General features: G+C 42.0%; 130 protein-coding genes and 1 riboswitch (1 of these 131 only partly in view). Of the genes, 112 read left to right on the forward strand and 18 right to left on the reverse strand.

All coding sequences use genetic code 11. The features are described 5' to 3' along the window. Positions 1–337, reverse strand: partial view of a DmpA family aminopeptidase gene (locus tag H0266_RS02395; RefSeq protein WP_181470781.1) — the 5' portion only. Its footprint begins 725 nt before the window's first position; only the first 337 of its 1,062 coding nucleotides appear in the window; its start codon is at positions 335–337; its stop codon lies beyond the left edge, outside the window. Positions 338–603: 266 nt separating this feature from the next. On the opposite strand from H0266_RS02395, the gene H0266_RS02400 reads away from it, so the two are divergent. From H0266_RS02400 to murJ, 5 genes are all read left to right on the forward strand, one after another. Next, complete coding sequence (locus tag H0266_RS02400) at positions 604–768, forward strand: aspartyl-phosphate phosphatase Spo0E family protein (protein ID WP_181470782.1); 165 nt, start codon at positions 604–606, stop codon at positions 766–768. Positions 769–807: 39 nt separating this feature from the next. Beyond that, positions 808–1,032, forward strand: coding sequence for a hypothetical protein (locus H0266_RS02405; protein ID WP_181470783.1), 225 nt, complete (start codon positions 808–810; stop codon positions 1,030–1,032). A 130-nt stretch (positions 1,033–1,162) separates the two neighbouring features. After that, entirely contained in the window at positions 1,163–1,345 is a 183-nt protein-coding gene (locus tag H0266_RS02410) for a hypothetical protein (protein ID WP_181470784.1), read from the forward strand. Positions 1,346–1,487: 142 nt separating this feature from the next. After that, complete coding sequence (locus H0266_RS02415; RefSeq protein ID WP_181470785.1) at positions 1,488–2,285, forward strand: MBL fold metallo-hydrolase; 798 nt, start codon at positions 1,488–1,490, stop codon at positions 2,283–2,285. Positions 2,286–2,353: 68 nt separating this feature from the next. Beyond that, a complete protein-coding gene (gene murJ, locus H0266_RS02420) occupies positions 2,354–3,874 on the forward strand; it encodes a murein biosynthesis integral membrane protein MurJ (RefSeq protein ID WP_246363597.1) in 1,521 nt (506 codons plus the stop codon). Between the two features lie 62 nt (positions 3,875–3,936). Here the strand turns inward: murJ and H0266_RS02425 are convergent, their stop codons facing one another. Then, a complete protein-coding gene (locus H0266_RS02425) occupies positions 3,937–4,458 on the reverse strand; it encodes a DUF4269 domain-containing protein (RefSeq protein ID WP_246363599.1) in 522 nt (173 codons plus the stop codon). Positions 4,459–4,640: 182 nt separating this feature from the next. Here H0266_RS02425 and H0266_RS02430 point away from each other — a divergent pair, with 182 nt between their 5' ends. From H0266_RS02430 to H0266_RS02445, 4 genes are all read left to right on the forward strand, one after another. After that, positions 4,641–4,943 (forward strand): hypothetical protein, encoded by a 303-nt coding sequence (locus H0266_RS02430; RefSeq protein WP_181470786.1) that lies wholly within the window; start codon positions 4,641–4,643, stop codon positions 4,941–4,943. Positions 4,944–5,364: 421 nt separating this feature from the next. Next, positions 5,365–5,775 carry an RDD family protein gene (locus H0266_RS02435; protein WP_181470787.1) on the forward strand — a complete coding sequence of 137 codons (411 nt, stop codon included), beginning with the start codon at positions 5,365–5,367 and terminating at the stop codon, positions 5,773–5,775. Between the two features lie 119 nt (positions 5,776–5,894). Beyond that, the gene (locus H0266_RS02440; protein ID WP_181470788.1) at positions 5,895–6,122 is read left to right on the forward strand and encodes a hypothetical protein; all 228 of its coding nucleotides are present in this window, start codon (positions 5,895–5,897) and stop codon (positions 6,120–6,122) included. 75 nt (positions 6,123–6,197) lie between these two features. Continuing rightward, on the forward strand, positions 6,198–6,557 hold the full coding sequence (locus tag H0266_RS02445; RefSeq protein ID WP_181470789.1) for a DUF4181 domain-containing protein: 360 nt from the start codon (positions 6,198–6,200) through the stop codon (positions 6,555–6,557). A gap of 262 nt (positions 6,558–6,819) precedes the next feature. Here H0266_RS02445 and H0266_RS02450 read toward each other — a convergent pair whose 3' ends face one another. Next, positions 6,820–7,803, reverse strand: coding sequence for a hypothetical protein (locus tag H0266_RS02450; protein ID WP_181470790.1), 984 nt, complete (start codon positions 7,801–7,803; stop codon positions 6,820–6,822). A gap of 227 nt (positions 7,804–8,030) precedes the next feature. Here H0266_RS02450 and H0266_RS02455 point away from each other — a divergent pair, with 227 nt between their 5' ends. The 9 genes from H0266_RS02455 (at position 8,031) to H0266_RS02495 (ending at position 14,367) form a co-directional block, all read left to right on the forward strand. Next, positions 8,031–8,486, forward strand: a complete 456-nt coding sequence (locus H0266_RS02455; protein WP_181470791.1) for a hypothetical protein — start codon at positions 8,031–8,033, stop codon at positions 8,484–8,486. Positions 8,487–8,716: 230 nt separating this feature from the next. Beyond that, positions 8,717–9,610, forward strand: a complete 894-nt coding sequence (locus tag H0266_RS02460; protein ID WP_181470792.1) for a hypothetical protein — start codon at positions 8,717–8,719, stop codon at positions 9,608–9,610. Between the two features lie 14 nt (positions 9,611–9,624). Next, a complete protein-coding gene (locus tag H0266_RS02465) occupies positions 9,625–10,095 on the forward strand; it encodes a GNAT family N-acetyltransferase (protein ID WP_246363601.1) in 471 nt (156 codons plus the stop codon). A 237-nt stretch (positions 10,096–10,332) separates the two neighbouring features. After that, positions 10,333–10,530, forward strand: coding sequence for a cold-shock protein (locus H0266_RS02470; protein WP_181470793.1), 198 nt, complete (start codon positions 10,333–10,335; stop codon positions 10,528–10,530). A 163-nt stretch (positions 10,531–10,693) separates the two neighbouring features. Further along, positions 10,694–11,473: an SDR family oxidoreductase gene (locus H0266_RS02475; RefSeq protein WP_181470794.1), complete on the forward strand. Its 780-nt coding sequence runs from the start codon at positions 10,694–10,696 to the stop codon at positions 11,471–11,473. Positions 11,474–12,245: 772 nt separating this feature from the next. Then, positions 12,246–12,722, forward strand: a complete 477-nt coding sequence (locus H0266_RS02480; protein WP_181470795.1) for a hypothetical protein — start codon at positions 12,246–12,248, stop codon at positions 12,720–12,722. A 50-nt stretch (positions 12,723–12,772) separates the two neighbouring features. After that, the gene (locus H0266_RS02485) at positions 12,773–13,105 is read left to right on the forward strand and encodes a hypothetical protein (protein ID WP_181470796.1); all 333 of its coding nucleotides are present in this window, start codon (positions 12,773–12,775) and stop codon (positions 13,103–13,105) included. A gap of 56 nt (positions 13,106–13,161) precedes the next feature. After that, positions 13,162–13,401 (forward strand): NUDIX hydrolase, encoded by a 240-nt coding sequence (locus H0266_RS19405; protein ID WP_246363603.1) that lies wholly within the window; start codon positions 13,162–13,164, stop codon positions 13,399–13,401. 444 nt (positions 13,402–13,845) lie between these two features. Then, positions 13,846–14,367 (forward strand): GNAT family N-acetyltransferase, encoded by a 522-nt coding sequence (locus tag H0266_RS02495; protein WP_181470797.1) that lies wholly within the window; start codon positions 13,846–13,848, stop codon positions 14,365–14,367. An 82-nt stretch (positions 14,368–14,449) separates the two neighbouring features. On the opposite strand, the gene rlmN is transcribed toward H0266_RS02495, so the two are convergent. Then, positions 14,450–15,535, reverse strand: a complete 1,086-nt coding sequence (gene rlmN, locus H0266_RS02500) for a dual-specificity RNA methyltransferase RlmN (RefSeq protein WP_181470798.1) — start codon at positions 15,533–15,535, stop codon at positions 14,450–14,452. Positions 15,536–15,950: 415 nt separating this feature from the next. On the opposite strand from rlmN, the gene H0266_RS02505 reads away from it, so the two are divergent. Beyond that, on the forward strand, positions 15,951–16,967 hold the full coding sequence (locus tag H0266_RS02505) for a serine hydrolase domain-containing protein (protein ID WP_246363605.1): 1,017 nt from the start codon (positions 15,951–15,953) through the stop codon (positions 16,965–16,967). Positions 16,968–17,079: 112 nt separating this feature from the next. Next, positions 17,080–17,469, forward strand: coding sequence for an HIT family protein (locus tag H0266_RS02510; protein WP_181470800.1), 390 nt, complete (start codon positions 17,080–17,082; stop codon positions 17,467–17,469). Positions 17,470–17,555: 86 nt separating this feature from the next. Here the strand turns inward: H0266_RS02510 and H0266_RS02515 are convergent, their stop codons facing one another. Beyond that, positions 17,556–18,656, reverse strand: a complete 1,101-nt coding sequence (locus tag H0266_RS02515) for an oxidoreductase (RefSeq protein WP_181470801.1) — start codon at positions 18,654–18,656, stop codon at positions 17,556–17,558. Between the two features lie 395 nt (positions 18,657–19,051). On the opposite strand from H0266_RS02515, the gene H0266_RS02520 reads away from it, so the two are divergent. The 7 genes from H0266_RS02520 to H0266_RS02550 all read left to right on the forward strand — a co-directional run bounded on the left by H0266_RS02520 (position 19,052) and on the right by H0266_RS02550 (position 23,801). Next, on the forward strand, positions 19,052–19,819 hold the full coding sequence (locus tag H0266_RS02520) for a hypothetical protein (RefSeq protein ID WP_246363607.1): 768 nt from the start codon (positions 19,052–19,054) through the stop codon (positions 19,817–19,819). Between the two features lie 89 nt (positions 19,820–19,908). Beyond that, positions 19,909–21,123, forward strand: a complete 1,215-nt coding sequence (locus tag H0266_RS02525) for an EAL domain-containing protein (protein ID WP_181470802.1) — start codon at positions 19,909–19,911, stop codon at positions 21,121–21,123. Between the two features lie 91 nt (positions 21,124–21,214). Then, a complete protein-coding gene (locus H0266_RS02530; RefSeq protein WP_181470803.1) occupies positions 21,215–21,751 on the forward strand; it encodes an AAA family ATPase in 537 nt (178 codons plus the stop codon). Positions 21,752–21,930: 179 nt separating this feature from the next. Next, positions 21,931–22,908 (forward strand): DUF3221 domain-containing protein, encoded by a 978-nt coding sequence (locus H0266_RS02535; RefSeq protein WP_181470804.1) that lies wholly within the window; start codon positions 21,931–21,933, stop codon positions 22,906–22,908. 28 nt (positions 22,909–22,936) lie between these two features. Further along, entirely contained in the window at positions 22,937–23,314 is a 378-nt protein-coding gene (locus H0266_RS02540) for a hypothetical protein (protein WP_181470805.1), read from the forward strand. Further along, the gene (locus H0266_RS02545) at positions 23,307–23,555 is read left to right on the forward strand and encodes a hypothetical protein (protein ID WP_181470806.1); all 249 of its coding nucleotides are present in this window, start codon (positions 23,307–23,309) and stop codon (positions 23,553–23,555) included. The genes H0266_RS02540 and H0266_RS02545 overlap by 8 nt, the downstream gene beginning before the upstream one ends. 12 nt (positions 23,556–23,567) lie before the next feature. Next, positions 23,568–23,801, forward strand: a complete 234-nt coding sequence (locus H0266_RS02550; RefSeq protein ID WP_181470807.1) for a hypothetical protein — start codon at positions 23,568–23,570, stop codon at positions 23,799–23,801. Positions 23,802–23,907: 106 nt separating this feature from the next. Here the strand turns inward: H0266_RS02550 and H0266_RS02555 are convergent, their stop codons facing one another. After that, positions 23,908–24,378 carry a DUF6944 family repetitive protein gene (locus H0266_RS02555; protein WP_181470808.1) on the reverse strand — a complete coding sequence of 157 codons (471 nt, stop codon included), beginning with the start codon at positions 24,376–24,378 and terminating at the stop codon, positions 23,908–23,910. Between the two features lie 93 nt (positions 24,379–24,471). Here H0266_RS02555 and H0266_RS02560 point away from each other — a divergent pair, with 93 nt between their 5' ends. From H0266_RS02560 to H0266_RS02585, 6 genes are all read left to right on the forward strand, one after another. After that, positions 24,472–26,085: a glycoside hydrolase family 13 protein gene (locus H0266_RS02560; RefSeq protein WP_181470809.1), complete on the forward strand. Its 1,614-nt coding sequence runs from the start codon at positions 24,472–24,474 to the stop codon at positions 26,083–26,085. Positions 26,086–26,143: 58 nt separating this feature from the next. Next, positions 26,144–27,487, forward strand: coding sequence for a hypothetical protein (locus tag H0266_RS02565; protein WP_181470810.1), 1,344 nt, complete (start codon positions 26,144–26,146; stop codon positions 27,485–27,487). Between the two features lie 14 nt (positions 27,488–27,501). Continuing rightward, positions 27,502–28,821: a hypothetical protein gene (locus H0266_RS02570; RefSeq protein ID WP_181470811.1), complete on the forward strand. Its 1,320-nt coding sequence runs from the start codon at positions 27,502–27,504 to the stop codon at positions 28,819–28,821. A gap of 187 nt (positions 28,822–29,008) precedes the next feature. After that, the gene (locus tag H0266_RS02575; RefSeq protein ID WP_181470812.1) at positions 29,009–29,209 is read left to right on the forward strand and encodes a helix-turn-helix transcriptional regulator; all 201 of its coding nucleotides are present in this window, start codon (positions 29,009–29,011) and stop codon (positions 29,207–29,209) included. Next, on the forward strand, positions 29,209–29,592 hold the full coding sequence (locus tag H0266_RS02580; RefSeq protein WP_343063194.1) for a permease: 384 nt from the start codon (positions 29,209–29,211) through the stop codon (positions 29,590–29,592). The genes H0266_RS02575 and H0266_RS02580 overlap by 1 nt, the downstream gene beginning before the upstream one ends. Positions 29,593–29,710: 118 nt before the next feature. After that, positions 29,711–30,412 carry a hypothetical protein gene (locus tag H0266_RS02585; RefSeq protein WP_181470813.1) on the forward strand — a complete coding sequence of 234 codons (702 nt, stop codon included), beginning with the start codon at positions 29,711–29,713 and terminating at the stop codon, positions 30,410–30,412. A gap of 73 nt (positions 30,413–30,485) precedes the next feature. Here H0266_RS02585 and H0266_RS02590 read toward each other — a convergent pair whose 3' ends face one another. After that, positions 30,486–31,358, reverse strand: coding sequence for a GGDEF domain-containing protein (locus H0266_RS02590; protein ID WP_181470814.1), 873 nt, complete (start codon positions 31,356–31,358; stop codon positions 30,486–30,488). A gap of 364 nt (positions 31,359–31,722) precedes the next feature. On the opposite strand from H0266_RS02590, the gene H0266_RS02595 reads away from it, so the two are divergent. From H0266_RS02595 to H0266_RS02615, 5 genes are all read left to right on the forward strand, one after another. Next, entirely contained in the window at positions 31,723–32,745 is a 1,023-nt protein-coding gene (locus H0266_RS02595) for a MerR family transcriptional regulator (protein ID WP_181470815.1), read from the forward strand. 58 nt (positions 32,746–32,803) lie between these two features. Continuing rightward, on the forward strand, positions 32,804–33,046 hold the full coding sequence (locus tag H0266_RS02600) for a hypothetical protein (protein WP_181470816.1): 243 nt from the start codon (positions 32,804–32,806) through the stop codon (positions 33,044–33,046). Positions 33,047–33,239: 193 nt separating this feature from the next. Beyond that, complete coding sequence (locus H0266_RS02605; RefSeq protein WP_181470817.1) at positions 33,240–33,812, forward strand: GNAT family N-acetyltransferase; 573 nt, start codon at positions 33,240–33,242, stop codon at positions 33,810–33,812. Between the two features lie 129 nt (positions 33,813–33,941). Then, positions 33,942–34,520, forward strand: a complete 579-nt coding sequence (locus H0266_RS02610; RefSeq protein WP_181470818.1) for a histidine phosphatase family protein — start codon at positions 33,942–33,944, stop codon at positions 34,518–34,520. A 203-nt stretch (positions 34,521–34,723) separates the two neighbouring features. Continuing rightward, positions 34,724–36,655, forward strand: a complete 1,932-nt coding sequence (locus H0266_RS02615) for a fructose-bisphosphatase class III (RefSeq protein WP_181470819.1) — start codon at positions 34,724–34,726, stop codon at positions 36,653–36,655. Between the two features lie 65 nt (positions 36,656–36,720). Here H0266_RS02615 and H0266_RS02620 read toward each other — a convergent pair whose 3' ends face one another. Continuing rightward, positions 36,721–37,260, reverse strand: coding sequence for an RDD family protein (locus H0266_RS02620; protein ID WP_220127088.1), 540 nt, complete (start codon positions 37,258–37,260; stop codon positions 36,721–36,723). Between the two features lie 13 nt (positions 37,261–37,273). Next, a complete protein-coding gene (gene sppA / locus H0266_RS02625) occupies positions 37,274–38,269 on the reverse strand; it encodes a signal peptide peptidase SppA (protein ID WP_181470821.1) in 996 nt (331 codons plus the stop codon). A gap of 219 nt (positions 38,270–38,488) precedes the next feature. Between sppA and H0266_RS02630 the strand changes: the two genes are divergently transcribed. From H0266_RS02630 to H0266_RS02655, 6 genes are all read left to right on the forward strand, one after another. Beyond that, positions 38,489–39,145: an HAD family hydrolase gene (locus H0266_RS02630; protein ID WP_181470822.1), complete on the forward strand. Its 657-nt coding sequence runs from the start codon at positions 38,489–38,491 to the stop codon at positions 39,143–39,145. Next, complete coding sequence (locus tag H0266_RS02635; protein WP_181470823.1) at positions 39,142–39,381, forward strand: hypothetical protein; 240 nt, start codon at positions 39,142–39,144, stop codon at positions 39,379–39,381. The genes H0266_RS02630 and H0266_RS02635 overlap by 4 nt, the downstream gene beginning before the upstream one ends. A 352-nt stretch (positions 39,382–39,733) precedes the next feature. Continuing rightward, positions 39,734–41,350: a peptide ABC transporter substrate-binding protein gene (locus tag H0266_RS02640; RefSeq protein ID WP_425484289.1), complete on the forward strand. Its 1,617-nt coding sequence runs from the start codon at positions 39,734–39,736 to the stop codon at positions 41,348–41,350. Between the two features lie 130 nt (positions 41,351–41,480). Then, positions 41,481–43,220: a M3 family metallopeptidase gene (locus H0266_RS02645; RefSeq protein ID WP_181470825.1), complete on the forward strand. Its 1,740-nt coding sequence runs from the start codon at positions 41,481–41,483 to the stop codon at positions 43,218–43,220. After that, a complete protein-coding gene (locus tag H0266_RS02650) occupies positions 43,217–43,687 on the forward strand; it encodes a tetratricopeptide repeat protein (protein WP_181470826.1) in 471 nt (156 codons plus the stop codon). The genes H0266_RS02645 and H0266_RS02650 overlap by 4 nt, the downstream gene beginning before the upstream one ends. 65 nt (positions 43,688–43,752) lie before the next feature. Continuing rightward, a complete protein-coding gene (locus H0266_RS02655; RefSeq protein ID WP_181470827.1) occupies positions 43,753–44,868 on the forward strand; it encodes an NAD(P)/FAD-dependent oxidoreductase in 1,116 nt (371 codons plus the stop codon). 40 nt (positions 44,869–44,908) lie between these two features. On the opposite strand, the gene H0266_RS02660 is transcribed toward H0266_RS02655, so the two are convergent. Both H0266_RS02660 and H0266_RS02665 read right to left on the reverse strand, forming a co-directional pair. Next, the gene (locus H0266_RS02660; protein ID WP_181470828.1) at positions 44,909–45,208 is read right to left on the reverse strand and encodes a TIGR04104 family putative zinc finger protein; all 300 of its coding nucleotides are present in this window, start codon (positions 45,206–45,208) and stop codon (positions 44,909–44,911) included. A 110-nt stretch (positions 45,209–45,318) separates the two neighbouring features. Next, a complete protein-coding gene (locus H0266_RS02665) occupies positions 45,319–46,761 on the reverse strand; it encodes a DHA2 family efflux MFS transporter permease subunit (RefSeq protein ID WP_181470829.1) in 1,443 nt (480 codons plus the stop codon). Positions 46,762–47,513: 752 nt separating this feature from the next. Here H0266_RS02665 and H0266_RS02670 point away from each other — a divergent pair. Then, positions 47,514–48,551, forward strand: a complete 1,038-nt coding sequence (locus H0266_RS02670) for a dipeptidase (RefSeq protein ID WP_181470830.1) — start codon at positions 47,514–47,516, stop codon at positions 48,549–48,551. Between the two features lie 53 nt (positions 48,552–48,604). On the opposite strand, the gene H0266_RS02675 is transcribed toward H0266_RS02670, so the two are convergent. After that, on the reverse strand, positions 48,605–49,525 hold the full coding sequence (locus tag H0266_RS02675) for an aldo/keto reductase (RefSeq protein WP_181470831.1): 921 nt from the start codon (positions 49,523–49,525) through the stop codon (positions 48,605–48,607). Positions 49,526–49,626: 101 nt separating this feature from the next. Between H0266_RS02675 and H0266_RS02680 the strand changes: the two genes are divergently transcribed. From H0266_RS02680 to H0266_RS02790, 23 genes are all read left to right on the forward strand, one after another. After that, positions 49,627–50,172, forward strand: a complete 546-nt coding sequence (locus H0266_RS02680) for an NUDIX hydrolase (protein WP_181470832.1) — start codon at positions 49,627–49,629, stop codon at positions 50,170–50,172. Next, a complete protein-coding gene (locus H0266_RS02685; protein WP_181470833.1) occupies positions 50,169–51,332 on the forward strand; it encodes an endonuclease Q family protein in 1,164 nt (387 codons plus the stop codon). Before H0266_RS02680 ends, H0266_RS02685 begins: the two co-directional genes overlap by 4 nt. A gap of 249 nt (positions 51,333–51,581) precedes the next feature. Beyond that, positions 51,582–52,220, forward strand: a complete 639-nt coding sequence (spoIIM, locus tag H0266_RS02690; RefSeq protein ID WP_181470834.1) for a stage II sporulation protein M — start codon at positions 51,582–51,584, stop codon at positions 52,218–52,220. A gap of 126 nt (positions 52,221–52,346) precedes the next feature. Continuing rightward, entirely contained in the window at positions 52,347–52,820 is a 474-nt protein-coding gene (gene fur / locus H0266_RS02695; RefSeq protein WP_181470835.1) for a ferric iron uptake transcriptional regulator, read from the forward strand. A 194-nt stretch (positions 52,821–53,014) separates the two neighbouring features. Then, complete coding sequence (locus tag H0266_RS02700; protein ID WP_181470836.1) at positions 53,015–53,233, forward strand: DUF4227 family protein; 219 nt, start codon at positions 53,015–53,017, stop codon at positions 53,231–53,233. Between the two features lie 7 nt (positions 53,234–53,240). Further along, complete coding sequence (gene xerD / locus H0266_RS02705) at positions 53,241–54,128, forward strand: site-specific tyrosine recombinase XerD (RefSeq protein ID WP_181470837.1); 888 nt, start codon at positions 53,241–53,243, stop codon at positions 54,126–54,128. A gap of 98 nt (positions 54,129–54,226) precedes the next feature. After that, positions 54,227–55,405, forward strand: coding sequence for a phosphopentomutase (gene deoB / locus H0266_RS02710; protein ID WP_181470838.1), 1,179 nt, complete (start codon positions 54,227–54,229; stop codon positions 55,403–55,405). Between the two features lie 11 nt (positions 55,406–55,416). Further along, positions 55,417–56,238, forward strand: a complete 822-nt coding sequence (locus H0266_RS02715) for a purine-nucleoside phosphorylase (protein ID WP_181470839.1) — start codon at positions 55,417–55,419, stop codon at positions 56,236–56,238. Between the two features lie 119 nt (positions 56,239–56,357). Continuing rightward, the gene (locus tag H0266_RS02720; protein WP_181470840.1) at positions 56,358–57,659 is read left to right on the forward strand and encodes a pyrimidine-nucleoside phosphorylase; all 1,302 of its coding nucleotides are present in this window, start codon (positions 56,358–56,360) and stop codon (positions 57,657–57,659) included. Positions 57,660–58,006: 347 nt separating this feature from the next. Beyond that, positions 58,007–59,176 (forward strand): D-alanyl-D-alanine carboxypeptidase family protein, encoded by a 1,170-nt coding sequence (locus tag H0266_RS02725; protein ID WP_181470841.1) that lies wholly within the window; start codon positions 58,007–58,009, stop codon positions 59,174–59,176. Between the two features lie 93 nt (positions 59,177–59,269). After that, the gene (gene spoIIAA / locus H0266_RS02730; RefSeq protein WP_181470842.1) at positions 59,270–59,623 is read left to right on the forward strand and encodes an anti-sigma F factor antagonist; all 354 of its coding nucleotides are present in this window, start codon (positions 59,270–59,272) and stop codon (positions 59,621–59,623) included. Next, on the forward strand, positions 59,620–60,060 hold the full coding sequence (gene spoIIAB / locus H0266_RS02735; RefSeq protein ID WP_181470843.1) for an anti-sigma F factor: 441 nt from the start codon (positions 59,620–59,622) through the stop codon (positions 60,058–60,060). The genes spoIIAA and spoIIAB overlap by 4 nt, the downstream gene beginning before the upstream one ends. 9 nt (positions 60,061–60,069) lie before the next feature. Next, entirely contained in the window at positions 60,070–60,816 is a 747-nt protein-coding gene (gene sigF / locus H0266_RS02740) for an RNA polymerase sporulation sigma factor SigF (protein WP_181470844.1), read from the forward strand. Positions 60,817–60,919: 103 nt separating this feature from the next. Continuing rightward, positions 60,920–61,537 (forward strand): stage V sporulation protein AA, encoded by a 618-nt coding sequence (locus H0266_RS02745; RefSeq protein ID WP_181470845.1) that lies wholly within the window; start codon positions 60,920–60,922, stop codon positions 61,535–61,537. Next, positions 61,524–61,934, forward strand: a complete 411-nt coding sequence (locus H0266_RS02750; RefSeq protein ID WP_281374204.1) for a stage V sporulation protein AB — start codon at positions 61,524–61,526, stop codon at positions 61,932–61,934. The genes H0266_RS02745 and H0266_RS02750 overlap by 14 nt, the downstream gene beginning before the upstream one ends. Before the next feature lie 43 nt (positions 61,935–61,977). Beyond that, positions 61,978–62,433 carry a stage V sporulation protein AC gene (gene spoVAC, locus H0266_RS02755; protein ID WP_181470847.1) on the forward strand — a complete coding sequence of 152 codons (456 nt, stop codon included), beginning with the start codon at positions 61,978–61,980 and terminating at the stop codon, positions 62,431–62,433. 11 nt (positions 62,434–62,444) lie between these two features. Further along, the gene (spoVAD, locus tag H0266_RS02760; RefSeq protein ID WP_181470848.1) at positions 62,445–63,458 is read left to right on the forward strand and encodes a stage V sporulation protein AD; all 1,014 of its coding nucleotides are present in this window, start codon (positions 62,445–62,447) and stop codon (positions 63,456–63,458) included. Next, entirely contained in the window at positions 63,455–63,805 is a 351-nt protein-coding gene (gene spoVAE / locus H0266_RS02765; protein ID WP_181470849.1) for a stage V sporulation protein AE, read from the forward strand. The genes spoVAD and spoVAE overlap by 4 nt, the downstream gene beginning before the upstream one ends. A gap of 23 nt (positions 63,806–63,828) precedes the next feature. Next, a complete protein-coding gene (locus H0266_RS02770) occupies positions 63,829–65,295 on the forward strand; it encodes a spore germination protein (RefSeq protein ID WP_181470850.1) in 1,467 nt (488 codons plus the stop codon). A gap of 185 nt (positions 65,296–65,480) precedes the next feature. Next, positions 65,481–66,788 carry a diaminopimelate decarboxylase gene (lysA, locus tag H0266_RS02775; protein WP_181470851.1) on the forward strand — a complete coding sequence of 436 codons (1,308 nt, stop codon included), beginning with the start codon at positions 65,481–65,483 and terminating at the stop codon, positions 66,786–66,788. Between the two features lie 5 nt (positions 66,789–66,793). Further along, entirely contained in the window at positions 66,794–67,231 is a 438-nt protein-coding gene (locus H0266_RS02780; RefSeq protein ID WP_181470852.1) for a peptidylprolyl isomerase, read from the forward strand. Positions 67,232–67,240: 9 nt separating this feature from the next. Next, entirely contained in the window at positions 67,241–67,684 is a 444-nt protein-coding gene (locus tag H0266_RS02785; protein ID WP_181470853.1) for a site-2 protease family protein, read from the forward strand. A 247-nt stretch (positions 67,685–67,931) separates the two neighbouring features. Then, on the forward strand, positions 67,932–68,294 hold the full coding sequence (locus H0266_RS02790) for a GNAT family N-acetyltransferase (RefSeq protein WP_181470854.1): 363 nt from the start codon (positions 67,932–67,934) through the stop codon (positions 68,292–68,294). A gap of 114 nt (positions 68,295–68,408) precedes the next feature. Here the strand turns inward: H0266_RS02790 and H0266_RS02795 are convergent, their stop codons facing one another. Then, positions 68,409–68,873: a DUF309 domain-containing protein gene (locus H0266_RS02795; protein ID WP_181470855.1), complete on the reverse strand. Its 465-nt coding sequence runs from the start codon at positions 68,871–68,873 to the stop codon at positions 68,409–68,411. 133 nt (positions 68,874–69,006) lie between these two features. Between H0266_RS02795 and H0266_RS02800 the strand changes: the two genes are divergently transcribed. The 16 genes from H0266_RS02800 to H0266_RS02875 all read left to right on the forward strand — a co-directional run bounded on the left by H0266_RS02800 (position 69,007) and on the right by H0266_RS02875 (position 83,807). After that, positions 69,007–69,741 carry a segregation/condensation protein A gene (locus tag H0266_RS02800; protein WP_181470856.1) on the forward strand — a complete coding sequence of 245 codons (735 nt, stop codon included), beginning with the start codon at positions 69,007–69,009 and terminating at the stop codon, positions 69,739–69,741. Positions 69,742–69,758: 17 nt separating this feature from the next. After that, entirely contained in the window at positions 69,759–70,343 is a 585-nt protein-coding gene (gene scpB / locus H0266_RS02805) for an SMC-Scp complex subunit ScpB (RefSeq protein WP_181470857.1), read from the forward strand. Positions 70,344–70,646: 303 nt separating this feature from the next. Continuing rightward, positions 70,647–71,720, forward strand: coding sequence for a D-alanyl-D-alanine carboxypeptidase family protein (locus tag H0266_RS02810; protein WP_181471708.1), 1,074 nt, complete (start codon positions 70,647–70,649; stop codon positions 71,718–71,720). Then, entirely contained in the window at positions 71,714–72,307 is a 594-nt protein-coding gene (locus tag H0266_RS02815; protein WP_181470858.1) for a nucleoside recognition domain-containing protein, read from the forward strand. Before H0266_RS02810 ends, H0266_RS02815 begins: the two co-directional genes overlap by 7 nt. Further along, positions 72,300–72,815 carry a spore maturation protein gene (locus H0266_RS02820; RefSeq protein ID WP_181470859.1) on the forward strand — a complete coding sequence of 172 codons (516 nt, stop codon included), beginning with the start codon at positions 72,300–72,302 and terminating at the stop codon, positions 72,813–72,815. Before H0266_RS02815 ends, H0266_RS02820 begins: the two co-directional genes overlap by 8 nt. A 200-nt stretch (positions 72,816–73,015) precedes the next feature. Next, a complete protein-coding gene (locus H0266_RS02825; RefSeq protein ID WP_181471709.1) occupies positions 73,016–73,744 on the forward strand; it encodes a pseudouridine synthase in 729 nt (242 codons plus the stop codon). A gap of 53 nt (positions 73,745–73,797) precedes the next feature. Continuing rightward, positions 73,798–74,346: a thiol-disulfide oxidoreductase ResA gene (gene resA / locus H0266_RS02830; protein WP_181470860.1), complete on the forward strand. Its 549-nt coding sequence runs from the start codon at positions 73,798–73,800 to the stop codon at positions 74,344–74,346. Positions 74,347–74,373: 27 nt separating this feature from the next. After that, complete coding sequence (gene resB / locus H0266_RS02835) at positions 74,374–75,999, forward strand: cytochrome c biogenesis protein ResB (RefSeq protein WP_181470861.1); 1,626 nt, start codon at positions 74,374–74,376, stop codon at positions 75,997–75,999. A 28-nt stretch (positions 76,000–76,027) separates the two neighbouring features. Further along, positions 76,028–77,215: a c-type cytochrome biogenesis protein CcsB gene (gene ccsB / locus H0266_RS02840; RefSeq protein WP_281374205.1), complete on the forward strand. Its 1,188-nt coding sequence runs from the start codon at positions 76,028–76,030 to the stop codon at positions 77,213–77,215. 89 nt (positions 77,216–77,304) lie between these two features. After that, positions 77,305–78,021, forward strand: a complete 717-nt coding sequence (locus H0266_RS02845; protein ID WP_181470862.1) for a response regulator transcription factor — start codon at positions 77,305–77,307, stop codon at positions 78,019–78,021. Continuing rightward, positions 78,021–79,808 carry an ATP-binding protein gene (locus H0266_RS02850; RefSeq protein WP_181470863.1) on the forward strand — a complete coding sequence of 596 codons (1,788 nt, stop codon included), beginning with the start codon at positions 78,021–78,023 and terminating at the stop codon, positions 79,806–79,808. The genes H0266_RS02845 and H0266_RS02850 overlap by 1 nt, the downstream gene beginning before the upstream one ends. Before the next feature lie 43 nt (positions 79,809–79,851). After that, positions 79,852–80,031: riboswitch (cobalamin riboswitch) on the forward strand. A gap of 206 nt (positions 80,032–80,237) precedes the next feature. Next, positions 80,238–80,642: a DUF4430 domain-containing protein gene (locus H0266_RS02855; RefSeq protein ID WP_181470864.1), complete on the forward strand. Its 405-nt coding sequence runs from the start codon at positions 80,238–80,240 to the stop codon at positions 80,640–80,642. Positions 80,643–80,649: 7 nt separating this feature from the next. Then, positions 80,650–81,162 (forward strand): ECF transporter S component, encoded by a 513-nt coding sequence (locus tag H0266_RS02860; protein ID WP_181470865.1) that lies wholly within the window; start codon positions 80,650–80,652, stop codon positions 81,160–81,162. 379 nt (positions 81,163–81,541) lie between these two features. Beyond that, positions 81,542–82,081, forward strand: a complete 540-nt coding sequence (gene sigX, locus H0266_RS02865) for an RNA polymerase sigma factor SigX (protein ID WP_181470866.1) — start codon at positions 81,542–81,544, stop codon at positions 82,079–82,081. Continuing rightward, a complete protein-coding gene (locus tag H0266_RS02870; protein ID WP_181470867.1) occupies positions 82,071–83,246 on the forward strand; it encodes a hypothetical protein in 1,176 nt (391 codons plus the stop codon). The genes sigX and H0266_RS02870 overlap by 11 nt, the downstream gene beginning before the upstream one ends. 108 nt (positions 83,247–83,354) lie before the next feature. After that, on the forward strand, positions 83,355–83,807 hold the full coding sequence (locus H0266_RS02875) for a helix-turn-helix transcriptional regulator (protein ID WP_181470868.1): 453 nt from the start codon (positions 83,355–83,357) through the stop codon (positions 83,805–83,807). Between the two features lie 29 nt (positions 83,808–83,836). On the opposite strand, the gene H0266_RS02880 is transcribed toward H0266_RS02875, so the two are convergent. Then, complete coding sequence (locus H0266_RS02880; RefSeq protein ID WP_181470869.1) at positions 83,837–84,085, reverse strand: ferredoxin; 249 nt, start codon at positions 84,083–84,085, stop codon at positions 83,837–83,839. A 71-nt stretch (positions 84,086–84,156) separates the two neighbouring features. On the opposite strand from H0266_RS02880, the gene H0266_RS02885 reads away from it, so the two are divergent. The 4 genes from H0266_RS02885 to H0266_RS02900 are packed head-to-tail and all read left to right on the forward strand — an operon-like array spanning position 84,157 to position 87,639. Then, complete coding sequence (locus H0266_RS02885; protein ID WP_181470870.1) at positions 84,157–85,242, forward strand: YpbB family protein; 1,086 nt, start codon at positions 84,157–84,159, stop codon at positions 85,240–85,242. Further along, positions 85,235–86,791, forward strand: coding sequence for a RecQ family ATP-dependent DNA helicase (locus H0266_RS02890; RefSeq protein WP_181470871.1), 1,557 nt, complete (start codon positions 85,235–85,237; stop codon positions 86,789–86,791). Before H0266_RS02885 ends, H0266_RS02890 begins: the two co-directional genes overlap by 8 nt. Further along, positions 86,751–87,368: a CPBP family intramembrane glutamic endopeptidase gene (locus H0266_RS02895; protein ID WP_181470872.1), complete on the forward strand. Its 618-nt coding sequence runs from the start codon at positions 86,751–86,753 to the stop codon at positions 87,366–87,368. The genes H0266_RS02890 and H0266_RS02895 overlap by 41 nt, the downstream gene beginning before the upstream one ends. Then, positions 87,334–87,639, forward strand: a complete 306-nt coding sequence (locus tag H0266_RS02900; RefSeq protein WP_181470873.1) for a hypothetical protein — start codon at positions 87,334–87,336, stop codon at positions 87,637–87,639. Before H0266_RS02895 ends, H0266_RS02900 begins: the two co-directional genes overlap by 35 nt. Positions 87,640–87,676: 37 nt before the next feature. On the opposite strand, the gene H0266_RS02905 is transcribed toward H0266_RS02900, so the two are convergent. From H0266_RS02905 to H0266_RS02915, 3 genes are read right to left on the reverse strand one after another with little or no spacing between them, the layout of a single operon-like run. Then, positions 87,677–88,246 carry a manganese catalase family protein gene (locus H0266_RS02905; protein WP_181470874.1) on the reverse strand — a complete coding sequence of 190 codons (570 nt, stop codon included), beginning with the start codon at positions 88,244–88,246 and terminating at the stop codon, positions 87,677–87,679. 16 nt (positions 88,247–88,262) lie between these two features. Further along, a complete protein-coding gene (locus H0266_RS02910; protein ID WP_181470875.1) occupies positions 88,263–88,526 on the reverse strand; it encodes a spore coat protein CotJB in 264 nt (87 codons plus the stop codon). After that, entirely contained in the window at positions 88,504–88,743 is a 240-nt protein-coding gene (locus H0266_RS02915) for a spore coat associated protein CotJA (protein WP_181471711.1), read from the reverse strand. Before H0266_RS02915 ends, H0266_RS02910 begins: the two co-directional genes overlap by 23 nt. Positions 88,744–88,897: 154 nt before the next feature. Between H0266_RS02915 and H0266_RS02920 the strand changes: the two genes are divergently transcribed. The 7 genes from H0266_RS02920 to H0266_RS02950 all read left to right on the forward strand — a co-directional run bounded on the left by H0266_RS02920 (position 88,898) and on the right by H0266_RS02950 (position 95,720). Beyond that, complete coding sequence (locus H0266_RS02920; RefSeq protein ID WP_246363609.1) at positions 88,898–89,512, forward strand: CBS domain-containing protein; 615 nt, start codon at positions 88,898–88,900, stop codon at positions 89,510–89,512. A 156-nt stretch (positions 89,513–89,668) separates the two neighbouring features. Then, positions 89,669–90,388, forward strand: coding sequence for a metallophosphoesterase (locus H0266_RS02925; RefSeq protein ID WP_246363715.1), 720 nt, complete (start codon positions 89,669–89,671; stop codon positions 90,386–90,388). A 74-nt stretch (positions 90,389–90,462) separates the two neighbouring features. Then, the gene (locus tag H0266_RS02930; RefSeq protein WP_181470878.1) at positions 90,463–91,365 is read left to right on the forward strand and encodes a MerR family transcriptional regulator; all 903 of its coding nucleotides are present in this window, start codon (positions 90,463–90,465) and stop codon (positions 91,363–91,365) included. 122 nt (positions 91,366–91,487) lie between these two features. Beyond that, positions 91,488–92,069 carry a genetic competence negative regulator gene (locus H0266_RS02935; RefSeq protein ID WP_181470879.1) on the forward strand — a complete coding sequence of 194 codons (582 nt, stop codon included), beginning with the start codon at positions 91,488–91,490 and terminating at the stop codon, positions 92,067–92,069. A gap of 155 nt (positions 92,070–92,224) precedes the next feature. Continuing rightward, positions 92,225–93,157, forward strand: coding sequence for a D-alanine--D-alanine ligase family protein (locus H0266_RS02940; RefSeq protein WP_181470880.1), 933 nt, complete (start codon positions 92,225–92,227; stop codon positions 93,155–93,157). Positions 93,158–93,298: 141 nt separating this feature from the next. After that, on the forward strand, positions 93,299–94,579 hold the full coding sequence (locus H0266_RS02945) for a Glu/Leu/Phe/Val family dehydrogenase (RefSeq protein ID WP_181470881.1): 1,281 nt from the start codon (positions 93,299–93,301) through the stop codon (positions 94,577–94,579). 163 nt (positions 94,580–94,742) lie between these two features. Then, positions 94,743–95,720 (forward strand): YpdA family putative bacillithiol disulfide reductase, encoded by a 978-nt coding sequence (locus tag H0266_RS02950; RefSeq protein ID WP_181470882.1) that lies wholly within the window; start codon positions 94,743–94,745, stop codon positions 95,718–95,720. Between the two features lie 36 nt (positions 95,721–95,756). Here the strand turns inward: H0266_RS02950 and H0266_RS02955 are convergent, their stop codons facing one another. Then, a complete protein-coding gene (locus H0266_RS02955; RefSeq protein WP_181470883.1) occupies positions 95,757–96,725 on the reverse strand; it encodes an asparaginase in 969 nt (322 codons plus the stop codon). 93 nt (positions 96,726–96,818) lie between these two features. Here H0266_RS02955 and prsW point away from each other — a divergent pair, with 93 nt between their 5' ends. The 17 genes from prsW to spoIVA all read left to right on the forward strand — a co-directional run bounded on the left by prsW (position 96,819) and on the right by spoIVA (position 112,948). After that, entirely contained in the window at positions 96,819–97,478 is a 660-nt protein-coding gene (gene prsW / locus H0266_RS02960; protein ID WP_181470884.1) for a glutamic-type intramembrane protease PrsW, read from the forward strand. Between the two features lie 305 nt (positions 97,479–97,783). Next, complete coding sequence (gene sleB, locus H0266_RS02965; RefSeq protein ID WP_425484290.1) at positions 97,784–98,587, forward strand: spore cortex-lytic enzyme; 804 nt, start codon at positions 97,784–97,786, stop codon at positions 98,585–98,587. Between the two features lie 14 nt (positions 98,588–98,601). Beyond that, positions 98,602–99,942, forward strand: coding sequence for a germination protein YpeB (gene ypeB / locus H0266_RS02970; protein WP_181470886.1), 1,341 nt, complete (start codon positions 98,602–98,604; stop codon positions 99,940–99,942). Positions 99,943–100,228: 286 nt separating this feature from the next. After that, positions 100,229–100,891: a flagellar brake protein gene (locus tag H0266_RS02975; RefSeq protein WP_181470887.1), complete on the forward strand. Its 663-nt coding sequence runs from the start codon at positions 100,229–100,231 to the stop codon at positions 100,889–100,891. Positions 100,892–101,043: 152 nt separating this feature from the next. Beyond that, positions 101,044–101,724, forward strand: a complete 681-nt coding sequence (cmk, locus tag H0266_RS02980) for a (d)CMP kinase (protein WP_181470888.1) — start codon at positions 101,044–101,046, stop codon at positions 101,722–101,724. A 3-nt stretch (positions 101,725–101,727) separates the two neighbouring features. After that, positions 101,728–102,309, forward strand: coding sequence for a lysophospholipid acyltransferase family protein (locus H0266_RS02985; RefSeq protein WP_181470889.1), 582 nt, complete (start codon positions 101,728–101,730; stop codon positions 102,307–102,309). A gap of 101 nt (positions 102,310–102,410) precedes the next feature. Beyond that, on the forward strand, positions 102,411–103,553 hold the full coding sequence (gene rpsA, locus H0266_RS02990; RefSeq protein ID WP_181470890.1) for a 30S ribosomal protein S1: 1,143 nt from the start codon (positions 102,411–102,413) through the stop codon (positions 103,551–103,553). A 10-nt stretch (positions 103,554–103,563) separates the two neighbouring features. Next, positions 103,564–104,592, forward strand: coding sequence for a type 2 isopentenyl-diphosphate Delta-isomerase (fni, locus tag H0266_RS02995; RefSeq protein WP_343063198.1), 1,029 nt, complete (start codon positions 103,564–103,566; stop codon positions 104,590–104,592). Positions 104,593–104,693: 101 nt separating this feature from the next. After that, entirely contained in the window at positions 104,694–105,281 is a 588-nt protein-coding gene (locus tag H0266_RS03000; protein ID WP_181470892.1) for a YphA family membrane protein, read from the forward strand. Further along, the gene (locus H0266_RS03005; protein WP_181470893.1) at positions 105,278–106,150 is read left to right on the forward strand and encodes a YIEGIA domain-containing protein; all 873 of its coding nucleotides are present in this window, start codon (positions 105,278–105,280) and stop codon (positions 106,148–106,150) included. Before H0266_RS03000 ends, H0266_RS03005 begins: the two co-directional genes overlap by 4 nt. A gap of 12 nt (positions 106,151–106,162) precedes the next feature. Beyond that, positions 106,163–106,348: a capping complex subunit for YIEGIA gene (locus tag H0266_RS03010; protein WP_181470894.1), complete on the forward strand. Its 186-nt coding sequence runs from the start codon at positions 106,163–106,165 to the stop codon at positions 106,346–106,348. A gap of 241 nt (positions 106,349–106,589) precedes the next feature. Continuing rightward, the gene (der, locus tag H0266_RS03015; protein ID WP_181470895.1) at positions 106,590–107,900 is read left to right on the forward strand and encodes a ribosome biogenesis GTPase Der; all 1,311 of its coding nucleotides are present in this window, start codon (positions 106,590–106,592) and stop codon (positions 107,898–107,900) included. A 24-nt stretch (positions 107,901–107,924) separates the two neighbouring features. Further along, complete coding sequence (locus H0266_RS03020; RefSeq protein WP_181470896.1) at positions 107,925–108,965, forward strand: NAD(P)H-dependent glycerol-3-phosphate dehydrogenase; 1,041 nt, start codon at positions 107,925–107,927, stop codon at positions 108,963–108,965. Between the two features lie 65 nt (positions 108,966–109,030). Continuing rightward, positions 109,031–109,288, forward strand: coding sequence for a stage VI sporulation protein F (locus tag H0266_RS03025; protein ID WP_181470897.1), 258 nt, complete (start codon positions 109,031–109,033; stop codon positions 109,286–109,288). Between the two features lie 301 nt (positions 109,289–109,589). Then, positions 109,590–109,787, forward strand: a complete 198-nt coding sequence (locus tag H0266_RS03030) for a DUF2768 domain-containing protein (protein ID WP_181470898.1) — start codon at positions 109,590–109,592, stop codon at positions 109,785–109,787. Between the two features lie 16 nt (positions 109,788–109,803). Further along, positions 109,804–110,532: a hypothetical protein gene (locus tag H0266_RS03035; RefSeq protein ID WP_181470899.1), complete on the forward strand. Its 729-nt coding sequence runs from the start codon at positions 109,804–109,806 to the stop codon at positions 110,530–110,532. Positions 110,533–111,469: 937 nt separating this feature from the next. Beyond that, a complete protein-coding gene (gene spoIVA, locus H0266_RS03040; RefSeq protein WP_181470900.1) occupies positions 111,470–112,948 on the forward strand; it encodes a stage IV sporulation protein A in 1,479 nt (492 codons plus the stop codon). Positions 112,949–113,148 lie beyond the last annotated feature (200 nt).

Genomic DNA, 113,148 nt, shown 5'->3' on the forward strand with positions numbered 1-113,148 from the left:
GCTCCAGCATATATTCAACGCAAGCCTCAGTTGCAGTCCCGACATTCAACGTGTTTGTAAGCACGATCGGGGTTTCCAATAAACCAAGTTCCTTCAATTGAACAGTCCCAACGGTTTTGCCGAAGCCGTTTATAACATGGCTGGATGCAATTAATTTTTCTTGAAAAGTATCCCCTTGATGAGGGTGGATCGCCGTGACCCCGGTCTGTATGTCGCCATCACTTAAAGTTACATGACCGACTGTGACCCCATCTACATCCGTAATTGAATTTCTGGTACCCGGTTCAAGTTCGCCTATTGAAATGTCAAAATCTCTCAATCGTTTCTGGTTATTCATATATTTCCGTCCTTTCACGAAGCTGTTTGGTTTTAATAGTATCATGAAATAACGTAATATGGCGGATATGGTTGGTATGTGAATATATAGAAGTCTACAGAGAAAAGCTGATTCAATATAATGGATTTCTCATTCATTTAACACAGTAAACCAAAAATATGCAGGGCTCATGATTTTTTTGGATCAAGGAGTCAAAATTTTAGTCACTCAGTTGTTTTGCTAGTATAATAAAAGGGAATGGGTCATGGTGTAAGGGGGAAACAATAATGAAGGTCGACGAAAAATTAGAAAAGCAAATCGAGGATCTAAGAACTGAAATGTACGAAGCACAAGAGAAGTTCACCCACTACGAGGAAGTCGTAAAGATATCTCAGAAACTGGATGTAGTCCTAAATAAATTAGATGGTATTGATAAAAAAATGGATTCCTAAGGAACGTGGAATGGAACTTTATAAAAGGAGTTTTTACATTTGAATTTAGTCACTCTGTTGAGAGATGAAGGATTTTCAAGAATCTCTTACTTATCGGAAGGGAAAAAACACCATTTGGTTCTCGATAAGGAAGAGGATACGAATTTCTTGTTAGAATGGTTGGATAAAACTCCCTATGCAATCGAATATTTTCCTTACGAAGTAAAGCCCTATGTAATGTGTCTTAAAGAAGAACAAAGCCTGAAGATGTTTCTATATAAATAACGTGAAGCAGGCCGTTAGTCTCGGTCTGCTTTTTTAAGGACATTCTTGTGTACAAGGTGAAGTTCTGAAATAATAGGAGAGGATTGTTTTTCTCTCCAAGAACGATTGTACACAAAAGGAGAATCAAGGGATGAATTTGATTATTATACCACTTACGCTATTAATCATCTCCATTGGAGCTTTCTTTCTCATCAAAGGGTATTGGGGGAGAAAAGTGGAAAAGGAGAACAAGAGACATCACGTGAATATGCTCTCTGGCGGATCTCTATTAGTCATGGTCGCAGTACTACATATATTCAATCAAGTTTCTTAACGAATAGACAGGTCCACTTGCTTTTATGGCGGTGAATCTGTCTTTTTTAGATTAGTGACCAGATTTGCTGGACTGTTTTTTTGTGTGAAATGGATTATCGTACATATAGAAAATACAAAAAGTAACCAAAAGGAGAAGCGTGATGATTCAATACAGAACTGAACAACTGACCGTGTTTCAAAGTCTCTTATATCAAACCACATCAGCCGTTCTAAAAACGGACGGAGCGATCGTAATCGTCGATCCAAATTGGCTTCCAAATGAAGTGTTACAAATAAAAGAACATGTTCAACTAGTTCGAACAAACGAACCATTATATGTGATTTACACCCATAGTGACTTCGATCACGTCATCGGGAGTGGAGTTTTCCCCGATGCGACAGTTATCGCAACAGAGGATCTGGCAAATCACCCAGATAAAGAAGGTATAGAAAGGGAAGTCGCTGAATTCGATCAAGGCTATTATCTAGATCGTTCCTACACACCTGTATTTCCAGAAGTGGATATTAAAATCGATGCAGACGGTCAAATATTGGAACTGGGTGGATTGACGTTGTATTTCTATAAAGCGCCAGGTCATACCAAAGATAGTCTTTTCACTATTGTTCAGCCGCTTGGCTTGTTCTTATCGGGTGATTACCTTTCGGACGTAGAGTTTCCGTTTATTTCGAGTAGTTATCAGGATTACGTGGCAACCATCTCAAAAGCAGAAAAGATCTTTCAGCAACATTCAATCAAGATGCATGTTCCTGGACATGGCTCTATGACGAAAGATGTAGTGGAAATGCTAGAACGGCTATCCTTTTCAAAGTACTACCTAGAGGAATTAGCGACTAATCCTGAATCGCTTAGAAAGGTGTGTCAGGCTAAGTACCGTTTCTATAATGGTATAAAAGAAATGCACGAAGAGAATATCAGGAAAGCTTCTGATGAGCAGTGAAGCAATGTATTTTTTTATACGGGAAGAACAATTCTGTTTTTAGTTCTTTGTAAAAGGGTGAAGAGGGAATGATGAAAAAAGCAGTTGTAACGTTGATGGTATTGACGATCCTATCTAAAGTATTCGGTTTCTTGAGAGATGTCACGCTTTCTTATTTCTATGGTGCAAGTGGTGTCAGTGATGCTTATATCATTGCCATTACGATTCCGACGGTCATCTTCGGTCTGATCGCAGCCGGGATATCGACCGGTTATATTCCCATGTATAGTCGAATTGAAGAGGAAGAAGGGGATCTGCGGGCAAAGCAGTTTACGAACCAATTAATCAGCGTGCTTATCCTCGCTTCCACCTTTGTGCTTGTTCTAGGTTGGGTATTCACAGAACCTCTTGTCCGTGTTTTTGCCAAAGGTTTTGAAGGAGATATTTTACAACTTGCCATCACGTTTACAAGATGGAGTTTATTCGGGATCTACTTCACGATATTGATTCGCATACTCAGTGCCTATTTAAACTATCATAAACAATTCGCCGTTCCGAATCTGATCGGAATTCCGATGAGTTTGGTCGTCATCTTATCGATCTACATAAGCTTTGTGTTCGATTTTGCCGTCTTACTTGCCGCTGGCTATGTTGTCGGTTTGGCTGTACAGTTAGTTATGTTAACGCTTTATGCCTACAAACACCACTTCAGGTATAGATGGCAGTTAGACTTTAGAAACCAATATATGAAACAAATGCTGATCATCGCTATTCCTGTCATCATCGGAACAGCCGCAACGCAATTGAATAGATTGGTAGACCGCACGCTTGCCTCTGATGTAACGGTAGGGGGAGTGTCGGCCATGAATTATGCTCAGTCATTGAATGGCATCATTCATGGTGTATTCGTCGTTTCGATTACAACCGTTATGTATCCTATGATTACCAAAATGGCTACAAAACAAGATATGAATGGCATGAAAAAGGCCTTGAATCAGTCAATGGTATCTGTAATCATGCTGGTCGTACCAGCAACGATCGGGGCTATGATTTTTGCAAAGCCGATTGTGGAGTTGTTATTTAACCGGGGAGCTTTCGGGGAAGATGCGGTCAACCTGACTACATCGGCGTACTTCTATTATTCACTTGGAATGGTCGCTATTGGACTTCGTGTCGTCCTCTCGCAAGCCTTTTACGCACAACAAGATACAAAGACACCGATGATCAATACAGCTATTGCTATGGTCGTGAATATTCTATTAAGCTTTATTCTTGTCCGATCATTGGGTATTGGCGGGATTGCACTTGCTACAACAATAGCTGCCTTCTTCACCACGTTTCTGTTGCTGATTCGTTTAAGACAGAAGGTGGGAAAACTGCGTCTAAGAGGCGTCATGAAGTCGACAATCAAAATCGTCATAGCATCCTCGATCATGGGTGTTGTATCATTTTTGTTTTATAGCCGTATCACGTCGGTTTTAGGTCTTAATTTAGCCCTTATCGTGACCGTGTTATTGGCAGCATTGCTTTACGCTTTCTTACTGATCGTGTTTAAAGTCGAGGAAGTCAAGGCGTTAACTGATAAGTTAGGTACTTTAAGAATTAGATAAAAGTGAAAAGTTCAATAGAAATCTACCATAATCTCTAGAATGGATGATGGCAATTTCGAATTTTAAAATAGGAGACCAGCCTGACGACCATAGTCGATCAACTGTTGGTAAGGATCGCCGTCGATTCTTAAGAGTTTGCAGAAAGCTGCCTCTGTGGACCATCCTTGTTCTTTGAGTGTGATGACTTCTGCCTTCCATTCAGGCTTTCTTTGCAATAGTCGGTATTCAATGATCATGTGCAAGTAAGCGTTCTGTTCTAGGGTTGGTTGGGGCTGACCGTATATTTCAAACGCAAACCCGTGGAAAATGAAGTTGCCTTTCACGATGTTTTCTTTGCGTTTAGGTCTGAAGTCTCTTTTGTCCTCATATAAGTGATGAATCTTCTGTTCGAAGAAGTGAAGGTCTTGGACGTTTGCGATGATATCAATATCGGATTTGTAGGTATCGATGCCGAGTGGGATCGTTCCACAAACGGTTGGCTCATATCCCTTCAAGTCTTCTAGTATATGTAACTCATGAATAGCATGGTAGGCTGCCTGTTGTTTCGCGTTTCCTGTTTTCATTTCTACAAGCAAATCAATCAATGCTAGCACCTCCTACGGATAGGGTACCACATGACATAGAGGATGAACCTTGAAATGAAAGGGTTTTCGTGAGAATTTATACAAAAATTCACGTGTAATCTTAATAATCATTGGGTAAGATGTATATAATCTAGACAATACGCCCAGCTACGAGTGAAGAGAAAAGAAGGGATGACAAATTCATGTTATTGAGAGATTTAGAGAATTTGAAACTGTTCAGTCAGCTATCCTTAAAGCAAGTAGAAGATCGTTTACTGATTACGGCAGATTTTCCAAAAGATTTCTTGATGGAAAATAAAATGAGAGACCCTTTTTTATATGTCATCTTATATACTCGTGGTGGTGAAAGAATTAAAATCATTGATGAGTACAGTGCTAAGATCTACCATCCAACCAAACAGGAAATAGACCCAGAAACACGCAAAAAAATTGTTCTCTTCGCCAGGTCACAAGCGAAACAATTTCGTGAACTCACCAAAGAATAATAAGGAGATATTACAATAGACTATGATGATACGTAATCAGACTAGATCGCAGTTTATTGAGGTATGTCGTCTCTATAATAATAGAGGCGGCTTTTTTTAATAAAGTTTGTTCAAATCGAGGCGGAGGTAGGAAAAAGGTTGAGAATAATGGCGTATTTTGTAATAATTGTATGAGTTCTAGAGTTAGTATAGCTGTTAAAATTACAAGAACAACCAGTCGAACAGGGAAGATGTACTGTTCCAGCTGGAGAAAGTCGCCTTTTTTGCACAATTACATAGAAAAACAACGGATTGATTAACTTTCAGAAACATTATCTGAATGAAGAGCTTATGAGCGTGCTTGCCGACGTTAGGTCTACTTTGATACTCAAATCAATAAGTACATTTATTACGAGTGCATGTTAAGAAAGGAAGAGGGAAAATGGATGAGCGGGCAGGTTTTTGGGATCGTCTGGGAGCATCACTTCTTGACGGTGTGATTGTTGGAATACTGTTTTCCATTATTGGTTATGTGGTTCACGGTGAAATCAATAATGAAGAGTACAATATTACAGATTTATTGAATTTGTTATATTTGGTCTTAATTCCGGTCATTTGGAAAGGATACACGATTGGGAAGAGAATATTAAAGATAAGGATTGTCCGTAAATCTGGTCAAAACGTCGGCTTATGGACGATGGTGCTGAGAGCGGTAGTTGGTGGACTTGTCTATGCATTCACTTTTGGTATCGGACTGATCGTCAGTGCTTTTATGGTAGGATTACGAGAGGATAAACGAGCCATCCACGATTTCATAGCGGGTACATATGTGAAGAAAGAGCGCAGGATATGACTTAAACCAATAGTTCTCTTTACTTTTATTCTTTCAAAGAGTCATACTGAGGATCAACAAGTCTGTCATGTTAACTAATATTTGGTAGATACTAATTTAGCTGCGTTAGGAGAGTTATGTTGGAAGAACAAAAGAACGGTCTAAATATTCTACAGAATCTTGGCTGGATATCGGTCCTACTGGCAATCGGGGTCTACCCACCAATACTTATGGCAAATGCCATAAGTATTGGTGTTGTGCTACGTAGGGATTACCAGGAGAAGAGGCAAGGGAAATATATGATTTTTTCTGGAGTCACCACAGGAACGATAGGACTAATAATGGGTGTTTATTTTAATCTTAATTGAATAATACACCTTTAATTTATTCATTTTTCACGTATCAAAACAGGTAATGGATTAACAATTAAAGGAGCAGACAGCATGGATTCTATCATTGTCATTACGGCCGTATTAATGGTCCTTACTTTTCTAATCAGCGAACTATATATCAAACGTAAATTAGGTATTAAGCCAAAACGTGTGAGTGAAGACCGCAAACAATTCTTTCGTGTCATCGATAGTACATTGACGGTACTCGCTTTTGGAGCTATTCTGCTCGGGTACTTATGGTTTGAAACAAAAACGATGAGAATTGTACCCGTCGCTTTTATTCTGATGGCCAAAACGTTGCTACGTGGATTTGAAGAATGGAAAATCGATCCCTCATCAAAAGCATACTATCATCATTTTTTGTGGGCGGGATTCACGTTCATTCTGATCGCCTTACTGCTGCTTTATTAAAGAAAAAAACTCGCCTGAGTAATGTCAGCCGAGTAGTGTTAATTTGTGAATAGTTTTTTCATCTTTTTCCATAAGCTTTTCGAATCGGTCTCTTCGGGTTGAGAGAAAGATTTTATTTGTGGTGAAGATTTCATTGTTCCAGGGCCTTTATTACAGCAAGATCCCCTTCTGGTTGAAGGCATTTTTTTAGCCTTTTGTCTTTTCATTTTGTCTCACTCCTTTAATGAAGGTAGACCACCGCGTGAAGCGGCGGTCCAGTTTGTTACAACTCCGTTGAGCATGGAGGGAGGGTGACAGTGAAGAAGATGGTCAGTGTCGGATTACCTTCTTCATCGGTACTTACGTCTGTGTCGGTAGGAGTGATCACTACATTCTCACATCTAGGATTTACACAAGGAGAACTCATATCATCCGGACAGCTGAAACACTGTTTCGTAAACGTATCATCAACTAGACATGAAACAATTGGAGGTCCTCCACAAGCTGTTGTTCCATCAACAGGAGAAAGAGGTGCATTAAATACGATTTCTAAATTAACGCTTTGGCGCCAACGGTTCACAGGTACACAACATTGGATCTGCTGACCGCATACATTAATGGTTGTAAATGTTTCGCACTCGCCGTCCATTTCGCAGGTAGAATCACCAATACAAAAACTTGTGGACACATCTTCGAAAGTACCATCGAAGGTGAAGCAACTAGGTAAGTCGATTTCACATGAAAAAACTTCTGGAGCGTCACATTCACAAGGGTTATCGCACTGATCAACATTCACGCAAACTGGCGCACAAATTTGTCCGCACTCACCATTTTGACCAAATTTCAGTTGAAAACATGCAGGATGTAATTCAAACTCTGAGTCAATGACAATCTGGAACTGTTGACCGAATCCTGCTTTTAATTCACCAAAATCATCCAGTTCATCAAACTTTAAACCTGTAATAACTCCGTCACAAGGAGCTTGATCAGTGCAGGCAAACCTCTCGTTGTTTTGGGAGGGGTAACGACAAACTCCTTGTTGATTTGGTGCTACCGGATCATCATTTAAGTCAAAAACTTCACCTACAAGGCAATTCTCAAATGGACATAAGTCCAATTCGATGATCCAGTTACTCAAGGCGTTAGATGCTTCTATATTGCGTATTTCATAAATGAGGTTGTCAGGATCGATTAATTCAACTTCGTAACCAGCGACACATGCTATTAGAGGGCACTCAATCTGTTGTTGAATTCTAAAATTATTCATATTATCTTCCTTTCAAATTGTAATCTTAATAGATTATGTAGAAGTGTGGAGTTAGTATAGTTCAGATGTCTATACGAGGCCAAAAATGTACGCTTGTCTATAGAGTTTGCAGGTTTACGAAAAATTTGTTTTACACCTATAAGGTTCATAGACTTTGCGTTTTATAGTTTTTTCACATTTGTGCTTCGCAATTTGCATTCGAAATATTACTATAGAGGAGGTCGGCAATGGAAGAGGATGAGCGCTCCAGTATAGAGAAAGTACGAGGGGTTCTAGTTCGTATTTTGTTCGTCATCTTAAGTGTAGGTATGGGGTATTTGTTTGCCTACCAATGGGGTTTTTTACCGAATGGCTATGAATGGATCGGTGAACAGTCATCAACCATCACCATTCAGAAGAATGACTTATACGGTCTCAAAGATAAAGAACTTGATATAAGTTTTGAAGAAGACGAAAGCTTTAAAATGTCTCGATTGAGAGATCAAGTCGAGGGTCAGTTCCTCCACTACTTCTTCTTTTTCAGTACGGCATTTGTCATGATTTTCTCATTTTTACAAGATCGGTTTATTGATGAGCCTTTAAAGAAGGGGCAGTTATTCGGTGCTTTGTTCACGCTATTCATGGCATGGGTCAATGTTGCGATGCAGCTTAGCCAAATTAGTGAAATGGTATCAGGAGGATGATGGTGGACCATCAGCAACTCTTTTGTGAATCTACCTTGACTGCATGTCCACTAGACCCTATAAAAGCGGACCATTGAGGTTTGAGTACACATACTTATACATATACTTGATCGTCGATGGGGGATTGTAGAAAAGCTGAAGGGGAGCGTCATGAACACGTACTCTGATCAACCGCATGAATTATCTGTTTACTTGAGGACATGCAAGTAAGTGATGTGGGGAGGAAGGAAATGAAGCCGGAATTATTGGTTAAACTATTCGTTACAGCCTTACTATTACTAACAGTAGGGTGCCAACAAGATAAAGAAGACACCAAAACAAAAACGATAGAAGACTTCCTCGCATCTAAGGCTGATGTAACAGAAGTGGAGATGCACGTGAATGATTATGAATTCGCTGCTTCAGAGCGGGCGGTTTTAAAGACTGAACAACGGTTAGGCGAATTTCTCAGTATGGTGAATGGATTGGAAATTGTTGAAGTCGATCAAGAGGAAGACTCTGAGTTGATTGAAGAAATGGAGTCCTACCGAAATGATAAGCAATCACTTATCGCATATCTTGAACACAAGGAAAGTAAGCATGTATCGACCATTGAACTATCGAAGAGCGGGTTAGGTTTATTTGTTGTATTTGAGGAGAATGGACAAGGTAAACCGTATCACATCGTAAATAGCAAGGGAGATAGGTACGAGGAGATGTTGAGTTTCTTTGATTCAGTTCTTGAAGACGTGCCCGTTATTACAAAACCAGTAGACTCTGTCACCATTCTCAAACGTCAAGAAAATGAAGGACGTATCCAGTCTGTAGTAAACGTAACGAGAGACAATGTACCGATTATTATCGATGATCGCAAGGTAGAGGCAACATTTGGTGTATCTGCAACATTTCTTGTTTTAGAGAACGAAGAAGGTACCATTGTGACTGAGCCTCAGGAGTTTACTATTCAGCCTGATGGTGACCAGCTAATATGGAAACAGAGTGGTTGGAGAAACATAGAAAGTGAAAGGAATACTTACTTACAGATTGTGACGCTTGAAAATTCATTCGTTCCTTATTCGACTGAAGTGATAATTACCATAACAGTAAAGAGTGAGGACAGCATTGAATTAGACGTCATCTATTAAGGAGGGTAAGTTATATGCAACTCACCAGCAGGCCAATGGGCATGAATGAAGCTAGAGAAATAGTGCAGTGGCGCTATGAACCTCCTTATGATCTTTATAATAATGACGACAAAGAAGAGACCATTTACGAATTCACAAATGGCTCTTATGTTGCGCTTTACAATGAACAAGAACACCTCTTTGGATTTTATTGTACCGGTGCTTCAGCACAAGTTCCAGCTGGACATAAGCAAGGTGTTTATAAAGAAGCTTTGTTAGATATCGGGCTTGGGATGAACCCGGATGATGTAGGTTGCGGAAATGGACGCGACTTTTGTGAGGTTGTTCTTTCAATAATCATACATACACATGGCAAAACACCTATCCGGTTATCTGTCGCGACATTCAATGCTCGTGCGATTCGAGTGTATGAAAAGCTTGGCTTTGTAAGATTAGACTATTTCCATACCGATGTGACAGAATTCATTACGATGGTGAAACGTTAATGCATTTGCTATAGAGAGACTTGTTAAACGAGCCGATCAAATGCAGCCCTTCATGGAAATGGAAAATGTCTGAGAAGCTTGACGAAACCTGAGATCACTGATAGAGTAATGATTAATTATTCTTGTTCGGTTATGAATGAAAGAAAAGGTAACTGAAACGTTATTCTCGTCTGAAATGAATACGCAGGGCAATAATAGTAATACAATGTGGAGAATATCCACGCAGGAGGTAACACTATGTTACAAGGTACAGTTAAATGGTTTAACGCTGAAAAAGGATTCGGATTTATCGAAGTAGAAGGTCAAGACGACGTATTCGTACACTTCTCTGCTATTGAAGGCGAAGGTTTCAAAACTCTAGAAGAAAACGAAACAGTTTCTTTCGAAATCGTTGAAGGCAACCGTGGCCCGCAAGCTGCTAACGTTCAAAGATAATTTCTTTTTCCTCCAAAAAAGGCTTCCTCATGCAGGAAGCCTTTTTTGTTGCCGTTATTATGAAAGGATTTAGTATAATGAAAAAGTAGAAATGCATATATCGGGCTCTGGAATATTCGATTGTGAAATGCTTTCTTGTATTGAAGAATAGGAGGGTGATGAAGTGCAAACATTGAAAGGACGAGTGGCTATTGTAACGGGAGCGAGCCGTTCTAAAGGTATCGGTACAGCGATCTGTCATGAATTGGCTGAGGCAGGGGCTGACATCTTTTTTACTCATTTCAGTCCCTATGACGAATCTTCTGGTAACGGATGTGAAGGGGATTGGCCGAATCAGCTATCGAAAGAATTACAAGCAAAAGGTGTGCGTGCTGAGCATATGCACTTGGATCTCGGAGAGGAAGATACTCCAACCCGTCTGCTTCAAGAGGTTGAAAATCGTTTGGGCGTCGCTTCGGTCCTCGTTCATAATGCGACATACCAGACGAATACAAATTTCCGTACGCTGGACGTTGAAACACTTGATACATATTATAGAATCAATAATCGTGGACCGATATTGCTAAGCACAGCTTTCGCGAAGAGGTTTGAACAAACGTTCTCGAAAGAGCATGGTGGACGGATCATCCATCTCGTATCCGGAGGTCCTGATCCGGACAACTTAGCCTATATTGCTACCAAAGGTACGATTAGAGCCTTGACGTATCCTTTGGCAGTGGGGCTTGCTCCCCTCGGAATCACAGTCAATTCAGTTGATCCAGGTCCGACGGATTCAGGGTGGATCGACGAAGAATTGAAGCAACAGTTCTTGCCTCTTTTTCCAAAAGGGAGGGTTGGAGTTCCGCAAGACGCAGCTAAATTGATTCGCTTCCTCGCTAGTGCTGATGCCGACTGGATAACAGGCCAAACAATCGAATCGAATGGCGGTTTTCTTGGTAAATAATCTACAAATGCTGGGTTGAAAGTGGGCTGAGATCGTGTTGATTTGCCTAAAAAAAGCACCTTCCATTTTTAAGAAGGTGCTTTTTAATGTAGGTTGTTTTCTGAGGATTATTCTATAAGTGACAACGGATAAATAGTTTATGTTTAACTAAACATTCCACCAAAACTTGAACCAAACCTGACTGCTAGAAATATACGAGCACGACCATAACGTTAAACCACGATATTCTCTAAGCTTTGTTGGAACGAGAGAATTGAACGAAATAAAAAATCCCCCGCATGACAGATGAAAGTGTTATTGGCACCCAAACTGAAAATCCAATGCTACTCTTCTCCATACCAAAGGCGAATAAGACTAAAAGGTTAAAAGCTAACAATAAATGCAAAGCTATAGTGTTGTAAATGTGAAACGCTTTATTGCTCATCTTATTTCTCGCACCTTTCTAATGTTAATTTTTAACTCCTATTCTATAAGACCACCATTTAATTAAAAAAATTGTAAAATGATATTTCTTAGTGAATTACACTGCCCTCCTGCGTATCAGTAAGAAGATAGTAATGGAGTTGGAAAAAATGAGAAACAGAACATTCATACTGTAAAAATATTGGAAGTTTTGGCTAATACATGTAGAATAGAGAGGGAAGAGAAATGTGGGAACTCGTATTGATGAGAAATTCTATCCGAAGTTCTATATGTTTTTATTGATTTCACTGGTTGTATGTAATACACCGTTGCTGTATTAAGTTTGATTTAAGAGTGGGAGGAAACTGCAATGAGAGTCAAGCACATCGTCGTATTGTCCGCTCTGTTTTTGTTGATTTGTACAGGATGCACGAACCAGATTGATGCGGAATCAACGTTTGATCACGAAGAAGTGGCTGAAGATATGAAGCAGTTAACCATCCATGTCGAACTGCCAACCTCAATTCCGTTCGAGCCTTATGACGTTCGAAGCAGTGCCTATCCTAACGGCGATGCCGAATCCTATTCATTAAGTTTATACGCGGCACCTGAAGCGAAAGAAGGGATTGCCATTACGGCAGTTGAAGGAAATTTAAGTCCGCCAAAACAAACAGAGAAAGTAGAGCTTGCTAATGGTCGTGTAGGATATTTCGTTGAGCAAGGGGATGTTGCATCGATGTTTTGGGAGAAGGATAATGTCAGTTACCATGCTCAGCACGTATGTGAGGATAACCGTAAATTGTTCTCTAAGGAAGGGTTTATTGGTTTTGTCAATCAGTTTCATTGATGAACGATTCCTTCGTTCTTTAAAATAATTTGTCCTATGAGGTGATCGTTATGGAATTATTGATCATTGTGTTAGTGGCTAAATTATGTGGTGCTTTAATAGCCTTTAACTACTATAGGGCATTGAGTAGTGAGGATAAGAGTCAAGTACTTAAAGCATTTCGGGCTCCTTTGATTATCATTCCGATAGTCGGTGTTTATGGAGGAATGTTGATGATGATAGCGGCTGAGTCAAGTCGGATGCCGATATTATCCTTTATTGGTGCTGCAATCATGCTAGCGGCTGGAGTTGTTATTTCCGTTGCTATTTGGAGATCGAATAAGTGGGTGAGTATGGGAGTTCCGATGGGCATGACTATTGGTAGAGCCTTATTTATGATGTGATCGCTGTTGAAAAGTGATGTACATGATTGGGGAAATATGTCATATGGAGGTTGCGGATGAATAAATGGAAGACACGCCATGTAGAGGATGTCATTGAAACGCCTTTTGTACATATTCAGAAAGAAATAGTGGAGTTGCCTGGTGGACAAATTATCGATGACTATCTTGTTCATGAGTACCCCGACTGGGTAAATGCAGTTGTTCTGACTAAACAACGAAACGTCGTACTTGTCAACCAGTATCGCCATGCAGGGAAGGATTCCTTTCTTGAGATCCCAGCAGGTAAAAGGGACTGAGGTGAATCTGATAGTTAGGGCATGGCTAGAGAAATAAGAGAAGAGACGGGATTTTCAAGTGCTCTCCCTCTTATTGAATTAGGTAATGTAATGGTCAACCCGGCTTTACAAACAAATAAAGTGAAGACATTTTAAATACTCGGTGCAGAACAAAAACATAATCAAGATTTAGACGAGACAGAAGAAATACATATTTAATTGATCGGTTTTGACGAGTTTTGTGACATGATTCAACGCCAGTTGGTGCAGACGCAATTGTTCACAGTACATGGTTATTATTTGGCAAAGGCTTATCTATCAGGTAATTGATAACAAGCTGATTAATGGTCCGGGGGACTATGTATTTAAAGAAACGGTTATACATACATCGACTTACAAACTTTTGAAAATAAACACCTAGTATTAACTTTTTAAAAACTAGTATTAAGGTAGGTGATGGAGCTTATGGAAACAGGAGTGGTTCGTATCCAGCCGTATTCAGGTCGTTATCTGAATCAAATCGTTGATTTAATTCTCTCCATCCAACAGGAAGAGTTCGGGGTAAAAATTTCACAATCAGATCAGCCTGATTTGCTTGAGATTGAAGAAGTCTATCAAAGGGCAAAAGGGAACTTCTGGTTTGCCATTTATGGTGAAGAGGTCATAGGCACCATCGGTTTATTCGATTTAGGAGAAGGTCAATTTGCATTGAAAAAAAAGTTCGTAAAGAAAACGTATCGAGGCCATAGCTACTCTGTTGGACATAATCTATTGCAAACGGCCACTCAGTGGGCATCAGAACACAAGGCAAGCGAGATATACTTGGGTACTACACCACAATTCAAAGCAGCGCATCGTTTTTATGAAAAGAGTGGATTTGAAGCCATTTCTCGAGAACAACTTCCCGAAGGCTTTCCGTTAGTTGATGTAGATCGACTCTTTTATCGAAAAGGTATAGAAAAGGGTTTAAAGCGTGAAGGGGTGTAGTTCTTCCTTGCAAAAAAATAGATATTATTGGGGATGGAGTACAAAAATGCTCAGCGGAAATTTCCGCTGAGCATTTTTGGATTTAACTTGTTTGCATTTTTCTCTTCTTACGTGCTTTTTCCTTCTCAATCTGCTTACTGCGAAGTTGACCACACGCCGCATCAATATCCGTTCCGTGCTCTGTACGAACTCCGCACTTTATTCCGCGATCCATTAATGTCTGATAGAACGTTAGGATAGCTTCTTTTTCACTTCGTTCGTAGGGGTGGTCGGCTACTGGATTATACGGGATCAAGTTGACGTATGAAAGATGTTTCTTATCCATTAATAGGTTTGCTAGTTCATGAGCTTCCTTCTCGTGGTCGTTGACATCTCTCAATAGAATATATTCAAACGTAATTCGACGATTTGTCTTTTCTAAATAATAGTCAATTGCAGGCATAAGTTTTTCAAGTGGATAGGCTTTGTTAATTTTCATAATCCTTGAACGTAGCTCGTTGTTTGGTGCGTGTATAGAAAGAGCTAAGTTGATTTGAATACCTTCATCGGCAAATTCATACATTTTCGGTGCGATTCCACTTGTCGAAACTGTAATATGACGCGCGCCAATCGAAAGACCTTTTTGATCGTTGACGACGTTCAAGAAGTCGATCAAGTTGTCGTAGTTATCAAATGGCTCTCCGATTCCCATGACAACGATGTGGCTCACTCGTTCGTCCTTATTTTGTTTGTCTAGGTGGTGCTGCACTTGCATGATTTGTTCAACGATTTCTCCGCTGGTTAAGTCGCGGCTTTTACGCAAGATACCACTAGCGCAGAACGAGCAGCCAATGTTACAGCCGACCTGTGTGGTTACGCACACAGATAATCCGTAGTTGAAACGCATTAATACTGTCTCAATGACATTTCCGTCATCAAGCTTAAATAGAAACTTAATCGTACCGTCCTTAGACTCCTGCTTAATTTCTTCTGTTAACGTCTCAATTGTGAAGTGTTCATCTAATTTATCAATACATGATTGGTTAACATTCTTCATATCAGAAAATTGAGTGACACGTTTTTGGTAAATCCAGTCCCAAACTTGCTTGGATCGGAATTTTTTCTCTCCGTGCTCTATCAACCAATCCGTCAGCTGATCAAACGTCAATCCGTAAATGGATGGTTTCATATATACGCTCCTCTTGTAAAAAAAATCACTATTTCTATCATACTTCATATGTGGGGCTGATACAAGTCTTAATCATGATGAGGATAGGTTAAACGTTGCATCCATCATTGATCAAGCAGACCTTGAAAGAGTGTGGACCTATCAAAGTTTTTCGGAGTGATGGTGACATAATATTTACCAAAGCGCTCCTTGTATAAGCGTATTGAAAGCTTCATCACAAAAAGTAGCTTTGCGAATAAGACAATGTCCCACTACGATAGATTTAACGAATGTTGTACAGAACTTATAAGTCTTCTAACATTCTTATATTGAAATATTATCTCTGAAAAGAAGTGGAGACAAATAGTGCATCTAAAATAATGGAGGGATTTGGTGGGGCATGTCGAATTGTAATAGACTAGTGGGAGGGATTCAATTGCTTATAAAAAAGAGTGATTCTAGGCTAGGTTCAGTTCATGAACATGTTTTACATACGTTTCAGCGCGTACTGGGGACAGGTGCGGCGACGCTTGTGATGCAAGAGGGAAAGGTCGTATTCGAAGAATATGTAGGAAGGCACTCTAGTCATTCAAATGCGCGATCCATTCAGGCGGATTCACAATTTTACGTAGCCTCTGTCAGAAAAAGTTATATCGGTTTCGCTATCGCTTATGCTGTGTATCATGGATTTATAGAAAACATCGACATACCTGTTATTAAAGTACTGAAGAACGTTGATCAAACCATTTGGAAAGGGACCACCATTCGCCATCTACTGACGCATACCCACGGTTTGGAGAAGCGAAAAGGAGAAGTAAGTCGCATTCACCCACCAAGAACAGAGTGGACATATGAGGGGGTTGGCATTGAGGCGCTGACTGAAATTCTTGAGGTTACGACGGGAAGAACCGTTTCTCACATCTTACATAAAGAGGTATTTCAACCGCTCCAAATGACGCAATCTGATTGGTATGCAGAAACTGGTGAAAAACATGTAGATGTTATATTGAAAACGGAAGAAGATTCAGAATGGCAGCTAAGTCAAAGTCTAAAGGGTGATGACAAGAATATGTACGTGTCTGCTCGGGAGCTTGCTATGTGGGGAAACCTTCATTTATATGAGGGGAAGCTCAACGGTATTCAAGTCGTGCCTAAGGAACTGATCCGGCTTGCTACCACTCTTCAATCACCTGATGGCATTCAATCAGATGCGCCTCAGAACGGCTATTTATGGTTTGTGAAAAATCGTGAGTCGACAAAAACAGAAATAGGTGGGGCTGTGCCTAGGGGGTCGTTTCAGATCCTGGGATATACGGGTGTCACGCTTTTGGTCATTCCTGAAAAGAAGGTGGTTGCTGTCCGAATGTTCAATAGCTTCGGCTCGCCGGAAGGCTACGACTATTTAGAAGATGTTCGATCTTTTGGTGATAAGGTAGTTGAATCTATTAGGTAACGTGAGTAGCCGCTAAAATAGTAGAAGAGTATTTATAGTACATTAATGACCAAAACAATAGGAGTTTCCTATCGATGAATAGGGTTTGATTTCGTAATAAAGGAGAATAATCATGACAGTATGTCCGTTTTGCCATCCTGACCAAGATGTCGATCAAAATATTATATTTGAGAATGATACCTGTTATTTTCTTCAGCATAATCAACATCAAGACGTGCTTGAAGGCTCAGGGGTCATTGTACCTAAAGCACACCATGAAGATGCGTTTTCTCTTACGAAAAAAAAGTGGAAAGATACATATAACTTATTACAAAAAGCGAAAAGTTACATTGATGAGACCTTTAAACCTGATGGATACACCCTAGGGTGGAACGTCGGGGACGTGTCGAATCAATTCATCCTACATAGTCATTTTCATGTGATCCCTAGATACCATGATGAACCTCATGCTGGTAAAGGTCTTAGGTATTGGCTAAAACAACCGGAAAATAAGAGAATTTAAAAAGAGGGAATTCATTGAGTTACCCTGTACCAATAGTCGAGTGATCAAAGGAATCCCCCAAGCGAAAGTCGCTTGGGGGGAAGGAATCATGATTCATAGATTTTCGCTTGGAGTTCATGGTCCTTAATTGTTCCAAGTGGCAATAGAATCTTTTGAAAATCAAATTCATTCAGCTCTTTATCGTCTTTGACCTTGTTTGGAAGGTCCGGGTTGGCCAAGGCTCCAGTGCCGATAGAAACAAGGTCTGCCTGTTCATCTTCAATGAGTTGCAGAGCTTTGTCCTTGTCATGTAATTGGCCGTTCGCAATAACAGGCAATTGACTGTAAGCTTTCGCTGCATGAGCGAGTGTTTTTGTTCCGTCACCGAATGAAGGAGCGGTACCCAGACCATCCGTGACATGGATGTAGTCAAGAGAAGTATGACCGAGAGTGGAAAAGATCGTTTCTGCTTCTTCTTCTCCTCCGGCCCATTTATGCTCACCGTCTGCTACTTTTGCTTGAGAGATACGAATTCCTACAGTGAAGTCCTGACCTACTGCCTCTCTTACAGCATCAATGACTTCCACTAAATAACGAACACGATTTTCCGGAGATCCGCCATACTGATCATCTCTTTTGTTCAAGTAATCCGTTAAAAATTGATCCAGCAAGTATCCGTTCGCTCCGTGCAATTCTACGCCATCAAATCCGGCTTGCTGAGCGAACAAAGCACTTTGAACGAAGGATTGTTTGGCCTCTTCTAGGTCTTGTTTGTTCATGGCTCTAGGTGTTTGAAAAGGACCAGAACCGCCATAAAACTCCAGTTGATTCCCTTTCGGTGCGATCGCGGATGGAGCAATCGTTTCGTCCGTATATCTATTGCCCTGACTTTGACTTCCTGCATGCATCAACTGAGCAATGATAATAGACCCATGATTATGAACGGTCTCGACAATGGGTTGCCATGCTTTCATCTGAGACTCAGTCGCAAGACCGGGTTGGTTTTTGTAGCCTTGACTAAAGGTTTGGTCAGGGTAAATGCCTTCTGTGATGATGGTGCTGAATCCACCTTTGGCATAACGTTCATAATAATTCTTCATCGTCTCGTTTGCGTGACCATCGTCTTCAGCGCTTATTCGTGTCATAGGTGCAACGACGTATCGATTGTCTAATTTGTGTTGGTCTAGTAAGAAGTCTTGAAATAACATGTAGGACATCCTTTCTATAATAGTTAGAACAACAGCTATAATATTTGATTAAAGTCTTTGTATCAAGATATTTGATTTCACTGTTCCTCTCACCTTACCTACATTACCCGCTTAATGATAAAATTAACCGCTCGAATTCTAGACGAGTGTCTTTTGGAATACATGAAGTCCAGGGTATATAATAAAAGATTGTAAAATGATGTAGGTTCCTGAACAATGTACAAAGGAAATTAATGGAGAATTTTAATACAACCAACAAATCAATAAGTATGAAAACCCTAGGACTTTGTTATGGAATACCAAATAAAGTTACATTCTTTCAGAAATTGATTGAAAAGTTAGTGACAGCTTAAAATTTACACAAGACATAAATGAATTAGAGAGGATTTTACATTATGAAGTATGCTGTTTCTGTTACAGATACAAGGCAAATGGAATTAATTGAGGCGGCAGGGCAATCTCTGCTCGAACATTTGAATGACTATGCCGAAGCTTTAGCGAAAATTACAACCTTTGACTATCCGAGGGGTGTGGTGTTTCATGATCTTCAATCTGCTACAGAGCTGTATTCAACGATTCCCATTCCTGCCTATACTTCAAGAGATTTGATACACATCGAGCCGAGAGTAGAAACGTGGAAGGAGATTTTTTTAACGTCAGCGACCGATTCAGTAGCCATTGATTATTATAACAACATGGATACAAAGGATGTCGCCGCCATTATCGCCCATGAGCTTACTCATCATGCCGATTTTTTCCATGATGATTTTGAAGGGGATGAGGAAAATATGTGGTTTGAAGAAGGGATGTGTGAGTATCTGTCGAAGAAGCTCCTATTATCTGAGACGAAATTTCAAGCCATCCAGAACGTTGAAGACAAGCTAATTAAGAATTATAAAGAAATATACGGGGAATACACGCTCGATCGGTTTGGTGAAAGTGGGTATCGTAGTGGTAAAAGCGAAACCTTTAGTGCAGCTTTTTACGATTACTGGCGCAGTTCGAAGACCGTAACACGTCTTGTACATGAACATTTTGATGGAGACATTCAAGCGCTGATTGCCTGCTATGTTCAATGGGAACAGAACGAGCCGGTACATAAGTACTTCATTCGTGCACTTTCTTTGACAGATGATGAGGCAAGAGAAATGTGGTTGGCTTAAAGGCTGAATATTCAGAAATCAGTCGTAATCTCCGTTCATTCTAGCAATTCTCATGGTATAATAGAAGAGGAATTGAAGGAGTGAGTCGTATGGATCCATTAGATGTAATCGGAAACCTACATAATGTGCAACCAGTTTATCAACCAATCATCAGCGCCATTCGTCATGATGTCAAAGGCTACGAAGTCCTAGGACGTTATTATGACGGTGATAAGTGGCGAAGCCTTAGTTCATTCTTCCACCATCCGGATGTTCCGGAAGAATTCAAAGTGGATGTGGATCAACATTTACTGAATATCGCACTTCAAGCCATGTTGGATGAAGACGCAAAAGGTCTCGTATTCATAAACCGGAGTGCTAAACAATTGATGGTGAATGATGGAGATGAGCTCCTAGAAACCTTACTTGATTTCAGGGAAAAAGGATTTGCCATGAACAGAATTGTCATTGAAGTAAGAGAGCATGACTTTGATGAGGATTTCGAAGCACTCAATCATTTATTACTTTACTACAAAACGTATGGTGTGCAAATCGCGGTCGATCACGTCGGAGCAAAAAGTTCAAATATTGATCGTATCCGTCAGCTAGAGCCGAATCTCTTGAAAGTGGACACGATGAACATCCGAAACCACAATGCACAAGGGTTCCAAGATATCATGTATTCCCTTGCGATGCTCGCGAACCGTATAGGCGCTGCCATGCTGTTTGAGACCATTGAAGATGATCATCAGCTCTACTTCGCATGGAAACATGGAGGTCGTTATTATCAAGGGTATTATTTAGCCGAACCCCGATTCAATCTATCTTCGAAGGATTCATTACGAATCAATGTGGAAGAGAAAGTAGATCATTACATTCAAAGGGAGAAGGCTTTAGTTGAAAGGCGACTGAATTTGATTCTTTCCTGGGAGCAGAAGTTAAAAGAATTGGTTTCCAGATGGGATGGTCCCAAAAAAGTCGATCCATTTATTGATATGGTGACAAGCCAATTTGATGAAGAAAGCTTTAGGATGTTCATCTGTAATGGGGATGGATTGCAAATATCCGCCAACTTCCGCAAACGGGATGATAATTGGGAATTAGAGCCGAGCAAGAAGGGCTCCAACTGGGCATTCCGTCCATATTTTTTAGAAAACGTTATGCAAATGAAAACGTGGAAGAAAGGTACGCTGTCAGAAATCTATTCAGATATTGAAACGAAAGAGTTGATTCGTACATTCAGCTTTCCACTGACAGATCAATACTTCTTGTTCATTGATATCAATTATTCCTACATTTACGAGCACGACTATTTGTTAATATAAATCTCGAACCTGCCTTTTTGCTGAAAAGGCAGGTTTTTTTACGATTTTTGAAGAAAAAGTAAAGGTTGGATATTTAAAGGAGGTAACAGAGATGATTATCATGATTAATGGAGCATTTGGGGTAGGCAAAACGACGGTTTCAGAAGAATTATCTAAAAAAATACCGAATAGTTTTATTTTCGATCCTGAGATGGTCGGTTTTATGTTGAACCATATGCTACCGAGTGAATTAAAGAAGAGAGAATCGCCATCTGGAGATTTTCAAGATTTTTTGCTATGGAAAAATCTCGTTGTAAAAACGGCTGAAGGATTAGTCGAAACGTATGGCTATCATTTGATTGTTCCGATGACAATTCGAAAACCGGATTACTTCGAGTACATTAGATCAGGTTTTCAGAAAGTATCTGAAACCCATCATTATTGCTTAACTGCAACGAAAGAAACTATATTCAACCGGTTACGTGAGCGTGGAGAAGATAAAGGGAATTGGTGCTTTAAGCAAACTCAAAGATGTTTAGACGCCTATGAAACTTATGATTTTTCAACTTACATAGATACAAATGGTAGTCAAGTTGAACAAGTAGTTGAACAGATCTTGCAACAAATCCATTTCACAACTGAAGTCTAATGTAACTTTTTCCATTTGCAACCGACAAATAAATAATAAGGAGGGGAATCAATGAAAAAAATAGTAACGATAATATTGTTTTCAATGTTTATGTTGGGTGCATGTGGTGAATCTGAGCCGGTTGAGGAACCAGATCAACAGATCAACTAGAAGAAACAGATGAAGAAGAACAAGCTGCAATGGAACTGGATTCCTATAACATGCTCATAGATTCTTGTCCCGAAGTCCCAGTTGAAGGCATAACGCGGACTGACTTAACGGAAGAGGAACTGAAGAAGTACCCTACAGAAGTACCGGATATAATAAAGGATTACTCTACCGAAGAAGAAATTGAGAAGTATAAAAATGTGCAAGTCTTAATACGAACACATCGGGAGTTTCTAATGAGTGAATTGGAAAGTAGAGGCTACTCCTTTGAAGATCTACAATCAGTTGGTGAGTACAGTGTTGTTCAAGGAACCACAGTCATTGGGTTGAAACAAGGGTTGAGTTCAGAGCAAGAAAAGATCAAAACAGCTATTCTTGAATCTATTGAAGTAGGGAGAGAACATTTTTCACCTGGTGCCTACGCAACGACCTCTCTTACGTATTCAAGGGACGAGTTGGATACGAAACAATTCAAGTTGGCATCTGAACTTTCAAATGAGATAAGCAAAATTTCTGGAGTAGGCAGCTGTAATCTTGCTGATGCTTTTGAACTAAGGGTGTGGAAGACTTTAACGGAAGATGAGCTAGAGTGGGTGAATAATCAAACAGAAATGAAACTGGCGATCACCCTATCTGAGCCAAGTGAACTAACGGGTTATGTAACCGATCTAAAAGAAGATGATAAGATGCTCGTGGATCACACATGGTTCAGTAATCGACCTGAGAGCGTTGAAGTTGGGGATCGTGTTCACCTTCTTTACACTTCTGTCGCAGAGTCCTTTCCTGCTCAGTCACACGCCAAAGAACCTGAGATTCTAAAGGACGTCAAGCCTGATGGGGCTGAGTTGCATGCGTCGGAGGCGATAAAGCAATCCTTATCAACAGTGGACTCCTCTGAGCCTTTGAATGTATTACATGCAGATTATGACCAAGAATCAGATGAATGGACCATTGAACTGGAAATAGGGATGGAGACGACCGAAGAGGTTGAAGTGACGGATGCGAAGTAGGCTGAACAGTTTTTTCTTAATTCTGATGATGTTATGGATCACTGTGACCGTTTCTGGGTGTGGGGAGAAGAAGCCCTTCGACATCGAACTTCCGCCTTCTCAGGTGAATATTTACAAATGGGAATCGGAAGAACATATTGGAACGATAAGTGACCAAGGGAAAATCGATACCTTAGTGAATGACTTGCACAAGTCAAGGAGTTCATCGACGGCAAACATGGATTTTGCTTTACCTGACTATTTACTCGTCTTTTTACATGGTGAGCGAACCGTTCTACAGGTAGGCTATTATACAGAAATTCAAGACCTTGGTGTCGAGGGACGATACTGGTGGAAGGATCGAATGTATAACCTTAAGACGGAATTGTCATCGATTACGAAGTTGGAGGAGATGTCGAATGAATAAACGGGGTGTCATCTCATTAGTAATAGCCGGAATGAATCTGTTGTTGTTTCTCATCGTAAGAGGACCGAATATAAATCTCGGACTCTATACGGGGATGCTTTTGGTTTTATCCTCGCTAGGCATTGCGTTTGCCGTTTTCTCCAAGAGGTGGATTTCCCTGTTAGTGGGCACAGTGCTGAATGCTGCCGGTCTTGTAATTGCTGTTTCTTTGCTAATACTTATTGGAATTACTGAACGTTAGGAGAGGAAGTAAATGGAGAAAAAGAGAAAAATGTGGTTCGGCATTGGTTGTGTACTGTTTTTGGTTTCACTTCCATTTGTAGCTGACCCAATATTAACGATGATTTCAAATCAAAGCGAAAGCTTCATTATATTGTTTCCAATCGGCTATCCGATGCTGACTTTCATATTAGGGTTCGGATTTATGATTATGTTTTCACCTTTGAAACAAAAGAAAGCGGATGGCCAAGGGAATGTACATAGGTAGAAATGTTGAAAGGCATGTCTACACATTATTGTCGGATGTAACATGTCTAGCAACAGTGCGGGATTTTGGGCTGATAGAGTCTGTCTGGAAACCTGGATTATAAAGCTTATTCGTACGCCTCAACAGCAATCAACGTAGCTCCCGCTGCCTGTATCCAGCTCCCCAGAAGAGTCCAGTCGTCCTTTGAAAGTCTTGCCCCCTCAGCTTGCAAGGCATTTCCAATAGCTTGTAGTCCGTTCCCTATGATTAAAGTAAGCTCATTTTTTTCCACACCTTCACTTAAAGCAATCGAAGCACCTAAAGCTTGAAGCTGATTCCCTTGTATGGTTCTGATTTTCCTATTATTTTCATTAAAAATACCAGCAATCACGGTGATGTTTCCGCTTGATGATAGTACACTTGCTACTTGACCTATGCTTGAGGTATCTATGTCATCAGCGGTCAGTCCGTTCCCTGTAGCTTGAAGTGTGTTTCCCCATAACTTAAGGGACTTTTCCTGCTCCGTCGTCCAAGCGAATAGAGGGGTAGCACTTATCGCAGCAATGACTGTTCCTATAGCAATCAATTCTTCGTCCATCTAAACCGCCTCCTTCTTTATTGTAAGCCGTTACAGATCGTTACGTTCTTGCTATAATAGAAGTTATCAAACTATTCAGAGAGGGACGATGCTATGAAGCGAACGTGGTGGAAAGAGTCAGTTGTGTATCAAGTCTACTGGAGAAGTTTCAATGATACAGATGGTGATGGATATGGTGACTTACAAGGCGTGATAGATAAGCTTGATTATTTACATAAGCTTGGGGTTGACGTAATCTGGCTCAACCCATGCTATGAGTCACCTGATTTCGACAATGGTTATGACATATCGGACTATTATAAAATCATGAAAAAGGCTGGGGATATGGAAACGTGGGAACGGCTCTTAAATGAGGTTCATAAGCGTGGCATGCGTTTGATCATGGATTTGGTACTCAATCATACGTCACATCAGCATCCATGGTTCAAGGAATCTGCTTCATCAAAGATGAACCCGAAACGGGATTATTACATATGGAAAGATCCAAAAGATGGGGGACCACCGAACAACTGGCGTTCCTATTTTGAACCGTCTGCATGGACATTCGACGAAACGACAGGACAATATTATATGCACTCATTCGCTGTTGAACAACCAGACTTGAATTGGGAGAACGAAGACATGCGTGAAGAGATATATGAGATGATGCGATACTGGTTAGACAAAGGCATCGATGGTTTCCGGCTTGATGTCATCAATTTACTAGCAAAGCAAGACGGGCTTCCGGATGCTGAACATCCTGAAGGGTTAAGTTATCTTGGAAATAACCCTGGCATACATGAATACTTACAAGAAATGAACGATAAGGTATTGCGTCACTACGATATTTTGACTGTAGGTGAAATTCCTTTTGTCACGCCGGAAGATGGGCTTTTGTATGTTGGGGAGGATCGTAACGAACTGCATACATTGTTTCACTTTGAAGTGGCCGATGATATGCCATCCTGGGATATGAAACGATATAAACAAATTCAAAATCGATGGTACGAAGGATTGAAGGGGAAAGGAACGAACTCGCAGTTTTTAAATAACCATGACCACACCCGGCAAGTGACCCGATTTGGTAATGACAATGAATATAGAAAAGAATCAGCGAAACTTCTCGCTACTATGATGCATACGCTTCCTGGGATTCCGTATATTTATCAAGGTGAAGAAATCGGGATGACAGGCGTTCGCTTTGATTCCATTGAAGACTATCAAGATATAGCCATGAAAAATAAGTATGAGGAAGAAGTGGAAAAAGGACGCGACCCGTCTGTCGTATTTGAGGAATTGCTGCCATTGAGTAGAGATAACTCACGTACTCCGATGCAGTGGTCGGATGAGGATAACGCAGGGTTTACGACAGGGACGCCTTGGATTAAAATCAATCCAAACTATACGGACATTAACGTGGAAGAAGCATTGGCTGATCCACACTCTGTGTTCTACTACTATCAGCAGTTGATTGAACTAAGGAAGAAGCACCCTGTGATGGTGTATGGTGATTATGAGGATCTATCTGGGGGCGACGAACACGTGTATGCGTACACACGTAGCTTGGACGGAGAAACTTGGCTCGTTTTACTGAACCATGCAGATGAAGAAAATACGGTCGATCTAAACTCGATCACATTACCACCTACTGAACCGCTTCTATCTAATTACTCGGAAGCTGATGAAACACTTTTGCGTCCACATGAAGCAAGAATATATCAATTATGATTAAACATAGGCTCTTCTCAAGTTTAGGCAAATGTCCTAGAATGAGGAGAGCTATTTTATGAAGAAAGGAAATTTGATGAAACAGCATAAATGGAAATACATAAGCTATGTTCTGGCATTAGTGCTTGCAGTTGGAAGTGTGTGGGTGTATCAGGATATACAAAAGCAGAAGAACCAAAGCAAAGACTTATTCGCAAAATGGATCACGAAAGAGCACATCGAATATGAACGAATGGCACGTCATATAGAGGAGATGCTTGTTGCAGGCTCCCCTGCAGATATGAAGCAAGCGCTGGAATCGATTGAGTACAACGCAGGAAACCGCTACATATCACGTAATATTCTAAGAGTGACGTTAGATTCAAATGTAGGAAACTTCTACAGTAGCCCTTTTGAGGAAATATATTGGTACTTTGATTATTTGCGAGATACGTCTGATGATACAGGATTATCAGAAGAAGAGTGGCAGACAGTAGAAGTGATTCATGAACGCACACTTGTGGTAATCGATATCTTTGAGGATATGGAACCTTATGTCTTTGATGACGGGGAACACATGAATAAAGGGGAAGTCATTGAATTGTTTGAAGAGCTATCTTATCGCTGGCAGGAGCTATCTATGCCGAGGGAGCTCGATCAAACTTATGCGAATTATAGCTCTTCTAATACGAACCCACCACCAGCGCGAAAAAATGAAGAGAAGTCTGTACTATCTGATTCGGAATTATTCGAGCTATCTGAAGAATGGATGAGACCTGTTTGGGGAGGTAATCCGAACGTACAGCAAATAGGCAGTGGGAACTTTTTCTCAGCTACCTATGGAAAATACTTAGAGTTAAAAGCTGATGGATCACCTTACGCTTTAACGATAGCTAAAAAAGGTGGGCTACCTTTACGCTTTGAAGCGCACTATACGAACCCGCTGCAAGATTTGAATCTCACGAAACGAGAGGTCAAAGGAAATGCCGTCGATCAAGTTGGTAAGTTCATTTCTGATACTTCATTCATACCTGAAATGTATATCGATGAAAATTTCAAACAAAATCCTCAAGAGCAGGTGGTTCGTGTTTACGAGAAACTGGGCGGTTTGAAAGTTCCTTATAATTATATCGAAGTCACCTATCAACAAACATCTTCGAAGACTGTGCTGAGAGAGATGGATTTATCTGAGTGGTATTCAGATCATCAAATTCCTGATCCAATCCCTTCTGTGACAAAACGAGAAGCTACAGAAAAAGTACCCGAACAACTAACATTGAATGGCGAGCCTACTCTCGAACTTGGAGTGAGACAAGGAGAAAGGATTTTATTTTATCGTATACCAGTTAAAGGTGTTCAACGAGTAGATGATGTGTTCGTTCATGCACAGACAGGTAAATACTTCACAGATCAGCTTAGATAGAAGGAGTTAAGGAAATGAGGCAACACGTATGGAAAGTTGTGGCCGCCGTTTTGTTTATGATAGCGGCTGGTTCTTATTTGTTTATGACGCAAGCCATTGAGAATCATCGTGAAAAAGTAGATTTATACCGTGATTGGGCGAAAAGTGAACGATGGGAATATCAAGGGGTGACAGAGCACATAAGTAGAGCACTTGCCTCGAGCTCACCAGACGTTACATTGGATCAATTGTATAAAGCGGTTGCATCACGTGGCAATCGTATTCTTGATCGTTCGGTTCCAGATATGATGGGGATTCCACGGGAATTAGACGGGACGCTTGACTACCCTTTTAATTTCAGAAGCACATATGGATATATCAATTATCTCATTGAAACATGGGACGACGAAGGGTTATCACAAACGGAGTGGAACTATTTGAATACGACGATCCTTGAGCGTTTTCAAGCGGGTGAAGAGGCTTTTGAAGATATTGAGTCTATTTTGTTTGAGAATAGATACCAATTGAAAACACACAAGATTGAACAACGCTTGAGAGAATTCAAAACGATTTGGGACTCATACCGTTCTCCCAATCGCAGTGATCCTGAGTTTGATCAATATCTAGTTGACCAACATCAATCAGGAATAATTTTTGAGGATGAACCCGAAATGTCGTTGAAAAACATAAATGAATCGGTCGCCGAGGAGATGTCTGCCTTGTTCGCTCAACCCATCACACTCCAATTATCAAGTGGTGGGAACGGAGGTCTGCATCCTCAATTTGGTGAGCGGATCGACTTCGAAACGGAAAAGGGGGACTACGAGGTAACGGCAACCGTACGCGGTGGTCATATGATAGGGTTTCAAGTACATCAATTGGGTCGAACTGAGTCTTTGAATCTAACGGTAGAAGACATGAAAGAAGATGCCCTTAGACGGACGAATCGTTGGAGGGAAAGATCTTGGAAGCCTGAACTCACAAAGCAGGAGAAAGATACAGTCGAAGTTTCCATCTATCGTGTCACAAATAACGTTGTAAATAAACTTGAGAAAGTCACCGTTACTTATCATCACACGGCATCGAAGACGGCTCTTATAGGCATGGATTTCTCAGATGTCTACAAACAAAATGCATTGAATGAACACATCGAGAGAGAGCCTGTACTTTCAGAAGGAAAAGCGCGCTCCTCGGTCAACCTAAATCTAAAGGTCAGGGCAGAAGGGGTACTGGAATTAGTAGAAGAGCGTGATGGTTCTCCGGTGCTTACTTACCGATACGCGGTTGAGGGTGTTGAAGGTGTCAATAACGTTTGGATCGGAGCTCACACTGGGGAATTCATTCGCTCTGAGTGATTTCTGATGATTCACTTCCATTAGGTGAAAAAAGAACTCTTCGTTTTTGTAGCTCTAAAATTATAAGAATTAAAAATTGAATAGTTTATTGAAAGGATCTGCTGCAGCAGGTCCTTTTGTTATGTAAAGTTTCCTTGACGTAAAGGGGTATTTACCATAAACTGTATTTGAAGGAGGGGATATCCATTTGAAAAACAAAATTGCTCAATATAGAAAAGAGAAATCCTTATCCCAAGAGCGACTGGCTCATATGCTAAAAGTCTCAAGACAAACGGTCATATCTATCGAAAAAGACCGTTACTCACCATCATTACCGCTAGCGTTCCAATTGGCGAAGATTTTCGAAGTTTCGATTGAAGAACTATTTATATACGAGGAGGAAGAGTAGTGACTAAAGATTATTATCCTACGATGTTTAAGGTTATGGGCGCTATATTATCGATTCAATTTTTATTTGTTTTGATCGTCAGTTTACTTGCGGGAGATAGAATATCCTTTTTTTCTTTACCTCTTCTTTCAACGGCGGTCATAGCGTTTAGTATGAGCTATTTACACCCACAATTCAGACAGAAAGATGAACGAATGCGATTGATTCGGTACAAAGGGTTGTTTTTTTCTTTCTTTGCGATCTTAGGTTACATGTTCATTATGATGACGCTTCTACAATTTAATATGATTGACATTAATGCGATTGAAGTTCTTCAAATACTCAGTGCATTATTTATTTCAACTGTTTTCTTATCGTGGGTGTTCGTTGCAAAGAGAAATTAGAATGGATGATATAAACGCCATTTTATAAAGTTATTTCTCACAGGGTTCGGAAAGATATCCTTTGTTTACGGAGATACATACTTTCTAAGGGTCATAATTCGATAAATAGGGGGATAGGATGAAATATATAAACCTTAAGGGCCGATTTAGTAATAATAGATGGCTGGTTTTCGGTTTACTAATCGTGTTTGTTGTTTTGCTTTTTCCATTTGTAAAGGAAAGATTAGAGGAACGACCTCGGAAATTGGAACTCGAACATTCTAATTTTTACACCGATGGATTTAGTCCACTCTATCAATCGATACAGAAAGAATTCGATATTGATGGGGCCACGATGATTAGTGATTTCCGCATTGTGGTCGATCATAAGGGAGAATTTCAATATATCAACCTTGTACTAACAACTCAAGGAGCACCAGATACAATCATGTACGCGGTAGAATATGATCAGGGGAACGACCATTTGCTTGTGAGAAGAGAGTTATTAGAAAATCATCGGTGGTTCGCTCGAGAATTCGATGTGCCTCCCAAATATTTCTTTCAATTAATTGACGATATCCCTTCCTCTGAATGGGGAAGTGAGTTGGACTATTATCGAATCACTTCTAGTGCAGAGAGGCGTGGTTTTGATATAGAAGAACGAGCTACCTATAAGGTATCCGGAGAAGGAAAAGTGAAAGTTTCATACAGTCAGCTTCCTGTACAGGGAATCTGGCTCAGGGTATGCGGGACGAATCAACAAACCATGGAATCAGGTATGTTCCATGGATGTGATCTTAAAGAACACTGGATTATGGATTCATCGAGCGATAGACGTTAAAAGACAGCTCATCACAACAACAATGAGCTGTCTTGCCTGTAGAGCAGAGTAGGTGAATAAAGTAAGAAGAGTATCATGATGAGGAGCTGAGGTGTTTGATTGTACTAGATTCACCTTGAAAGACAACATATTTTTTATGGTTGTTTGTTTTCGCTTCATACATAGCCTGGTCGGCTTTATCCATTATGGTTTCTAAATCTTCATGACCATATTTAAAATGATAAACACCGATGCTGAGGTTGATATTCAAAGGTATATCTTCTATCGTAATCGATTTGTTGAAGGGCTCCGTGATTTTTTGACACATCATACGAATATCATCGTCTAGATAGGTAGACGTTTGGTGGAGAATGACAAACTCATCCCCGCTAAGTCTGTATAGGTGATTCTCCTTACCGATGGCTTTCCTAATTGAATCAGCTACATGGCGCAAAACATTATCTCCCATTAGATGACCATATGTATCATTGATTGATTTAAAGTCGTTCATATCCAGGAAGTAAAAAGCGTATGACGTCCCGATGATTCTTTCTCGATTATGAAAGAATTGTTGAAGGGAAAGTCTATTTGGTAGTTTCGTCAATTCATCTCGCTGCATGGTTTGCTGTGTTTTCTCCAGATCTTCGAGGGTCATGTTCACACTCTGCTTCAACTCAGCCAGTACACCGGAACTTTTCAGTCTGGATCTCGCGCTCAAATCCCCGTTTCGGACAGATCTCAGCACGCACTGGAAGTGTTTGATGAACCTTTTTACAAACATGGAAAATATGAGATAATTACCAAGACCCAACACAATACCAGCTAATACGAAGCCGAAGGAAAACCAAGGCATCGCCTGTTCAGGTACTGTAATCCAAAGAGGGAGAACGAGAGAGAATAACATGCCGATAATAATGCCAAGTCCAATATAAAAAGCCATCATAACGAATAGATAATTCAGTTTCATAGGGCACGACCTTTCAAATAGCATCGAACAATTCTTCAGTGATCTATATGTCCCCTTATTTTATAGTGATAAAACTTTTCTTCTACAATTATCTTGACCCACACAGACCTCCACAAAACTTCTCATAAGTGGAGGTCCGTTGAATGTTATAGAAGGACTGAGGCATGATTGTTCACGTATTCCAGAATAATAAAAAACGTCAAAGGAGGAGCCGATTTTGATGAACCTGTTGTTAGGAGTGGGAGTGGTTTTCTTTGTTATTTTTCTCATTGCAGTAGGGAGTGCTATAAAAAAATAAAAAAGTACTTTACTTTAACGCTGCGTCAACCTTTATTCTTTATACATAGAGGAGGAATGACAGTTGATGCAAATGAAAGAAATTGCCAGTCTAGTACATACGACACCGAGGACCATTCGTTTTTATGAAGAAAAAGGATTAATTTCCCCTTACAAATCCGCCAATCATTATCGACAGTTTGATGAAGGTCATGTTGAAAAGTTACGCGTTATCTTAGCGCTTCGAGAAGTAGGGATGTCTACATCCCAGATCAGAGAAACCTTAGAAGATCAGCATGCAATCGATCACCACTTGAATCGTCAGCGTTCAGTTTTGTACAGTGAGTGGTTGGAAATGAAAGATATGATTACGACTATTGACGAAATGGTGAAGAGTTGTGACAAAGCAAGTCATTCACTTTATGAAAAAGCAAGTATTTTGAAGGACCTGAAGAAGAAGAGGAAGCGGTGGCACGACCGTTGGAATTTTGATAGCCAGGCTGATTCATATGATCGCGATTTAAAAACAGAGGGATATGGTTTCAATATCCATGCTCATTACGAAGAAGTACTGGCGGAAGCGGTTCGATTGATCGATGCGGGAATGGGAGAAGTAGGGGCTGATATAGGGATTGGTACAGGAAATTTAGGCTCACAGTTTTTGTCTAAAGGAGTATCGGTGATTGGTGTCGATCAATCCAACGAGATGTTGCAAAAGTGTTCAGAGAAATTCCCTTCTATTGATGTGAGGAACGGACATTTCCTCGCGCTCCCCTTAATGGATCAATCAGTGGATTTTATTACAACAAGTTACGCCCTTCACCATGTTGAGGAGGAAGAGAAACAACTTGCTGTTGAAGAAATGGATCGTGTGTTAGCTCACAGAGGACGCATCGTGATTGCGGACTTGATGTTTGAGAATGAAGCGGATCGAAAGCGTGTGTTGGAAAAGCTTGCTTCTGAGGGGAATTTGGAAGCCGTAAGGGCAATTGAAGATGAGTGGTACGCCAATCGCTCCCAACTTATTCATGCTTTAGAGCAACTTGGCTACATAGTAAGCGTCCATCAATACAGTGATATTCTACATCTTGTCTACGCTGAGAAAGAGTGATAATTCCGATTAGATTAGCATAAAATAAACTATCTTTGCTAACGAGGAGAAGGCGCGTATGATCCATAAGCCATTTCGGAATTTGTTTGGCAACAAAAGCTGGGAACTTGTATTCTCAACCCATGATTTGATCCATTACTATAAAAGGGTTGGGGCTTTGAAAAATGAAGGCATAGAAATCAAAACCAAGACGCTCAGTTGTGTCGGTGGAAAAGAAGGAGCTACTGGACTCGCCTGCATTTATCAAGTGTACGTTAGAAGACCAGTCATTCATCAAGCGTATGAAACACTGGAATTATAATTTTTAAGACAGCTCTCAAACAGAGGGCTGTTTTTTTGATCACATTCGTAAATTTTTTGCTATCAATGATGCTTCTTTTACGAATTCTAATGAAAAATGAGCTGGAGAATTCTGAATTTTATATTGAAATCATATGCAAATTGGTGTTTGATTATAATTGTGACATGATTTTACATAAAAGGGATGGTTATGAATGAATCCAATCACTAAAAACATACGCACATCGCTTGAAACAGAACGCTGCTTGTTGCGTGCGCCCCAGTCGGGGGACGGGGAACAAATCAACAAGGCTATTAAACGATCCCTAGCTGAATTAAGTCCTTGGCTTGCTTTTGCTCGTCAGCATCCCTCAGTAGAAGATACAGAAACGAATACGCGTCAGGCTGCTTCTAAGTTTATTACACGAGAAAATCTCCGGTATTTGATTTTTTCAAAAGAGACAGGCGCTTTTATTGGGTCCACAGGATTTCATGAAATCGACTGGTCCGTACCGAAGCTGGAAATTGGGTACTGGATTGACACGAAGCACAGTGGGAATGGATATATGCTCGAGGCGGTAGAAGCGCTGACTACTTTTGCCTTTGAAGAATTGGACATGGTAAGAATCGAAATTCAATGTGAATCAGAGAATGTTCGAAGTCGGGCGATACCAGAGAAACTAGGTTTTCAAATGGAGGGAATCATGCGAAACGATGACCGTTCCGTGGATGGTAAGCGTTTGACGGATACGTGCATTTATTCAAAGGTGAAAGTAGACAAGTTCTAGTACATGATTCTTTCGAGTTCAGCTTAATATATCTATGGAAAGAGTGTGGCTATGTTGCAAAAAAATCATATAGCCAAATCGCTATAGATTCTCTATCGTACTGAATCGATTTTAAAGGAGATTATATCAATGAACACTATCATATATTTCGTACGCCATGCTCACTCTACCTACACAGAAAAAGAGCGTAGTCGACCACTATCTGAACACGGGAAAAGAGACGCTGAGAAAGTAAAAGACTTGTTAGCCAACAAGAACATCCATCATGTTCTTTCAAGTCCTTATCTCCGCTCCATACAAACCGTTGAGCCTCTAGCCAATGAGATCGGTAAAGAAGTGCATGTAATAGAAGACTTCAAAGAAAGGAAGCTGATCGAAGGGAGTGCAAAGAATTTCTCAGAAGCGATAGAACGCGTTTGGAGCGATGAAGCGTTCTCTTGGCCGGGAGGAGAGTCCAATCAAGTGGCTCGCCAAAGAGGTGCAAACGCTTTGAATGACGTTTTGAAAAAGCATGAAGGGGAGCGTGTCGTGATAGGAACTCATGGAAATATCATGACCTTAACGATGGGCGCGCTGGACTCCAGGTTTGATTACGAATTCTGGAAACAGCTACGGATGCCAGAGGTGATCGCCTTAACGTTCGACCAGTCTACCTTGTTGACGGTGGATCGTATCGTCGATGAGGAAGCCCAGAGCACCTTCACCTAATGCGAAGGAGAAATGGTAGAGTTTCGGATACGGTCCGGAACTCTTATTTAATGCAGGTGTTTGGAATTAGGGCTTGTCGATTGTGGGGGTTCGTCATAGAATTGAGATAGTCAGAGGATTTCACTCGATCCACTGTACGTCAGAAATCTTTCTCTATTAATCGGCTGTCTATTGCACTCCAAAATGAAAGGGGTTACATAACTGTGAATACGAAATACTTAGACTTACTTGCACAGAAGTATAATAGTGAAGAAAAAGTGGTCACGGAAATCATCAATCTGAAAGCTATACTTAACCTTCCAAAGGGAACGGAACATTTCGTCAGTGATCTGCACGGTGAATACAGAGCTTTTCAGCATGTCCTGAGAAATGGATCAGGCAAAGTGAAAGAAAAAATCACTGACTTGTTTCAGGATGAGTTGAGTGAGCAGGAAATCAACGAGTTTGCAACACTTGTCTACTATCCAGAAGAGAAAATAAAATTAATAAAAAATGCTTTTGACAATGAAACCCAATTAGAACATTGGTATATCCAGATGATTGAGCGGATGTTGAAGCTCATTTCCTACGCATCCTCTAAATATACGCGTTCAAAATTACGAAAGGCGTTACCTTCTCAGTTTGTATATGTAATTGAAGAACTATTGTACAAAACGGCCGATCCCGCCAACAAGGAGTCCTACTATTCGAAGATTGTCCAACAGATTATCTCCCTCGGTCAGGCGGACAAGCTCATGATCGGCCTTTCTTACACGACTCAAAAGTTAGTTGTTGATCACCTTCATGTCGTTGGCGATATTTACGATCGTGGTCCTGAACCTGATCGAATTATGGAAACTCTCATCAACTATCATTCTGTAGATATTCAGTGGGGGAATCATGATGTTTTATGGATTGGTGCTTATGCCGGATCGAAGGTTTGTCTGGCGAACATCATTCGTATTTGTGCGAGGTATGCGAATTTGGAGATCATCGAGGATGTTTACGGAATCAACCTTAGGCCGTTACTCAACCTTGCCGAGAAGTACTATGAGGACAATCCATCTTTTCGACCAAAGGTGCAGGCGGATGAGCGGCCTTCTAAGCATGAAGAACTTCAAATAACGAAAATCCATCAAGCGATTGCTATGATTCAGTTCAAACTTGAAAGTCCAATCATTAAGCGGCGTCCGTACTTCAATATGTCCGAGCGTTTACTACTTGAAAATATTGATTACGATCGAGAAGAAATTACGATCAACGGGGAAACCTATCCTTTGGACAACCCTTGCTTTGCAACGATTAACCCTGACCAACCCGATCAATTGCTGGAAGAAGAACAGCAGGTAATAGATAAGTTGCTATTTTCTGTTCAACATTCGGAAAAGCTATCAAGACATATGAATTTTCTTATGAAAAAGGGAAGTCTTTATTTGAAATACAATGGCAATCTACTGATTCACGGTTGTATTCCGCTGGATGAAGAGGGCCATATGGAAAAGATGACGATCGAGAACAAAACATATGGCGGTCGCGATTTACTTGATATCTTTGAGTATTATTTACGTGATGCGTTTGCCAACCCAGACAAGACAGATGACCTTGCGATGGATATGGCCTGGTATCTTTGGACAGGAGAATATTCATCCCTCTTTGGAAAGAGAAAGATGACGACGTTTGAAAGGTATTTCATCAAAGACAAGAATACACACAAAGAGAAGAAGAATCCTTATTACTTCTTACGTGAGAACGAAGAGACTTGTCGTGAAATCCTTAAAGAATTCGACCTTCTTCCTGATCAAGGCCATATCATTAATGGTCATACACCCGTAAAAGAGATAGAAGGGGAAAATCCAATTAAAGCGAGTGGGAAAATGATCGTCATTGATGGCGGGTTCTCGAAAGCTTATCAGTCCACGACGGGAATTGCGGGATATACCTTGTTATTTAATTCTTATGGGATGCAGCTCGTTGCTCATAAGCAATTCCATTCTAAAGAGGACGTTCTGGCTAATGGAACCGATGTTTTATCAGTGAAGAGACTGGTAGATAAGGAACTGGAACGAAAGAAAGTGCTCGAGACGAATATCGGAGAAGAGCTTCTGCAGGAAATTTACATCCTCAATCAATTGATGGAGTACCGCTATATGAAATGAGAATATGTTTGCAATAAAAAAGACCAGAGCGTGCATCGCTCTGGTCTTTTTAGTTCTCTACATCGTTACGACTCAACTAATGTTTCAGAGGTATGTTTATTGTGATCAAGGGTTAGATTCACTTCTTTGAATTTATTCTTAATCACAGACGTATCGGCAAAATAGTCGTGAATTCCTTGATGCCGCTTCGTAAAAGCGACGACAATGTAAGGTAGTCCCCCAATCGCCATGCTGATATAACGTCCGATGCATTCACGAAAAATGATTTGACTAGTGGACATCGAGTTTCCTTCCAATGATTGGACAGATAGACCGAGAATCATTTTTCCAAGAGTGGCTTGAAAGTACTTCGTCATTAAAATGAAGTAAAGGAAAAAGATGAGCAGCGTAAGCAAGTTCGATACACTGAAGAAATCAATCCAAAGTTTGGCATCCTGTAAACCAGCTAGTCTGATCAGTGGCCTTGTGACAATCGAATTGATTCCCCATACGACGATCAAATCAATTAAATAGGCAAAAAAACGGATCCAAAAGCCTGCATATAGCAATCGTTGGAGGTCATCTTTTTGTTTTTTCGTCAAAGTTTGTGGCTCTGTGATTTGCAATCGATTCTCCTCCTTATTCACTATACATATACATCAAGGTCGGTCCTTGACGTTGACTAATTAATTCTTCTATGAAACGGATGTCGCTGTTCGGTAGAAAACTTTTGGCGAATGGAAGGTTGGCAAATAGATCACCGACACTGTTTCTGTATTCGAATACTTCAGGATTTCCACCGACTTCTTCTTTCAATGCCATCAGCGCGTCATCCTTAAATCCAATTTCATCAATCAGTCCATTCTCTAATGCTTGGCTTCCGGAGTAAATACGCCCGTCAGCAAGTTCGCGCACACGACTTTCACTCATGTCTCGACCTTCTGCAATAACATCGACAAATTGCTGATAAGACTCATCCACTAACTCCTGAACAATGTCACGTTCTGCATCAGACATTGGTTTTGTAGGACTCAGGATGTCTTTGAATTCGCCACTTGTGAATGTATTCCATTTCACGCCATATTCGTTTGCTAATTCCTGATAGTTCATACTTTGGATGATCACACCCAACGAACCTGTGAACGTTTCTTTAGAAGCGAATATGCGATCAGCAGGTGCGGAAACGTAGTAGCCTCCTGATGCCGCAGTCCCTCCCATTGAAACGTAGATTGTTTTACCAGCTTCTTTAATTTCTTTCAGCTGATCGTGTATTTGGGCACTCTCATAGACTCCACCACCAGGAGAGTTTACATAAAGAAGGACGGCCTTTACAGAATTGTCTTCTTTAATCGCTTCTAATTTCTTAATCATTTGCTCATGTTGATATCCTCCACTATTGAAGGGGTTTGACCCTGAGTTAGGAGAACTCATAATGGCTCCTTCAATATTGATTCGTGCAATTCGGTTCGTGTTTGAACCGTTTTCCATAATTCGTTCATCTGGGTTATCATTGGCCGTCATCATTTGTGTAGAGTTGTTCATTTGATCACCGATGAAAGACCCGACAAAGTTGAATACGATGCCCAAGACAAGTACGGCAATCGCGATCAAACTTGCGACAATTCGTTTAGTCATGTTCTTACCCCTTTCCAAATAAGCCTCTTGTATTTGTATGTAGGCTATTCTTTTTATACGTGTAGCTTCTGTAAAAGGTTTCGAATTCAATCATAATTTTTCCCCTCTTCAAGAGAAATGACATGATAAAAGAGGTTTTTTATTTTTTGAATATTTAAATAAAACACTTCCCTCTTAGGGTTATTTCCATTACAATGACAGAATATGGAGGTGGCATTAATGAAGGCTGTTCTATTTGACTTAGACGGAACCCTGTTAGACAGGGACCGGACACTGTTATATTTTCTCGAAAATCAGTACAATCGATTCTTTCAGAACGGACAAGAAAAGCGAAGGTTTATGAAGCGATTTATAGAATTGGATCGTGGAGGGTACACTCCGAAATCAGAAGTTTACCCTCTATTAGCGGAAGAGTTCAATTTCTATAACCAAGAGGATCTATTAGAGGACTATAATGAAAACCTTCAAGAGTATTGTCAGCCTTTCACAGGTCTACTTCCTATGCTTGAGAAACTAAAAAGTCATTACAAGCTCGGGATTATTACAAATGGTCGTGAAACGATGCAGGCTTCCATGATTCATAAATTAGGGATCAGCCGTTATTTTGATAGCATTGTCATATCGGAAACGGAAGGGATAAAAAAACCGGATCCTGCTTTATTTCACTTAGCCTGTGAGCGTCTACAAGTCGCCCCGCATGAAGCGGTGTTCGTAGGGGACCATCCTGAGAATGATATAGCTGCTGCTCAATTTGTCGGGATGAGGGGATTTTGGATCATGAATGAGCGATACGATTGTGCTCATGCAGATGAATACATAACAGACCTGGATCACTTGCCTTTTGCCATCCACGCAGAAGGGAGAGTCACTCAATGAATCAACTTTTGGATAAGGTAGCTCAAGGGTTGTTGTTGACAGCATTTCTTTTTGGAATATTGATGATTTTCACAAGTTGGGATGTGTACGCTTTTCTTTTTGTGTTTTTGTCATTATACATGATTGTACAGGGCGCCCTGCAGTACAATGAGAACCCTCGTTCCATTTGGAATTATGTGTTTCTAGGTGGAGGTGGTCTGATGCTTGGCCTTGGTTTGAGCAGCATACTTGTTTAGAGTCTAACTACCATTTCGGTTAGGCTTTTTCTTTGTCCATTATACGCAATAACTTGAAGGGGCTTTCAGAACTGGTTCAAAATACATAATAAATTGGATTTAAATTCAAATAAAAACAGTCTATTAAATTTATACAATTTATACTGTATAAATCGATGTGAAAAAACACCTAAAAATCTCTTTAGAATCATGAATAAAGACCTAAATAATTTCTCAAATCAGACAAGGCAGACTTTTGTTGAAATATGTAGGACTATGTATAATCGATTTTGTGCTTGTCACGAAAACATCAGACGAAATTACTTAGGAGGTCATTTTTTTGAGACACACGAAAACGATTCTACTTAGCCTTATGCTCCTTATGAGCACGTTACTTGTTGCTTGTGGAGGCGCGAGTGAAGAGACAGACGCCGCTGAGGGTTCTACATCAACAGCGAAGAAACAAGAAATCAACTTAGTTGAGACAGCGGAGATTCCTTCTATGGATTCTTCTATGACAATAGATGCGATTGCTTCACAGTGGTTAGGTTCTACGAAAGACGGTCTTTATCGTCTTGGGAACGATGGACAACCTGAACCAGGTATGGCGAGAAGTCATGAAGTAAGTGAAGATGGACTTACATACACATTCGACCTGCGCGAAGGGGCGAAATGGTCAAATGGTGATGAGGTAACAGCCAAGGACTTTGTTTTTGCATGGAGACGTGCTGTAAACCCTGCAACAGGGTCAGAATACGGTCCCTATATGATGAACGGAGTCATCAAAAACGCAGAAGCTGTTTCGAAAGGCGAGATGGAGCTAGATCAACTCGGTGTAGTGGCAGTTGATGACTATACACTAGAAGTGACGTTAGAAAAACCGACACCTTACTTCAAATCAATGACAGCATTCGGAACCTTCTTACCACAAAATCAATCGTTCGTTGAAGAACAAGGAGATAAGTATGCGCTGGACGCCGAAACCCTTCTTTCAAACGGACCATTCATTATGACAGAATGGAACCACGGTGCAGGATGGACTGTGGAGAAGAATGAAGACTACTGGGATGCAGACAATGTAAAGCTTGAAAAAATCAACGTAAAAGTCGTCAAAGATGTAGCAGCAGGGGTCAACCTTTATCAGACGGATGCGGTCGATCGCGTGAACCTTTCTTCTGAATTCGTTGATGAATACCGTTCTTCTGAAGATTTCCATGTCGCAAAAGCACCAACGACATTCTTCATTAAAATGAACCAAGAAAACGAGATCCTTTCAAATGCGAAAGCACGTAAAGCGATTCAACATGTCATCGACCGTCAAAGTATGGTCAATGTCATTTTAAACAATGGTTCTGTCGTTGCTGACGGAATGATGCCTAGTGATTTTGTTAAACATCCAGAAACAGGAGAAGATTTCACGGAACTGAATGACGATTTAGTTGAACAGAATGTAGAAGAAGCTCAAAAGCTTTGGAGTGAAGCAAAACAAGAATTGGGCATTGAGACAGCGGAACTACGTTTCCTTGGTGGAGATACAGAAGTTTCGAAGAACCTGGATGCCTATTTGAAAGCGCAACTGGAGCAGTTGGAGGGACTGACGATCCAACTTGAAAGTGTACCTTTCAAAGTTCGTCTAGAGCGGGATAAGAACATGGATTATGACTTAGAGAATTATGGGTGGGGACCAGACTATCTTGATCCGAACACATTCTTGAACCTTTGGGTAACAGATGGTGGAAGTAATAAGACGGGTTACTCTAGTGAAGAGTACGATAGTCTGATCAGCCAAGCAGGTGATGAACTGGCTCAGCAACCAGTGAAACGTTTTGAAGCCTTCTTAGAGGCTGAGCGTTTATTGATTGAAGAAGACGCTGTGCTTGCTCCTCTTTACCAGCGAGCTCATGCTCAGCTATGGGATCCTTCCGTCAAAAATGTAACACCGAACGCGATGGGGCCTGATTATACGTACAAATATGCTTATGTTGAATAATGAAGTCTTCACGCTTGGGCCTAAAAGGGGCTCAAGCGTTTTTTTGTACGTGTACGCAGATGTTATAAATCTTGTCAGGAGGAAGGAGAAAACAAAAGAGCTGTCGAAAGACGCGTAGAGGAGTGAAAATATGAGAAACCGACAAGACTCTATTTTTATGGATAGTGATAGATTTACATACGAATCTGTTGCGATACAAAGGGAAATGGATCAATTGATTGTAGAAATAAATAAACATTCCCTATCACCTGTGAAGATGACAGATTGGCTGAATCAATCTTCAGAATTGAGGAAGCGCGTATCACAATTAACATCCTTGATTGCTGTTCTCAGATCTACCAACGACAGTCAATCTTATGAGATCTACGGGTCAGCTTGCAAGCAATCGTTCAATCATTTGTTATATCTACTTCAAACGAAAGTGGCAGCAGCTGAGGAATCGACCTTTAGAGACTTACTTAAACACGAAGGGACTCGTCACTATGCTTATATCCTGCAAAGATGGCACGATCAGCGGGTACTCCATCAAAGAGAGCAGGAGTTGATCAAGGATTTATCGAGTGATGGTCTTGATGCTTGGGGGAACTTTTACCAAAAAGTTGTCGCTCGTATGAAGTTTTGTGTAAACGATCAAGAATTTTCTTATGCACAAGCCCTCAGTTTCCGCTCAAGTTCAGACGCTCATTTAAGGAAACGTTCTTTCTATGCGTTAGAAGAGGGATGGAGGGAACAAGAGGATATTATAGCGCAGATATACAACCGTATTACCGGTTATTCGATTAAAAAGAACAACCAAACGGGCTATTCTACTCGCTTAGAAGAATCCTTAGATCAAAACCGCATCAAACGGGAAACGATAGAGGCAATGTGGCAAGCCGTAGATTCGTACATACCCCTGTTCCGAGACTATTTAAATGAAAAAGCTGATCTATTAGGTAAGGAGCGACTGCCTTACTATGATTTCTGGGCTCCTTTGAGTACAAGTAAAAGGAATTATACGTATTCAGAAGGTGTATCTTTCGTCCTTCGCCACTTTGGAAGGGCCAATTCATCCTTGAAAACATTTGCGGAGCTCGCAGTGAAAGAAAGCTGGATTGATGAGCAAGACCGCGAAGAAAAGAGGTCATATGCTTTTTGTGCTGGCTTTCCCATGACGAATGAATCCCGAATCAGTATGACATATAAGGGCACTATGTCAGATGTTCTAGTGTTAGCCCATGAACTTGGCCACGCCTTTCATAATCATCAGTTAAGCGGCGTTGAGGGGTTAAACCAAATGTATCCGCTGACACTAGCAGAGACTAGTTCGACCTTCGCTGAATTGTCGGTCCTAGAAGGTGCCATGGACGAGGCGCATAGTGAAGAAGAACAATTGTATTTGTTAGATGAGAAGTTGAAAAGAAGTGTGATGAACTTTATGAATATACGGTCCCGTTTTCTATTTGAACACTCATTCGAAAAAGAAAGAAGGGCGGGAGTTGTGTCGGTGGAGCGTACGAATGTGTTAATGAAAGAAGCGTGGGAACGGTCATATCAAGGATCGGTAGTAGATCCACCAGCACAGTTTTGGACAGGAATTCCACATTTCTACCTGCCCCATGCCCCTTATTATAATTATCCTTATACATTCGGTTATCTTTTCGCACTATCCTTAATGGCGAAACGCAGAGAAAAGGGAGAGTCGTTTGAGGATGACTATGAATTACTCCTAAGGAACTCCGGTTGTATGTCCGTAGAAGACATCGCGCATACCTATTTACATGAAGACATTACAGAGCCGGGATTCTGGATTAAGGGGTTAGAGCTATGTGCATCTGACGTAAGAAAATTCATAGCATTATCTACAACACAGAAGGAGGTTTACAAATGAATGAACTAGATAAGGCACTACACATAAAGAAGATGGGACAAGTAGAAGAAGCGCTGCCTTTATTCAAGAGTTTGATTGATTCTGACGCTACAAACGCAGAGCTGCATCATCACTGTGGACAATGTCACGATGCCCTTGGATTAGAACAGGAAGCGGTCGCCTATTATGAAAATGCCATTAGCCTAGACGTACGTGAAGATTTGCTTCCTGATACGTATGTATGTTTGGCTAGTTCGTTTAATGTATTGAATCGCCATGACCGAGCACTTGAGACTATCGAAGAGGGCGTGCGTCAATTTCCCGACTATGCACCACTCAAGGTGTTTCATTCACTCATCTTGTTTTCAGCCGATCAACAAGCGGATGCGCTGAGAACTTCATTATTGACCTTGCTCCATACAACACACGATGCAAACATCAAGAAATATGAACGCGCGATCAACCATTATGCGGAACACCTGCAATAAGGATTTGTTGATTCGTTTCACTACCTGTACAATCAACAGTATCATGTTAGGAAATAGGTGTTGTTATGAAGGAAGCAATCATTATTGGAGCCGGGATCTTAGGTGCATCGACAGCTTATCATTTGTCAAAAAAAGGCGTGAAGGTCAAGATTGTTGACAGGCAGGATGCTGGCCAGGCAACGAAAGCTGGGGCAGGTATTGTCTGTCCATGGTTAACCAACCGTTCGAATCGTTCATGGTATGACCTCGTGCTGAAAGGGGCGAAGTTCTACCCTGAATTGATTCGTGATCTAAAGGAAGAAGGCGAGACAGAAACAGGATACCGTCAAGTCGGGGCAATTAACATTTTTGACACAGAAGAGAAGCTGGATAAGAAAATGGAACTTGCACGTAAGAGAAAAGAAGAGGCGCCGGAAATGGGTACACTGAGCAAACTATCACCTAAGGAGACGAAAGAGCAGTTTCCGGTGTTAGACGAAACCTACCGGGCTTTATACATTAGTGGTGGCGCGAGAGTGAATGGAGAGGCGATCAATCAAGCATTACTCAGGGCAGCTATGAGATATGGAGCATGCTTTGTGAAAGGGGAGGCTTTGGCTCATACGAATGAAGGCCGCGTCGTCGGGGTGACCATCAGAGGTGAGATTCACTACGCTGAGCAAATCGTCGTAACAAACGGAGCCTGGTCGAATGAATTATTCAAGACACTAGGGTTGAGATCTAATGTAACGTTTGAAAAGGCGCAAATTGTTCACCTTAAGCTTTCTGATGCGAATACAAATGACTGGCCGGTGTTGCTCCCACCGTTTGGTCACTATCAATTAGGATTTCCGGATGGTCGGGTCGTGATTGGGGCAACAAAGGAAAAAGGAACAGAATTCGATACCAGAGTGACGATGTCGGCCGTTCATGAACTGCTCGAAAAGGCTTTGACCGTTTCTCCGGGCTTATCACGAGCATCATATGTTGGAACACGAGTGGGTTTTCGTCCATTCACAAAAGGTTCACTACCTGCCATAGGCCAGGTGCCCGGTCATGATAACGTATGGCTTGCCAATGGGCTAGGGGCCTCTGGACTGACAAGCGGTCCTTTTGTGGGAGCTGAACTTGCCAAGGCGATCCTGAAAGAGCGCACTCAAATACAATTAGAAAAATACTCGTTAGATCGAGTGTTTCATTAAGGCGGAAAGGTAATCTAGACCATCGCCCCACAAGTAACCATTACCATAGTGGTTCTTCTTCATTTGAGAGGGATAGGGTCATAGGACTGATCCCTATTGCTGAGAAAAATAATACAAGCGCTAATAGAGCAGCATAAATGAGAGGAATATTAAATAAGACTGTAATCGGGATGATGAGCACGGGAATCATCGTAATCAACGAGGTTCTTCGCATGGATGAAGTGGATTGATACTGTTTTTTACGGCAGTTCGGACACTGCATCGCCCTTGTGAGGCGTATAGACTTCTTCACACAGGTCCACCAGCTCCATTCAAAACCGCAGTTTTCACATTTTGTCATAAGAAACCCTCCTACACTTCTTTTACGTATGCAACTTTCCAAAAGTTTCAAAATATTTATATACGATCATACAAAAAGCCAGAAGAGCACTCTTCTGGCTTTAAAATATATTACGCTTCTTGTGCATGTCGTTCTGTTTCTACGTTCTCCACTGGTGCATCTTCTTCAGGTGGCTTCGTTTTTTTCACAAAACCAGCTAAAATCAGACCCACGAGCGAAAGACCAGAAACGACCATGAAGGCGATATTTACCCCGTGAATCCCTGGGTATTCAATGGTAGGCGTATTGATCGCATTCTTTTCCGTCGTCGTCATGACCGTGACTAAAATGGCAGTACCTACAGAAGCGGCAACCATGCGCATCGTGTTGCTCATGGCAGCACCGTGAGGGATAAGCTTCTTCGGTAATTGGTTGAGTCCAGCGGTCGTTACAGGCATCATTACCATAGATAAACCGAACATCCGGACAGCATAAAGAATGGTAATCGTCCAGAACGTTGTTTCGATACTTAAGAAAGAAAACGCTACGGATGCCCCAGTGATGATGGTGAGTCCAATAGTCGAAAGCAAACGAGCGCCGATCTTATCGAAAATCCGTCCTGTAATCGGAGACATAAAAGCAACGATGACTGCACCAGGTAGTAAGGCGAGACCTGATTCATAAGCCGAAAACCCGCGCATGTTTTGCATATATAAAGGGATGAGTGTTTCCGCTCCAATTAAACCGAGGAAGGCAATCATCGCAATAACGGTCGAAATAGCGAAAATTGGATATTTGAAAACGCGAAACTCTAACATCGGGTGCTCCATCCTCAATTGGCGTAAAATGAAGACGAAGAGGGTAATCGCACCGAGAGCCAAGACTGAAATGGTCACAGGACTGCTCCATCCGGAATTACCCGCAACGGTGAATCCATAAAGAAGACTACCAAACCCGATTGAAGATAAGACAATGGATAGAGGATCTACTTTTGGATTAGACAGCTCTGTTACGTTTTTTAATACGAAATAGGCAAGTGCGATAATCATAAGCGCTAGTGGGAACACAATCCAAAACAGCAAGCGCCATGAGTAATTCGCCGTCACCCAACCAGATAAGGCAGGACCAATCGCAGGAGCGAAGGAAATGACGAGGCCGATATATCCCATAGCAGCCCCACGTTTGTTAACTGGAAAAATCATGAGAAAAACAGTCTGCATAAGTGGGAGCATAACACCAGCACCTGCTGATTGAACGACTCGTCCTAATAGAAGAATATTGAAATTCGACGCTAATCCACCAATAACAGTCCCTACAGTGAAAATACTCATAGCAGCTATAAATAATTGCCTTGTTGTAAATCTCTCTATTAAAAACGCACTTACGGGTATCATAACACCGTTTACGAGCATGAATACCGTCGTAAGCCACTGGGCTGTATTCGCAGAAATACTCATTTCCTCCATGATAGGTGGAATGGCCGTAATCATGAGTGTTTGGTTAAGGATCGTTATAAAAGAACCTGCAAGCAAAAGGGCAGCCATCAGAATTTTATTATAGCCGTTTGAAGCCATCAAAAAGCCTCCTACTATGATTCAAGAGTATAATAATCAATTAGACTATTATACTCTTGAATCATAGTAGGAGGCAATAGTTATTTCGATACACGAAAAACAAGGAGACTATATAATTATTATGTAAACTAAAGTTGAGAGACGACAAATAAACCTACTGTAGTGTAGTAGGTTTATTCCTAGGAGAACAAGTCGACATTTCAGTAGACTAATCCAGAAGTTATAAGTAGGTGAGAGGTGAAAAATGGTCGCGTAACGTCATGACCGTTTTATGCACTCTTATGGACAACAGATTTCTGACTGATCCCTTTTAACAATATCATTTTATCCTGAACTGTCAGTTTGCACCAAATACCTGCTTGAATTTTCATTCTTTTCTCCTCCTAAGAATGGTTTGATGTACAGGCCATGACGAACGGACGAAGTATTTCTGTTCTTACATAGCATATACCGTCTTTTCTTGAAAGGTAAACATGAATTCATCAACAGGATTCGCCTTCATATGCATAACACGTGATCTTTGAGTCTTACTTTGTCGAATAGAATAGAATAACTCTAAATTAGAAGGGGGAATACCTAAGTAATTGTCCTCTTTTGTCGAAAAAATTTTAACGTTCATTCTACATTTTTTTGAGATTATGGTTTATTCATTCATTTTTGAATTTTATATAACTAAGAACTTTCCGATGATACACTTAATAAATGATAAGATGAATATAGTGTGTAAAAGAAACCGAAAGGGGAGTCATTCGATGAGTTATTCATTCATAGATGGTCATAACGACACGATTTTGCGTGTAGAGGATACAACAGAGTTATTAAAAGGAAATGAACACACACACATCGATCTTCCGAGAGCCAAAAAGTCGATGATGAAGGCTGGATTTTTTGCCATGTTCAGCCCGAGCCCTGAAGGCATGCCGCCTTTTGAAGAGTGTAAAACGGATAATGGCTATGAATTCCCACTACCAGATCCGCTCCCGATCGAAAGCAGTCAGCCAACGACTCACCGCTTATTCTCACGGCTAATAAAGGCAGAGCGAGAATCGGATGGCGGTGTGAAGCTCATTCGATCGGTTGAAGACCTAGAAGATTGCTTGCATACCGATCAATTCGGTGCCATTGCACATATAGAAGGGGCAGAGTCCATTGATGCTGAACTCAATGCGCTGGACGTCTATTATGAAGCAGGCCTCCGTTCACTGGGAATAGTATGGAGCAGACAGAATCTATTCGGTACAGGAGTTCCTTATCACTTCCCTTCTTCCCCTGATATTGGGGAAGGACTCACAGACCTTGGTAAAGCTCTCGTAAAGAAATGCAATGAGTTAGGAATCATGTTAGATTTGTCTCATTTGAATGAAAAAGGGTTTTGGGATGTGGCCAAATACTCGAGCGCTCCGCTCGTAGCGACCCATTCAAACGTCCATTCGCTATGTCCGATCTCTCGTAATCTGACGGACCAACAAATCGATGCAATCGGAAATTCAAACGGTGTGGTAGGCATTACGTATGTCGTCAATATGCTAAGGGAAGATGGGGGAATTGATGCCGATATACCACTCACATCGATCACTAAGCACATCCATTACGTCATTGACCGGATTGGAATTGACCATGTGGTATTAGGTTCTGATTTTGATGGCGCAACGATTCCTGAAGCGATGAAGGATATCACGGGGGTTCCGCTGCTACTCGAGCAATTACGTCAAGAAGGACTATCAGAAGAGGATATAAGTAAAATTACATACCGCAACTGGATTCGTGTATTACAGTCTACTTGGAAGTAAATACAAACGCCTCCTCATTTAATGAGGAGGCGTTTTGCATCATAATCATAAGGTTAACGGTGTTTATCGTAGGTAACAGCTCTAGTCAGCGACTGAATGCGATTGTAAGTTTGTTCTGTTAATTCAGTGGAGTTCAGAAATGTCAAGTTGTCCTCTATTTGTTCAAGAGAACTTGCACCAAATACGGCAGATGCAACAGCAGGGTGATGAAGTACATATTGTAGGGCTAATGCTGTAGGTGTTCGTTCTTCGCTGCTGAACTCCTGCCATTTCTTAGTCAAATCAAGCATTTCTTCATGACTGTAAGAAAGGAAACCGTTGTCTGCTTTTTGTCTGGCTACACCACTTCCTTTAGAAGAAAGCATGCCCTTCGCAAGCGGCCCACGGGCAAGTAGGCTGATATTGTGGTCATGTAAAAGGTCGAGCACTTCTTCTTCTGGCCTACGATCCAGCGCATTGTACTGGCTCATGACACTGACGATGTTCGAGCGGTCTACGTATTCGCGAATGACATTTGGTCGAATCGACGATATGCCGTATTCTCGAATGTAGCCTTCTGATTTTAATTCTTCGAAAGCTTCGATCGATTTATCGATAGGGTCCTCTATGGTACCGCCATGCAATTGATATAAGTCGATGTAATCCGTACCTAACCGGTGAAGGCTGTCTTTGACACCGCTTTTGATATGTTCTTTTGATGGGTCCCACGTCCAACTTTCCTCACCAGGCGTGAAGTTATTGCCGACCTTAGTCCCAATCACCAAATCTTCCCTCCGCCCTTGGATCGCTTCTCCTACAATTTGTTCATTCTTACCAAAGTCATAGAGGTCCGCCGTGTCTAAGTAATTGATGCCGGCATCCAGTGCACGGTCTATCATCGATTTTGCATCCTCTTTATCTGTTCCTAGTGACATGCATCCTAAGCTGATTTCTGATACGTATAAATCTGAATTTCCTAGTTGTCGCTTCTTCATATGATCACCCTTTCTTCTTGATAAGCATACCGAATCATTCCTGTATTCATCCACTCCTATGGTAAAATAGCGTTACATAAATAAAGGAAGGATGCGAATAAATGAAAAAATTTGAAGAGAAAACCTACCATACTGAAACCATCTATACAGGTAAAATTGTTCAGCTTGATATCGATAGTGTTACTTTACCCGACGGGAATACATCTAAACGAGAGTTAATCAAGCATCCAGGGGCAGTGGCTGTCATTGCACTGACAGATGAAGGTAAACTTGTGTTAGTAGAACAATATCGAAAACCTATGGAAAAAAGCATGGTCGAGATTCCAGCAGGTAAACTAGAACCAAATGAATCTCCTGAATCCTGTGCACTGCGAGAACTAGAAGAGGAGACGGGATATACGTCAGATCATCTCGAAAAAGTAACATCGTTCTACACATCTCCGGGCTTTGCTGATGAGATCGTACACCTATACTTCACGGATCAATTGAAGAAGTTAGAAGAGGGACCGGCTGGTGATGAGGATGAGTTTGTAGAATTGTTGGAACTTACATTAGAAGAAGCTGAACAGATGGAGAAGGACGAAAGGATTCATGATGCGAAAACAGCATATGCACTCCTCTATTGGAAACTACGAGGTGCGAAGTGAAGTCCCTTTTCGCAGATTTACATATTCATGTAGGTCGTGACTGGAATGATCGCCCCGTCAAAATTACGGGGGCCAGATCATTGACCGTTACAAATATCGTGAAGGAAGCAAGTCGCAGAAAAGGGTTGGGGATGGTAGGGGTAGTCGATGCCCAAGCCCCTTCCGTTCAAGATGAAATAGCATCATTGATTGAAGAGGGTAAAGCGAAGGAGCTTGAAGGTGGTGGCATTCAATTTGAGCACACCGTCCTGATACTAGGGTCAGAAATCGAAATTTATGACGCCAGTTGCAGCGGTCCCCTTCATGTTCTATGTTATTTTCCATACTTAGATGATATGAGAGCATTCAGCACTTGGTTGTCTAGGAAAATGAAAAATATCAACCTCAGCACTCAGCGTTTTTACGGAACTGGAAGAGAGCTTCAGCAATACGTAAGGGAGCATGGAGGCTTGTTTATCCCCGCTCACATGTTCACCCCGTTTAAAAGTTTGTATGGCAAAGGTGTACAACACTCATTGAAAGAAGTGCTCGATCCTGATCAAATTGATGCTGTGGAACTAGGATTGAGCGCCGATACCATGATGGCGGATCAACTACTTGAACTGCAGCCTTTCACTTATGTAACGAACTCAGATGCCCATTCTCTTGGAAATCTTGCTCGTGAGTACCAGCAACTTAAGTTGGAAAGAGCCAGTTTCGAAGAATTGCGTTTAGCTCTTCAAGAAGATAAAGGAAGAAAGCTGATCAAAAATTATGGTCTAGACCCTCGAATGGGAAAGTATCACAAGACGGTTTGTGCCAAATGTCTTCATGAAGCTGTGACGACGAAAGAACCATGCTCATTCTGTGGATCCAAAAAGATCATCAACGGCGTATTTGATCGTATTCGTGAATTACATGAAGGGTCAACGCAAAATCGTTTGCGTCCACCCTACGTTCATCAAGTGCTCTTATCAGCTATTCCGGGGATTGGACATCGAACGTATGAACGACTATTGGAGACATTCGAGTCAGAGATGATGGTCATTCATGAAGTTCCGGAGTGTGATTTACGGAAGGTCTTGCCCGAAAAAACGCTTATGTTCCTCCTCCAAATGCGAAGAGGGGAATTATCAGTCGAAGCAGGTGGGGGTGGGAAATACGGGAAAATAAAAGCGTAGATATAGGATAGGACCCTTCCCGGTTCAAATGAAGATGATTCCGATTTCTTTTCTAGTAAACGATTCGAGATGCTAGAACCATCATGGATGATAGTACACTCAGCCTGGCAGGGAAATGTCAGGCTTTTTGTATGTTTCCTTATAGATGACCATGAAGAATAAACAGAAGTAGATTTCGATTATTGGGTCTACTTTTGGTGTTTGCTTCATAGATTGATGGTAGACGTTTAAGAGAAAGGGTGGACTTCGATGCAGCAAGGCGTAAGAATTGCAAAACGGGATATCCAGAGCCACATGAACATCTTTGTGTTCATTTTCGTTCTTTTTATTATGGGAATGGTCTTCGGGGCAGTGATCGTGAACAGTATGAATTTTGTACAAAAACAGGATTTGTTCTTTTACTTAAAACAGTTCTTTGAACAATCCATCAATACGGGTGGAGTGGGGAAGGCCACGCTTTTTAAAGATAGCGTACTTTATCATATGAAATACATGCTTCTCTTGTTTTTATTGGGTATTTCAGTGATCGGGATGCCGATCATAACCGTATTGCTTTTCATAAAGGGGCTTGTTGTCGGATTTTCGGTCGGGTTTCTCGTCAACCAAATGGGGTGGTACGGGCTACTGATTTCATCGGCTTCCATCGCGCCTCAAAACATCATCATTATTCCCGTCTATTTGATTGCAGGGTCTCTCGCCCTTATTTTTTCGTTGACGCTGTGCAAACAATTGTTCATCAAGCGTGTCCACCAACCTATTTTGCAGGGACTGGTTCGATATAGCATCCTGTTTGGTCTTCTTCTTTTGATTTTAACAGTATCATCAGCCGTAGAAGTATTTTTCTCTAATACGATTTTAGAATATGTGTTAAGATGGATATATGAATAGCAAATTGATGATAATCATTTTCAGATAATAATCATTTTTAGATGATAGATTATAATGATTATAATTTGACACTCGTTTTGTCTCTGCTTATAATGTAAGTGGAATTGCGAGGGAGGGGACGAACCGATGGAACATCGTATTGATCGAATTAAGAAACAACTCCATTCTCAGAGTTATAAGTTAACACCACAACGAGAAGCCACTGTACGTGTGCTCTTAGAAAATGAAACGGATCATTTGAGCGCTGAAGATGTGTACCTCCTCGTAAAAGAGAAAGCGCCTGAAATAGGATTAGCTACTGTTTACCGTACATTAGAATTACTATCTGAACTAAAAGTTGTAGACAAGATAAACTTCGGGGATGGTGTTTCCCGCTATGACCTTCGCAAAGAAGGCGCAGAACACTTCCACCACCATCTGGTCTGCATCGAGTGTGGATCAGTAGAAGAAATCGAAGAAGATTTGCTGGGTGATGTCGAAAAAATTGTGGAAGGCCAGTGGGGATTTCAAGTAAAAGACCATCGTTTAACCTTCCATGGAGTATGCCGTGTCTGCCAGACCCAAGCTGTAGCGGCTTCTGCGAATGAATCCAACTCATAGGAATGAACAGCTGCTATGTACACCATAGTGGCTTTTATTTTTCGTCTACATAGAGCGCTTGCAAAAAATGATGAAAATGATTTACAAACCAAAAAAAATCGTGTAGGTTAAACGTAGACAACAGGTTTTATGTATAGTTAGACCTGTTTTGGGCATATCCTTTTACAAAAGCATGGTAAAAGGGGAGGCTACAAGTGAGTAATCTTCGTGCTCATCTACAAGACTTAACAAAAGTAATCATTGTATTTACAATTTGTACGTGTGTATTCTACTTTGCTTTGCGCATGGTACATGAAGAGTATGAGAGGCAGCATCGATACGACCCACCCAGAGGGACGGCAATTAAGGTCTACCAGCCGGTTGAACTCGATTGGATGGATCGTTTATCGGTATTTTTCCGATTAGGAGAGTAGATCGACGATGAAAGATGCACTAGAAGATTTTTTCCATTACCTCACAGTCGAACGGGGACTATCTCCGAATACCATTCAATCGTACAAGCGTGATTTGACGCAGTATCAGACATTTATGCAAAAAGAATCCGATATACAAACATGGGATGAGGTTACGCGTACGCATATCATGCAATTCATGTATGCATTGAATGACCGGGGACGCTCAACGGCTACAATCGCCAGACTCCTTTCGTCTATCCGTCTCTATCATCAGTTTCTCGTCCGAGAGAAAGTAGCGAACCAAGACCCAAGTCTTCATATTGAAACGCCGAAGAAGGAACGGAAACTACCGAAGGTTCTTTCTTCAGAGGATGTAGACAAGCTGCTCAGCATATCTGCGAATGATCCTTTATCAGCGCGCAATAAAGCAATGCTAGAGATGCTTTACGCCACGGGATTACGTGTAAGTGAGCTGGTGTCGCTCAAAGTCAGTGACCTGCACTTGACGATGGGATTCGTTCGATGTCTTGGGAAGGGATCGAAAGAACGGATCATTCCATTAGGGGATATGGCTAAAGAAGCAGTTGAAGTCTATTTGAATCATGGTCGTTCAGCTTTAGTCAAACATAAATCGACGGACGAATTGTTTGTGAATCATCATGGCAACAAGCTGTCACGGCAAGGATTTTGGAAGATTCTGAAAGCGGTTGCTCGAGAAGTCAGGATTTCAAAAGAGTTGACACCGCATACGCTCCGTCATTCCTTTGCTACCCATCTATTAGAGAATGGAGCGGATTTAAGAGCCGTTCAAGAAATGTTGGGTCATGCGGATATATCCACGACTCAAATATATACACACGTCAGCAAAACGCGATTAAAAGATGTTTATCGCTCGTATCATCCCCGAGCGTAAGCACTTTTTTGTCTTTTGAGTTGTCTGACATCCTACAACTAAGGCCTAAGCGTAAAATTTGCGGAATATGGGAAGTTAACATATAGGAGGGATCGTTAATGAAATCATTTAACCGAGTATTTTTAATAGTTATGGACTCTGTAGGGATCGGTGAAGCTCCCGATGCTGAACAGTTCGGTGATAAAGGAGCGGATACACTAGGACACATCGCGGACCATATGGGTGGTCTGAACATGCCGCATATGGGATCGTTAGGATTAAGTAATATCCGTTCGATTAAAGGAATCGAAGCACCATCAGCACCGAAAGCACATTATACGACAATGAAAGAAGCCTCAAACGGAAAAGACACCATGACAGGTCATTGGGAAATCATGGGTCTGTATATCGACCAGCCATTCCGAACTTTCCCTGATGGATTTCCTGATGAACTATTGAATCAAATCAAAGAGAAGACCGGCCGCAACATCGTAGGGAATAAACCTGCATCCGGAACTGAAATTATAAAAGAACTTGGTGAGCATCATATGGAAACCGGAGATCTAATCATTTATACATCTGCCGATTCTGTTATGCAAATCGCTGCACATGAAGAAGTGATTCCACCAGAAGAACTTTTTGAAATCTGTGAATTTTGCCGTGAAATCACTCGTGATGAAAAGTACATGGTCGGTCGTGTAATCGCTCGTCCATTCATTGGTGAGCCTGGTGAGTTCGAACGTACGTCTAATCGTCATGACTATGCATTGAAGCCGTTTGGCCGAACAGTCATGAATGAGATGGCCGATCAAGACCTTGATGTCATCGCATTAGGGAAAATCTCTGATATCTATGATGGAGAAGGGGTTACCGAGGCGATTCGAACAAATGACAACATGGATGGTATGGATAAATTGGTTGAATCAATGGATCAAGATTTCAAAGGCTTGAACTTCTTGAACCTTGTCGACTTCGATGCGAAGTACGGTCATCGTCGTGACCCACAAGGCTATGGAGAAGCGCTTGAGGCTTATGATAAGCGCCTTCCTGAAGTGTTGGACAAGCTTAAAGATGACGACTTACTGATTATCACAGCAGACCATGGTAATGACCCTGTTCACCACGGTACAGATCATACACGTGAATTAGTACCGCTTGTGGTTTACTACAATGGTATTGAGAAAGGGACAGAATTGGAACAGCGTCAAACATTTGCGGATATCGGTGCAACAATTGCTGAGAACTTTTCGATTAAAATGCCTGAACACGGACAAAGCTTTCTAAAAGACATTCAATAGGGGTGGAGAACATGTATCAATTACACGTAAAAGAAGCAGCTGATCATATTCAAAATCAACTTCAGGTTGAGCCGACTGTTGGCTTAATCCTCGGATCGGGTCTTGGAGTACTAGCAGAAGAGATCGAAAATCCGATGACGATCGCTTACGGTGACATTCCTCACTTTCCGGAATCTACTGTATCCGGTCATAAAGGTCAATTAGTAATTGGAGAATTAGAAGGACGTCAAGTTATCGCCATGCAAGGCCGCTTCCATTATTATGAAGGGTATGACATGCAACAGGTTACATTTCCTGTCCTTGTCATGAAAGAGCTTGGTGTTGAGACCCTATTTGTAACGAACGCAGCTGGTGGAGTGAACGAAAGCTTCGAACCAGGAAACTTGATGATCATTACAGATCACATTAACAATATGGGGGACAGTCCATTGATCGGGCCGAACGATGATAAGCTAGGTGCCCGTTTCCCTGACATGTCTGAGGCATATGACCGTGACTTGATCACGCACGCCAAAAACAGTGCGGAGCGTTTGAACCTGAAAGTACAACAGGGAGTCTATGTTGGAAATACAGGTCCAGCCTATGAAACAGGAGCCGAAGTACGCATGATCCGTACACTTGGTGGAGACGCCGTTGGAATGTCCACCGTTCCTGAGGTTATGGTAGCGAATCATGCAGGAATGAGAGTGCTTGGGATTTCTTGTATCTCAAACATGGCTGCGGGAATCCTTGACCAGCCTCTGACACATGATGAGGTCATCGAAACAACGACACAAGTTCGTGAAGATTTCTTAGGGTTTGTTAAAGAGTTGCTAAAAACTTTGCCAGCATAAAACATAGGAATGGTTATTTGATTCAATTATCGGATATGAATGCTTGCCCACCATTTACACGTCAACGTTATGAGGGTGCTGCGCGTTAAATCCGGATTAAAAAGTAAAGGGTGATAGATATGAGAATGTACGACATCATCGTCAAAAAGAGAGACGGCGGGCAGTTAACGAAACAAGAGATAGAATTTTTTGTAGAAGGTTATACCAAAGGAGAAATTCCTGACTACCAAGCATCTGCGTTAACGATGGCGATTTATTTCCAGGGTATGACGCCTGAGGAAACAGCCACACTGACTCAAGCTATGGTTGATTCGGGAGAAACCATTGACCTTTCAGGTATCAATGGTCACAAAGTGGATAAGCACTCGACTGGTGGTGTGGGTGACAAAGTCACGTTCATCGTAGGACCACTTGTGGCATCCGTTGGTGTTCCTGTTGCTAAAATGTCAGGACGTGGCCTTGGTCACACTGGTGGTACACTCGATAAGCTAGAGTCTGTAAAAGGCTTGGAAATTGAAATGACAAAAGAGAAGTTCATCGAGAACGTAAACACTCATAAGCTTGCCGTTGCAGGACAAACCGGCAATTTGGCCCCAGCAGACAAGAAGCTCTACGCGCTGCGTGATGTTACAGGAACGGTTGACTCTCTTCCTTTGATTGCAGGCTCGATTATGAGTAAGAAATTGGCTTCTGGTGCAGATAGTATCGTGCTTGATGTCAAAACAGGATCCGGTGCTTTCATGAAGACTTTAGAGGATTCTGAGAACTTGGCAAGAGAAATGGTCAATATCGGAAATAACTTGGGGCGAAACACGGTTGCTGTCATCAGCGACATGAACCAACCTCTTGGTTATGAAGTTGGAAACGCCAACGAAATTCGAGAAGCGGCTGAGATCCTTCAAGGTAGTAATGTTGAAGACTTGCGTACATTGTCGCTCGAGATCGCTTCTCACATGACAGTTCTTGCAGAAGTGTTTGAGTCTTACGATGAGGCCTACAAAGCGCTGGAGGCAAACATCGAAAATGGTAAAGCGTTCAACTCTCTGCGTACATTGATTGAAGCGCAAGGTGGGGACGTTTCTATGATTGATGATTTAGATAAATTGCCTAAAGCGAAGCACGATATCGAAGTGACAGCTGACAAGGGTGGTTTCGTATCAGCTATTGATGCTGAATCAATTGGAATTGCTGCGATGTACCTGGGTGCCGGTCGTGCAACCAAAGACGACGAAATCAACCACGGTGTCGGGATTACACTGAAGAAGAAAATCGGTGACCCTGTTGAAGCAGGAGAAGCACTTGTTGTCCTTCATAGTGATGACGAAAACCCGACAGCGTCTGTTGATAAGGTGAAAGAAGCGTATTCTATTTCTGACAACCAAGTTGAAAAACCGACGTTAATTCACAATATTATCAAGTAATGCTGTAACCCCGAAGCGCCTCGCTTCGGGGTTTTTTTGTTGCGTACAGAATTTGATCATAATTCGGAAATTTCCCGAAGCGAATCGTACATCTGATCAACAATATCAGACTTTCATATGCTCAATTCGGACAAGCGATCTTCTAAATCAGACATTCCCCTCTAATTCGGACATGAGATGTATTTTATTGGACATTTACTCTGTCTATTCAATCAGCCACCACCCCCTTCCTATTACTAATAGTAGTTGGAACAAAGACTGCTTTTACGATTGATGGCTCATTTTTGCATAGAAGACTTTCCTTTGGGAAAAATAGGGACACTTACAGCAAAATGGAGGTCTTACCTATGCGAAATTTCATCAGCACGATTGTAATAGCTAGTTTGCTTCTGACTCTCTTCCCCGTAACCACTGTCTTCGGTGAAGAGAAAGACGAACTCATTGACTCATCAAAGTCGGCCATCTTATTAGAGAAAAATAGCGGAATGACATTGTATGAAAAAGACGCCGATCAAAAACTTCCTCCAGCCAGTATGACTAAAATCATGACCCTGCTATTAATCATGGAGGCGCTTGAAAAAGAAACGATTACGTTGGATGAGAAGGTGCGTATAAGTGAACATGCTGCATCAATGGGCGGTTCACAAATCTTCCTCGAGGCAGGAGAGGAAATGAAGGTAGAGGACTTATTGAAAGGGATCGCGGTTGCATCTGGAAATGATGCAAGTGTCGCCATGGCAGAACGGATTGAAGGCACAGAGAAGGCTTTTGTGAAAGCCATGAACAAAAAAGCGAAGGACTTGGGTTTAACTGATACACATTTTGAAAACCCGACTGGCTTACCGGCTGAAAATCACTACAGCACAGCGCATGATATGGCTGTGATGGCTAGGGAGCTATTGCTACATGATGAAGTGACCAAGTACACGAAGATATACGATGATTATTTACGGAAAGGCGAGAAGAATGAGTTCTGGCTGGTCAATACGAATAAATTGATTAAATCATATCCTGGAATGGATGGCCTGAAAACAGGCTTTACTCAAGAAGCGAAGTATTGTTTGACCGCTTCTGCAAAACGTGATGACTTGCATATGATCGCCGTTGTTATGGGAGCCAAGACACCAAAGGAACGGAATGCGGATGTCACAAGCCTGCTTGACTATGGGTTTGGACAGTATGAGGGTGTGAAACTGCATGACAAGGATGATTCGTTAGAAACGCTTAACATTACGCGTGGTGAACCGAGAGAGGTTGAACTTTCTCCAGAAAAAGATGTCGTCATTCTTAAGAAAAAGAACGAGAAAAAAGGTCAATATGAGACAAGTATTGAAGTGACAAAATCCTCTGATTTACCAATCGAACAAGGTGCTCATATGGGATGGGTGAAAGTGACACATAACGGAGAAGAAATAGCCAAAGTTCGTTTAGAATCCAAGGAAACAGTGGATCGTGCTCATTTCGGTACCCTGTGGCAACGCGCGTGGAGAAATTTGACGAGCTTTCAAAGGTTTTAGCATATAACCACTAGTATTGTTTTCGAGCAGGAAAAGGCAGGATAAAATACGAAAGACTTTAGTGACTCTTATTTAGATCGAGGAGGGAAACTAATGAGTCTTCATGTAGATTTTATTGTTAAAGAAAATGTTCTGCTTGTTCGATTAGAAGGCGAACTAGACCATCATGAGGCGAGCCGACTTCGAGAAGCGTGGCAGCAAGAGCTTGCGAACAACGATGTCGGACATGTAATCGTTAATTTAGAAAAACTCACCTTTATGGATAGTTCAGGCCTTGGAGTAATGCTAGGTCGATATAAAGAAGTGCAGGCTTCTGGAAGTGAAATGGTCATTTGCTCGATTTCCCCAGAGGTCCGGAGATTATTCGATTTATCAGGGATGTTCAAAATCGTCAAGCTCGTTGATAATGAAACCTTTGCTTTGGAAATGTTGGGGGTGGCTTCATGAGAAACGAGATGACGATTGAGTTCTTGAGTATCAGTCAGAACGAGTCTCTTGCTCGCGTAGCTGTTGCGTCTTTCATCAGTCAAGTCAATCCGACAATGGAGGAGTTGACTGATATTAAGACGGTTGTATCAGAAGCTGTGACGAATGCGATCATCCATGGGTACGAAGAGAAAGCAGATCAAAAAGTACGCTTGTCATGCTCTATTGATGGTGAATCCATTGAAATCACGATTCAGGATGAAGGCAACGGGATTGAAAATGTAGATATGGCTCGTGAACCTTTGTACACTTCGAAACCGGAATGGGAACGCTCTGGCATGGGATTCACCATCATGGAGAATTTCATGGACCATGTCGAGATTACGTCAGAGCCTGGTGAAGGGACAACTGTTCATATGAAAAAGCAGTTGACCTCCACCAAGGCTCTGTGTAATTGAGGTCCATCTATGGGAGATACAACAAAAGAACGGCTCAGTGACCGTGATGTGAAAGCCCTTATCAAAAAAAGTCAAGACGGTGATCAAGGTGCGAGGGATTTCTTAGTGGAAAACAATACCCGACTCGTCTGGTCTGTCGTTCAGCGGTATTTAAGACGCGGGTATGATCAAGATGATTTATATCAAATTGGGTGCATTGGGTTGTTGAAGTCCATCGACAAATTCGACCTCAGCTACGATGTGCGTTTTTCCACCTATGCTGTGCCGATGATTATTGGGGAGATTCAACGATTCATACGCGATGATGGCAGTGTGAAGGTGAGCCGGAGCTTGAAAGAATTGAATCATAAAATTCGTGGGAAGAAAGAAGAGTTACTGAAGGAATATGGCCGTTCCCCAACGGTGAATGAGTTGGCGGATGCACTCGACTTAACTCCTGAAGAGGTCGTCCAGGCGGAGGAAGTTGGACGACCCCCTCAATCGATTCATGAGACCGTATACGAGAATGAAGGCGATCCTATTACACTCGGTGATCAAATTGCAGAGAAAGATGATGGGTGGTTTGATCATCTTACATTACGAGATGTTATGGAGAAATTGGACAAAAGAGAACGTCTAATCATTTATCTTCGTTATTACAAAGACCAAACACAAACGGAAGTGGCGGAACGGTTAGGCATTTCACAAGTCCAGGTATCTCGACTTGAGAAGAAGATTTTAGCGGATATGAAAGAAACGATGAATGATACAAGTTGAAGCTGAGCTCTTAGGAGCTCAGCTTTTTTTATGTGATTTCGCATGAATTTTACTTGCTCACACATAATAAGTGCATGAAAAACTTGCAGGGGAGGGCAACGTGATGGCAACTCCTGTGTATATCAGAATGAAGCAATCGTTTTATGTTCCGCCTCTTTCGACTGTACGTCTTGGACAAATCGCTAAAATAACAGGTCCGAGAAGGTATATGCCAAACCTAAACTCACTTATTTTGCATCAAGTATGTCCAGAGGATCGGAATATCGTCATCATCGATGGTGTCTCTGTCATCCATGAGGTTATACAGAAGTACCCACATTTAGATGTTGAGCTGATTGGACCGAATCAATGCGTCTTGCATGTGGAAAAACAGAGAAAAAAACCGTCGCTTCTCATCATTTCTGCGATTTGGTTATTGTTGTTTATCGGCGCTGCGATGGCGATCATGAACTTCCACTTTGATGTGAGCATGCTAGAAGTGCAGCAGAAACTGCACTACATGTTGACCGGTGAGGAGTCAGAGCACCCTCTCTGGATACAGGTCCCGTATTCGATTGGTCTTGGCGTTGGAATGATTCTGTTTTTCAATCATTGGTTTCAAAAGCGATTTAATGAAGAGCCTAGCCCTATGGAAGTGGAGATATTCAAATATCAAGAAGATTTGGATCACTATGTCGCTATAAATGAAAACAAGGCGGAAAACAAGCATGTGGATGATTGAAATATTAATTGGTCTAGCATCCGGATTGGCTGTAGGGACTGGTTTCGTAGCATTTTTGACCGTATTAGGTATCGTCCCTCGCCTTATGCAGCTGAGCCGCACCGAATCGAAGTTAAGGGTTTATGAATCAGCGATTATACTGGGCGTCTTCTGTGGAATTTATTTATCCTTTGGAGATACCAGTATCGAAATAACAATTGTCGGGTTAGTTGTATGGGGCCTACTTCACGGTATTTTTATAGGTATGCTTGCGGCCGCTTTGACAGAAGTACTGAATGTGTTTCCTCTATTGTTCAAGCGCGTAGGGATTGATGGCTTTTTAATTCCGTTAGTCATGGCGCTGGTCTTAGGCAAGATTGCAGGATCGCTCTTTCAATGGGTGCTCTTCTGGCGGTGATTGAACAACGGGGTAACACAACAATCAACAGGAGGAAAAGGCTATGGATGAAAAAATGAACGAAAAAAACTTTGAACAGACGAGCAAGAAGTATCAACCCAAACCTCCTTATGTAATGAACTGTGTAAAAGCATTTATTATCGGGGGGCTGATCTGCGTATTCGGTGAACTTCTAACAGAGATGTATATCCACTGGTTCGATTTTAGTGAAGAAGAAGCCGGAAATCCGACGGTTGCCACTTTGATCTTACTAGCTGCACTTGCGACAGGATTTGGGTTCTATGACAAACTCGGCCAATTTGCTGGCGCCGGGTCTGCGGTTCCCGTTACAGGTTTCGCCAATTCTGTCACTTCTGCTGCTCTTGAATATAAAAGCGAAGGGTATGTGCTGGGTGTAGCATCGAACCTGTTTAAGCTAGCCGGATCGGTGATTGTTTTCGGCGTTGTATCCGCGTACGTATTAGGGATTATACGCTATGTTTGGCAGCTTATTTTCTAGGAGGAATCATCATGACAAAGACTGGAAAGCAAACGTGGTCATTTGAAAATCCTGTCTACATTCAGGCCTCTGCGACTTCGGTTGGCCCTTTAGAAGGAAAAGGACCGTTAAAAGATCATTTTGATCGTATTTTCGATGAACTTCATTGTGGAGAGGACAACTGGGAATTGGCTGAACGAGCGCTTATGATGGAATCTGTTCATGCTTGTCTCCAAAAAGCGGGGGTTGACGAGTCCGCGATCGACCTGTTTCTAGCTGGTGATTTATTAAATCAAAACGTGACAGGAAACTACGTGGCGCGTCAATTAGGCATCCCGATGCTTGGGATGTTCGGGGCTTGTTCAACAAGTATGGAAACACTAGCAACAGGGGCAGCACTTGTATCAGGAGGTTTTGTCAAACAGGCGATGGTAGCCGTCAGTTCTCATAACGCAACAGCGGAAAGACAGTTTCGTTATCCGACGGAGTACGGGGGACAGAAGCCGAAAACAGCCACTTATACGGTAACGGGAAGCGGTTCGGCTTTATTGTCGTCCACCCCTTCAGCTGTAAAAGTAGAAGCGGCGACAATCGGGAAAGTCATGGATTACAAACTGAAGGACCCTTTTGACCTGGGTTCTGCTATGGCCCCAGCTGCGTGGAGTACGATTAAGACGCACCTCGAAGATATGGGGCGTGTCCCGGAGGATTATGACTTGATTGCAACAGGGGACTTATCAGCCGTTGGAACCCCCATATTACGGGATTTATTAAAACAGGATGGATTAGACGTTTCTGAGGTTCACGATGATTGTGGGCTGATGGTCTATCATAGTGATCAGCCCGTATTCAGCGGAGGCAGTGGATGTGCGTGCTCAGCTGTTGTGACGTACGGAAAATTGATCGATGAGTTAAAAAATGGAACGTATAAACGCATACTCGTCGTTGCAACGGGAGCCTTGATGAGTCCGACCATGATTCAACAAAAAGAAACGATTCCTGGGATTGCGCATGCTGTTGTGTTAGCAAAGGGGGAGGAATCATGAACTTCGTTTGGGCGTTTGTCGTAGGTGGTGGTATTTGTATCATCGGTCAGTTGTTATTGGATGTTGCCAAGCTGACACCTGCACATGTAATGAGTTCATTCGTGGTAGCTGGTGCCGTCCTTGATGTATTTGATTTATATGATAAATTGATTGACTTTGCCGGAGCTGGAGCTACTGTTCCGATTACAAGTTTCGGTCACTCGCTCTTACATGGGGCGATGGAGCAAGCTGATGAGCATGGAATCATTGGTATTGCAATCGGAATATTCGAGTTGACATCGGCAGGTATTGCTTCTGCCATCTTGTTCGGTTTCTTAGTAGCTGTAATCTTTAAACCGAGAGGCTAAAAAGGCATAGAGGAGTGAGACGGATGCCTACGGATACGAATACACCCATAGTGATGAAATTGGACCAAAACCGACGATTCATGCAAGATCGAATTGGTGTCGATCAATCATTCGACATCGGTTTTCGCACGCTTCATATTCTAGATAAAGAAGTAAATGTGTACTATGTAACGGGATTGTGTGAGACACCGATCATTGTCGAGCTCATGCGTCAACTATTTGAAATAGGTACAGAAACGAATGAAAAGAAAACCGTTTTCCAACGTATTAAGAATGACATCCCTCATCAGCAAGTAGAAGCTGTAGATTCTATGGAAACTTGCATCACTCAATTACTGTCAGGACTCATCGTCATCTTTATTGATGGGGAAACGGAAGCACTAATCGTCGATGTGCGTTCTTATCCTGGAAGAACTCCTGAAGAACCAGATACCGAAAAAGTCATTCGTGGATCACGTGATGGCTATACAGAAAACATCATAGAGAACACAGCACTCACAAGGCGGAGGATAAGGGACGAGCGTTTGCGTAATGAGATTATGCAGGTGGGTGAGCGGTCGAAGACAGATATTTGTATTTCGTATATTCAAGATGTTGCGGACCCCGGACTAGTAGAGCGTCTAAAAAAAGAAATACAGAGTATTGATGTCGATGGATTATCGATGGCCGACAAGACGCTGGAAGAGTATATTGTTCATCAGGGGTACACACCTTTTCCACTCGTCAGGTACACAGAACGACCTGATGTGGCGGCCTCCCATTTGTTTGAAGGTCATGTCATCGTTATGGTCGATACATCACCAAGTGTCATCATTACACCAACGACTTATTTCCACCATGTGCAACATGCAGAGGAATTCAGACAGTCTCCTATTGTAGGAACCTTTGTACGTTGGGTCCGCTTTTTTGGAATCCTATCATCTGTGTTCTTGCTTCCTTTATGGATACTGTTTGTTATGCAACCCGACTTGTTGCCTGAAGCGTTATCTTTCATCGGACCGAATGAAGAAAGTACCATACCGGTTGTCATACAAATCCTGATCGCTGATCTCGGACTTGAAATGCTGAGGATTGCTGCGATACACACCCCAACTCCATTATCGACCGCAATGGGACTTATTGCTGCCGTGTTGATTGGGCAAATCGCGATTGACGTGGGGATGTTCGTGCCGGAAGTCATTTTGTATGTAGCGGTTAGCGCGATCGGATCCTACGCAACACCTAGTTATGAACTCTCTATCGCGAATAAAATGTCGAGGGTTACTCTCGTCATACTTGTCGCCATTTTGGGTGTGAAAGGATTCATGATCGGAATGGCGTTCTATATTCTATTGCTGGCACGTATAAGATCTCTGAATACCCCATATTTGTGGCCGTTTTTACCGTTTAATGCAAAGGCTGCTTCTCAAATCGTATTAAGGATGTCCATGCCGATGTTGAAAGTCAGACCGAGTATTACCAATCCTCAGAATAATCAAAGGCAAAAATAATCGTATTGCCCGTCCTTTAGCAATGTGATAAATTAAAACAAATGATGGAATGTTCCTTTTATTCTTAAAGGAACATTTTCTTTTAACTGTGGAATCAGAAAATTATGGATGTAGAATATCGGTCGTTCAAGATCGAGGATGATGGATAGATGCTAGGTTAATTTCAGAAAGGGCGGGGAGAGGTCATGAGAAATAAAAGCGTTAATGAGAAGGGACAGTTGCTAATTGGAGGTGTTCCTGCCAAACACCTAGCTGAACATTATGGAACGCCATTATACGTTTATGATGTCAGTCAAATCCGCGCCAATGCTCGTGCCTTTGTACGCACGTTCGAAGAGTATGGGGTGGAGGCGCAGGTAGCCTATGCCAGTAAGGCGTTTTCTTCGGTTGCCATGGTTCAAGTAGCCCATCAAGAAGGGTTGAGCTTAGATGTCGTATCTGAAGGGGAATTACATACGGCTTTAGAGGCGGGTTTTCCGGTCGAGAAAATTCATATGCACGGAAATAACAAAAGTATTCGGGAACTTGAAATGGCGGTTGAACATAACATCGGTTGTATCGTCGTCGATAACTTCTATGAAATCGAGCTTTTGACATACATTCTAAGAGAGAAAAACAAAACGATGGATGTACTGATGCGGGTCACCCCCGGAATTGAAGCACACACACATGATTATATCTTGACAGGCCAAGAGGATTCGAAGTTTGGTTTCGATTTATCGAGCGGTCAGGCGGAAGAAGCATTTTTGAAAATGCAGGATCATGAGTTAATCAATGTCATGGGACTTCATTGTCATATCGGGTCCCAAATATTCGAAACACAAGGCTTCGAAATGGCGGTACAAAAGCTTTTTGCAACGCTTGAAGAGTGGAGAGAGAGATTCGACTACACGGCAGGCGTTTTGAATTTAGGCGGAGGTTTCGGCATTCAATACACGAGTGAGGACGATCCGCTAGAATTGAATGACTATGCCCATGCACTGATCAAAGAGGTAAAGAGGTTGTCCTCTGCTGCAAGTTATCCTGTCCCGGAAATTTGGATCGAGCCTGGCCGTTCCATAGTAGGGGAAGCGGGTACGACGCTCTACACCGTTGGTTCGATTAAACACATTCCAGATGTGAGGACCTACGTGTCAGTTGATGGCGGCATGACAGATAATATTAGACCTGCGTTATACGGTGCAAAATATGAAGCGGTTCTTCCTAATAAAATGCACGAGGGAATCGATGAAACCTATTCAATTGCTGGCAAGTGCTGTGAATCAGGAGATATGCTAATATGGGATGTGGCGCTTCCAAAAGTTGAGCATGAAGATTTACTTGCGATTTTCTCTACAGGGGCGTATGGTTATGCTATGGCAAACCATTACAACCGTTTTCAAAAAGCGGCTGTCGTTTTTGTCGAAGAAGGATCGCACCAACTTGTCGTGCGTAGAGAAGCGTATCAAGAAATGACACGACTAGATGTATCATATGAGCACAGAGAGGGGTAATACAAATGAAACAAGCTACAATTGATTTTGAAAATGGAGAACAAATGGTGGTTGAACTTTACGATGAAGCAGCACCAAATACAGTTGCAAACTTTGAAAAGTTAGCAAACACGGAATTTTACGATGGACTAACGTTCCACCGTGTAATTCCCGATTTCGTCATACAAGGTGGCTGCCCAGATGGGACAGGCGCCGGCGGACCTGGATATACAATTAAATGTGAAACAGAGGGTAACCCCCACAAACATGAACGCGGTACGCTCTCTATGGCGCATGCAGGTAAAGATACAGGCGGAAGCCAATTCTTCGTTTGTCATTCACCGCAGCCTCACCTAGACGGCAGACACACCGTTTTCGGTAAAGTGGTTGAAGGGGTAGATACAGTCGACCGCGTCCGCATGGGTGACGTCATGCAAAAAGTGAGAGTTCAAGACAAAGCTTAAGTAAAGGTCATGATCGATCGTTTACTTATCCTTATTTTTTGGACCGCGCCCCTTAGTCTTTTGATTCATGAATGGGGTCATGTCCTTCCAGCTTTATGGTCTCGTGCAGACCAATCGGAAATAACGATTGGTTCTGGTAAACGTCTTTTTTCGATTACCGTGAAGCGTGTCCGTATTCACTTTCATATAATTTTCTTTCATGGAGCGCACTCATTGAATGAAAAGCGCATACAATTTTCTAAAGTAGAAAAAGCATGTGTAAGCTTAGGTGGGCCGCTCCTGAATGGGATCGTTGCGGCAACCATTTTATTGGGGCCCTGGAATCAACTGTCAAGTCATGCCCTATGGTTTGGTTGGTTCAATGCCTATCTAGCGATCGTCAACTGTCTCCCGTTTCAATTGAAAGAAAGAAAGTCTGATGGGTATCGTTTCTTTGAAGCCTTTCGTTCGTAACGGGTTGATTTCAGAGCAGTCATCCGCTATTCTATTAGCTAGGTGTTTAACCACCCATGACGGGGGACTGTAGATGAAAAAGAAAAATTGGACACTATTCGCGATTCTGCTTATTATAAGCCTCGCTTGGGGCACATATACCTACTTCGGGATATTGATGAAATAAGTGAATGAAGTGGATGGACAATGAAGGGAAAAGGAGAAGATGGGAATGACCATCTTCACTTTTCATAATTGAGGGGTTATTATGTTAATTCGATATAAGAAATCATTTGAAAAGATTGCCATGGGACTCTTATCTTTCATGCCGGAAGTATCGGACGTCAAGATGCTTCAAGAAATCATTAGAGAATATGATTCAAATGATCAGTGGAATCTATTTCTTTGGAAAGATGAAGATATCTTAGGTGCTGTCGGTGTTCGCATCGATGGTGACGAGGTCGTGGTCCAACATGTGTCTGTGAATCCTTCCCACAGGAATATGGGAATTGGGAAGAAGATGATTGAGCGTGTTACAGATCTTTTTGAAGACTATGACGTGTGTGCAGACGTGGCAACGGAATCTTTCATTGAGAAATGTGGGACCGGACGTCCGTCATCACAACTATAAAAAAAGGAGGTGTCTAACTAAGGACACCTCCTTTTTTTCATGGTAGAAAATCATGAGACACGATACGCTGATCAAATCAGCATGTGATATTTGCTCGTGCGTTGGGTTTTTGCTCTAACGGTTCCTTAAACGGTGTTTATCTATCAAGGCCTCGTCCATCGGGCTAGGTTGATTGAAAGGGACCCTCCACGAAACGCATTGGGTTCTGACCTTACGTAGCAATTGGGGATCTGTGATGGGGAGTTGGATACTTTGATAAGGCTTGGAATTGGACAGTAGCTTCAATTCACATCTGATGAGTTCTTTCATTTCAAACTTATCTAGCCCGACAGAAGGTAGTAGGTGGCCGTGACGTTCTACATAGACTTGGCTGCGCTTCATCAATTTTTCGGCCCCTCTAAAGTTTCCGCGCCTATGATGATAAAAACCGACGGCTACTTGAATGAGAAAGACCCAAACAGACTCTCGATTTTTTAGGTCGTTATCTTTCCAATATTCTTCCAAAACTTCATGACATTCAAAATAGTCGCGCGTTCCATGAAAATGCGCCAGAAATTCGATATAATGAGTAGGATACATACTTTCCCTCCAGTCACGCTCTACACTATTGTACCGAATCACGTGATGGAGGGGCAAATGAAATAGAGGATTAACGACCACCCGGATTTCTGGTACGATAAAGGGGTGGCATCAGAGATAAAGGACGAATGTTATGACAAACAGTTATCAAGTGAAAGTGGATGGGTTTGAAGGGCCATTGGACTTGTTGCTCCATCTTATCCATCGGTATGAAATCGATATATATGATATCCCCGTTTCGCAAATCACCGATCAATATATGCAATTTATCCAGACGATGCAAGAACTCGAACTGGACCTTGCCAGTGAATATTTGGTAATGGCAGCAACTTTGCTTGCTATGAAAAGCCAAATGCTACTTCCTAATCCAACTATTGAATCCGTCGAAGAGGAAGAAATGGAAGAAGATCCGCGTGAGGATCTGATGCGCCGTCTGATCGAGTACCGGAAATTCAAACAGGCAGCCAATCAATTGAAAGAAAAAGAAGTAGAAGCGAACCGAATCTATACTCGTCCTCCTATGACGAGAGAAGATACAGAACAGACTCCTGAGATCAAAGAAGGGGAAGCGTCCGTCTACGATATGATCCAGGCGATGAGTCAATTATTGAAACGTTCTAAAGTTCAAAGTAAGCAAGAAACGAAGATACAACGAGATGAAATACCTATTCAAGTACGTATGGACGATATTCTTCAACGTGTACAGCTGTCATCAGAAGGAACCCCTTTTACTCAACTATTTGAAAAGCAAACACGTCCACACATTGTTGTGACTTTTATGGCTTTATTGGAATTGATGAAAGAACGAAGTATCATCTGTGTACAACAACAGCATTTTGAAGAATTGGTCGTTTATCCCGCCGAATAAGTAATGGAGGAACTACCATGGAGTTAGAAGAGTACAAAGCAATCATAGAAGGATTACTATTCGCCTCAGGAGAAGAGGGGATGACGATAAAAAAGCTAAGCACGTTGATGGAAATGGACCAAAGTCAACTGGGTAGCATCGTTGATGAAATGTTGATGGACTATCAACAGAAAAACCGAGGCATCACGATTATGAACGCGCAAGGGACGTTACATTTAACTACAAAGCCTGAGCACGCTTCCTATTATAAGCAATTGCTCGATTCCCCCGGTTCAACAAGGTTATCACAGGCATCCCTCGAAACACTTGCAATTATCGCCTATCAGCAGCCTATTACAAGAATTGAAATCGATGATGTCAGAGGCGTGAAAAGTGACTATGCCACAAGAACCCTTGTCAATCGGGGGCTCATCGAAGAGAAAGGTCGTAAAGATGCCATCGGGCGTCCAATCTTATATGGCACAACGAAAGAGTTTCTCACCTATTTTGGTTTGACATCAATAGACGAGCTTCCTCCTCTCTCAGAGTTTATTGAACAGCAGGATGTGGAGAATGAGGCGGATTTATTTTTTGAGAAGTTTACAGAATTTGACGAGGAATAATAAAAGGGCCCGCTATCATTAGCAGGGCTCTTTTTTAAAAAAGAATGCTATTTCAAACACCGGTTCGAGTTTATCAGAGGATAGTAGGGAGTATTCAGGACAACTATCCCTTCCATCCGGACAAGAAGTGGGCTTTATCGGACTCCTTTAAGGGTGATTCGGACAAAGGATGACCATCCGCTGTTAAGGGCAGCTGGTCCTTCCTGATTTGATTCTTGTTAAAACGAGTTCATAAGCTTGTCAATCCTAGCATAGAGTGGAATAAATGACGAGAATAGGGAGGAACACCTCTTGCGAAAGTATATGTCTGTTTGCATGATCATACCTATCATTCTTTTACTAGTACTTCCTACCACGGGACATGCTAATCCCAACCTTGGGGTTTCGGCTGAACACGCTGTATTGATGGATAGTGAATCTGGACGTGTTCTATTTGAAAAAGATGCTTATGACTCTTCTCTGATAGCCAGTACGACCAAAATCATGACCGCAATTATTGCCATTGAATCTGGCAAACTTGAAGAAAAAGTGGATGTAAGCAGTCGTGCTGTCAGAACAGAAGGTTCTTCCATTTATTTAACAGAGGATGAGGAGATTCTTTTGCGTGACCTCGTTTACGGATTGATGCTTCGGTCTGGAAATGATTCGGCAGTTGCTATCGCTGAACACGTCGGGGGCAGTGTAGAGGGATTCACCCAAATGATGAATGAAAAGGCCTTATGGCTTGGGATGAATGCCAGTCATTTTGAGAACCCGCATGGATTGGATGGAGAAACCCATTATTCTAGCGCCTATGATTTAGGCCTATTAATGGCTTATTCCATGAAAAATGATACGTTCCGTGAAGTGACGTCCAGTGAGAAGTATCGCTCTGATAACCGGGACTACGCCTGGATGAACAAAAACAAACTATTGACCAAGTATTATGAACCGACGACTGGTGGGAAAACGGGCTTCACAAAAAAAGCGGGTCGCACACTAGTCAGTAGTGCCGAGAAGGATGGATTAGAACTGATTGCGGTTACGCTGAATGCTCCAGACGATTGGAATGACCATCAAAGAATGTATGAGTGGGGATTCGAAAACTTTGAAACCGTGAAACTCCAAAGTAAAGGAATCATTGAGGCGAACGGGGAAGAGTATTATATTCCGAGGGATGTTTATGTTCCTTTGTCCTTAACTGAACAAGAAGAATTGGAAGCCGATTTCTACCGTTATCCTGTTGATCAGGCAGGCAATCTTGCAGGAGTGACGCACTATTCGATAGGGGATACCCCACTGTTGAAAGCACATGTATTAGATGAGCGTCCAAGTCAGGGGTTGATCCATGAATGTCTGAACTTCATTAAGGATATGACGGGGGTTTCGCTATGGTAAACCTCATTTGGGTATTGCTTGCTAGTGTTGGCATTATCTTTGCCGCCTTTAATGGCACGATGGAAGAAGTGAACCAAGCGATCTTTTCCACTTTAGATGAAGCTGTCATGATTACACTCAGTTTAGCGGGTGTACTCGTTTTTTGGTTAGGTTTAATGAAAATAGCAGAGGAAGCCGGGTTGCTTCGGGGGCTTGCCGCTTTATTTCGTCCTTTTGTTCAAAAGATATTCCCGGATATACCGAAAGACGACCCAGCTATGGGGTATATTTTATCCAATATGACCGCAAACATGTTTGGGCTTGGCAATGCGGCGACACCTATGGGTTTGAAAGCTATGAAAGAATTAAAACGATTATCTGGATCTGATAAAGCGAGCCGTTCGATGATCACGTTTCTTGCCATCAACACATCTTCTCTGACCCTGATTCCGACCACCGTCATCGCCATCCGCATGAAATACGGCTCTGTTGCTCCGACGAGTATTGTAGGCGCGACGATTATCGCGACCATCATTTCGACATGTGCGGCATTGTTGATTGATCGATTCTTCCATTACAGGCGTACGAGGATGTTGAACCATGATTAGTATTTGGTTCATACCTGGCATCATCCTCCTCGTATTGGCAATGGCTACGTGGAAGAGAGTTCCAGCCTATGAAGTATTCGTCGAAGGAAGTAAAGAGGGGATACAGATTGCCATATCCCTGTTACCTTTCTTACTTGGGATGATGGTTTCCATTGCCATTTTCCAGGCATCCGGTGCAATGGGAGCGATCTTGAAGGTGTTCGAACCGCTTATGCAAGCGATAGGGGTACCGGAAGAAATTCTCCCCCTCGCCTTCATCCGGCCCATTTCGGGGACGGCGGCGCTCAGTATGACGACAGAGTTAATCCGCACATTCGGGCCTGATTCTTTGATTGGCCAACTTGCCTCTACCATGCAAGGTAGTACAGATACAACTCTCTATATCATTACGGTCTATTTTGGTGCTGTGGGCATTAAACGGATGGGGGATGCCTTGAAAGTTGGACTACTGGCAGATTTAGTTGGTATAATAGCAGCAATCGTTGTTGTGTTCATCCTATTTCAATGATAGGATGTTTTTTTATTGTCCAAATTATGAACATGCAAGATCGACAACGCATGAGCTTACTCGCTATTGTTCTCATTTGACTGGGAAATGTGTATAATGTAGGTGAGTGAAAGCCTTGTTGTCAGTAAGGACGACGAGGTTTCTTATCCTGTCAAAAAATAATATGTAAATAGAAGGTTGGTGACGGTCCCATGGCAAACATGGAACGACTGCAGAAGGTGATCGCACATGCTGGTGTAGCATCAAGAAGAAAAGCAGAGCAAATGATTACAGAAGGAAAAGTAACCGTGAACGGAGAAACCGTAACAGAACTTGGGACGAAAGTAAGCTCGAATGATGACGTGGAAGTCAACGGGATTCCGATCGATAAAGAAGAACCCGTGTATTACTTGCTTTACAAGCCTCGCGGAGTCATCTCAAGTGTAAAAGATGATAAAGGAAGGAAAGTCGTAACGGACTTTTTACCGGAAGTGAAAGAACGGATCTTCCCGATCGGTCGATTGGACTATGATACGTCAGGTGTCTTGCTGCTGACGAATGATGGTGAATTCGCCAATCAACTGATGCATCCGAGTCACGAGGTTGACAAAGTGTACGTTGTTAAGACGAAAGGTATTCCGACTTCTGACCAAATTAAAAAGTTGAAAAAAGGGGTAACCGCAGACGGGGAGTATTTGAAAGCCGTTCATGCAAAGGTCATGTCGACGGATGGTAAGAAAAATACGGCCATTGTCCAAGTGATTTTGCACGAGGGCAAGAACAGGCAAGTTCGCCGGATGTTCGATGCGCTCGGTTTCCCTGTGGACAAGCTGAAGCGTGAGCGTTACGGGATGATCGATTTACACGGAATGAACGCAGGGGACTCGAGGCCGCTAAAACCTCATGAAGTAAAACAGTTACGAAAGCTTGCGGAAGAAAATGTTGAATAACGTTCAAATTTAACGTTTCCAAACAATGATATAATGGGTTGGGAGTGAAGTACATGAAAGAATCAACACTTAAGAAAAAACAAAAACGTTTAATCTTTCGTTCTGCCATGCTTCTCGTTATGGCTGGTCTCGTTGTATTTGCCGTCGTATCAAGCCTTGGCGGAGAAGATGCCGTCATTGCCAAAGGAGAAAAGGCACCAAACTTTCAACTGAAGAAATTTGGGACGGATGAGACGGTTGATCTTCGGGATTTAGAAGGTAAAGGAGTCATGTTGAATTTCTGGGCCACGTATTGCGAACCATGTAAGGATGAAATGCCATATATGGAAGAACTATACGACAAGTATGAAAACCAGGGAGTAGAGATCCTGGCGATCAATTTGGACTCTACGGATATTGTCGTGGAAAGGTTTTTGCAAGAGTATGGACTCACTTTCCCGATTCTTCGTGATGAAAGCGGTCAAGTGATGGACCTTTATCAGATTGGTCCCATCCCGACATCCATATTCATTAATCCTGAAGGTGAAATTGTCGAGCAAGTTCGCGGAGCACTGACGCTTAGCAAGTTAGATGGCTACCTCCAACAAATCACTCCAGAGTAAGTCTATTCAATATTGTGAGGTTTTAATATGAGACAAATCAATTGTGAGTGCGGGCATGTAAACCCTGAAGGTACAGTCCTTTGTGAATCCTGCGGGAAGCCTGTTGAGGGAAACCAGCACATTGACGGGAATGAAGGGGAACAATTGTTGAATATGCGGTACGACGGTACTGCGCGGCGATCTCAGACATATAATCGTACGGTTGTCGATAAAGTCTGGAATTTCTTTTCATCCGTTAAAGTGGGTGTGTGGTTGATTGTGACCACGGTTATTGCGTCTGCTGTAGGTACAATCTTTCCACAAGAGATGTACATACCGCCTAATGTCGACCCGGCTACTCATTATCAAGATCAATTCGGACTATTAGGTCAAATCTATTACCAGTTAGGTTTCCACAACTTATTCACTTCATGGTGGTATATGATTTTGCTTGCCATGATCGGGATATCGATCATTATTGCCAGTATCGATCGCTTCTTCCCGCTTTATAAAATATTGAAGAAACAAAAACCGAAACGACACGAAACCTTTATGAAAAAGCAACGTGTATTCGGCCGTACAGAATCGGAAGACGTTGATATCGAGCGGTTCAAACAGAATTTGAAGAAACAACGGTTCAAAATTTTCGAACAGGATGGCCACTTGCTGGCAGAAAAGAACCGCTTTGCAAGATGGGGTCCTTATGTGAATCATATCGGTTTGATCGTGTTTTTGATTGGTGCATTGTTGCGCTTTGTACCAGCCTTATATATTGATGAATTCGTATGGGTCAGAGAAGGTGAAACCGCTGTAATCAGCGGTACGGAGGGCAAGTACTATATCGAGAATAAAGATTTCATCTTAGAAACCTATGATGAGAATGATGAGCGATTCCAAGACGCTATTCAAAATCAAGGTGCGCCGATTCCGAAGAACTTTCAAACCGATGCAGTGATTTATGAGCGTGTGGATGATATTGTGCCAGGCAAAGAGCCTGAGCTGGAAGTGTTGAAAGAAGCATCAGCTAAGATGAACCAACCGATTAAATTCGAGGAGTTTGCTTTATATCAAGCAAGCTATCAATTGAATGAATTTAGCGAAATGACCTTTAAGATTCATGATAAGGAAGATGAAGATACAAACTATGGCGAATTCACAGTAGATTTAACGGATCCGAAAACGGAATATGAACTTGGTAACGGGTATAATGTAGTCATTGAAAACTACTACCCAGAGTATGAGATGAACGATGGTCGTCCTGTTTCCGTTTCGAAGTTTCCTAAAAATCCAGCCTTCGTGTTCAATCTTTATCCACCCGGTGAATCAGAACCTGAGACGAGCTTCTTGGGAATCGGTGCGAATATCGATGCCAGCGGTGACAATCAGTATAAGCTGGGACTCGTCAATTTCGATGTACGTGATGTGACCGGGTTGACAGTGAAGAAGGATTACACACTTCCAATCATTGCGCTTGGCGGGGCCATCTTTATGATTGGTGTTATCCAAGGAATGTATTGGAATCACCGTCGTATATGGCTGCAACCAAAAGAAAATGGAGTGTGGATTGCTGGGCATACGAACAAGAACTGGTTTGCACTACGAAGAGATATCGGCAAGGCCGTTGAGGGCACTCGAATTGAAGAGCCCGTCGATCAGTTTGAAATGAAATCGTAGAACACTACGATAAGTAAGGAGGATCAACATGGTAGATATGCTTACAATAAGTAGTAATTTACTATATGCTTCCTTTTTCTTATATTTAATCGCTACCTTCTTCTTCGGAGGGACAATCCGCGATAGAGAAAAAGGCAGTAGTCAAATGGCTGGAAATATTGGAATCGTCATCACAATCATAGGATTCTTAAGCCAAGCCGGTTATTTTTTCACAAGGTGGTCGGCAAGTGGACATGCACCTGTCAGTAACTTATTTGAATACACTACATTCTTTGGAATGATGCTTGTCCTTGCCTTCATCGTTTTGTATTTTATCTATCACGTCAATTGGCTTGGATTATTCGCATTGCCGGTTGCCTTATTGTTGATTGCCTTTGCTAGCATGTTTCCGACTGAACTATCCCCACTCGTCCCATCTCTGCAGTCCCACTGGTTATATATCCACGTGACGACGGCATCACTTGGACAAGGGATTTTGTCGGTCAGCTTTGTTGCAGGCCTAATCTTCTTGATTAGACAAGTCGACCAGACAAATAAATCAAAACATACTTCCTGGTTAGAATTCGTCTTGTATGTGCTAGTCGCTACAATTGCGTTTATTATCATTTCCACAACATTCAGTGCGATGGAGTATGAGGCAACGTTCCAAGCACCAGTGAATGGACAAGAAGCTGAAATCACATATGAACTTCCGGCCATTGTAGGACCTGCAAGCGGCGAACTTCTATCTACAGAGGCTATGAGCCCCTTATTCAGTGCTCCTGAGTGGATGAAAGGGCAAGATGCTGCGAAGAAGCTTAATACGTTCTTATGGTCGATCTTCGGTGGAGTTGCTCTATATGGCTTGTTGCGTTTACTATTAAGAAAACGAATTGCAGCATCTATTCAACCTATGCTGAAAAGGGTAAATCCAGAATTGGTAGATGAAGTGGCGTACCGTGCTGTTGCAATCGGATTTCCTATCTTCACACTCGGCGCTTTGATTTTCGCTATGATTTGGGCTCAACAAGCTTGGGATCGCTTCTGGGGCTGGGACCCGAAAGAAGTATGGGCGTTAATCACATTCTTCTTCTATGCTGCCTATTTACACCTTCGCTTGTCTAGAGGATGGCAAGGAACGAAATCTGCTTGGCTTGCTGTCGGTGGATTCGGGATTATCATGTTCAACTTGATTGTCGTTAACCTAGTCATCTCAGGTTTACACTCGTACGCATAATGAAATGAAATCGATAAGAAGAACTACAGGAGGCAGGGGGTGAACGTCCCCTGTCATTTGTTTTATTTGATCATAAGGAGGTACTTGCGATGGAACAAGAAGCAAAGGTGTTGGTCGTAGATGACGAAGAACGCATTCGCAGATTAATCAAAATGTACTTAGAGCGTGAAGACTACGTTGTCGATGAAGCAGAAGACGGAGAAGATGCCTTAAAAAAGGCGCTCCAGCACGACTATGATGTCATATTGCTCGACTTGATGTTACCAGGAAAAGATGGCATTGAAGTGTGCAAGGAACTGCGAGAGAAAAAAGCTACCCCTGTCATCATGTTGACTGCGAAAGGGGAAGAAGCGAACCGTGTTCAAGGATTTGAAGTAGGAACAGATGACTATATCGTCAAACCCTTCAGTCCTAGAGAAGTCGTTTTACGTGTGAAAGCGTTGCTCAGACGCGCCTCAACAACACGATTTCTTGAAACGGATACGTCAGCACGGAATGTCCTTGTGTTTCCCCATATGACCATCGATAATGATGCTCATCGTGTAACTGCAGATGGAAAGGAAGTCGCTTTGACCCCTAAAGAGTATGAGTTATTGAATTTCATGGCTCAATCTCCTGATAAAGTGTTCGATCGTGAACAATTGTTGAAAGAAGTATGGCAATATGAGTTCTTTGGCGATCTAAGGACTGTCGATACCCATGTTAAACGATTGCGTGAGAAATTAAGCAAAGTCTCTGGAGAGGCAGCAAGTATGATTGTAACAGTGTGGGGGATCGGTTATAAATTTGAGGTTAATGGCGAGTGATGTTTTGGCGTAGTGTTGTAGGGAAGCTATGGTTTACCATCCTACTGCTTGTTTCGTCTGTATTGGTTTTTCTGACAATCTTACTATTAGAATTCTTTCAAAATTATCACGTCTTAGAAGCGGAAGGTCACTTGTTACAGACGGCCTCAAAAATCTCTGAAGTAGTGGAGAGATATGAGGACCGTGACTTGATGCTGTCTACTGCTTCTTTAGTAAAAGATCCAGAGAGTCGAGCCGTTATTGTATTCAATTCTGAAGACATTATGACGGCTGAAAGTGATTCTGATGACCTGCCTGATATGGACTACGAATGGTTCTCTTCAAATGAAGAGCTTTCGACTGTGCTTGAGGAAGGACGCGATGTGAAAATGGTCGCGGATCTAGAGGAAACCGATACGGGTTTAATGGTGGTTGGAACCCCCTTAGCGGATCAATCGGGAGCCGTTTTCGTTTATGAGTCGCTCGATACCATTAAAGAAACCTCAGAACAAACGACAAAAATCATTTTTCTTGGTGCCGGTATCGCCATTATTTTAACGACGATATTTGCCTTTTTCTTATCCACAAGAATTACTTCACCTCTCATTAAAATGAGGGAAAGTGCGATGGAGCTCGCCAGAGGAGAGTTTCATACAAAGATACCGATCCGTACACACGATGAGATCGGGGAACTCGCTATGGCGTTTAACCGTATGGGAAGGCAATTGAAATTCCATATCAACGCATTGAATCAAGAAAAGGAACAATTATCAGGGATTTTGCGGTCGATGGCTGATGGTGTCATTACCGTCAACCGAGAGGGAGAAGTGCTGATTTCAAATCCTCCATCCCAACAATACTTAGAAGCTTATCATTTCGAAGAGACGGGAAATACGCTGGCCGAAACAGACCCTGTTCGATTACCGGAACCACTTCAACAGTTGTTTGAAAAAGTCATTCGTACAGAAGAGGAAACGATGACGGAAGTTTCTTTGCAAGGGCGGTCATGGGTCATCATCATGACGCCATTATATGACCGCTTCAAAGTACGAGGCGCTGTGGCGGTTTTGCGTGATATGACAGATGAGCGGAGGCTCAATAAATTGCGTAAAGACTTCATTGCGAATGTTTCGCACGAATTGCGTACTCCGATTTCCATGCTTCAAGGGTATAGTGAAGCAATCGTTGATGATATTGCCGAAACCAAGGAAGATAAAAATGAACTGGCTCAGATCATACACGATGAATCGCTGAGAATCGGCCGCCTCGTGAATGAGCTATTAGATTTAGCTCGAATGGAAGCAGGGCATATCACATTGAATAAGGAAGAAATCAATATGATCCCCTATATGAACAAGATCATCCGGAAATTTCACGGAATAGCGAGTGAACATGGAGTTGAGCTATCGCTAGAAATGAACGCGGATCTTGGTTCTGTCGTGTTCGATGGAGACCGGATCGAGCAGGTGTTCACGAATTTGATTGATAACGCAATCCGTCATACAAAAGCGAACGGATTTGTAACCGTTTCTGTTGATGAAGGGGATGGAGATTGGATTGCTTCTGTTCATGACTCTGGTCAAGGGATTACAGAAGAGGATCTACCCTTTGTTTTTGAGCGCTTCTATAAAGCAGATAAGTCGAGAAAGCGGGATCATACCTCTCAGAAAAAGGGAACAGGACTCGGGCTTGCTATCGCTAAGAATATCGTAGAAGCACACCGCGGAACGATCAGCGTGCATAGTAAATGGGAAGAAGGAACGACATTCAGTTTTCGTCTCCCCAAAGATCTAGAAATGACGGAATAGTAGGTTGCTTATTCTCTTTAGTTAAGGTAGAGTTTAAGTAGGAATTAAATTAGTAGGATTCAGGTGCCTGTTTCAGGCTGAAAAGGGAATCTGGTTGAAAGCCAGAACTGTCCTCGCAACTGTAAGTGTTGACGAAAAGGAAGTTCCACTGCGATGATCGCGGGAAGGATCCTTAGTAGGGTGACGCACGAGTCAGTAGACCTGCCGAATCTGATGTTTCAAAGCTTCGGGGATTGAGCGTTTGAGACAACCGATCGGTCTTCTGCCACCATTGTGGCACCTATCTGGTTTGTCTTAAGCTTGTCCTTGTTTATCAAGGGCAAGCTTTTTTGTTTTTGAGGTGGGGTACATAACAGAGCCGTCGTTGTCCAACGTCCTTTCTATCCAGTAATGGAACTAATTCCAAAACGGAAAGGATGGAAATATCACATGAAGAAACTTTATTCACTAGCTTTAACACTGTGCCTGGCTTTAGGGGTTCTCGCCGGCTGTGGAACTTCATCTGTTCAAGAAGGAACAGGGGCTACCCAAGAAGAAGCAAAGCAGGAAATCAGCGCCACTATCACTTTATCTCAAAACAATGGGGAAGAGAAAATGGCGAATGAAGAAGTTACGGTAGAACAAGGTACAACACTTCTTGAGGCGATGGAAAATACTTTCGAAGTGGACGTGAGTGAAGGCTTTATCAATGGCATTGAAGGCATATCGATGGACGAAGAGAAGAAAATGGCATGGACCTATACAATCAATGGAGAAGAAGCGATGGTCGGTGCTGGGGAATATGAATTAGAACAAGGAGACGATATTGTTTTTGATTACCATTCATGGGAATGATCAGTAAATGAATACGTATAAAATGACATTGATTGCGATGCTTGCCGCTTTAGCCGTTGCAGGAAGAGTCGCGTTATCACAGTTCCCGAATATCCAACCGGTCACGGCCATCATCATCTTGACCGGATTTTGGTTGGGGCCATCAGCCGGCATTGTGATGGCATTATTGACAACATTCGTATCGAACATGGTGCTCGGAACAGGTGTATGGACAATATGGCAGATCATTGCATGGTCTCTTATCGGAGTAGGAGCGGGTGTACTCGGTAAAGTTTGGAAAACCACACCGACATGGATTTTATCCGTTTATGGTGCTTTGAGTGGATTCTTTTTTGGAATGATCATATCACTCACAATGCGAGCAGCGGGCCAGCCATTCTGGGCCTACTATCTGGCGGGGCTACCATTCGATATCAACCACGCTGTTTCCAACAGTGTGTTCATTCTAGTGCTTTCTCCTGTATTAGCCAAGTTGTTCCAAAGGTATGAAAATCAATTACAAGTGATACCGAAAGTGTAGAAAAGCGTCTGGCGGATAGCCAGACGCTTTTCAGATTGTTGAGAAAGCTACTTTCGGTTCTTCCAAGTTGAGAAGAGACCGGTGGCGTGGAAGCGACTCCCTTTCCGCAGGAGGCTTGCCGGCTCCCCTGCAGGAAAGCGAGTCGTTTTCCATCCCGCGGTATTCTTATATAATCTAACAGAACCGTTCCACTACCTTCTTCAACAACCTGAAAAGCGTGTGGCGGATAGCCAGATGCTTTTTTCAGTTTAATGTACATTAACTTGAGTGAAAGTGGAACAGTCAAGAATGGTTTCTTTTTCTAGATCCTCATATTAAGATAGAAGTGTAACTTTTTAATACATAGAACGACTATATAAATGAGCAGGAGGTACGAGATGTGAAACCGTTCTTTGATGAATTATACGAAAAGTATCATCAGGACTTATTCCAATACATTATCTACATGGTCAAAGACCGGGATTTAGCTGAAGATCTAGTCCAGGATGTTTACATGAAAGTATTGAAGTCTTATGACACGTTTGACGGACGCAGTAGTGAAAAGACGTGGCTATTCTCAGTGGCTCGCCATGTGACAATCGATTATTTCCGTAAACAGAAGAGAAAAAGAAAACGGATTATGGACTTTTTTGATTGGGGAGAAAAAGGCGAGGAGTTGAAAGATCAATCCCGTCTCCCAGAGGAGATAGCTGTTCAAAATGAGGAGATGCAATCGGTTTACAAGTCTTTAGATGATTGCACGATAGACCAGAGGAGTGTCATTGTGCTCAGGTTCATCCAAGGCATGTCGATTCAAGAGACAGCCGAAGTACTGAGTTGGAGTGAAAGCAAAGTGAAGACAACCCAACATAGAGGAATGAAAGCGTTGAAAAATAAACTGGAAAAATCGAAGGAAGGAGGGGTACAACGTGAAGCGTAAGTCCTATGATGACAACCAGATCGAGGAGTTACTGAAAAACCTCCCACCTATTCAAGATCAACAAAACAAAGACGACTTATACAGACAAATCAACAATCGGATGCACGCACCAAAAAGGCCAAAACCTCAATGGATTGTGCCCGCCTTCGCATCGGTATTCGTTCTATTTATTCTGGTCATGATTGTTCCATCTATTTTCAGTTCGATGAGTGGACAATTTTCTCAATCTTCTAATGAGGAATCGACATCTGAAAGTGCGGAGTCATCAATGGAGGGAAATACGGAAAGTAGCGGAGAAGAGACTAGTGAGGAAAGTGGCTCCGATCACTCATCTGATGAGGGAATAACCGGTGATCAAGCAGAAGAAGAACTGGCTGATAGAGAAGAACAAACGGAGTCGACGAGTGATCCCGTGCCACTCGCTGTTGAACGGTACACAACCACTTCAGAAGGCGTCCCAAGAGTATATTTCGATTCACAAGGGCAAGTCCTGATACCTGTTACGTGGATAACGGAAGACTCCGATCCAAGCTCTTTTTCTCCTGATTTATATGGATTAACTCAAGTTGAAGTAGATTATACTTTCACAGCGCTGGAAGATGAGGTGGAAGTCGTATTTCCTACCGACTTTGTCTCGAATGGTAGCGCAATTGATCAAGCGGTCGCACGCTCCATTCAATGGAGAGCTGCCGCCTATGATGCCGATTCAATTCGTTTGAGAACGAAAGAAGGTGAGCCTGTTAACTTAGGTAACTTCGGCGAGATCGAGGAAATCTCCCCTATTGCAGAGGGGCGTTACATTTATCATATATTCACGAGTACAACGGGAGAACGCTTCTTAGTTCCGGTAGCTTTTAACGGGAGTTTTGAAGAAGCGGTGGAAAACATGAAAGAAGACCGTCCTGCAACAAAGGCTCCGGTACCTGATCACGTATCTTTTTCCTCTATTGAACGAATGGGAAATGCGGTACAAATCAATCTCACTCATAATGAATGGAAGGATCCGCAAGAACGTATTACCGCTGTCGAAGCCATATTGATGACAGCCAAACAGTACGGGTTTGAACATGTTTTGTTTACGGGAATAAGTCCTAGGGAAGATTCCATATATAATTACCAGCAACAAATAGAAGTACCGAACTCGATCAACCCACTTCAACCATAGCCTGAGTCCCCTTGCACCATTGTTGTGAGGGGGTTTTTGCTTTTCGATAGGTGCAGGGTTTGTTCTCGTGTTAAAATAATAGAGATGTGAAGAAAGGAACGATCCATCATGGATAAAGAACAATTGAGGATGCAAGTGTCTGAAAAAATGAAATTGATCCGAGTGGAGTCCGGCTATACCCAAAATCGTATGGCTGAATGTTTAGGATTATCAAAAAAGACATTGGTACAAATAGAAAAAGGCCGGACGATTGCCGGATGGACGACCGTGGTTGCCGTATGTGCATTATTTCAAGGCAGTGAAGTGTTGAAAGGGCTGCTTGGAGATGCGCCGCTTGAAATCGTAGAGACGCTTGCGCACGATCAAGTAGAAAGGCCTTCTGGGCAGACAATGGGCGGGAAAGTGTGGTGGCAATCGCTCGAGGAGAACGATTCGTTTATTCTTCAGCAAAATGTCATCAGTCAGCATTACCGGATCATCGATCATCATCACCAGCGCTGGTTCTCGAGCTTCGATGAGGAAGAGGTGAAGCGGCGTTTTTCTGAATTGAGTCATAACTAAAACCCCCTTCCATAAGAAGGGGGTCCTAATCATTCATGCTTGAGTGGATCGCCGTTAAAAGGTGCATCAGCAATCTTTATAGAATCCGTAGGGCATCCTTCAAGGGCATCTTCCATATCCTCTTCATACAACTCCGGTACTTCTTCTGTTCCTTCGTTCTCATCAAGAACAACGTATGCAATTCCTTCATCATCATAATCATAAATATCTGGAGCGGCTGCACCGCAAGCACCGCAAGCAATACATGTATCTTTATCAACAATCGTGAACTTAGCCAAGACTTTGTACCTCCTTACATACATCTTCTATTGTAAATGGCTGGTCTACCGATTTCAACGAAACAATTCGAATGAACGAGGGAGTGACCGAAGTGTTTGAGGCGATTCTATTAACTTGTGTACACCACATTCAAGCAGAGCGAACGATTTCAGGCATCTATCATTTATTGACTGGAAAACGATCTTCACAAACGATGCAGGATGCAAAGGGGTATGCTTTGGAGGGGTTTTTTGGGATTTATAAATCCCTTGAAAGACATCAGCTTGACCATTACTTCAATCAATTGGAGCAGAAAGGGATGATTGAAACGAACGATCAGCAATTCGTCCATTTGACTGAAGTAGGAGAAAAAGGTTACCAGGAGATCGACGCATCGGCGATTGCTTACTTTCAGGGATTAACCTACCATCAGATGACACCGGTCTTTGAAAAGCGTCTGCTATTACTCGTTCAGACGATGACGAACATCACCAACAATAGGCGGTCTTTCATTCCGATTATCGATGACGCACCAACACAGTCATGGGTGAGAGGGATCTATGCATCCTATCAAGGCCAGACAGATTCGTTTGTAGATTCCCTTCATGAAGAACTGCACACTCTCTTATCCGGTCGAACGACTAGAGAAGCCTACGTGTTCAGTTCTCGGTTAACAGGGAATGGGGTCATTGGCCTCACATATGAACAACTTTCTACAGAGAGTGGTTTGAGTAAAGAAGACGTTCACCTTTATCTTCAACATGTGTATCATTACCTCTTACAAAAAGTCCGGCAGTACCCTAGTTCGTTTCCGATCCTTTCTCAATGCATAGAAGGTTTAGGTGATTCGACATTGATTACACAGTCGGCGAACCGTACGTATTATTATATAAAGCTAGGATGGACAATCGATGAAATTATGAAAAAGCGGCGTTTAAAGAAAAGTACAATTCAAGATCATCTAGTTGAAGCGGCTCTAGTCATTCCTGATTTTTCAATTGATTCCTTTATTTCGATCGAGGGACAATCTTTGATTCTTTCTATGACAGAGTCGTTAGAAACAAAACGTCTGAAGCAAATACACCAAGGGTTGAACGGTGAATTCAGCTACTTTCAAATTCGTCTGACCCTTGCCCATCATCAACATTTTTCGAAAGAAGGGACATCGTATGCATGATCTGACCCACTACTTAGAACAAACATTCGGATACTCGACTTTTCGTGAAGGACAGCGGACCATCATTGAGGACGTGTTACGTGGTGACGATGTGCTCGGTATTTTGCCTACTGGAACCGGAAAATCACTTTGTTATCAACTTCCTGCTCAAATTCAGGAAGGGATTACTGTCGTTGTATCTCCTTTGATTTCTTTAATGATCGATCAAGTCAAACAACTAAAATCACAAGGCTATAAATCAGTGATCGCTTTAAATAGTTTCATGGACCGAGAACAACGGATGAATGCGATGAAAAATGTAACACGTTATAAACTCATCTATGTATCTCCCGAGATGCTCCAGAACGATTGGCTCATTGAAAGGTTGCAACAAGCGACTGTAGATTTATTTGTGATTGACGAGGCACATTGTATCTCCCAGTGGGGACATGAATTCAGAACAGACTATTTAAAACTGCATCGCGTGATTCACCAACTCGGAGACCCTACAGTTTTAGCTCTTAGCGCGACGGCCACACCTGAAGTACAGGAAGATATCAAAGAAAAACTAAATAGGCCGGAAATGAAGCAGTTAATTTATCCTATGGATAAACCAAATATCAGTTTTGCGGTAAGACATGTATCGTCTCCTGGTGAGAAAGTGAAGCAGATTAAACAAGTGATAGCTAAGAATGATGCGCCGACGATGATTTATTTTTCAAGTAGGCAGTGGGCAGAGCGAGTAGCCGCTGAACTGCAACAAATAGGAACAAGACGTGTAGCCTTTTATCATGGTGGGATGGAGCAAACGGATCGTATGCTTGTCCAGCAGCAGTTCATGAATGATCAGTTGGATGTGATTTGTTGTACAAGTGCATTTGGTATGGGGGTAGACAAGAAGAACATTCGCTTAGTCATTCATTATCATTTCCCAGCACAACTTGAGTCGTTCATCCAAGAGGTGGGGCGTGCTGGTAGAGATGGCCATCCTTGTGTGAGCTTGGTCCTTCATACAGCAAAAGATCATTTATTACCACAAATGCTGATTGAGAGTGAAGTTCCGGAGAAAGCGGATGTGAATCATATTCTTTCTCATATTAATGGATACCGTTCATCGAACGAGCCATTGCCTGAAGATGAGCTTGTCAGAGAAAGGTTACGGCTTTCGGAATCCCAATGGAATTTTATCAAATATCAATTAGAAGAACGAGGCGTGATAGATGGGAGGGAGGTCATAAATAAACCGGATCACCCTCATGTAGTGCGTGACATCATACAGGTGGTTCAAGAAAGGTGGCATTATAAACAATCAAAGTTAAAAGAAATGATTGACTGGATTCACCACACAGAGTGCCGCAGGGAAGCTTTATATCGCCCGTTTCAAGACGAAGTGAGGACACCAATTGTAGCGTGCTGCGATGCTTGTTCTTTCGATATTGATGCACTCGAATTGTCAACGCAAAAGAAGAAAAGTAGCACACGAACGTGGGAAGAACGATTAGCTCTAGTGTTTGGTAGAGGAGGCAACCATGAAACGTCAAGCAGAAATCATCCAACAAATGAGCGATAAGGATATCACGATTCAATTGATAGCCACACAAATTATTCTACTTTCAATCGCTTTAGTGACAAGTCTTTTTCTTTTTGATGCTTACTGGTCTGATTGGATGAGTCTGTTCCCTATCTCTCCATCCATGTGGGTATGGTACGGGGTTATACCGGGACTTCTGATTCTACTCATCGATTTCACTCTTCTGTATAGTTTACCTAAACGGTTTTATGACGATGGCGGCATTAATGAGAAAGTGTTTAAGAACCGGACGACCCCAAGTGTCATTCTTCTTACGTTACTGATCGCGATTAGTGAGGAAATGCTGTTTAGAGGGGTTGTTCATACTCAATTTGGGTACGTGATTGCAAGTATCGTCTTTGCTGTCATTCATTTTCGCTATTTGACCAAACCGGTGCTTCTCATTTCTGTCCTATTAGTAAGCTTTTACATTGGCTATTTATTCGAAGTCACAGAAAGTCTCACGGTGACCATCACGGCTCACTTTATTGTGGATGCTGTGTTAGGTTTGTGGATTCGTTACGGAAAGTGGGGACGGGAAAATGGAGAGTCAACATCAATCAAAGGATCAAGCTGAGTCATTACGTACCTACAAAGAAGAAGGTGGATTTAAAGAGGGAATGGACGTCCTTGACCTACCTCCAAGAAGTGAAGTCCACCAACAACGCACCAAAAAAACAAAATGGAAAATCAGTAGTATGTGGATTCGCTTCCTGTTCTTATGGTTTGTTATTATAGCTGCGATCCTGCTTTCTTTTCCATACTGGGACCGGTGGTTTGGTTCATCAGAGAATCCTTCTATCATCGAAGAACACCCCCTGCATGAGCAAGTCACGGTAGACAACTAAAAACACCTCCGAAATGGAAGGAGGTGTAAGGATTAAGCTAAAAGAATACTTTTCTATCTTTCTCGAATTTAAGTATTTCGACGGCTTCTCGAAAGCGTTGGGAGTGGATGATTTCTCTTTCCCGCAAGAACTTGAGGCTATCATTCAAGCATGGGTCATCTGACATATTAATAATCCATTGATAAGTCGCTCTCGCTTTTTCTTCCGCAGCAATATCCTCATATAAATCGGCTATGGGGTCACCCTTAGCTGCGATGTAAGTAGCTGTCCACGGTGAACCAGCTGCATTACTGTAATATAAAGCATGATCATGGTTTGCATAATGCGCTCCTAAGCCGGCTTCTTTCATTTGTTCCGGCGTAGCATCTTTGGTTAGCTTATAAATCATAGTCGCAATCATCTCAAGGTGAGCAAATTCCTCCGTGCCAATGTCTGTTAAGAGTCCGATCACTTTGTCTGGAATGGTGTACCGCTGATTTAAGTAGCGCAGAGCGGCCGATAATTCACCGTCAGCTCCTCCGTATTGTTCAATCAAGTACTTCGCTAATCTAGGATTACATTCGGTCACCTTGACTGGATACTGCAACTTCTTCTCATAATACCACATCAAGCGTCCTCCTCACTCATAGTTGCCACGGCCAGGGGCTATCCTTCCAGTTCCATGGATAACCTGAATAGCTTGCCCCATATTGCCTGAGGGGCCCGAAATGTTGTTCATACACGTGCTTCAAGTCCCGACTTTCAACAGCTAATTGGTTAAATTGTTGAATAGCTTGAGAGTCTTGAGGGTGAGTATCTAAATAAAGAGTAAGATCCACCAAGGCAAAATCGACCATTTGAATTTTTTCCATCAGTTCATAGCGGTTAACGGTCTTTTGCTTGCTCATGATTGCCTCCTCTCTTTGCTGGGGCCGGGAAAGGATCATAAAAAGCGGGCCACAATGTCCCTTTATAGAGAGCTTCCTTCAAGGAGTACTGTGGCATGCTCGGTTGCTGGAAACCGATGTACAGGTCAGGAGGCGTCGAGTAACAAACGTATGGCCTTGGTGGGCATGGATCAAAAGGTCCGTGATATGGCTGATAACACTTCGTTGGCGTATTCATCACTTCATCATCACCTTCCATTACTCATCAACACACTTTATGCAACAGAATCTGTGGCTATTCTTTAAAAGAGGGGAGGAATCTGTAGGATACATAGAGAATTAAGAGTAGAAAAGACTATCAACGAGGTGATGAGATGTTTGTCAAAGGGATTATGAAGCCGTCGCATAAATCATACACGGCAAGAAGCGCTGATCCGTTGAATACGGTTCTTGAGATGTTAAATCAGCATGATATCGATTCCGTGCCTGTATTGGACGGTAAAATATTTAAAGGGATGGTTTCCAAGGAGACGATTTATCGTTCTTTCTTTAATGGAAATCAGTCAAAAGAACAATTCCTCAGTCAAACTACTGCTGGAGATATTGCAGATCATGAGGACCTTTATATTCATGATGAAGAGGTGTTTGAGCGTACCTTACCCTCTTTCAAAGGGTTTCCTGTTTTAGCGGTGGTCAATGAGAATAAAGAATTTCTTGGATTAGTCACAAGGTATGACGTTATTGAACAATTCGAGAGCGCGTTTGGAGTGAAGAGGGCTGGCATTCGGATCGCCTTTACGTCAGAGGAGTCTGCAGGGCGTATTGAACGATTAGGGGATATCATCCAGAGTTATCACGGAAACATTATTTCTCTCGCGACATTCGATGAAACAGACAAATTAGCAAGGCGCATCGTCTTGAAAATTGAGAAGAAAGACAATATTGACACATTCACGAAGAAGCTAGAGAAGTCTGGATTCCGTATTTTGAGTGTAAAAGAGGTATAAGCAAAGACCGCTATGGGTGGCATAGCGGTCTTTTTTTCTTTCACTTAGGCTGCTTTTTGTGATAAGATGTGTTTTACTCTCTTTCTGAGGATGGTGTTCTTCTTGGGTTTGATTATAAGTTTCATCATCACTATAGGAGTCCTATTGTTGCTCTATATGTTTTTTAAATCTCAGCATGATCATGTACGCACTCACGTGGTGCAAGATTCGCATTTTCCATCAACTATTCCTCTTACACTATTCTTTATATCAGATATACATAACCGGATTATCAAAGAGGGTACATTATCTCAAGTGAAAGAAGTCGACTTAATCATCATCGGCGGAGACCTCGTGGACAAACGGACGAGTCTCGAAAAGTTGAGAACAAACCTTGATAAACTCCGTCATTTCCAAGTACCAATCTATTTTGTGCCAGGCAATAATGACCATGAACTAAAAGAAAGCGAACTCTTAGAAGTTTTAACGGAATTTTCCATTCAAGTCTTAAGCAATGAAGATGACGTCTTTGAACATAAAGACGGATCTCCTCTTATGCTTAGTGGCATGGATCCCTATTTTTTGAGACCACGACATACTATGGCACAGATTCATCATTCAGATTGCTTCCAGATTCTTTGTGTCCACGATCCATTCGTGTATGAACGGATGAATAAAAAGGACCAAAAGAGATTTCATCTCGTTCTTAGTGGACATACACATGGTGGGCAAATTCGATTTCTTGGATTTGGACCTTATAAAAGGGGAGGATTTCGTACTTATGCGAGTCGACATCTGCTCGTAAGTGAAGGGTATGGGACCTCAGTTTGGCCATTACGTCTGGGAACGACTGCAGAATGTCATATTCTAACCATTCGGCGCCCGAGTGGGCTATAGAGAATATACAAATTTTACATGACATTTGCACAAACGATATAATGATAGTAAATATAGTGTGTGGGGGCAATCCTATGGCGAATACGAAACCGAAATATAACATTAAAGCCGTTTCTCAAATGATCGGTATACAGCCGGGTACGCTTCGTGCTTGGGAGCGGCGCTATCAAATGATTCGCCCTTCCCGGAATGAGGCCGGACACCGCCTGTACACCGATGATCATATAAGAATCTTGAAATGGCTGATGGAGAAAGTAAATAAGGGCTTCACAATCTCCCAAGCAGTAACGTTACTTGAGAGTAATGATCAAGTGTTTACAGAAACGAATGAGTCAGAGCATACAAACCAACTAGATAAAATCGGCGATGACCTCCTTGATGCCTTACTTTCTTTCAATGAAAATGATGCCCAAGCGAAACTGGATCATGCCTTCAGTCTCTTCACACCGGAAACCGTAGCTATTGATATCATAGGTCCCATTTTAGTTAAAATCGGCGACCTTTGGGAAGAGAATCAAATTACAAGTGCTCATGAGCATTTCGCCACTCAATTTATCCGTTCGAGAATCGGCATGATGCTTCTGTCCATTCCGACCGATGGAATGCTGCCGAAAGCCCTGCTTGTGTGTGGGCCAAATGAGCGCCATGAACTAGGTTTACTCATTTTCGCTTTATTCTTGAAAAGAAAAGGTTACGATGTCGTGTACTTAGGTCAGAGCATTGCAGGTGGAGACATTGATGTTGTGATCGAAGAAATTGATCCCACGTACATGTTCATGTCCTGTACCCTGAAAAAGAATATCCCCATAACCGTTCGGTTGGCTGAGTCATTATCAAAACAGTTTCCTGAATTGAAAATTGGCCTGGGTGGATATGCTTATGACAGGTTGTCCGAATTAGACAGAAAACGAATTCAACCGTTCATTGTAGGTAATTCTAAGAAAGATTGGGAGAAGTGGTTGCAACTCCGAGCATAATAAATATACGATTTAAGGTTGCCCCTGTGAATATGGGTTCGATATAATTTGAAAAAAGGTGCCATAATCATAACAAACATCATAAGATATAGATAAACACATTGTGACAGGGGGGCGATCATGTGCGAGTAGAAAGAATGACAAATGAGAAATTTAAAATCTTTCTGACGTTTGATGATTTAACGGACAGAGGCTTATCTCGCGATGAGCTATGGAGTGATTTGCCGAGTGTCCATCGTATATTTAGTGATATGATGTATGACGCTGGCATTGAACTAGGTGAAGAGCTTACTGGCGTACTACTTGTCCAAGTGTATTTGCTACAAGCTCAAGGCATGCTGATCATTGTCACAAGAAGTGAACCTGTAGACTTAGAAGAAGAAGAGGACTATTTAGAGATGAAAGTCACATTAGATGAAAGCAGCGAAATGATGTTTTCATTCCACCGCTTTGAAGATGTCATTCAGGCGGGTCTTCAACTCCATCGATTGAATGTTGACGGTGGAAGTGTCTACCATTATAACGATGATTATTATATGTTGTTGACTGACGAAGATGTCTGGCATTTGGACCAAGACCAAGTTATTGCTTTAATGTCTGAGTTCGCTTCAGCATCCGCAGCAACATCTCATCGTTTAATGGAATACGGTAAAACGATCATGGATGGCCATGCCTGCCGAACCATTCACCATTATTTTTCATAAGTTGAAAAAGGAACGATGCTCTTGTAGCCTCGTTCCTTTTGTTTGTTCGATATTTGGTATGCTTCTGTCACTTATGGATAGAAGAGCATAGAAGAACGTGTTACTATGATAAAGTATGTCCAATATTTTTTGCAGATAGAAATGGAGTGTAGATTATGAAGATTGCGGTTTTATACGGAGGCACTTCCGGTGAACGAGAGGTTTCTTTATCCACGGGTAAGGGAATTATAAAAGCATTAAAAAATAACGGCCATGAGGTCATAGATATCGATTTCTCGCCCGAGCGATTGGAAGAAGTCCTTGAATTAAATGTCGATCTCGTCTTCATAGGGCTGCACGGTCGCTTTGGAGAAGACGGTAAGATACAAGGGCTTTTAGATATGCTGGGTCTTCCTTATGTAGGCTCTGGCTCTTTAGCCTCTGCATTAGCAATGGATAAAGCGAAAGCAAAGCAAATCTTCTCTATGAATAATATCCAAATAGCTAAGAGTAAAGCGTATCCTGTGACAGATGAAACAGATACGATGAAGATCATCAAGGATGTTCGAAAAAAATTCTCGCTACCTTTTGTCGTCAAACCAAACCAGGAAGGCTCCACACTCGGCCTTACCATCGTAAAAACAGATGACCAAATTGAGGAAGCGATCCAATTAGCCGCAAGTTCTGATTCTACTATTCTCGTTGAAGAATATGTTAAAGGTCGAGAAGTCACAGTTCCTGTGATTGGTCGTCAGGGTGAAGAGCAGGCGCTTCCAGTGATTGAAATCATTCCAAAGAATGATTATTATGACTTTGATTCAAAATATAAACCAGGTGGAAGTGAACATATCGTACCAGCACCGATCGATTTGTCACTGACTGATCGATTGAAGAAAGAAGCGGTTCTTGCTCATCAGGAATTAGGGTGCAACGTGTACTCCCGTGTTGATTTCATCATAAATGAAAACGATGAACCGATTATCCTCGAAGTCAACACACTTCCAGGTATGACTCCAACGAGTCTGTTCCCAGACTCCGCTCTGGAAATTGGTTGGAGCTACGACGAGTTAATCCAGAAATTTGTCGAATTATCGACTTCAGGTAAATAGGGATTCGTGTAATCGCTTACAAATTCTTTTTGAAAAGAACAGAAATTAACCGTTTCTGCCTTTCCATTATAGAGGTGAGCGTGTATACTATTGACTGAAAGAAGACCCTTACGTGAATGGATGCATATAGGAGGTAAATGGATGGTAGCCGATAAGCCAACAGATACTGCAAACGAACAAAACGACAAATTAGACGTGTTAAAGTCCACGCAAACCGTGGTTAAAAAAGCACTTGATAAATTAGGGTATCCTGATGAAGTTTATGAACTGATGAAAGAACCCGTACGAATGATGACGGTGCGTATTCCTGTACGCATGGACAATGATAAAATAAAAATCTTTACTGGCTATCGAGCCCAGCATAACGATGCTGTAGGCCCTACAAAAGGTGGCGTCAGATTCCACCCTGGTGTATCAGAGAAGGAAGTGAAGGCACTCTCCATTTGGATGAGTTTGAAAGCAGGAATTGTCGACCTTCCTTATGGCGGAGGTAAAGGTGGTATTGTCTGTGATCCACGCGAAATGTCTTTCCGCGAACTTGAAGGTGTGAGTCGTGGTTATGTTCGGGCAATCAGTCAAATCGTAGGACCGACAAAAGACATTCCCGCGCCTGATGTATTTACAAACTCTCAAATCATGGCTTGGATGATGGATGAATACAGTCGTATTGATGAATTCAATAACCCTGGATTCATTACCGGAAAACCACTGGTACTTGGAGGATCACACGGTCGTGAAACGGCAACGGCCAAAGGTGTCACCATCTGTATCGAAGAAGCAGCGAAGAAAAAAGGAATTGAAGTTGAAGGTGCACGCGTCGTCGTACAAGGTTTCGGAAACGCAGGTAGTTTCCTTGCGAAATTCATGCACGACCGTGGCGCGAAAGTCATCGGTATATCTGATGCGTATGGTGGTCTTCATGATCCTGATGGACTCGACATCGATTACTTACTAGATCGCCGCGACAGTTTTGGAACAGTAACCAATCTGTTCAAAAATACAATCACAAACGAAGAGCTTCTAGAGCTCGATTGTGACATTCTTGTACCGGCAGCGATTGAAAATCAAATAACAGAAGACAATGCTTATAACATAAAAGCGTCCATCGTAGTCGAAGCTGCCAATGGCCCAACAACTCTAGACGCAACAAGGATTCTTTCAGAACGTGGCATTTTACTTGTACCCGACGTTTTGGCTTCCTCAGGAGGAGTGACAGTCTCGTACTTTGAATGGGTTCAAAACAATCAGGGATATTACTGGTCAGAAGAAGAAGTAGAAGAAAAGCTCCACAAAATCGTGGTTAAAGGGTTCGATAATGTATATAGAACTGCTGAAACCAGACGAGTGGATATGAGACTCGCAGCCTATATGGTAGGTGTGAGGAAGATGGCTGAAGCTTCAAGGTTCCGTGGATGGATATAGGTTGATTTGACAAGAGTAATCTCCTATCATTGTGATGGTAGGAGATTATTTTTTGTTCTTTTAAAATGGACGCCCTAATACGTAGTGTCCGTCCACTTCGATGAATGATACAGCGTCTACAATAGTTGATGGGCACTTTTGTAAAGAAAGAGGAGTGACAGACGTGCAACAAGAAAAAGTCATTATCATTGGTGGGGGTCCTTGTGGGATGAGTGCAGCAATAGAGCTGAAAAAACAAGGAATCCAGCCTCTCATTATAGAAAAAGGAAATATTGTGAACTCGATTTACCATTACCCGACTCACCAAACATTCTTCAGTTCCAGTGAAAAACTAGAAATTGGAGACATTCCATTTATCTCAGAACGTCAAAAACCGGTACGTAATGAAGCCCTCGCTTATTACCGGGCAGTCGCTGAGCGGGAAAAGCTGAATGTACATGCCTTTGAGAGAGTAGAAGAAGTGAAGAAAACGAATCAAGGATTTACCATTTCTACTGTAAAGAATACTGGTGAGAAGAGACAGTATCATGCTGAGCAGGTTGTAGTCGCTACCGGCTATTACGACCAACCGAACTATATGGGGATTAAAGGTGAAGAGCTGGCTAAAGTGATGCACTACTTCAAAGAAGCGCACCCTTATTACCAGAAAAATGTAGCCGTCATCGGTGGTAAGAACTCCGCTGCCGATGCCGCACTTGAGTTGGAGAAAGCTGGAGCTAACGTTACGGTTTTATATCGCGGTAGTGAATACTCTAAGAGTATTAAACCTTGGATCTTGCCTCAATTTGAAGCGTTAGTCAACAAGGGTATCGTTGATATGGAGTTTTGCGCTAACATTCAAGAAATTACCGACACTGAATTGGTGTATGAATGTGAAGGAGAAATCAGACGCATTCCAAATGATTTCGTATTCGCCATGACCGGGTATCGACCAGATCATAGCTTCTTAACAGAAATGGGAGTAGAAATGGACGAAGAAACGGGTCGACCGAATTTCAAAGAAGAGACGATGGAAACGAACGTGCCAGGCATTTATATTGCTGGAGTAATTGCGGCAGGATACAACAATAATGAGATCTTTATAGAAAATGGCCGCCATCATGGCGGTAAAATCGCACAGTCCATCCGTAACAAAGAATAGTAAAATCCCCGAAACTATGAGTTTCGGGGATTTTGTTTAGCTGAACATATGTTGCAATTCCGTCGGGTTGTTCGTCATTTCTAAGACAACCATCAATTTAATCCGTGCCTTTGGACCAGTGACGCCATTGGCGAAAATAACGCCCATATCCCTTAACTGACGACCACCACCGGCGTAGGCGTACGTATCTTGAACGACCCCTTGATAACAACGGGAAACGAGAACGATCGGAATGCCATGGTCGATGGTTCTTCGAACGGCCTCTACCGTATCCGGAGGTAAGTTTCCCTGCCCTAGCGCTTCAATCACCATACCATCAACTCCGCTTTCTCTTACGGCATCAATGAGCGTACCGTCCATCCCGGCGTACGCCTTAATAAGAGAAACTTTCTTGTTAATGCTCTGAATGGGGTAGGAATCGTAACGTGTCATCTTATGATGGAAGAATACATCCGTCTTCGTTGTAATCCCAATTGGCCCATATTGAGGGCTTTGGAATGTAGCCACATTACTTGTTGATGTTTTCGTTACGTTTCGAGCTGTATGAATTTCATCATTCATCACAACAAGTACCCCTTTATCTTGAGCCTCATCACAACTTGCCACACGTATAGCACTTAACAAATTATACAATCCATCTGAGCCGATTTCGTTACTTGAACGCATAGCACCTGTGACGACAACTGGTTTTCTCGTTTGCAAAAACAAATCAAGAAAATAAGCCGTTTCTTCTAAAGTATCGGTTCCGTGTGTAATGACCACTCCATCATAGTTTTTTTTCGCCATCCGCTCATGTATGCTTTGTCCTAACTTAAGCATATGGTCAGGGCGGATGTGGGGAGAGGGGAGGTAGAAGATGATCTCATCTTCTATTTCTGTTTCCCTGGCAAGCATCGCGGATATTTCATCTAATGGGTGCTTTTCAGAGGTGTTTACTTCTCCTGTTTCTTTATTTTCTTTCATAGATATTGTTCCACCAGTATGTAACACTAAAATCCTTTTCATCTTTACCACCAACTTCCATTCATTTGTTTCCTTTCCTTCCTTTCCATGATACGATGAAACGTAGGTGAAAGAAAGAGAGAGGGCTGATTGATTATGGCCATTCTAACTGCGGCCATTTCTCCTGCCGTAGCCATCATGACATTTATATATTTGAGTAAGAAAATAGAATTAGAACCCTTGCCCTTGATTGTACGCATGTTCATCATCGGGGTTATTATGGTTTTTCCGATTATGTTCATCCAGTATGCGTTTGAAGCGGAGAATATATTTCAATCGCCTTTATTAAAGTCCTTTTTTTTAGCTGGATTAATTGAAGAATTTTTCAAATGGTTTTTTTTGTTGTTTGTGGCCTATCAACATTCAGCTTTTGATCATCATTACGATGGCATTATTTATGCTGTCGCGATCAGTTTAGGGTTCGCGACGATTGAGAATATCATTTATCTTTTTGCCAATGGAATAGAAATTGCCATGTTACGGGCTATTTTTCCCGTTTCTTCCCACGCTTTATTCGGAATCATAATGGGCTTTTATATAGGAAAAGCCAAATTCACTAACGCTCATCCTACATTGTGTCTATTTTTTGCATTGATGATTCCTGTCAGTTTACATACACTTTATGACTATATCATTACGGTTCGTGAACAAACCTGGCTCTATTGGATTACTCCTTTCATGATTGTATTATGGGTCATTGGATTCAGGAAGATACAAGCTGCGAACAAGCACCATGAAGAATTGTTGAAACCTTAGAAACCTGTCGAATCTCGGCAGGTTTTTTAGTGAACGAAGATAAGGATATGATTTCTGAAATAGCAGAGACTTGCATCACTTAATCGTCTTTGTAGCTGACTTGACATGTATAACTTTCATCATTCGTCGAAAACTAGCCCTATGAAGAGAAACTGGGATCTTTGTAAGGATAGGTGAGCGGTTTCGTCGGCCTTTTGCAACTTCATGGAATCAATGAACTGTAAGAGAAGGATGAAAATTATTAAGGTCAGGAGTGTACAGGGATGATATGGAAAAAAACAGTCATCATCGTTTTAGGTTTTAGTATGATGGTCATGCCTCTTTCAGAATGGACGAATGTAAAACCCGTTCATGCATTTTCCAATCAGGTCATTCAGCAAGGGGCTACTGGAGATGACGTGATTGAATTACAGTCTAGGTTGCAGTACCTCGGTTTCTATAATGGCGAAATCGATGGAGTATTCGGTTGGGGTACTTACTGGGCTGTACGAAATTTTCAAAGTGAATTCGGTTTAGAGATTGATGGACTTGTTGGTCAGGCAGTGAAAGATAAATTGAACAAAGCAAGCAATTATGATGAGGGATTTGTTAAAGAGCAGATTCGCCAAGGGAACGACTTCACTTATTACGGAGGTGTCCCAAAGGAACAACAGTCTGATCAAGGGCAACAAGGACAACAACAAGGACAACAGCAAGAGAATGAAGTGACCGAACAACCTGATGAACCGACCGCGGTCAATGTGCCAAGTGGCTATTCTCAAAATGATATACAATTGATGGCAAATGCTGTGTATGGTGAGGCGCGAGGAGAACCATACGTGGGTCAAGTAGCTGTTGCGGCTGTGATTATTAACCGTGTATCCAGTCCTTCGTTCCCGAATTCCGTGTCGGGTGTCATTTTTGAGCCTAGAGCTTTCACCGCCGTCAGTGATGGGCAGATATGGCTGACGCCGAACGAAACGGCGAAAGAAGCCGTCCTAGATGCACTTAACGGATGGGATCCATCTGGTCAAGCGATTTATTATTTTAACCCTAATACTGCAACGTCGAGCTGGATCTGGACACGACCACAAATCAAACAAATCGGAAAACATGTCTTTTGTAAATAGGAGGTGCAAGACAAATGATTCGAACGATCATCATTGCGCTGTTAAGTATTACGACGATTGGTGCTGGTGTGTGGGGGTATAAAGAAAACCAAGATAAAAATGCTGTGCTCATTCAAGCTGAAAATAGTTATCAGCGAGCTTTTCACGAACTCACATACAATATGGAACTGCTACACGATAAAATCGGGGCGTCTCTCGCAATGAATTCCCGTCAGCAATTATCCCCGCAACTTGCTGAAATATGGAAAGTCACATCTGAAGCCAATAGTGACGTTGGGCAATTACCTTTGACCCTTATGCCTTTCAACAAAACGGAAGAGTTCTTATCACAAATTGGTGATTTTGCCTATCGTACAGCCGTGCGTGATTTGGAGAAAAAACCATTGAGCGAAGATGAAGTCAAGAAGTTGGAAGAGCTACATGAGTATTCAAGAGAAATTAAGAATGAACTTCGTAAAGTTCAAAACGTTGTACTTAAAGACAACCTTCGTTGGATGGATGTACAACTAGCTTTGGCAACGAATGATGAGGTAGGGGATAATACGATTGTGAACGGCTTCAAAACGGTTGAAAAAACCGTGGATGGATTTGAAACAACAGAGCTAGGGACAGGAACCGGTTCTTCTGGTCCAGATAAACAGTACAAGTTTATTACGGGTAATGAAATCTCTGAAAAGCAAGCCAAGAAAATCGCAAGTCGATGGCTGGAAGATGTGGATCAATCCAAACTTACGATGACAAGCTCTGGTAAAGGAGCGGACGTTCCGACCATCACCGGTTCATTCCAAGACGGCGAGAAAAACGGCTATATAGACTTAACGAAAAAAGGCGGTCATCCATTAACGGTGATGATCAGTCGTCCCGTTAAGGAATCGAAAATCAGTTTGCATGAAGCTTCAAACGAGGCGAAGAAGTATGTGAAACAACTAGATGTCGAATCATTGGAGCTCGTCGAAAGTAGTCAATACGAAAAGATCGGAATCTTCCGTTTTGTTCACACAAAAGATGATATTCGATATTATCCAGACGCTATGGTCGTGAAGGTGGCTTTAGATAATGGCGAAGTTCTAGGGCTATCCGCACGCGAATATTTCAATTTTCATAATAAGCGAGCGATCAACCCTCCAACACTATCCGAAGAGGAGGCGCGGTCTAGGGTTAATCCGCAGCTCGAGATTCAAGAACATCGTTTAGCTGTCATTGAAAATGATATTAAAGAGGAAGTCCTATGCTATGAATTCCTCACGACGATGGAAGGAACGACCTATCGCATATTCATAAACGCAACCAATGGAAATGAAGAGAAAGTAGAAACCATGAAGAAATCAGAAACGAAGTTCAATGAAGAAGTTTAAAGGGTGTATAAGTGTGAAATCCAAAGAGCGAGCGGAGAGTCTTTGTGGCTTACCGCTCGTTTTAAAATTATTGAACAACGTTCTACATATTCGGCTACTCTTGGGATAATTAAGTCCTTTTCACACATTGAAAAGGCTTTTTTCTTTCTGTGGACATTATAGGTGATAATGGGTAAAAAGCCTCAACTTACTTTAGATTTAAATCTTTATACCTACTCTCTTCCATTTTTTAAGAAAGGATGAGATAATTATATGCATGAGAGAGCCGTGTTCAAGGGGGATAAACATGGAAATTATCAAAATTGGAATGCCTATAAATTTAGATGTGGATCGTGGTCCAGAAGAAGAAGAGGATAAATACAAGTGCAAGCTTGTTGATTTCCAAGGTGAATACATATATATCGACTACCCTGTACACACCTCAACTGGTAAGACGGGCTTTTTTATGGAAGGTGCTCAGTTTCAAGCGAGTTTTGTTGGCGAAGATCAATCCGTATATTGGTTTGAAACAGAAGTGGTGGCACGCAAAAAGTTGAATATTCCGGTCATCGTTCTGACGTTTCCTGGTATGGAAAAACTTGAACGCATTCAGAGGAGAAGATACGTACGTGTAGAGACGTCCGTTGATGTTTCGATAATGGGGGAAGAAGGCTCGCATACCACGGTTACATCGGATATTAGTGGAGGCGGTGTAGCGGTTGTCCAGCCTAAAACTAGAGCACTCAAGGAGGGGGAGGGTTTAAATATGATGTTAATCCTTGGGATGAATTCTGGGGAGTATTATTATGTTGAGACGAGAGGAACTGTCATTCGAGTGATTCAACAAAAGAACAGTAACCCGCCTAAAGTGTCAGTAGAATTCGATGATATATTAGATAAACATAGACAAAAAGTCATTCAGTTCTGTTTCGAGCAGCAGATGCATATGCGCAGGCGACGTTTACAATAGCAAAATAAGATGGATTTTTCATAAAATGTTATGTTATTCTTTACATTGATTACACCACGAAAACAGCATCAGACAGGCGATAGATCATGAAAATTTTTCGATCAATGGGATGCTTTTAATGTTAGTAATGGAAAGATGGAGGCAGGTTTTGTATGAGCACAATGACAATTGCAATTGACGGTCCAGCGGCTGCAGGAAAGAGTACCGTCGCTAAAAAAGTAGCAGAAAAACTCTCTTTTATCTATGTGGATACTGGGGCTATGTACCGCGCATTAACTTGGAAAGCGCTCCAAGAGAAAATATCATTAGAGGATGAAAGTGCTCTAGAGCAGTTATTAAAACAGAGTGATTTAAAACTCGTTCAGTCCGATCAGGGTCAACGGGTGATGGTAAACGGACGCGACGTATCCGATGAAATTCGGACAAACGAAGTAACCAATCAAGTATCGATTGTCGCAAAGCACAAGCACGTTAGAGAAGAAATGGTCAATCGTCAGCAACAATTAGTTAAGGAACAAGGCGTAGTCATGGATGGACGTGACATAGGTACGCATGTACTTCCAAATGCTGAGGTCAAAATCTTCATGATAGCTTCCGTCGAAGAACGTGCCGAACGGCGATACAAAGAAAATGTAGAAAAAGGCTTTTCGTCAGATCTAGAGCAGTTAAAAGAGGAAATCCGCAAGCGTGACGATCTCGATTCAAATCGTGAAACTTCCCCACTCTTAAAAGCGGAGGATGCCATTGAGTTGGATACTACTTCTTTATCAATCGATGAAGTCGTTGATCGGATCATCGACATCGTGAAGAAGACGGAAGAACAGGAGGATTGAAGCATGAATCTCTACAAACTTGGTAAGTTTCTTTGTACAGTCATTTTTTATCCCTTGTACCGCATCAAGGTGGTCGGGAAAGAAAACATACCGAAAGAAGGTCCCGTGATCATTTGTTCCAACCACATTTCGAACTTCGATCCTCCCATTGTCGGGATTACAAGCAGTCGAAACATCTACTTCATGGCAAAAGAAGAATTGTTTAAGAACCGCTTCATTGGGGGAATATTGAAAAGAGTTCATGCCTTTCCAATAAAACGAGGCATGCGCGACCGAAATGCACTCCGTAAAGGTCTTGGAGTATTGAAAGATCATCATGCACTAGGGTTATTCCCGGAAGGAACAAGGCAAAAGAATGGGGAAATCGGAAAAGGACTTGCTGGTGCAGGCTTTTTCGCGCTCCGCTCAAATGCTTATATCGTTCCGTGTGCCATTATCGGGCCGTATGAAAAGTTCAAACCTCTTAAAGTTGTTTATGGTGAACCGATCGATATGACGGAATATCGCGAGGAAAAAGCCTCTGCACAAGTTGTTACAGATCGGATTATGGAAGAAATCAGACAATTGCATAAAATTAATCAATAAACAGAGGTAATTACTTGACAAACGGCGCTAAATATTAGAAGTTAGACAAAAGGGCATTTCTGTATTTCGGTTGTGTCGGAATTTGAAGGAGGTAGCTTGGTATGGATGAAATGAATCAAGAAGTATCTGGAATGAAAGAATTCTCTGCAGGGGACATCGTGACTGGTAAAGTCGTGAAGATTGAAGAAAAACAGGTCCTCGTAGATGTTGGATATAAAGTGGAGGGTATTGTCCCTATAAGTGAATTATCCAGCCTTCATGTAGAAAAAGCATCTGATGCTGTCAGTGAAGGAGACGAGCTGACGCTGCAAGTTAAGAAAGTAGAAGATGACGAAATCGTACTATCCAAGCGTGCTGTGGATGCCGATAAAGCTTGGCAGGACTTGGAAGAGAAATTTGAAAGCGGTGAAATTTTCGAAGCCGAGGTAAAGGACGTTGTAAAAGGCGGACTTGTCGTGGATATCGGACTTCGTGGATTTATTCCTGCGTCCCTAGTCGAAACTTACTATGTTGAAGATTTTGAGGACTACAAAGGTAAGAGCCTTACCTTGAAAGTCGTTGAACTGGATCGAGAACAGAACCGCGTTATTCTTTCTCATCGTGCTGTTGTTGAGCAAGAAGAATCTGCAAAAAAATATGACGTCCTTCAATCACTTGAAGACGGTCAAGAAATCGAAGGTACTGTTCAGCGTTTAACAGACTTCGGTGCGTTCGTAAACCTTGGAGGTATTGACGGTCTCGTACATATCTCCCAACTTTCTCATCAACATGTTGAGAAAGCTTCAGATGTGGTGGAAGAAGGTCAAACGGTCAAAGTTAAAGTTCTGTCTGTTGATCGTGATAATGAAAGAATTTCCCTTTCACTTAAAGCGACACAGCCTGGACCGTGGCACGATATTCAGAACAAAGTGAAAACAGGCGAAGTGTTAGAAGGAACGGTTCGCCGTTTAGTGAGCTTTGGTGCTTTCGTTGAAGTGCTTCCTGGAGTAGAAGGACTTGTACACATTTCACAAATTTCCAATCGTCACATCGGTACCCCTGATGAGGTATTGGAAGAAGGGCAACAAGTAGAAGTGAAAGTGTTAGATGTAGACGAAAATGCTAAACGACTATCACTAAGCATGAAGGAACTTGAACGCGATGAAGAGCGTCAAGATATTCAGCAGTATGAGAAAGAGGATGACAATTCCGGATTTTCACTAAGTGATATGATTGGTGATAAATTAGACAAGTATAAAAAATAATAAGATGGTGATGGATGTGTCTAGATCTGAAAGGAAGATTGACCATATCCACCATGCGCTAGGTCACGAAAGAGAACACCATAATCATTTCGATGATATGGATATTGTTCACCAGAGTTTAGCTAACCTAGACTATCATTCTTTAAATATAGGTACAGAGGTAGGGGAACTTTCATTAAGTTCCCCTCTTTTTGTCAATGCTATGACTGGCGGTGGTGGAGCAAAAACAGAGGAGATTAATCGTGACATAGCTATTGCAGCAAAAGAAACGGGTATTGGAATGGCTGTCGGATCGCAAATGTCTGCTTTGAAAAACCCTGAGGAACGCAAAACATATGAAATTGTTCGTGAGATGAATCCTGAGGGTACCATTTTTGCAAATGTAGGTAGCGAAGCCAATGCGGAACAAGCTTTAGAAGCTATAAATATGTTGCAGGCAGATGCCTTACAAATACACATTAACACTTTACAGGAAATGATCATGCCTGAGGGGGACCGTAATTTCACGGAGCGGTTGAAGAATATCGAACAGATCGTAACGAAGTCTACTGTACCCGTTATTGTGAAAGAAGTCGGGTATGGGATATCGAAAGAGAGCGTCAGCACACTGAGAAGTATCGGAGTTCGTTATATTGATGTTGGAGGTCGTGGTGGAACTAATTTCTCTAAAGTAGAAAATCTGCGAAGAGAAAAACCACTTGCATCCTTTAACAATTGGGGAATCCCGACACCGATGTCGATCCTTGAACTAAGCCATCATTTCCCTGATATCCATTTGATTGGATCCGGCGGTGTACGTCATGGGCTTGATGGGGTGAAGTCTCTTATTCTTGGTGCCAAAGCCTTTGGGATGGCCGGGGGACTGCTGAAAGTTCTTATTGATGAAGGTAAGGACGCATTGGTTACAGAAATCGAGCATATTCACCGTGAAGTGAAAATCGCAATGATGCTAATGAATGCTAGAGGAATCCCTGATTTCAGAAATAAAGCTTATGTATTATATGGGCGAACAAAAGAATGGGCGGACCAACGTCTTTAATATCGAAAAAGCTTATGACTACATGTAGTCATAAGCTTTTTTTGTGTGAAAGTTTAAAGTGCACTTGGGTTCGCCATAATAGTTGGGAGGGGGAGGTTAATATGGCCGCATCTTTTTATTGGTACGCATGGCTCATCGTGATTATTGTATTTTTCTATATTGAAAGTGACTCTCTTAAGAAACGCGTTCTTTGCTTTACAGGAGTGGCCATGTGTTTATATTCCGTTGAAATGTTGAACCATAATTGGTTTCTGTTTTTTCATCCTTTATTTCTTTTTGTCTTCGGCTTGAATTTATGGGTGAAAGAGAAGAAAAGAATGGTGCAACACTTTTGGCCTTTTTTACTTAGTCTCGGCTACTCTGCTGCACAATTATTTCTTGTCGTTGCTCCACTATGGTTGCAATTCCCTTTTCTTTACCCGTTGTTCATTATAAGCATTTATTTGTTATTCAGTTTTGTACAAGATTTACTAAGTGTTCTCGGTTTATGGTTGATGATCAACGGCTTGGGAATGCTATGGTCAACCCTCGTTTTTTCTGTGTATGAGATGGAAGCAGTCGTCTCCATGAATGGAACTTTGCTTTTGGTGATGAAAGGTTTTCTTACCATACTTGTTCTTCACGCTATATTTCAGTTGAAACGATGGGTCAAAAGAAATTCATCTAGAAAAGGAGCTGCACCGGTGTGAATGAATACACGTATCCCATTTTATTCGGTATCTTGGTAGGGACAGCAATGCGGGTTTATATGCTGCGTACAGATTATCGTCAATATCCAACTTATCTACATGGAAAGATCATTCACTTGTCTTTAGGTTTCATCGCTGCATCTTTAGGCACAATTGCCATCCCTTCCATCATGGAGAAGGAATTCACTGCGGTGACATTTTTAACACTAGCTGCTTCTCAATTTAGAGAAGTAAGGAATATGGAAAGAAACACGTTAACAGAAATGGATGCTTTCGAGCTTGTTCCAAGAGGAAATACGTATATTGAGGGCATAGCTGTAGCGTTCGAAAGTCGAAATTACTTAGTGATTTTCACCTCATTCATTGTGACTCTATGTTATTTGGCTGTCAACTTGTGGGTGGCAATTGGTGCGGCTATCGTTGCATTTATTATGTGTACGTTTTGGATGAGCGGGTCGAAGCTTTCGGACATCGTCACAGTTGAAGAGTCGACTTTATCATTCGATGGAGCGGGGCTGTATGTCGACAATATTTACATTATGAACATCGGACTGCCTGAGCGCCAAGAAGAGATTTTGAAATACGGAATGGGCTTTATATTGACTCCTAAGTCCTTCAGCGTAAGGTCTACAATCGCGAACCTCGGTCAAAGACAGGCGATTTTGCACGATGTTTCCGTTTCTTTAGGTGTGTTTCGTGATTCGGGTACTCCGGCGCTTGTTCCATTAATCAAGCGCGACTTGAATGATGGGCGCATTGGTGTGTTCATATTACCTCAATTGCAGGATCCGCTTCGTGCAAAAGAAGTCATCTCGGCTGTTCCTGTTCTTGAAAATGCGATTCAAATGCCATCAAAAAAGATTGATTAGGAGGCGGCGGCTATGAAAATGGAGAAAGCGATCTTGGCGGCTGTTACGACAAAAACAAATAAAGTAGCGGGAAGTGCAGCTGTCTTCACTTGTGAGACGAAAGAAGAGATGGAAGCTGTGGCAGCGAATTTGGAGGCTATTCTTGATGGAATTGCCCATGCGCTCAGCGACCATTTGTACATCATCGTGAAGCACTAATTGTACATTGTAGATAAATTTGCTAAAATAATAGAGTTAATGGCTTTCTGCTGTTCTATCGGACTCAGGCTCAGCTGATCCCTAGGAGAGCAGTATTTTTTTGAGCGAATTGGCCGAAACTCACGCGGCTGAATAAGAGACTAAGAAGGATCGTGCTTAAGCAAAAGCCTTACAAACAGCTTTTCACACTGAATAGAACATGAAATAATGAAACCAGAATAGAAGAAAGGATGATCCTTTCATGAGAAAATCAGTAGTAGCGATTGTCGGACGACCGAACGTTGGTAAATCAACCATCTTTAATCGGCTCGTCGGTGAAAGAATTTCCATTGTTGAAGATACACCAGGAGTGACAAGAGACCGAATATATGCAGAGGCCGAGTGGCTTACAACGAACTTTAACCTGATTGACACTGGAGGGATTGAACTCGGTGATGAACCGCTTCTCGTTCAAATGAGAGCACAAGCTCAAGTTGCGATTGATGAAGCAGACGTTATCGTGTTCATGGTAAACGGACGCGACGGCATCACAGGAGCCGATGAAGAAGTCGCAAACCTTTTATTCAGATCGAATAAACCAGTTGTCTTAGGTGTTAACAAAGTGGACAACCCTGAAATGAGAGAGAACATTTACGAATTTTATTCATTAGGATTCGGCGAACCCTTCCCTATTTCAGGTACACACGGTTTAGGTCTTGGGGATATGCTTGATGAAGTGATTAAGCATTTTCCTGAAAGGGAACAGGAAATGGAAGATGATGAAACAATACGCTTTAGTTTGATTGGACGACCGAACGTCGGCAAATCTTCTTTAGTGAACAGCTTGCTTGGTCAGGAGCGTGTGATCGCTAGTGAAATACCTGGAACGACGCGCGATGCTATTGATACGCCGTTTACAAAAGACGATCAGGATTATGTCATTATCGATACAGCTGGTATGCGTAAGCGTGGAAAAGTGTACGAATCCACAGAACGATACAGCATTATGAGAGCCCTGAAAGCTATAGAACGATCCGACGTCGTTTTAACGCTTATAGATGCAGATACAGGTATTCAAGAGCAAGATAAGAAAATTGCTGGATATGCACATGAAGCCGGAAAAGCGGTTGTCATTGTCGTGAACAAGTGGGATACGATGGAAGTTGAAGAGAAAACGATGAAGGAATTCGAGGATAAGATCCGAGATAACTTCAGATTCTTGGATTACGCACCGATCGTTTATTTATCTGCTAAAACGAAAAAGCGAATCCACACGTTATTACCGCGTGTACTTGAAGCTAGTGAAAACCATGCCAAACGTGTACAGACGAATGTTCTGAATGATGTGATCATGGATGCTTTAGCTATGAACCCTGCTCCATCGATAAAAGGACAGAAGTTGAAGATCTTCTATGCCTCTCAAGTATCTGTAAAGCCACCTACATTCGTGGTATTCGTAAACGAGCCTGAGTTGATGCACTTTACGTATGAACGTTTCCTTGAAAACCGTATTCGTGATGCATTCGGATTTGAAGGAACTCCAATTAAAATCTTCGCTAGAAGGCGGAGTTAAAGTGACGGAAGGGAGCTAGATAAGATGGGGAAAGTAGCTGTGTTAGGTGCCGGGAGCTGGGGGACAGCTCTCGCCATCGTTCTAGCAGATAACGGACATGAAGTTGGTTTATGGGCGCACCGTAAAGAATTAGCTGATGAAATCAACGAAAAAAGAACCAATGATAAATACTTACAAGGAATCAGTATCCCTGAACAAATTGTGGCTGATATCGAGCTATCCGCTGTCGTGAAAGATGCGGACGATATCATACTTGTCGTGCCAACAAAAGCGATCAGAGAGGTCTGCCAAAACTTAAATCAAGTAATCGATCGCAAAGTAACGATTACACATGCTTCCAAAGGAATTGAACCGGAAACGTATAAGCGCGTATCAGAAATCGTCCGTGAAGAAATGGCGGAAGAGCTATACGATGATGTGGTTGTTCTTTCAGGCCCAAGTCATGCGGAGGAAGTAAGTCTTAGACAACCGACGACCGTAACGGTCTCAGCTGAGCGTTTAGAAGTCGCTGAGCGTGTCCAAGACTTATTCATTAACCGCCAATTCCGTGTCTATACGTCGCCTGATATTGTAGGTGTTGAGCTAGGTGGTGCTTTAAAGAATATCATTGCGCTCGGTGCAGGTATCTCTGATGGGCTTGGCTATGGTGATAACGCAAAGGCAGCCCTCATAACAAGAGGGCTTGCTGAGATTGCTCGTCTTGGTACATCCATGGGAGCTAACCCTTTAACGTTCTCCGGATTGACAGGAATCGGGGATTTGATCGTCACTTGTACAAGTTCTCATAGTCGAAATTGGAGAGCAGGATACAAGCTCGGGCAGGGTCATGACTTGGAGGAAGTGTTGGAACAAATGGGTATGGTCGTTGAAGGTGTGCGAACAACGAAAGCGGCATACCAACTTTCGCAAACCCAGAAAGTCGAAATGCCGATCACAGGAGGCATCTATCGTATATTGTTCGATTCCGAAGACCCTCGAGACGTCGTCGATCAATTGATGACGCGTATCCGCAGACATGAGATGGAAGACTTAACGAATATTCTTGATGAACATATGAATGAGTAACTGAACCATTTGGGCCTCCGTGCATATACTATCCAGAACCCAATGCACGAGGAGGTCAACTATTCATGAGTGATTTTCAGAAGAATATTTTCGACCATCTGAAAAAGAATGCGAATATTGATGCGGATGAAGTTTTCTCTGTGGCGAACTCTGTTCAGAATGCAGATTTCACTGACGAGAAAACGGTCAGGCGATTGATTCGCCAGCTTTCGAAAATGGCAAATAAGCCGGTTTCCAAACAAAAGGAAGATAAAATCGTCGAAGCCATTACAAAGCAAAATATGCCTCTTGATATGAATACGCTAGGCAAGTTTTTAAAGTAATTCATGAACTATGGGCTCCTGATGAGGCAGTCCTTCGAAAAAGTGCATAGAATAACTCGCAGCAATCATTACACATGAGCTGAGCGGGAATTATTTAGTCAACCGGGGCGTTTTTATGCTCCGGTCTTTTTTTGTGGACATTAAAGGGAAGTGATGGCATTCACGTATAAATGTGAACGGCTACATACCTCTAGAACAGAGCTTGACGTTGTGCGTAATTGCCTTCATCTCATCTTCCGCTTTTGATACAATTTGTGGTATAATGTCAGGAGCAATTTGCGCATGAAGAGGGGGAAAACGGATGTCTGAATCCATGCTTAAGATGTATATTTCCTTCGGTGGCATGATTTCATTATTTTTAGCTGTCGGGTTGATTTATTTAAGTAGACATAAACTATCAGGTGTTTTTTCTGGAATTGTTGCTTTCTTAGCTTATATCTTTATGATTCTCGGCGGGATCATTATTTTTTATATCGTTCTCAGTGGACCAACAGCGTGAAAAAGGAGGACACAGCATGAAGTGGCTAAAGTTAATGGTCGTACCTTTATTGCTAATGGTATTGACCGGGTGTCTTTATCCAAACGCAGAGTTACAAAAGAATCAGGTGCCAAGCCAGGTGCAGTTAGAGACCATTCAAAATGCAGTAGATCAATACCAGACCAATCAGAATGGGTTATTGCCTATCAAAACGAAACCACAAGAGACACCAATCTTCCAAAAATATCAATTGGATTTCAGTAAGTTGAAACAACAGGGTCTGATTGGGGAACTTCCCGGGACTTCTTTTGAGAATGGTGGGTATTACCAATATGTCATCATTCATCCTGAAACTGATCCTACTGTAAAAGTATTAGATTTGAGAAATACTGAAACATTAAGATCTCTTCAGTTAAAAGTGCAATTTTACCAGGAAGATAATCGCTATCCGCCATTTGGAGATCAAATAGCCAAAGGTGTATATGAGTTGGATCACGAGCAAATCGGCCTGGATGAACCACCGATGATCGATAGTCCCTACTCCCAGCAGATGTTACCTGTGTATTTGAACGCTGCGGGGGAAGTGTTGATTGATTATCGTAAAGACTTATATACGTATTTAAACGAGCAAGAACACCAATACCAGTCAGGTGAGGATATTCGTTATCTATTAACGGATCACGCACCATTTGTGCCTGGTTATTCAGATGAGTACACCGTTCAAGATGGAGAACCTATATTTATGAGTGAACATCAGGGTTCTTAATAGATGACCGCTTCCTTTAAAGGGAGCGGTTTTTTATTTAATACATAATAGTTGAAAGTTGATATTTTATCTTACCACATATAATCCCTCATATCTTGAAGACTCGAAATGGAGACTTATGGCTCTCCTCGAAATTAGGTATAGGGTGTGGTGGGAAATGACTCGCTTTCCTGCGGGGGGGACCGGAAAGCCTCCTCGATCGTTGCCACTCCCTGTGGGGTCTTCCTTTAGCCCTTCTCCCGCGGGAGTCTCGCCATTTCACACCACACCCACCCAGAATAGTAAGTCGGACGATTCATTGAAGAGGAGATTGTGGCCTTGCTGATATTGAAAAAACTAGGTGTCCGAAAAAAATGTGACCTATGACTGAATAGGCTTAGCATATGTCCGATATAGAAGGTCGTTTGTCCGAATTGAGGTCCGTTCGTCCAATATATCGCAAGGAAAGAAGAGAAAACAGGTAGACTCCTCCAGGAAAATGGAACAGGCTGAGACCCCGGAGGGTTTTAGCTCGAGGAGACTCAGTGTTCCCCGCGGAAAGCGGGCTGTTTCCCTTTCCCTCCAGACTCTCTTATGAACGAACGGACCATAACACCTCAAATTCAAGTATTCCAGATACCTGACTGATAGTTGAATAAAAACAGAACATGATACAACAATAAAAATCTTCATGAGTCCTTCTGATTCAAGAATGATCGAATTTGAATGATTAAAGGCCCTACGATCAAGAATTTATTAACGTTAGTAAATTTTTAAGACATGAAATCGACCGTTTGAAGATACATATAGAGTAGGTTGACGTCCTGACCGTTTCCTATATCATTCCATCTCCACTCAACGCATTTTTGGGATTCAGTCATATTTCAATAGGACAACATCATAGACTTAGATTGTCTAGGCTTGTATGATGGTGAAATTTTATTTGGGAGGGGATCCTTTGGAAAAGGTAGATATCTTTAGTGATATTTCCAAACGGACAAATGGAGATATTTATTTAGGCGTCGTAGGGGCTGTGCGTACTGGGAAGTCTACATTTATAAAAAAATTCATGGAACTCGTTGTATTACCTAACATGGAAGAAGAGTCTGAACGTGAACGAGCGATGGATGAGCTTCCGCAAAGCGCTGCAGGAAAGCAGATCATGACAACAGAACCTAAATTTGTACCGAATCAAGCAGCTACGATCAAGCTTGACGAACACTTGGACATTCGAGTGAGGATGGTTGACTGCGTCGGTTATGCGGTGAATGGGGCTGTCGGTTACGAAGATGAGCATGGCCCTCGGATGATTCATACACCATGGTACGAAGAGGCTATACCTTTCCATGAAGCGGCTGAAATCGGTACTCAAAAAGTGATTCAAGAGCACTCTACAATCGGAATTGTCGTAACGACGGACGGTACGATTGGAGAAATCGCACGTGCAGATTATGTAGAAGCAGAAGAAAAAATTGTTGAAGAACTACGTGAAGTAGGGAAACCGTTCATTATGGTAGTGAACTCTGCTCAACCTCATCACGACAGCACAGAACGTCTGAGGTCCCAGTTAGCTGAAAAATACGATATCCCTGTACTGGCGCTATCTGTAGAAAGTATGCGTGAGAAGGATGTACACAATGTTTTAAGGGAAGCCTTGTTCGAATTTCCTGTACTCGAAGTGAATGTAAATCTTCCTAGCTGGGTCATGGTGCTTGATTCAAGGCATTGGTTGAGAAATAATTTGCAGAGTGCGATTGAAGAAACAGTTAAAGATATTAAACGACTCAGAGATGTAGATACTGTGATCGGCAACTTCGATCATTATGAACATATTACTGGAGCCCATATTTCTGGAATGGATCTCGGGGAAGGTGTCGCTGAAATTGACTTACAAGCTCCTGAGCACCTCTACGATCATGTTTTGAAAGAAATTGTCGGCGAAGAAATACGTGGTAAGGATCATCTTCTTGAAATCATGCAGGACTTTGCCCATGCGAAGAGAGAATATGATCAAGTGGCCGATGCCTTGCAAATGGTCAAACAAACAGGTTACGGTATAGCAGCTCCTAGTTTAGAAGATATGTCCCTTGATGAACCGGAAATCATACGCCAAGGATCCAGATTCGGTGTCCGGTTGAAAGCAGTAGCTCCATCGATCCACATGGTTAAAGTAGATGTACAATCAGAGTTCTCACCAATCATCGGCACAGAGAAACAGAGCGAGGAATTAGTGAGGTACTTAATGCAAGATTTCGAGGAAGATCCGCTATCAATTTGGAACTCCGATATATTTGGGCGTTCGCTTAGCTCAATTGTCAGAGAGGGGATCCAGGCGAAACTTGCACTTATGCCGGAAAACGCAAGGTATAAACTACAAGAAACACTGGAGCGTATCATCAATGAAGGCTCCGGTGGCATGATTGCCATCATATTATAACGGCTCCCAGAGGGGCCGTTTTAATTTTTTTTCGAAAAAATATCCCTGATTAAAGGAAAAATGTATCTTCATGTCGTATATAACGTTAATAGAGTGGCACAATGTACGTAAACCCTTTGATGACAAGGGTTTGAGCTACTTGCGAATGGTTTTCATCTATGATAAGCTACTTGTGAACTGAAGAGGAATTCAGCGTCCGA

Source organism: Halobacillus locisalis (assembly GCF_013694105.1).
GTDB lineage: Bacteria > Bacillota > Bacilli > Bacillales > Halobacillaceae > Halobacillus > Halobacillus locisalis.

What these genes read in the sequence shown, in the direction of transcription:
- H0266_RS02400 (WP_181470782.1), top strand. Translation starts at nt 604, where the DNA reads ATGAAGGTCGACGAAAAATTAGAAAAGCAAATCGAGGATCTAAGAACT.
- H0266_RS02410 (WP_181470784.1), top strand. Translation starts at nt 1,163, where the DNA reads ATGAATTTGATTATTATACCACTTACGCTATTAATCATCTCCATTGGA.
- H0266_RS02415 (WP_181470785.1), top strand. Translation starts at nt 1,488, where the DNA reads ATGATTCAATACAGAACTGAACAACTGACCGTGTTTCAAAGTCTCTTA.
- murJ (WP_246363597.1), top strand. Translation starts at nt 2,354, where the DNA reads ATGATGAAAAAAGCAGTTGTAACGTTGATGGTATTGACGATCCTATCT.
- H0266_RS02430 (WP_181470786.1), top strand. Translation starts at nt 4,641, where the DNA reads ATGTTATTGAGAGATTTAGAGAATTTGAAACTGTTCAGTCAGCTATCC.
- H0266_RS02435 (WP_181470787.1), top strand. Translation starts at nt 5,365, where the DNA reads ATGGATGAGCGGGCAGGTTTTTGGGATCGTCTGGGAGCATCACTTCTT.
- H0266_RS02445 (WP_181470789.1), top strand. Translation starts at nt 6,198, where the DNA reads ATGGATTCTATCATTGTCATTACGGCCGTATTAATGGTCCTTACTTTT.
- H0266_RS02450 (WP_181470790.1), bottom strand. Translation starts at nt 7,803, where the DNA reads ATGAATAATTTTAGAATTCAACAACAGATTGAGTGCCCTCTAATAGCA.
- H0266_RS02455 (WP_181470791.1), top strand. Translation starts at nt 8,031, where the DNA reads ATGGAAGAGGATGAGCGCTCCAGTATAGAGAAAGTACGAGGGGTTCTA.
- H0266_RS02460 (WP_181470792.1), top strand. Translation starts at nt 8,717, where the DNA reads ATGAAGCCGGAATTATTGGTTAAACTATTCGTTACAGCCTTACTATTA.
- H0266_RS02465 (WP_246363601.1), top strand. Translation starts at nt 9,625, where the DNA reads ATGCAACTCACCAGCAGGCCAATGGGCATGAATGAAGCTAGAGAAATA.
- H0266_RS02470 (WP_181470793.1), top strand. Translation starts at nt 10,333, where the DNA reads ATGTTACAAGGTACAGTTAAATGGTTTAACGCTGAAAAAGGATTCGGA.
- H0266_RS02480 (WP_181470795.1), top strand. Translation starts at nt 12,246, where the DNA reads ATGAGAGTCAAGCACATCGTCGTATTGTCCGCTCTGTTTTTGTTGATT.
- H0266_RS02485 (WP_181470796.1), top strand. Translation starts at nt 12,773, where the DNA reads ATGGAATTATTGATCATTGTGTTAGTGGCTAAATTATGTGGTGCTTTA.
- H0266_RS19405 (WP_246363603.1), top strand. Translation starts at nt 13,162, where the DNA reads ATGAATAAATGGAAGACACGCCATGTAGAGGATGTCATTGAAACGCCT.
- H0266_RS02495 (WP_181470797.1), top strand. Translation starts at nt 13,846, where the DNA reads ATGGAAACAGGAGTGGTTCGTATCCAGCCGTATTCAGGTCGTTATCTG.
- rlmN (WP_181470798.1), bottom strand. Translation starts at nt 15,535, where the DNA reads ATGAAACCATCCATTTACGGATTGACGTTTGATCAGCTGACGGATTGG.
- H0266_RS02510 (WP_181470800.1), top strand. Translation starts at nt 17,080, where the DNA reads ATGACAGTATGTCCGTTTTGCCATCCTGACCAAGATGTCGATCAAAAT.
- H0266_RS02515 (WP_181470801.1), bottom strand. Translation starts at nt 18,656, where the DNA reads ATGTTATTTCAAGACTTCTTACTAGACCAACACAAATTAGACAATCGA.
- H0266_RS02520 (WP_246363607.1), top strand. Translation starts at nt 19,052, where the DNA reads ATGAAGTATGCTGTTTCTGTTACAGATACAAGGCAAATGGAATTAATT.
- H0266_RS02525 (WP_181470802.1), top strand. Translation starts at nt 19,909, where the DNA reads ATGGATCCATTAGATGTAATCGGAAACCTACATAATGTGCAACCAGTT.
- H0266_RS02530 (WP_181470803.1), top strand. Translation starts at nt 21,215, where the DNA reads ATGATTATCATGATTAATGGAGCATTTGGGGTAGGCAAAACGACGGTT.
- H0266_RS02535 (WP_181470804.1), top strand. Translation starts at nt 21,931, where the DNA reads ATGGAACTGGATTCCTATAACATGCTCATAGATTCTTGTCCCGAAGTC.
- H0266_RS02540 (WP_181470805.1), top strand. Translation starts at nt 22,937, where the DNA reads ATGTTATGGATCACTGTGACCGTTTCTGGGTGTGGGGAGAAGAAGCCC.
- H0266_RS02545 (WP_181470806.1), top strand. Translation starts at nt 23,307, where the DNA reads ATGAATAAACGGGGTGTCATCTCATTAGTAATAGCCGGAATGAATCTG.
- H0266_RS02550 (WP_181470807.1), top strand. Translation starts at nt 23,568, where the DNA reads ATGGAGAAAAAGAGAAAAATGTGGTTCGGCATTGGTTGTGTACTGTTT.
- H0266_RS02555 (WP_181470808.1), bottom strand. Translation starts at nt 24,378, where the DNA reads ATGGACGAAGAATTGATTGCTATAGGAACAGTCATTGCTGCGATAAGT.
- H0266_RS02560 (WP_181470809.1), top strand. Translation starts at nt 24,472, where the DNA reads ATGAAGCGAACGTGGTGGAAAGAGTCAGTTGTGTATCAAGTCTACTGG.
- H0266_RS02565 (WP_181470810.1), top strand. Translation starts at nt 26,144, where the DNA reads ATGAAGAAAGGAAATTTGATGAAACAGCATAAATGGAAATACATAAGC.
- H0266_RS02570 (WP_181470811.1), top strand. Translation starts at nt 27,502, where the DNA reads ATGAGGCAACACGTATGGAAAGTTGTGGCCGCCGTTTTGTTTATGATA.
- H0266_RS02585 (WP_181470813.1), top strand. Translation starts at nt 29,711, where the DNA reads ATGAAATATATAAACCTTAAGGGCCGATTTAGTAATAATAGATGGCTG.
- H0266_RS02590 (WP_181470814.1), bottom strand. Translation starts at nt 31,358, where the DNA reads ATGAAACTGAATTATCTATTCGTTATGATGGCTTTTTATATTGGACTT.
- H0266_RS02595 (WP_181470815.1), top strand. Translation starts at nt 31,723, where the DNA reads ATGCAAATGAAAGAAATTGCCAGTCTAGTACATACGACACCGAGGACC.
- H0266_RS02600 (WP_181470816.1), top strand. Translation starts at nt 32,804, where the DNA reads ATGATCCATAAGCCATTTCGGAATTTGTTTGGCAACAAAAGCTGGGAA.
- H0266_RS02605 (WP_181470817.1), top strand. Translation starts at nt 33,240, where the DNA reads ATGAATCCAATCACTAAAAACATACGCACATCGCTTGAAACAGAACGC.
- H0266_RS02610 (WP_181470818.1), top strand. Translation starts at nt 33,942, where the DNA reads ATGAACACTATCATATATTTCGTACGCCATGCTCACTCTACCTACACA.
- sppA (WP_181470821.1), bottom strand. Translation starts at nt 38,269, where the DNA reads ATGACTAAACGAATTGTCGCAAGTTTGATCGCGATTGCCGTACTTGTC.
- H0266_RS02630 (WP_181470822.1), top strand. Translation starts at nt 38,489, where the DNA reads ATGAAGGCTGTTCTATTTGACTTAGACGGAACCCTGTTAGACAGGGAC.
- H0266_RS02635 (WP_181470823.1), top strand. Translation starts at nt 39,142, where the DNA reads ATGAATCAACTTTTGGATAAGGTAGCTCAAGGGTTGTTGTTGACAGCA.
- H0266_RS02640 (WP_425484289.1), top strand. Translation starts at nt 39,734, where the DNA reads ATGCTCCTTATGAGCACGTTACTTGTTGCTTGTGGAGGCGCGAGTGAA.
- H0266_RS02645 (WP_181470825.1), top strand. Translation starts at nt 41,481, where the DNA reads ATGAGAAACCGACAAGACTCTATTTTTATGGATAGTGATAGATTTACA.
- H0266_RS02650 (WP_181470826.1), top strand. Translation starts at nt 43,217, where the DNA reads ATGAATGAACTAGATAAGGCACTACACATAAAGAAGATGGGACAAGTA.
- H0266_RS02655 (WP_181470827.1), top strand. Translation starts at nt 43,753, where the DNA reads ATGAAGGAAGCAATCATTATTGGAGCCGGGATCTTAGGTGCATCGACA.
- H0266_RS02660 (WP_181470828.1), bottom strand. Translation starts at nt 45,208, where the DNA reads ATGACAAAATGTGAAAACTGCGGTTTTGAATGGAGCTGGTGGACCTGT.
- H0266_RS02665 (WP_181470829.1), bottom strand. Translation starts at nt 46,761, where the DNA reads ATGGCTTCAAACGGCTATAATAAAATTCTGATGGCTGCCCTTTTGCTT.
- H0266_RS02670 (WP_181470830.1), top strand. Translation starts at nt 47,514, where the DNA reads ATGAGTTATTCATTCATAGATGGTCATAACGACACGATTTTGCGTGTA.
- H0266_RS02675 (WP_181470831.1), bottom strand. Translation starts at nt 49,525, where the DNA reads ATGAAGAAGCGACAACTAGGAAATTCAGATTTATACGTATCAGAAATC.
- H0266_RS02680 (WP_181470832.1), top strand. Translation starts at nt 49,627, where the DNA reads ATGAAAAAATTTGAAGAGAAAACCTACCATACTGAAACCATCTATACA.
- spoIIM (WP_181470834.1), top strand. Translation starts at nt 51,582, where the DNA reads ATGCAGCAAGGCGTAAGAATTGCAAAACGGGATATCCAGAGCCACATG.
- fur (WP_181470835.1), top strand. Translation starts at nt 52,347, where the DNA reads ATGGAACATCGTATTGATCGAATTAAGAAACAACTCCATTCTCAGAGT.
- xerD (WP_181470837.1), top strand. Translation starts at nt 53,241, where the DNA reads ATGAAAGATGCACTAGAAGATTTTTTCCATTACCTCACAGTCGAACGG.
- deoB (WP_181470838.1), top strand. Translation starts at nt 54,227, where the DNA reads ATGAAATCATTTAACCGAGTATTTTTAATAGTTATGGACTCTGTAGGG.
- H0266_RS02715 (WP_181470839.1), top strand. Translation starts at nt 55,417, where the DNA reads ATGTATCAATTACACGTAAAAGAAGCAGCTGATCATATTCAAAATCAA.
- H0266_RS02720 (WP_181470840.1), top strand. Translation starts at nt 56,358, where the DNA reads ATGAGAATGTACGACATCATCGTCAAAAAGAGAGACGGCGGGCAGTTA.
- H0266_RS02725 (WP_181470841.1), top strand. Translation starts at nt 58,007, where the DNA reads ATGCGAAATTTCATCAGCACGATTGTAATAGCTAGTTTGCTTCTGACT.
- spoIIAA (WP_181470842.1), top strand. Translation starts at nt 59,270, where the DNA reads ATGAGTCTTCATGTAGATTTTATTGTTAAAGAAAATGTTCTGCTTGTT.
- spoIIAB (WP_181470843.1), top strand. Translation starts at nt 59,620, where the DNA reads ATGAGAAACGAGATGACGATTGAGTTCTTGAGTATCAGTCAGAACGAG.
- sigF (WP_181470844.1), top strand. Translation starts at nt 60,070, where the DNA reads ATGGGAGATACAACAAAAGAACGGCTCAGTGACCGTGATGTGAAAGCC.
- H0266_RS02745 (WP_181470845.1), top strand. Translation starts at nt 60,920, where the DNA reads ATGGCAACTCCTGTGTATATCAGAATGAAGCAATCGTTTTATGTTCCG.
- H0266_RS02750 (WP_281374204.1), top strand. Translation starts at nt 61,524, where the DNA reads ATGTGGATGATTGAAATATTAATTGGTCTAGCATCCGGATTGGCTGTA.
- spoVAC (WP_181470847.1), top strand. Translation starts at nt 61,978, where the DNA reads ATGGATGAAAAAATGAACGAAAAAAACTTTGAACAGACGAGCAAGAAG.
- spoVAD (WP_181470848.1), top strand. Translation starts at nt 62,445, where the DNA reads ATGACAAAGACTGGAAAGCAAACGTGGTCATTTGAAAATCCTGTCTAC.
- spoVAE (WP_181470849.1), top strand. Translation starts at nt 63,455, where the DNA reads ATGAACTTCGTTTGGGCGTTTGTCGTAGGTGGTGGTATTTGTATCATC.
- H0266_RS02770 (WP_181470850.1), top strand. Translation starts at nt 63,829, where the DNA reads ATGCCTACGGATACGAATACACCCATAGTGATGAAATTGGACCAAAAC.
- lysA (WP_181470851.1), top strand. Translation starts at nt 65,481, where the DNA reads ATGAGAAATAAAAGCGTTAATGAGAAGGGACAGTTGCTAATTGGAGGT.
- H0266_RS02780 (WP_181470852.1), top strand. Translation starts at nt 66,794, where the DNA reads ATGAAACAAGCTACAATTGATTTTGAAAATGGAGAACAAATGGTGGTT.
- H0266_RS02785 (WP_181470853.1), top strand. Translation starts at nt 67,241, where the DNA reads ATGATCGATCGTTTACTTATCCTTATTTTTTGGACCGCGCCCCTTAGT.
- H0266_RS02790 (WP_181470854.1), top strand. Translation starts at nt 67,932, where the DNA reads ATGTTAATTCGATATAAGAAATCATTTGAAAAGATTGCCATGGGACTC.
- H0266_RS02795 (WP_181470855.1), bottom strand. Translation starts at nt 68,873, where the DNA reads ATGTATCCTACTCATTATATCGAATTTCTGGCGCATTTTCATGGAACG.
- H0266_RS02800 (WP_181470856.1), top strand. Translation starts at nt 69,007, where the DNA reads ATGACAAACAGTTATCAAGTGAAAGTGGATGGGTTTGAAGGGCCATTG.
- scpB (WP_181470857.1), top strand. Translation starts at nt 69,759, where the DNA reads ATGGAGTTAGAAGAGTACAAAGCAATCATAGAAGGATTACTATTCGCC.
- H0266_RS02810 (WP_181471708.1), top strand. Translation starts at nt 70,647, where the DNA reads ATGTCTGTTTGCATGATCATACCTATCATTCTTTTACTAGTACTTCCT.
- H0266_RS02815 (WP_181470858.1), top strand. Translation starts at nt 71,714, where the DNA reads ATGGTAAACCTCATTTGGGTATTGCTTGCTAGTGTTGGCATTATCTTT.
- H0266_RS02820 (WP_181470859.1), top strand. Translation starts at nt 72,300, where the DNA reads ATGATTAGTATTTGGTTCATACCTGGCATCATCCTCCTCGTATTGGCA.
- H0266_RS02825 (WP_181471709.1), top strand. Translation starts at nt 73,016, where the DNA reads ATGGAACGACTGCAGAAGGTGATCGCACATGCTGGTGTAGCATCAAGA.
- resA (WP_181470860.1), top strand. Translation starts at nt 73,798, where the DNA reads ATGAAAGAATCAACACTTAAGAAAAAACAAAAACGTTTAATCTTTCGT.
- resB (WP_181470861.1), top strand. Translation starts at nt 74,374, where the DNA reads ATGAGACAAATCAATTGTGAGTGCGGGCATGTAAACCCTGAAGGTACA.
- ccsB (WP_281374205.1), top strand. Translation starts at nt 76,028, where the DNA reads ATGGTAGATATGCTTACAATAAGTAGTAATTTACTATATGCTTCCTTT.
- H0266_RS02845 (WP_181470862.1), top strand. Translation starts at nt 77,305, where the DNA reads ATGGAACAAGAAGCAAAGGTGTTGGTCGTAGATGACGAAGAACGCATT.
- H0266_RS02850 (WP_181470863.1), top strand. Translation starts at nt 78,021, where the DNA reads ATGTTTTGGCGTAGTGTTGTAGGGAAGCTATGGTTTACCATCCTACTG.
- H0266_RS02855 (WP_181470864.1), top strand. Translation starts at nt 80,238, where the DNA reads ATGAAGAAACTTTATTCACTAGCTTTAACACTGTGCCTGGCTTTAGGG.
- H0266_RS02860 (WP_181470865.1), top strand. Translation starts at nt 80,650, where the DNA reads ATGAATACGTATAAAATGACATTGATTGCGATGCTTGCCGCTTTAGCC.
- H0266_RS02875 (WP_181470868.1), top strand. Translation starts at nt 83,355, where the DNA reads ATGGATAAAGAACAATTGAGGATGCAAGTGTCTGAAAAAATGAAATTG.
- H0266_RS02885 (WP_181470870.1), top strand. Translation starts at nt 84,157, where the DNA reads ATGAACGAGGGAGTGACCGAAGTGTTTGAGGCGATTCTATTAACTTGT.
- H0266_RS02890 (WP_181470871.1), top strand. Translation starts at nt 85,235, where the DNA reads ATGCATGATCTGACCCACTACTTAGAACAAACATTCGGATACTCGACT.
- H0266_RS02895 (WP_181470872.1), top strand. Translation starts at nt 86,751, where the DNA reads ATGAAACGTCAAGCAGAAATCATCCAACAAATGAGCGATAAGGATATC.
- H0266_RS02900 (WP_181470873.1), top strand. Translation starts at nt 87,334, where the DNA reads ATGGAGAGTCAACATCAATCAAAGGATCAAGCTGAGTCATTACGTACC.
- H0266_RS02905 (WP_181470874.1), bottom strand. Translation starts at nt 88,246, where the DNA reads ATGTGGTATTATGAGAAGAAGTTGCAGTATCCAGTCAAGGTGACCGAA.
- H0266_RS02910 (WP_181470875.1), bottom strand. Translation starts at nt 88,526, where the DNA reads ATGAGCAAGCAAAAGACCGTTAACCGCTATGAACTGATGGAAAAAATT.
- H0266_RS02915 (WP_181471711.1), bottom strand. Translation starts at nt 88,743, where the DNA reads ATGAATACGCCAACGAAGTGTTATCAGCCATATCACGGACCTTTTGAT.
- H0266_RS02920 (WP_246363609.1), top strand. Translation starts at nt 88,898, where the DNA reads ATGAAGCCGTCGCATAAATCATACACGGCAAGAAGCGCTGATCCGTTG.
- H0266_RS02925 (WP_246363715.1), top strand. Translation starts at nt 89,669, where the DNA reads ATGTTTTTTAAATCTCAGCATGATCATGTACGCACTCACGTGGTGCAA.
- H0266_RS02930 (WP_181470878.1), top strand. Translation starts at nt 90,463, where the DNA reads ATGGCGAATACGAAACCGAAATATAACATTAAAGCCGTTTCTCAAATG.
- H0266_RS02940 (WP_181470880.1), top strand. Translation starts at nt 92,225, where the DNA reads ATGAAGATTGCGGTTTTATACGGAGGCACTTCCGGTGAACGAGAGGTT.
- H0266_RS02945 (WP_181470881.1), top strand. Translation starts at nt 93,299, where the DNA reads ATGGTAGCCGATAAGCCAACAGATACTGCAAACGAACAAAACGACAAA.
- H0266_RS02955 (WP_181470883.1), bottom strand. Translation starts at nt 96,725, where the DNA reads ATGAAAAGGATTTTAGTGTTACATACTGGTGGAACAATATCTATGAAA.
- prsW (WP_181470884.1), top strand. Translation starts at nt 96,819, where the DNA reads ATGGCCATTCTAACTGCGGCCATTTCTCCTGCCGTAGCCATCATGACA.
- sleB (WP_425484290.1), top strand. Translation starts at nt 97,784, where the DNA reads ATGATGGTCATGCCTCTTTCAGAATGGACGAATGTAAAACCCGTTCAT.
- ypeB (WP_181470886.1), top strand. Translation starts at nt 98,602, where the DNA reads ATGATTCGAACGATCATCATTGCGCTGTTAAGTATTACGACGATTGGT.
- H0266_RS02975 (WP_181470887.1), top strand. Translation starts at nt 100,229, where the DNA reads ATGGAAATTATCAAAATTGGAATGCCTATAAATTTAGATGTGGATCGT.
- cmk (WP_181470888.1), top strand. Translation starts at nt 101,044, where the DNA reads ATGAGCACAATGACAATTGCAATTGACGGTCCAGCGGCTGCAGGAAAG.
- H0266_RS02985 (WP_181470889.1), top strand. Translation starts at nt 101,728, where the DNA reads ATGAATCTCTACAAACTTGGTAAGTTTCTTTGTACAGTCATTTTTTAT.
- rpsA (WP_181470890.1), top strand. Translation starts at nt 102,411, where the DNA reads ATGGATGAAATGAATCAAGAAGTATCTGGAATGAAAGAATTCTCTGCA.
- fni (WP_343063198.1), top strand. Translation starts at nt 103,564, where the DNA reads ATGGATGTGTCTAGATCTGAAAGGAAGATTGACCATATCCACCATGCG.
- H0266_RS03000 (WP_181470892.1), top strand. Translation starts at nt 104,694, where the DNA reads ATGGCCGCATCTTTTTATTGGTACGCATGGCTCATCGTGATTATTGTA.
- H0266_RS03010 (WP_181470894.1), top strand. Translation starts at nt 106,163, where the DNA reads ATGAAAATGGAGAAAGCGATCTTGGCGGCTGTTACGACAAAAACAAAT.
- der (WP_181470895.1), top strand. Translation starts at nt 106,590, where the DNA reads ATGAGAAAATCAGTAGTAGCGATTGTCGGACGACCGAACGTTGGTAAA.
- H0266_RS03020 (WP_181470896.1), top strand. Translation starts at nt 107,925, where the DNA reads ATGGGGAAAGTAGCTGTGTTAGGTGCCGGGAGCTGGGGGACAGCTCTC.
- H0266_RS03025 (WP_181470897.1), top strand. Translation starts at nt 109,031, where the DNA reads ATGAGTGATTTTCAGAAGAATATTTTCGACCATCTGAAAAAGAATGCG.
- H0266_RS03030 (WP_181470898.1), top strand. Translation starts at nt 109,590, where the DNA reads ATGTCTGAATCCATGCTTAAGATGTATATTTCCTTCGGTGGCATGATT.
- H0266_RS03035 (WP_181470899.1), top strand. Translation starts at nt 109,804, where the DNA reads ATGAAGTGGCTAAAGTTAATGGTCGTACCTTTATTGCTAATGGTATTG.